General features: G+C 51.3%; 108 protein-coding genes, 6 tRNA genes and 1 other RNA gene (2 of these 115 running past the window's edge). 56 read left to right on the top strand and 59 right to left on the bottom strand.

Annotated features, from left to right (window positions below):
• Window positions 1–373, bottom strand: partial view of a DNA polymerase III subunit gamma/tau gene (locus ACP7IZ_RS06680; protein WP_426848375.1) — the start only. Its footprint begins 1,622 nt before the window's first position; 373 of the gene's 1,995 nt are visible here — the first part of the coding sequence; it begins with the start codon at window positions 371–373; the stop codon falls past the left edge of the window.
• A gap of 71 nt (window positions 374–444) precedes the next feature.
• An RNA gene (gene ffs / locus ACP7IZ_RS06675) (signal recognition particle sRNA small type) lies at window positions 445–542 on the bottom strand.
• 29 nt (window positions 543–571) lie between these two features.
• Here ffs and ACP7IZ_RS06670 point away from each other — a divergent pair.
• Genes ACP7IZ_RS06670 through nagA form a run of 3 tightly spaced genes read left to right on the top strand, consistent with a single transcriptional unit; the run spans window position 572 to window position 3,538 of the window.
• A complete protein-coding gene (locus ACP7IZ_RS06670) occupies window positions 572–1,114 on the top strand; it encodes a hypothetical protein (protein WP_426848373.1) in 543 nt (180 codons plus the stop codon).
• A gap of 33 nt (window positions 1,115–1,147) precedes the next feature.
• Window positions 1,148–2,422, top strand: coding sequence for a glucose/galactose MFS transporter (gene gluP, locus ACP7IZ_RS06665; protein WP_426848372.1), 1,275 nt, complete (start codon window positions 1,148–1,150; stop codon window positions 2,420–2,422).
• Window positions 2,423–2,434: 12 nt separating this feature from the next.
• Entirely contained in the window at window positions 2,435–3,538 is a 1,104-nt protein-coding gene (nagA, locus tag ACP7IZ_RS06660) for an N-acetylglucosamine-6-phosphate deacetylase (protein WP_426848371.1), read from the top strand.
• Window positions 3,539–3,586: 48 nt separating this feature from the next.
• Here nagA and mdoH read toward each other — a convergent pair whose 3' ends face one another.
• From mdoH to ACP7IZ_RS06645, 3 genes are all read right to left on the bottom strand, one after another.
• Complete coding sequence (gene mdoH / locus ACP7IZ_RS06655; RefSeq protein ID WP_426848370.1) at window positions 3,587–5,719, bottom strand: glucans biosynthesis glucosyltransferase MdoH; 2,133 nt, start codon at window positions 5,717–5,719, stop codon at window positions 3,587–3,589.
• 2 nt (window positions 5,720–5,721) lie between these two features.
• A complete protein-coding gene (locus ACP7IZ_RS06650; RefSeq protein ID WP_426848369.1) occupies window positions 5,722–7,266 on the bottom strand; it encodes a glucan biosynthesis protein in 1,545 nt (514 codons plus the stop codon).
• A 66-nt stretch (window positions 7,267–7,332) separates the two neighbouring features.
• The gene (locus tag ACP7IZ_RS06645) at window positions 7,333–7,698 is read right to left on the bottom strand and encodes a winged helix-turn-helix domain-containing protein (RefSeq protein ID WP_426848368.1); all 366 of its coding nucleotides are present in this window, start codon (window positions 7,696–7,698) and stop codon (window positions 7,333–7,335) included.
• A gap of 69 nt (window positions 7,699–7,767) precedes the next feature.
• Between ACP7IZ_RS06645 and ACP7IZ_RS06640 the strand changes: the two genes are divergently transcribed.
• Window positions 7,768–8,280, top strand: a complete 513-nt coding sequence (locus tag ACP7IZ_RS06640) for a GNAT family N-acetyltransferase (RefSeq protein ID WP_426848367.1) — start codon at window positions 7,768–7,770, stop codon at window positions 8,278–8,280.
• A 6-nt stretch (window positions 8,281–8,286) separates the two neighbouring features.
• Here ACP7IZ_RS06640 and recA read toward each other — a convergent pair whose 3' ends face one another.
• Together recA and ACP7IZ_RS06630 are read right to left on the bottom strand one after the other, a co-directional pair.
• Window positions 8,287–9,312 carry a recombinase RecA gene (gene recA, locus ACP7IZ_RS06635; protein WP_269320058.1) on the bottom strand — a complete coding sequence of 342 codons (1,026 nt, stop codon included), beginning with the start codon at window positions 9,310–9,312 and terminating at the stop codon, window positions 8,287–8,289.
• A gap of 261 nt (window positions 9,313–9,573) precedes the next feature.
• Complete coding sequence (locus ACP7IZ_RS06630; RefSeq protein ID WP_063353259.1) at window positions 9,574–11,028, bottom strand: gamma-glutamyltransferase; 1,455 nt, start codon at window positions 11,026–11,028, stop codon at window positions 9,574–9,576.
• 47 nt (window positions 11,029–11,075) lie between these two features.
• On the opposite strand from ACP7IZ_RS06630, the gene ACP7IZ_RS06625 reads away from it, so the two are divergent.
• On the top strand, window positions 11,076–11,954 hold the full coding sequence (locus ACP7IZ_RS06625) for a DsbA family protein (RefSeq protein WP_426848366.1): 879 nt from the start codon (window positions 11,076–11,078) through the stop codon (window positions 11,952–11,954).
• 51 nt (window positions 11,955–12,005) lie between these two features.
• Here ACP7IZ_RS06625 and hemA read toward each other — a convergent pair whose 3' ends face one another.
• Window positions 12,006–13,313: a 5-aminolevulinate synthase gene (hemA, locus tag ACP7IZ_RS06620; RefSeq protein ID WP_006116631.1), complete on the bottom strand. Its 1,308-nt coding sequence runs from the start codon at window positions 13,311–13,313 to the stop codon at window positions 12,006–12,008.
• Between the two features lie 60 nt (window positions 13,314–13,373).
• Complete coding sequence (locus ACP7IZ_RS06615; protein ID WP_035352952.1) at window positions 13,374–13,850, bottom strand: hypothetical protein; 477 nt, start codon at window positions 13,848–13,850, stop codon at window positions 13,374–13,376.
• A gap of 157 nt (window positions 13,851–14,007) precedes the next feature.
• Here ACP7IZ_RS06615 and ACP7IZ_RS06610 point away from each other — a divergent pair, with 157 nt between their 5' ends.
• The 3 genes from ACP7IZ_RS06610 to ACP7IZ_RS06600 are packed head-to-tail and all read left to right on the top strand — an operon-like array spanning window position 14,008 to window position 18,237.
• Window positions 14,008–15,939 (top strand): transketolase-like TK C-terminal-containing protein, encoded by a 1,932-nt coding sequence (locus ACP7IZ_RS06610; RefSeq protein WP_426848365.1) that lies wholly within the window; start codon window positions 14,008–14,010, stop codon window positions 15,937–15,939.
• A gap of 52 nt (window positions 15,940–15,991) precedes the next feature.
• The gene (gap, locus tag ACP7IZ_RS06605) at window positions 15,992–17,014 is read left to right on the top strand and encodes a type I glyceraldehyde-3-phosphate dehydrogenase (RefSeq protein ID WP_426848364.1); all 1,023 of its coding nucleotides are present in this window, start codon (window positions 15,992–15,994) and stop codon (window positions 17,012–17,014) included.
• Window positions 17,014–18,237, top strand: coding sequence for a phosphoglycerate kinase (locus tag ACP7IZ_RS06600; RefSeq protein WP_006116627.1), 1,224 nt, complete (start codon window positions 17,014–17,016; stop codon window positions 18,235–18,237). The genes gap and ACP7IZ_RS06600 overlap by 1 nt, the downstream gene beginning before the upstream one ends.
• A 91-nt stretch (window positions 18,238–18,328) precedes the next feature.
• On the opposite strand, the gene ACP7IZ_RS06595 is transcribed toward ACP7IZ_RS06600, so the two are convergent.
• From ACP7IZ_RS06595 to ACP7IZ_RS06565, 7 genes are all read right to left on the bottom strand, one after another.
• A complete protein-coding gene (locus tag ACP7IZ_RS06595; protein WP_426848363.1) occupies window positions 18,329–19,210 on the bottom strand; it encodes a DMT family transporter in 882 nt (293 codons plus the stop codon).
• A 58-nt stretch (window positions 19,211–19,268) separates the two neighbouring features.
• Window positions 19,269–19,931: a protein tyrosine phosphatase gene (locus ACP7IZ_RS06590; RefSeq protein WP_426848361.1), complete on the bottom strand. Its 663-nt coding sequence runs from the start codon at window positions 19,929–19,931 to the stop codon at window positions 19,269–19,271.
• A gap of 176 nt (window positions 19,932–20,107) precedes the next feature.
• On the bottom strand, window positions 20,108–20,890 hold the full coding sequence (locus tag ACP7IZ_RS06585; RefSeq protein ID WP_006116624.1) for a succinate dehydrogenase iron-sulfur subunit: 783 nt from the start codon (window positions 20,888–20,890) through the stop codon (window positions 20,108–20,110).
• Between the two features lie 36 nt (window positions 20,891–20,926).
• Window positions 20,927–22,738 carry a succinate dehydrogenase flavoprotein subunit gene (sdhA, locus tag ACP7IZ_RS06580; RefSeq protein WP_426848360.1) on the bottom strand — a complete coding sequence of 604 codons (1,812 nt, stop codon included), beginning with the start codon at window positions 22,736–22,738 and terminating at the stop codon, window positions 20,927–20,929.
• Window positions 22,739–22,855: 117 nt separating this feature from the next.
• Entirely contained in the window at window positions 22,856–23,269 is a 414-nt protein-coding gene (gene sdhD / locus ACP7IZ_RS06575) for a succinate dehydrogenase, hydrophobic membrane anchor protein (protein WP_426848359.1), read from the bottom strand.
• 1 nt (window position 23,270) lies between these two features.
• Window positions 23,271–23,744: a succinate dehydrogenase, cytochrome b556 subunit gene (gene sdhC, locus ACP7IZ_RS06570; RefSeq protein WP_006116621.1), complete on the bottom strand. Its 474-nt coding sequence runs from the start codon at window positions 23,742–23,744 to the stop codon at window positions 23,271–23,273.
• A gap of 136 nt (window positions 23,745–23,880) precedes the next feature.
• The gene (locus ACP7IZ_RS06565; protein WP_006116620.1) at window positions 23,881–24,903 is read right to left on the bottom strand and encodes an aspartate-semialdehyde dehydrogenase; all 1,023 of its coding nucleotides are present in this window, start codon (window positions 24,901–24,903) and stop codon (window positions 23,881–23,883) included.
• Window positions 24,904–25,304: 401 nt separating this feature from the next.
• On the opposite strand from ACP7IZ_RS06565, the gene ACP7IZ_RS06560 reads away from it, so the two are divergent.
• From ACP7IZ_RS06560 to ACP7IZ_RS06540, 5 genes are all read left to right on the top strand, one after another.
• Window positions 25,305–26,456, top strand: coding sequence for an NAD(P) transhydrogenase subunit alpha (locus tag ACP7IZ_RS06560; RefSeq protein ID WP_426848358.1), 1,152 nt, complete (start codon window positions 25,305–25,307; stop codon window positions 26,454–26,456).
• Window positions 26,453–26,779 (top strand): NAD(P) transhydrogenase subunit alpha, encoded by a 327-nt coding sequence (locus tag ACP7IZ_RS06555; protein ID WP_426848357.1) that lies wholly within the window; start codon window positions 26,453–26,455, stop codon window positions 26,777–26,779. Before ACP7IZ_RS06560 ends, ACP7IZ_RS06555 begins: the two co-directional genes overlap by 4 nt.
• Window positions 26,780–28,195: an NAD(P)(+) transhydrogenase (Re/Si-specific) subunit beta gene (locus tag ACP7IZ_RS06550; protein ID WP_426848356.1), complete on the top strand. Its 1,416-nt coding sequence runs from the start codon at window positions 26,780–26,782 to the stop codon at window positions 28,193–28,195.
• Window positions 28,196–28,271: 76 nt separating this feature from the next.
• Window positions 28,272–29,300: an alcohol dehydrogenase AdhP gene (adhP, locus tag ACP7IZ_RS06545; RefSeq protein ID WP_426848355.1), complete on the top strand. Its 1,029-nt coding sequence runs from the start codon at window positions 28,272–28,274 to the stop codon at window positions 29,298–29,300.
• Window positions 29,301–29,339: 39 nt separating this feature from the next.
• Window positions 29,340–30,731 carry an NAD-dependent succinate-semialdehyde dehydrogenase gene (locus ACP7IZ_RS06540; protein WP_006116615.1) on the top strand — a complete coding sequence of 464 codons (1,392 nt, stop codon included), beginning with the start codon at window positions 29,340–29,342 and terminating at the stop codon, window positions 30,729–30,731.
• A gap of 82 nt (window positions 30,732–30,813) precedes the next feature.
• On the opposite strand, the gene ACP7IZ_RS06535 is transcribed toward ACP7IZ_RS06540, so the two are convergent.
• From ACP7IZ_RS06535 to xseA, 4 genes are all read right to left on the bottom strand, one after another.
• On the bottom strand, window positions 30,814–31,989 hold the full coding sequence (locus ACP7IZ_RS06535; RefSeq protein WP_426848353.1) for a phosphoserine transaminase: 1,176 nt from the start codon (window positions 31,987–31,989) through the stop codon (window positions 30,814–30,816).
• Window positions 31,990–32,020: 31 nt separating this feature from the next.
• A tRNA-Leu gene (locus tag ACP7IZ_RS06530) sits at window positions 32,021–32,107 on the bottom strand.
• A gap of 54 nt (window positions 32,108–32,161) precedes the next feature.
• Window positions 32,162–32,503 carry a hypothetical protein gene (locus tag ACP7IZ_RS06525; protein WP_006116613.1) on the bottom strand — a complete coding sequence of 114 codons (342 nt, stop codon included), beginning with the start codon at window positions 32,501–32,503 and terminating at the stop codon, window positions 32,162–32,164.
• 97 nt (window positions 32,504–32,600) lie between these two features.
• Entirely contained in the window at window positions 32,601–34,055 is a 1,455-nt protein-coding gene (xseA, locus tag ACP7IZ_RS06520; protein WP_426848352.1) for an exodeoxyribonuclease VII large subunit, read from the bottom strand.
• A gap of 51 nt (window positions 34,056–34,106) precedes the next feature.
• Here xseA and purD point away from each other — a divergent pair, with 51 nt between their 5' ends.
• Complete coding sequence (purD, locus tag ACP7IZ_RS06515) at window positions 34,107–35,390, top strand: phosphoribosylamine--glycine ligase (protein ID WP_426848351.1); 1,284 nt, start codon at window positions 34,107–34,109, stop codon at window positions 35,388–35,390.
• Window positions 35,391–35,440: 50 nt separating this feature from the next.
• On the opposite strand, the gene rimI is transcribed toward purD, so the two are convergent.
• The 8 genes from rimI to uvrA form a co-directional block, all read right to left on the bottom strand.
• On the bottom strand, window positions 35,441–35,893 hold the full coding sequence (gene rimI, locus ACP7IZ_RS06510) for a ribosomal protein S18-alanine N-acetyltransferase (protein ID WP_426848396.1): 453 nt from the start codon (window positions 35,891–35,893) through the stop codon (window positions 35,441–35,443).
• Between the two features lie 2 nt (window positions 35,894–35,895).
• Window positions 35,896–36,588 (bottom strand): tRNA (adenosine(37)-N6)-threonylcarbamoyltransferase complex dimerization subunit type 1 TsaB, encoded by a 693-nt coding sequence (gene tsaB, locus ACP7IZ_RS06505; protein WP_426848350.1) that lies wholly within the window; start codon window positions 36,586–36,588, stop codon window positions 35,896–35,898.
• Window positions 36,585–37,214 (bottom strand): malonic semialdehyde reductase, encoded by a 630-nt coding sequence (locus ACP7IZ_RS06500; RefSeq protein ID WP_426848349.1) that lies wholly within the window; start codon window positions 37,212–37,214, stop codon window positions 36,585–36,587. The genes tsaB and ACP7IZ_RS06500 overlap by 4 nt, the downstream gene beginning before the upstream one ends.
• Window positions 37,215–37,279: 65 nt before the next feature.
• The gene (locus ACP7IZ_RS06495; protein WP_006116607.1) at window positions 37,280–37,840 is read right to left on the bottom strand and encodes a NifU family protein; all 561 of its coding nucleotides are present in this window, start codon (window positions 37,838–37,840) and stop codon (window positions 37,280–37,282) included.
• 233 nt (window positions 37,841–38,073) lie between these two features.
• Window positions 38,074–39,306 carry a DUF2075 domain-containing protein gene (locus ACP7IZ_RS06490; protein ID WP_426848348.1) on the bottom strand — a complete coding sequence of 411 codons (1,233 nt, stop codon included), beginning with the start codon at window positions 39,304–39,306 and terminating at the stop codon, window positions 38,074–38,076.
• A gap of 82 nt (window positions 39,307–39,388) precedes the next feature.
• On the bottom strand, window positions 39,389–40,687 hold the full coding sequence (locus ACP7IZ_RS06485; protein WP_426848347.1) for a YncE family protein: 1,299 nt from the start codon (window positions 40,685–40,687) through the stop codon (window positions 39,389–39,391).
• 107 nt (window positions 40,688–40,794) lie between these two features.
• On the bottom strand, window positions 40,795–41,634 hold the full coding sequence (locus tag ACP7IZ_RS06480; protein ID WP_426848346.1) for a creatininase family protein: 840 nt from the start codon (window positions 41,632–41,634) through the stop codon (window positions 40,795–40,797).
• The gene (gene uvrA / locus ACP7IZ_RS06475; protein WP_426848344.1) at window positions 41,634–44,498 is read right to left on the bottom strand and encodes an excinuclease ABC subunit UvrA; all 2,865 of its coding nucleotides are present in this window, start codon (window positions 44,496–44,498) and stop codon (window positions 41,634–41,636) included. The genes ACP7IZ_RS06480 and uvrA overlap by 1 nt, the downstream gene beginning before the upstream one ends.
• Before the next feature lie 238 nt (window positions 44,499–44,736).
• Here uvrA and ACP7IZ_RS06470 point away from each other — a divergent pair, with 238 nt between their 5' ends.
• The 4 genes from ACP7IZ_RS06470 to ACP7IZ_RS06455 are packed head-to-tail and all read left to right on the top strand — an operon-like array spanning window position 44,737 to window position 47,044.
• Window positions 44,737–45,696 carry a tetratricopeptide repeat protein gene (locus ACP7IZ_RS06470; RefSeq protein ID WP_426848343.1) on the top strand — a complete coding sequence of 320 codons (960 nt, stop codon included), beginning with the start codon at window positions 44,737–44,739 and terminating at the stop codon, window positions 45,694–45,696.
• A 14-nt stretch (window positions 45,697–45,710) separates the two neighbouring features.
• Window positions 45,711–46,415, top strand: a complete 705-nt coding sequence (locus ACP7IZ_RS06465) for an LON peptidase substrate-binding domain-containing protein (protein ID WP_006116601.1) — start codon at window positions 45,711–45,713, stop codon at window positions 46,413–46,415.
• A 26-nt stretch (window positions 46,416–46,441) separates the two neighbouring features.
• Window positions 46,442–46,627 carry a Trm112 family protein gene (locus ACP7IZ_RS06460; protein ID WP_003623252.1) on the top strand — a complete coding sequence of 62 codons (186 nt, stop codon included), beginning with the start codon at window positions 46,442–46,444 and terminating at the stop codon, window positions 46,625–46,627.
• 30 nt (window positions 46,628–46,657) lie between these two features.
• A complete protein-coding gene (locus ACP7IZ_RS06455; RefSeq protein ID WP_426848342.1) occupies window positions 46,658–47,044 on the top strand; it encodes a hypothetical protein in 387 nt (128 codons plus the stop codon).
• 27 nt (window positions 47,045–47,071) lie between these two features.
• Here the strand turns inward: ACP7IZ_RS06455 and ACP7IZ_RS06450 are convergent, their stop codons facing one another.
• Both ACP7IZ_RS06450 and ACP7IZ_RS06445 read right to left on the bottom strand, forming a co-directional pair.
• The gene (locus ACP7IZ_RS06450) at window positions 47,072–48,313 is read right to left on the bottom strand and encodes a multidrug effflux MFS transporter (protein ID WP_426848341.1); all 1,242 of its coding nucleotides are present in this window, start codon (window positions 48,311–48,313) and stop codon (window positions 47,072–47,074) included.
• A gap of 135 nt (window positions 48,314–48,448) precedes the next feature.
• On the bottom strand, window positions 48,449–48,973 hold the full coding sequence (locus ACP7IZ_RS06445) for a Spy/CpxP family protein refolding chaperone (protein WP_426848340.1): 525 nt from the start codon (window positions 48,971–48,973) through the stop codon (window positions 48,449–48,451).
• A 240-nt stretch (window positions 48,974–49,213) separates the two neighbouring features.
• Here ACP7IZ_RS06445 and ACP7IZ_RS06440 point away from each other — a divergent pair, with 240 nt between their 5' ends.
• Window positions 49,214–49,693: a YaiI/YqxD family protein gene (locus ACP7IZ_RS06440; protein ID WP_426848338.1), complete on the top strand. Its 480-nt coding sequence runs from the start codon at window positions 49,214–49,216 to the stop codon at window positions 49,691–49,693.
• 112 nt (window positions 49,694–49,805) lie between these two features.
• Here the strand turns inward: ACP7IZ_RS06440 and pgm are convergent, their stop codons facing one another.
• The 3 genes from pgm to ACP7IZ_RS06425 form a co-directional block, all read right to left on the bottom strand.
• Complete coding sequence (pgm, locus tag ACP7IZ_RS06435) at window positions 49,806–51,473, bottom strand: phosphoglucomutase (alpha-D-glucose-1,6-bisphosphate-dependent) (RefSeq protein ID WP_426848337.1); 1,668 nt, start codon at window positions 51,471–51,473, stop codon at window positions 49,806–49,808.
• A 362-nt stretch (window positions 51,474–51,835) separates the two neighbouring features.
• Window positions 51,836–51,911 (bottom strand) — tRNA-Ala (locus tag ACP7IZ_RS06430).
• A 90-nt stretch (window positions 51,912–52,001) separates the two neighbouring features.
• Window positions 52,002–52,634, bottom strand: a complete 633-nt coding sequence (locus ACP7IZ_RS06425) for a Maf family protein (protein ID WP_426848336.1) — start codon at window positions 52,632–52,634, stop codon at window positions 52,002–52,004.
• 369 nt (window positions 52,635–53,003) lie between these two features.
• Here ACP7IZ_RS06425 and hemE point away from each other — a divergent pair, with 369 nt between their 5' ends.
• The 3 genes from hemE to hemJ are packed head-to-tail and all read left to right on the top strand — an operon-like array spanning window position 53,004 to window position 55,236.
• Window positions 53,004–54,083 (top strand): uroporphyrinogen decarboxylase, encoded by a 1,080-nt coding sequence (gene hemE, locus ACP7IZ_RS06420; RefSeq protein WP_426848335.1) that lies wholly within the window; start codon window positions 53,004–53,006, stop codon window positions 54,081–54,083.
• Window positions 54,080–54,781, top strand: coding sequence for an HAD family hydrolase (locus tag ACP7IZ_RS06415; protein WP_426848395.1), 702 nt, complete (start codon window positions 54,080–54,082; stop codon window positions 54,779–54,781). The genes hemE and ACP7IZ_RS06415 overlap by 4 nt, the downstream gene beginning before the upstream one ends.
• Window positions 54,782–54,783: 2 nt before the next feature.
• On the top strand, window positions 54,784–55,236 hold the full coding sequence (gene hemJ / locus ACP7IZ_RS06410; RefSeq protein ID WP_426848394.1) for a protoporphyrinogen oxidase HemJ: 453 nt from the start codon (window positions 54,784–54,786) through the stop codon (window positions 55,234–55,236).
• Between the two features lie 33 nt (window positions 55,237–55,269).
• On the opposite strand, the gene ACP7IZ_RS06405 is transcribed toward hemJ, so the two are convergent.
• Complete coding sequence (locus ACP7IZ_RS06405) at window positions 55,270–55,845, bottom strand: NUDIX domain-containing protein (protein ID WP_426848334.1); 576 nt, start codon at window positions 55,843–55,845, stop codon at window positions 55,270–55,272.
• Window positions 55,846–55,941: 96 nt separating this feature from the next.
• On the opposite strand from ACP7IZ_RS06405, the gene ACP7IZ_RS06400 reads away from it, so the two are divergent.
• From ACP7IZ_RS06400 to ACP7IZ_RS06390, 3 genes are all read left to right on the top strand, one after another.
• Window positions 55,942–57,174: an MFS transporter gene (locus ACP7IZ_RS06400; RefSeq protein ID WP_426848333.1), complete on the top strand. Its 1,233-nt coding sequence runs from the start codon at window positions 55,942–55,944 to the stop codon at window positions 57,172–57,174.
• A 48-nt stretch (window positions 57,175–57,222) separates the two neighbouring features.
• Complete coding sequence (locus ACP7IZ_RS06395) at window positions 57,223–57,807, top strand: TIGR00730 family Rossman fold protein (protein WP_426848332.1); 585 nt, start codon at window positions 57,223–57,225, stop codon at window positions 57,805–57,807.
• Window positions 57,808–57,885: 78 nt separating this feature from the next.
• Window positions 57,886–57,962 (top strand) — tRNA-Pro (locus ACP7IZ_RS06390).
• A 110-nt stretch (window positions 57,963–58,072) separates the two neighbouring features.
• Here the strand turns inward: ACP7IZ_RS06390 and ACP7IZ_RS06385 are convergent.
• Window positions 58,073–58,516, bottom strand: coding sequence for a hypothetical protein (locus ACP7IZ_RS06385; RefSeq protein ID WP_426848331.1), 444 nt, complete (start codon window positions 58,514–58,516; stop codon window positions 58,073–58,075).
• Between the two features lie 253 nt (window positions 58,517–58,769).
• Between ACP7IZ_RS06385 and ACP7IZ_RS06380 the strand changes: the two genes are divergently transcribed.
• Entirely contained in the window at window positions 58,770–59,483 is a 714-nt protein-coding gene (locus ACP7IZ_RS06380) for a hypothetical protein (protein ID WP_426848330.1), read from the top strand.
• A gap of 46 nt (window positions 59,484–59,529) precedes the next feature.
• Here the strand turns inward: ACP7IZ_RS06380 and ACP7IZ_RS06375 are convergent, their stop codons facing one another.
• Window positions 59,530–59,994: a methylated-DNA--[protein]-cysteine S-methyltransferase gene (locus ACP7IZ_RS06375; protein ID WP_426848329.1), complete on the bottom strand. Its 465-nt coding sequence runs from the start codon at window positions 59,992–59,994 to the stop codon at window positions 59,530–59,532.
• Between the two features lie 161 nt (window positions 59,995–60,155).
• Here ACP7IZ_RS06375 and mnmE point away from each other — a divergent pair, with 161 nt between their 5' ends.
• The 9 genes from mnmE to ACP7IZ_RS06330 all read left to right on the top strand — a co-directional run bounded on the left by mnmE (window position 60,156) and on the right by ACP7IZ_RS06330 (window position 68,120).
• The gene (gene mnmE, locus ACP7IZ_RS06370; RefSeq protein WP_426848327.1) at window positions 60,156–61,487 is read left to right on the top strand and encodes a tRNA uridine-5-carboxymethylaminomethyl(34) synthesis GTPase MnmE; all 1,332 of its coding nucleotides are present in this window, start codon (window positions 60,156–60,158) and stop codon (window positions 61,485–61,487) included.
• Between the two features lie 21 nt (window positions 61,488–61,508).
• Window positions 61,509–63,389, top strand: coding sequence for a tRNA uridine-5-carboxymethylaminomethyl(34) synthesis enzyme MnmG (gene mnmG / locus ACP7IZ_RS06365; RefSeq protein ID WP_426848326.1), 1,881 nt, complete (start codon window positions 61,509–61,511; stop codon window positions 63,387–63,389).
• A complete protein-coding gene (gene rsmG, locus ACP7IZ_RS06360) occupies window positions 63,373–63,969 on the top strand; it encodes a 16S rRNA (guanine(527)-N(7))-methyltransferase RsmG (protein WP_426848325.1) in 597 nt (198 codons plus the stop codon). The genes mnmG and rsmG overlap by 17 nt, the downstream gene beginning before the upstream one ends.
• Window positions 63,962–64,759, top strand: coding sequence for a ParA family protein (locus ACP7IZ_RS06355; protein WP_006115701.1), 798 nt, complete (start codon window positions 63,962–63,964; stop codon window positions 64,757–64,759). The genes rsmG and ACP7IZ_RS06355 overlap by 8 nt, the downstream gene beginning before the upstream one ends.
• Window positions 64,756–65,679, top strand: coding sequence for a ParB/RepB/Spo0J family partition protein (locus tag ACP7IZ_RS06350; protein WP_426848324.1), 924 nt, complete (start codon window positions 64,756–64,758; stop codon window positions 65,677–65,679). Before ACP7IZ_RS06355 ends, ACP7IZ_RS06350 begins: the two co-directional genes overlap by 4 nt.
• Before the next feature lie 69 nt (window positions 65,680–65,748).
• Window positions 65,749–65,824, top strand: a tRNA-Lys gene (locus tag ACP7IZ_RS06345).
• Window positions 65,825–66,198: 374 nt separating this feature from the next.
• Complete coding sequence (locus tag ACP7IZ_RS06340) at window positions 66,199–66,894, top strand: glutathione S-transferase (RefSeq protein WP_426848323.1); 696 nt, start codon at window positions 66,199–66,201, stop codon at window positions 66,892–66,894.
• Window positions 66,895–67,101: 207 nt separating this feature from the next.
• Complete coding sequence (locus ACP7IZ_RS06335) at window positions 67,102–67,656, top strand: phosphate-starvation-inducible PsiE family protein (protein WP_426848322.1); 555 nt, start codon at window positions 67,102–67,104, stop codon at window positions 67,654–67,656.
• Between the two features lie 47 nt (window positions 67,657–67,703).
• Window positions 67,704–68,120: a DUF4186 domain-containing protein gene (locus ACP7IZ_RS06330; RefSeq protein WP_426848321.1), complete on the top strand. Its 417-nt coding sequence runs from the start codon at window positions 67,704–67,706 to the stop codon at window positions 68,118–68,120.
• A 19-nt stretch (window positions 68,121–68,139) separates the two neighbouring features.
• Here ACP7IZ_RS06330 and ubiM read toward each other — a convergent pair whose 3' ends face one another.
• From ubiM to ACP7IZ_RS06285, 9 genes are all read right to left on the bottom strand, one after another.
• Window positions 68,140–69,324 carry a 5-demethoxyubiquinol-8 5-hydroxylase UbiM gene (ubiM, locus tag ACP7IZ_RS06325; protein ID WP_426848320.1) on the bottom strand — a complete coding sequence of 395 codons (1,185 nt, stop codon included), beginning with the start codon at window positions 69,322–69,324 and terminating at the stop codon, window positions 68,140–68,142.
• Window positions 69,321–69,917, bottom strand: a complete 597-nt coding sequence (locus ACP7IZ_RS06320) for a nitroreductase family protein (protein ID WP_426848318.1) — start codon at window positions 69,915–69,917, stop codon at window positions 69,321–69,323. The genes ubiM and ACP7IZ_RS06320 overlap by 4 nt, the downstream gene beginning before the upstream one ends.
• A 33-nt stretch (window positions 69,918–69,950) precedes the next feature.
• On the bottom strand, window positions 69,951–70,325 hold the full coding sequence (locus ACP7IZ_RS06315) for a histidine triad nucleotide-binding protein (RefSeq protein ID WP_426848317.1): 375 nt from the start codon (window positions 70,323–70,325) through the stop codon (window positions 69,951–69,953).
• A 6-nt stretch (window positions 70,326–70,331) separates the two neighbouring features.
• A complete protein-coding gene (locus tag ACP7IZ_RS06310; RefSeq protein ID WP_426848315.1) occupies window positions 70,332–70,766 on the bottom strand; it encodes a phosphoribosyl-ATP diphosphatase in 435 nt (144 codons plus the stop codon).
• Window positions 70,767–70,774: 8 nt separating this feature from the next.
• Window positions 70,775–71,551, bottom strand: coding sequence for an imidazole glycerol phosphate synthase subunit HisF (gene hisF, locus ACP7IZ_RS06305; RefSeq protein ID WP_006115680.1), 777 nt, complete (start codon window positions 71,549–71,551; stop codon window positions 70,775–70,777).
• The gene (hisA, locus tag ACP7IZ_RS06300) at window positions 71,551–72,876 is read right to left on the bottom strand and encodes a 1-(5-phosphoribosyl)-5-[(5-phosphoribosylamino)methylideneamino]imidazole-4-carboxamide isomerase (protein WP_426848313.1); all 1,326 of its coding nucleotides are present in this window, start codon (window positions 72,874–72,876) and stop codon (window positions 71,551–71,553) included. The genes hisF and hisA overlap by 1 nt, the downstream gene beginning before the upstream one ends.
• Window positions 72,876–73,532, bottom strand: a complete 657-nt coding sequence (gene hisH / locus ACP7IZ_RS06295) for an imidazole glycerol phosphate synthase subunit HisH (RefSeq protein ID WP_426848312.1) — start codon at window positions 73,530–73,532, stop codon at window positions 72,876–72,878. The genes hisA and hisH overlap by 1 nt, the downstream gene beginning before the upstream one ends.
• 154 nt (window positions 73,533–73,686) lie before the next feature.
• Window positions 73,687–74,283: an imidazoleglycerol-phosphate dehydratase HisB gene (hisB, locus tag ACP7IZ_RS06290; RefSeq protein ID WP_426848311.1), complete on the bottom strand. Its 597-nt coding sequence runs from the start codon at window positions 74,281–74,283 to the stop codon at window positions 73,687–73,689.
• 75 nt (window positions 74,284–74,358) lie between these two features.
• Window positions 74,359–76,392 (bottom strand): NAD(+) synthase, encoded by a 2,034-nt coding sequence (locus ACP7IZ_RS06285; RefSeq protein ID WP_426848393.1) that lies wholly within the window; start codon window positions 76,390–76,392, stop codon window positions 74,359–74,361.
• Window positions 76,393–76,588: 196 nt separating this feature from the next.
• Here ACP7IZ_RS06285 and ACP7IZ_RS06280 point away from each other — a divergent pair.
• A tRNA-Gly gene (locus tag ACP7IZ_RS06280) sits at window positions 76,589–76,663 on the top strand.
• 142 nt (window positions 76,664–76,805) lie between these two features.
• On the opposite strand, the gene ACP7IZ_RS06275 is transcribed toward ACP7IZ_RS06280, so the two are convergent.
• A complete protein-coding gene (locus ACP7IZ_RS06275; protein ID WP_426848310.1) occupies window positions 76,806–80,003 on the bottom strand; it encodes a glycosyltransferase in 3,198 nt (1,065 codons plus the stop codon).
• A gap of 318 nt (window positions 80,004–80,321) precedes the next feature.
• On the opposite strand from ACP7IZ_RS06275, the gene ACP7IZ_RS06270 reads away from it, so the two are divergent.
• Both ACP7IZ_RS06270 and ACP7IZ_RS06265 read left to right on the top strand, forming a co-directional pair.
• Window positions 80,322–81,743 carry a beta strand repeat-containing protein gene (locus ACP7IZ_RS06270; RefSeq protein WP_426848309.1) on the top strand — a complete coding sequence of 474 codons (1,422 nt, stop codon included), beginning with the start codon at window positions 80,322–80,324 and terminating at the stop codon, window positions 81,741–81,743.
• 130 nt (window positions 81,744–81,873) lie between these two features.
• The gene (locus ACP7IZ_RS06265; protein WP_426848308.1) at window positions 81,874–84,693 is read left to right on the top strand and encodes a glycosyltransferase; all 2,820 of its coding nucleotides are present in this window, start codon (window positions 81,874–81,876) and stop codon (window positions 84,691–84,693) included.
• Here the strand turns inward: ACP7IZ_RS06265 and ACP7IZ_RS06260 are convergent.
• Window positions 84,690–85,649, bottom strand: a complete 960-nt coding sequence (locus ACP7IZ_RS06260) for a rhamnan synthesis F family protein (RefSeq protein WP_426848307.1) — start codon at window positions 85,647–85,649, stop codon at window positions 84,690–84,692. The two genes, ACP7IZ_RS06265 and ACP7IZ_RS06260, sit on opposite strands and share 4 nt — an antisense overlap.
• A gap of 111 nt (window positions 85,650–85,760) precedes the next feature.
• Here ACP7IZ_RS06260 and ACP7IZ_RS06255 point away from each other — a divergent pair, with 111 nt between their 5' ends.
• A complete protein-coding gene (locus ACP7IZ_RS06255) occupies window positions 85,761–86,030 on the top strand; it encodes an HU family DNA-binding protein (RefSeq protein ID WP_003623313.1) in 270 nt (89 codons plus the stop codon).
• A gap of 72 nt (window positions 86,031–86,102) precedes the next feature.
• Here the strand turns inward: ACP7IZ_RS06255 and ACP7IZ_RS06250 are convergent, their stop codons facing one another.
• The 6 genes from ACP7IZ_RS06250 to ACP7IZ_RS06225 form a co-directional block, all read right to left on the bottom strand.
• Window positions 86,103–87,383, bottom strand: a complete 1,281-nt coding sequence (locus ACP7IZ_RS06250) for an MFS transporter (protein ID WP_426848306.1) — start codon at window positions 87,381–87,383, stop codon at window positions 86,103–86,105.
• Between the two features lie 265 nt (window positions 87,384–87,648).
• Window positions 87,649–87,723, bottom strand: a tRNA-Gln gene (locus ACP7IZ_RS06245).
• Between the two features lie 87 nt (window positions 87,724–87,810).
• On the bottom strand, window positions 87,811–88,452 hold the full coding sequence (locus tag ACP7IZ_RS06240) for a TetR family transcriptional regulator (RefSeq protein ID WP_426848305.1): 642 nt from the start codon (window positions 88,450–88,452) through the stop codon (window positions 87,811–87,813).
• Between the two features lie 57 nt (window positions 88,453–88,509).
• On the bottom strand, window positions 88,510–89,331 hold the full coding sequence (gene proC, locus ACP7IZ_RS06235) for a pyrroline-5-carboxylate reductase (RefSeq protein ID WP_426848304.1): 822 nt from the start codon (window positions 89,329–89,331) through the stop codon (window positions 88,510–88,512).
• On the bottom strand, window positions 89,331–89,831 hold the full coding sequence (locus ACP7IZ_RS06230) for a YbjN domain-containing protein (RefSeq protein WP_426848303.1): 501 nt from the start codon (window positions 89,829–89,831) through the stop codon (window positions 89,331–89,333). Before ACP7IZ_RS06230 ends, proC begins: the two co-directional genes overlap by 1 nt.
• A 57-nt stretch (window positions 89,832–89,888) precedes the next feature.
• Window positions 89,889–90,191, bottom strand: coding sequence for an accessory factor UbiK family protein (locus ACP7IZ_RS06225; RefSeq protein ID WP_035353127.1), 303 nt, complete (start codon window positions 90,189–90,191; stop codon window positions 89,889–89,891).
• Between the two features lie 280 nt (window positions 90,192–90,471).
• Between ACP7IZ_RS06225 and ACP7IZ_RS06220 the strand changes: the two genes are divergently transcribed.
• Both ACP7IZ_RS06220 and ACP7IZ_RS06215 read left to right on the top strand, forming a co-directional pair.
• The gene (locus ACP7IZ_RS06220) at window positions 90,472–90,642 is read left to right on the top strand and encodes a hypothetical protein (RefSeq protein WP_003623324.1); all 171 of its coding nucleotides are present in this window, start codon (window positions 90,472–90,474) and stop codon (window positions 90,640–90,642) included.
• Complete coding sequence (locus ACP7IZ_RS06215) at window positions 90,639–91,556, top strand: DnaJ C-terminal domain-containing protein (RefSeq protein WP_426848301.1); 918 nt, start codon at window positions 90,639–90,641, stop codon at window positions 91,554–91,556. The genes ACP7IZ_RS06220 and ACP7IZ_RS06215 overlap by 4 nt, the downstream gene beginning before the upstream one ends.
• 67 nt (window positions 91,557–91,623) lie before the next feature.
• Here ACP7IZ_RS06215 and ACP7IZ_RS06210 read toward each other — a convergent pair whose 3' ends face one another.
• Window positions 91,624–92,037: a hypothetical protein gene (locus tag ACP7IZ_RS06210; RefSeq protein ID WP_426848300.1), complete on the bottom strand. Its 414-nt coding sequence runs from the start codon at window positions 92,035–92,037 to the stop codon at window positions 91,624–91,626.
• Between the two features lie 167 nt (window positions 92,038–92,204).
• On the opposite strand from ACP7IZ_RS06210, the gene ACP7IZ_RS06205 reads away from it, so the two are divergent.
• Window positions 92,205–92,369 (top strand): hypothetical protein, encoded by a 165-nt coding sequence (locus tag ACP7IZ_RS06205; RefSeq protein WP_426848299.1) that lies wholly within the window; start codon window positions 92,205–92,207, stop codon window positions 92,367–92,369.
• 30 nt (window positions 92,370–92,399) lie between these two features.
• On the opposite strand, the gene ACP7IZ_RS06200 is transcribed toward ACP7IZ_RS06205, so the two are convergent.
• The 5 genes from ACP7IZ_RS06200 to ACP7IZ_RS06180 form a co-directional block, all read right to left on the bottom strand.
• Window positions 92,400–93,152 (bottom strand): 2OG-Fe dioxygenase family protein, encoded by a 753-nt coding sequence (locus tag ACP7IZ_RS06200; RefSeq protein WP_426848298.1) that lies wholly within the window; start codon window positions 93,150–93,152, stop codon window positions 92,400–92,402.
• Window positions 93,145–95,667 carry a mechanosensitive ion channel family protein gene (locus ACP7IZ_RS06195; protein ID WP_426848297.1) on the bottom strand — a complete coding sequence of 841 codons (2,523 nt, stop codon included), beginning with the start codon at window positions 95,665–95,667 and terminating at the stop codon, window positions 93,145–93,147. The genes ACP7IZ_RS06200 and ACP7IZ_RS06195 overlap by 8 nt, the downstream gene beginning before the upstream one ends.
• Window positions 95,668–95,817: 150 nt before the next feature.
• Window positions 95,818–96,447, bottom strand: a complete 630-nt coding sequence (locus tag ACP7IZ_RS06190; RefSeq protein ID WP_063354781.1) for an RDD family protein — start codon at window positions 96,445–96,447, stop codon at window positions 95,818–95,820.
• 57 nt (window positions 96,448–96,504) lie between these two features.
• The gene (argJ, locus tag ACP7IZ_RS06185; protein WP_426848296.1) at window positions 96,505–97,752 is read right to left on the bottom strand and encodes a bifunctional glutamate N-acetyltransferase/amino-acid acetyltransferase ArgJ; all 1,248 of its coding nucleotides are present in this window, start codon (window positions 97,750–97,752) and stop codon (window positions 96,505–96,507) included.
• Window positions 97,753–97,828: 76 nt separating this feature from the next.
• On the bottom strand, window positions 97,829–98,749 hold the full coding sequence (locus tag ACP7IZ_RS06180) for a peptidylprolyl isomerase (protein WP_426848295.1): 921 nt from the start codon (window positions 98,747–98,749) through the stop codon (window positions 97,829–97,831).
• Window positions 98,750–98,975: 226 nt separating this feature from the next.
• Here ACP7IZ_RS06180 and secA point away from each other — a divergent pair, with 226 nt between their 5' ends.
• The 14 genes from secA to ftsH all read left to right on the top strand — a co-directional run.
• Entirely contained in the window at window positions 98,976–101,702 is a 2,727-nt protein-coding gene (secA, locus tag ACP7IZ_RS06175) for a preprotein translocase subunit SecA (RefSeq protein WP_035353030.1), read from the top strand.
• Window positions 101,703–101,741: 39 nt separating this feature from the next.
• Window positions 101,742–102,491, top strand: a complete 750-nt coding sequence (locus tag ACP7IZ_RS06170) for a YebC/PmpR family DNA-binding transcriptional regulator (protein ID WP_426848294.1) — start codon at window positions 101,742–101,744, stop codon at window positions 102,489–102,491.
• A gap of 6 nt (window positions 102,492–102,497) precedes the next feature.
• Window positions 102,498–103,004: a crossover junction endodeoxyribonuclease RuvC gene (ruvC, locus tag ACP7IZ_RS06165; RefSeq protein ID WP_006115648.1), complete on the top strand. Its 507-nt coding sequence runs from the start codon at window positions 102,498–102,500 to the stop codon at window positions 103,002–103,004.
• Window positions 103,001–103,612 (top strand): Holliday junction branch migration protein RuvA, encoded by a 612-nt coding sequence (gene ruvA / locus ACP7IZ_RS06160; RefSeq protein WP_426848293.1) that lies wholly within the window; start codon window positions 103,001–103,003, stop codon window positions 103,610–103,612. Before ruvC ends, ruvA begins: the two co-directional genes overlap by 4 nt.
• Complete coding sequence (gene ruvB / locus ACP7IZ_RS06155; protein WP_426848292.1) at window positions 103,609–104,685, top strand: Holliday junction branch migration DNA helicase RuvB; 1,077 nt, start codon at window positions 103,609–103,611, stop codon at window positions 104,683–104,685. The genes ruvA and ruvB overlap by 4 nt, the downstream gene beginning before the upstream one ends.
• A complete protein-coding gene (ybgC, locus tag ACP7IZ_RS06150; protein ID WP_003623343.1) occupies window positions 104,682–105,095 on the top strand; it encodes a tol-pal system-associated acyl-CoA thioesterase in 414 nt (137 codons plus the stop codon). The genes ruvB and ybgC overlap by 4 nt, the downstream gene beginning before the upstream one ends.
• Before the next feature lie 98 nt (window positions 105,096–105,193).
• The gene (gene tolQ, locus ACP7IZ_RS06145; protein WP_006115644.1) at window positions 105,194–105,934 is read left to right on the top strand and encodes a protein TolQ; all 741 of its coding nucleotides are present in this window, start codon (window positions 105,194–105,196) and stop codon (window positions 105,932–105,934) included.
• Window positions 105,935–105,937: 3 nt separating this feature from the next.
• Window positions 105,938–106,369, top strand: coding sequence for a protein TolR (gene tolR / locus ACP7IZ_RS06140; RefSeq protein ID WP_006115643.1), 432 nt, complete (start codon window positions 105,938–105,940; stop codon window positions 106,367–106,369).
• 30 nt (window positions 106,370–106,399) lie between these two features.
• Window positions 106,400–107,407 carry an energy transducer TonB gene (locus tag ACP7IZ_RS06135; RefSeq protein ID WP_082823220.1) on the top strand — a complete coding sequence of 336 codons (1,008 nt, stop codon included), beginning with the start codon at window positions 106,400–106,402 and terminating at the stop codon, window positions 107,405–107,407.
• 23 nt (window positions 107,408–107,430) lie between these two features.
• Entirely contained in the window at window positions 107,431–108,795 is a 1,365-nt protein-coding gene (tolB, locus tag ACP7IZ_RS06130; RefSeq protein WP_426848290.1) for a Tol-Pal system beta propeller repeat protein TolB, read from the top strand.
• Window positions 108,796–109,118: 323 nt separating this feature from the next.
• A complete protein-coding gene (gene pal / locus ACP7IZ_RS06125) occupies window positions 109,119–109,601 on the top strand; it encodes a peptidoglycan-associated lipoprotein Pal (protein ID WP_006115640.1) in 483 nt (160 codons plus the stop codon).
• A gap of 118 nt (window positions 109,602–109,719) precedes the next feature.
• A complete protein-coding gene (locus tag ACP7IZ_RS06120; RefSeq protein ID WP_426848392.1) occupies window positions 109,720–110,484 on the top strand; it encodes a tetratricopeptide repeat protein in 765 nt (254 codons plus the stop codon).
• Window positions 110,485–110,492: 8 nt separating this feature from the next.
• On the top strand, window positions 110,493–111,800 hold the full coding sequence (gene tilS / locus ACP7IZ_RS06115; RefSeq protein WP_426848288.1) for a tRNA lysidine(34) synthetase TilS: 1,308 nt from the start codon (window positions 110,493–110,495) through the stop codon (window positions 111,798–111,800).
• Window positions 111,801–111,937: 137 nt separating this feature from the next.
• Window positions 111,938–113,487: the 5' portion of an ATP-dependent zinc metalloprotease FtsH gene (gene ftsH, locus ACP7IZ_RS06110; RefSeq protein ID WP_426848286.1), read on the top strand. Its footprint extends 388 nt past the window's final position; the window shows 1,550 of its 1,938 coding nt (coding positions 1–1,550); its start codon is at window positions 111,938–111,940; the stop codon falls past the right edge of the window.

The following is a 113,487-nucleotide window of genomic DNA, read 5'->3' as shown; positions in this document are numbered from 1 at the left end:
CGCATGGATCTGCCGTTGGGCCACCTTTGCCATCTGGCCCGATGCAATTAAGAGCGCGCGCAATAATACGGGCCGTGGTGGTTTTACCCACCCCGCGCACACCGGTAAGCATAAACGCGTGGGCCACGCGCCCCAGTGCAAACGCATTACGCAGCGTGCGCACCATGGCTTCCTGGCCAATCAGATCATCAAATGTAGTGGGGCGATATTTACGGGCCAGCACCCGGTACGGCGATGCTGCCTGATCCTGCATTGCGGGAAGTTGCTCTACCGCCTGTTGGGCGGGCTCATCACCAAACAGACCAGGGCCTTCCATTTCAGGATTGGGGAGTCCCTCATCCTGAGGAAGCTGCGCGTCTGTTTTGTCGCTCATGTCTTGCCCGAAGAAAAAGTTCACGCCTTGTTTTATATGCGAAACACGTGCCGCATTGGCGGAAAATAACGGGTGGAAAGCCGAACAATGACCCGGACGAAACTTACCATGGCTGCTTCCTTCCGGATCTGACCGGGTTGGCAAGGTGTCCGTCCACTGCCGACTTTCCGCTTTTTACATAACACTAAATGGAGGCAGATGCCAACCCTGTGTAATGGCTGCCAAAGCCCGTTGCTTTACCTTCTGGCCATGAACAGGCTAAAAACAGAACACCCCAGAAGCACAGACCTGTGTATTAAGAGAGTTTTGCGCGTGTTTTTATTCCGCCCTTCCACTCCGCTTTTTCGGCCTCTTACTTTGGCATCCCTCTTTTTTATGGGCTCTCTTGCTGCCTCAGCAGTTGCGCGCGCAGATGATGATCCGCCGCCCCGTACAAATGTGCCAAATGTACAGTTGCAAAAAGAGCTGGCCGTACTGCACTTTAAACCAGAAGCAGCTAGCCCGGCCTGTATTGATGCACTGAAAGAACTGCACAAAACGCAGGATATGCTTAAAGCTGAAGAAGCGCGGTCTCATGATCAGGATCTGGCTATTGCGGAAGATGTGCTGGAATCTGATTTTGAAAATTCTATAGAAATGTGTGCACCAGATGTGCAGCGCCTGTGCGAAGCACCCAATCCTTCTGCCGAGCTGGCGCATACCTGTGAGAAAATTGACAGTCTGCCTGATTCTACAAACTGATTTTTCTTTAAACCCAGAAAGGCCTGCCCCTGCATGTACAATCGCACCTTCTGGCGCGCTGTTTCCTGCCCGGCCGGGCCTTATGGCTGGCTACCACTTATTCTGGTTGCAATATTATTTTTTATAATCGGCTTTGTAACCTGGCTGAATGGTCCCCTTATATCTTTTGTAAAAATTGCATTTTCTCTTGATGATATAAGCGCATTTTTGATCCCTTTTGTTTTTTACATTTCATATTTTTTATTCGCCATTCCGGCCGGTAAAATTGTAACAAAACAAGGCCTAAGACAAAGCCTGATATATGCCTTAAGCATTATGACAGCAGGCATGATTGTTACAGGCCAATTTATGAAAGCATCATCCTACCTTGGTGCATTATGCGGATTTTTAATTCTGGGTAGCGGGTTGGCGCTTCTGCAGGTTGCTGTAAACCCTTACATAAGCTTTTTAGGCCCAACTGATCGTGCGGCACAACGTATTGCAATTATGGGTATCTGCAACAAAGTTGGCGGCATTTTAGCTCCTGTTGCTTTGGCAGCGTTTGCCATGCCGCATATTGGGGATTTGCCACTTACTTATAATGCGCAAAACAATTTGATTTTACGGCAACAATTCATTTCCACAATTTACTGGCCTTATATAGGAATGGCTACGCTTTTAGCTCTGACAACTTTGTATATAAAATTTTCAACCCTACCTGATATAAAAATATCTCATCCAAAAAACATAGAAACAAGCGTTACTACAAATTCAAACCCAACATTATGCTTCGGTGTTTTTGCCATGTTTCTTTACGTTGGCGTAGAGGTGCTGGCTGGAGATGCTATTGGAACCTATGCATCTGGATTTCATATTCCATTCAGAATATCCAGCCTTTTTACATCAGCTACCCTTGCTTGTATGCTTTGTGGGTATCTGCTTGGGTTAATATGTGTACCACGCTATATCTCTCAAGAACGCGCGCTTCTGCTTTCCTGCCTCACAGGTTTTACCTTAAGCCTTCTGGCATATATGACTGATGGATACATGTCTGTTGCATGTATCGCGCTTCTTGGTCTCTCAAATTCCATGATATTTCCATCTCTTTTTCCAACTGTTTTAAATTCCACCCACAACAAAACCTCTTTTGTCTCTGCGTTACTGGTTATGGCATATTGTGGAGGTGGCATTTTACCGCAATGCTTTGTATGGCTGAAATCCATTATAGGGTTTCAGGCAGCATTTTCAGCATTATCCTGCATATGCTATTTTGTGATTTCCTTATTTATTTTACGTTTTTCAAAAACATCCCACAACACAAACCCCTAATGGCTGGCTGATATGACCGAACTTTCCGGAAATCTTGTGCTTCCAAATACAATTGTAAGCGGAAGCATACATTTTGAAACCAGAATTCAGAATATTACACCTACCCAACATGAAACGGACCGCTATATTCTCCCTGGTTTTATCGACGGACACATCCACGGGGGCGACGGCGCAGATACAATGGATGGTGTAAAAGCCATTCATACCCTTAGCCGGTTTCATGCTCGGCATGGCACAACAACATTATTGCCAACAACCATCACCAGCCCTTGGCCGGATGTTATCAACACATTGCATGCTATTGCTGAAGTTACTGGGCAACAAATTCCAGATGGCCCGATGATACATGGCGCACATCTGGAAGGACCTTTTGTCAGCCCCCATAAACTCGGGGCTCAGCCGCCTTTTAATATCGCACCAACATCAGACAAGGTTTCAGAAGTTCTCGCCACAAACTGTGTGCGTGTTGTGACACTGGCACCAGAGCTTCCTCATGCACAAACTGCCATGAAAAGTTTTGCCAAAGCCGGCGTGCGCGTAAGCCTTGGCCATACCGTTGCCAATTATGAGCAAGCGCATCAGGCTATTTGTCATATTTGCAAATCTGGTGGTGTGGCTGGCGGCACGCATCTCTTTAACGCGATGCCCCCCATTGAAAGCAGACGCCCCGGCCCAGTTACCGCCTTAATGTGCAGCGATGCCTATGCCGAAATGATTTTTGATACACACCATATCCATCCAGCAACATTTCAACTGGCTCAACGCGTTATGCCAGATCGGCTTGTTTTTGTAACCGATGCCATGCGTGCTGCTGGTTTGCCAGATGGGCCAAGCCAACTTGGCGGGCAGGACGTAATTGTAGAGAATGGAACAGCACGCTTGCCAAATGGTAGCCTTGCAGGAAGCGTGCTGACATTAGATGTTGCCCTACGCAATGCCGTAAATACCGGAACATCATTGCACGAAGCTGTAGCACTTTTAACGCGCAACCCAGCAAACTATCTAGGGCTGCACGACCGCGGCATATTGGAAGCCGGAAAACGTGCTGATTTTGTTATAATGGATTCCAACCTGCATGTGCAGGAAGTATGGGTAAGTGGCCAGCGTATTTATTAAAAAAGACGGGAAGATTTTTTGTGTTTCTTCCCGTCTTATACGCAAGGTTTACTCTGAAAGTTGCAGAACGCTTTCCACGCCTTTGCGTGTGCCCAGCACTGCAGCTTTTTCTTTTGCCGTAAGCTTGTGCTCAACCTCAGAAACTGTTTGAGATTCTGAAAGTTTTACCAAACCCACGAGCTGATCCGCATTGATGGGATCTCCCGCTTTACGCTCTGGCGGCAGCATAGCCATATGCGCCTGTGCCAGCCCCACATCTGCCCGCAAAGCCCGCAAAGCATCTTCTGGAAGATCTGGGGTTTCATCACTTTCGCGGTCTTGCTCTACCTTTTTAAGAACATCCGGCATATTGGTTTCTTCTGGCACCAAAAGAAGGCCAGCTTTGCGAAAATCCAAGCCAACATTACGGCTGCTGGTAAACGCCACCAGAGGAATAGAAAAAACCAGCCCCAGCAAAACAGGTGTCATCCAGAAGAAAAGAGAGGGAGACACAACCCATGCTCCGGCCCCTAACAACACACCAAAAATGGTAAAACGCCCATACTGACGGACAATATCCATAAATGGCACACCGCCATCATCTCGTCGCTGTGCGTTCCAACCGGAATCATGGCCAGTGAGAATGGAGAATACACCGAGTGTTTGAATCAGCATAGCTATTGGTGCAATCAAACCACCAATCAGCGTTTCCACTAATATGGAACCTGCCGCACGTATGGCTCCGCCACACCCTTTGCAGTTTTCCCTATCCAGCAACAACGCGATATACGCGAGAAGTTTTGGTGCTAGCAGCACAATCATGGTGCCGATAAACACGTACTTCGCCTGCACAGGATCAACATGCGGCCAGTGTGGATAAAGAAGTTTTGTTTCCCCAAAATATTCTGGCCGCTCAAAATGTGCCTGAAGGGAAATTAAAATACCAGTCAGCAAAAACACGAGCCACAAAGGCGATGTTACATAAGCCCCGATGCCAACAACCATGTGCATCCGGCTGACCCAATGCAGCCCCTTTGTTGGCAGAACCTTGACGTGCTGCAAATTGCCTTGGCACCAACGCCTATCGCGAATGGCAACATCGGTAAGGGAAGGAGGACTTTCCTCGTAAGAGCCATCAAGAGCTGGCACCATATGAATGGCCCAACCCCCGCGGCGCATTAAGGCAGCTTCTACAAAGTCATGGCTCAGAATATGCCCACCAAAAGGTGGCTTACCCGGCACATGCGGCATACCTGCCTGTTCGGCAAAAGCGCGAGTGCGAATAATGGCATTATGGCCCCAGTAATTTCCCTCCGAGCCATGCCACCATGCAATACCGTACGCAATAACAGGCCCGTACACACGGCCCGCAAACTGTTGCAAACGCGCAAAAAGCGTTGTGCCACCAGTAATAACCGGAAGTGTCTGTATAAGACCCACACCAGGGTTACGCTCCATTGCTGCGGCCATACGCACCAACGTGGCGCCAGACATAACGGAGTCTGCATCCAACGTAACCATGTGGTCATATGCTCCGCCAAAGCGGCGCACCCATTCCCCCAGATTACCAGCCTTACGCTCTACATTGTTATGGCGGCGGCGGTAAAAGATATGATCATATCCGCCAGTTTCTTCACGCAGCGCCAGGAAGGCTGCTTCTTCCTCTACCCACACATCCGGGTTTGTGGTGTCTGAGAGAATAAAGAAATCGAAGGCAGCCAGTTCTCCCGTTTCCTGCAAACTATCGTAAATAGCTTTCAACCCCGCCATAACACGGCGAGGAGGCTCATTATACGTAGGCAGCAGAACAGCATTCCGCCGTGTAAGCTGCGGCAGCGGGCCAGACTTGCTGATACCTAGCCCAAGGCCACCATGCGCAACCAGAGAACAAAACCCGGCAACAGAAGATGTAAATGCCAGTGCAATCCACATAAATAGAGCAATAAACAGCAGCAGCATGATCACACCCAAGGTGGAAACACCTGCTTCATCCATTACTTTATGCGTGCGCCATGCCCCGTAGGCCGTCAGCAACAATGCTGATCCAATAACAGCCAACCGACGCAGCACGATATTCCGCGGAGAGGTAATAGGCGTGCGGCCACGCCCTGCCATATTGGGTGCAGCATGAAAATCCTGCACCGGCATATCCAACGGAGATTCTGAAGGGAGAGCACGAAACATTTGTGTAGAATCCGGCATGCTTACGGCGTCCATCGGTACAGCCACTGTTCAGACACTGGGCCCGTATCGGTTTCTAGGGCACAGCTTAAATCCGCCACCTTGGCATCACCTGGCACAAACTCAAATGTTGTGCGCCAGCCGTTGATTTCCGGATTTGGCTCTACAACAACATTACGAATTGTGCCCGCAGATGCTTGCGGAGAAACGTGGAAGTGCGTGTCTTTTGGCAGATGCTCAAAAGGTGCGCCCACAAAATCTATGGCAAAGAAACGAGCGGTCTTATCATCCACCACAGCACCTACACGTGTGGCACCAATACGCGCCAACGGAGTGGGGAAAGGTGCATCCCACCCCCAGTACATACGGTAGGTGAAGCTGTATTCCTTACCTGCCTGCAAAGGCTCCTTGGGCCGCCAGAAGGCAACAATATTATCGTTTACTTCATTGGGTGTGGGAATTTCCACCAGATCTACCCAGCCAGAACCCCAGTCTCCAATAGGCTCAATCCACAAGGAGGGGCGCTTTTCATAATGCAAGGCCAGATCTTCATAATCACGAAAAGAACGTCTGCGCTGCATCAGGCCGAAACCGCGCGGAGAGGTATCAGAAAATGTTGAAAACTGAAGATCAAGCGGGTTGCGCAATGGGCGATAAAGCTGTTGGTCCGCTCCTGTCCACATTTGCAAAGCTTCGCTATCATGTGCAGCGGGGCGCCAGTCATCAATGTGGTTGCGATCGTTGCCATCAAAATAAAACATGCCCGTAAGGGGCGCGATGCCAGATTGTTCTATCTTGGTGCGTGGGAATAATGTGGACTGCACATCAAACACTGTGCTGTCACCCGGGCGGATGGTAAAACGAAACGCCCCTGTAAGAGATGGGCTATCTAACAGCGCATGTATAACAACAGACTGCACGCCCGGCTGAGGTTTTTCCAACCAGAAGGCGCGAAAAAGAGCAAATTCCTCGCCTTTAGGATCACCCGTGCCATCAGCAAAGCCACGTGCAGAAAGCCCATAAATCTGGTCTTTCCCTACTGCACGAAAATACGATGCCCCAAGGAAAACACAGAACTCTTCCATTACACCCGGGGTGTTAATGGGGGCACGTAGCCGCAAACCTGCAAAACCCAGATTATCTTCTACCCGCAAAGAAGGATCTGCATATGTAAACAAATCTGGAGAATAGGGAACGGCTGCTGCCTGCCCATTCTGCACTTCGTAAATTTCGATCCGCGGCTTGTATAAAAAACCACGCGGATAAAATTCCACATCAAAACCCAAATTATCGCCAGCCCACAAAGCACGATCTGGACGGTAGGCAATGCTCCGGAATTGATCAAAATTCAGGTTTGAGAGTGCCTTTGGTAACGTTTGATCTGGCCCCTTGTAAGGTCCATTTGCCAGCCTGCGAGCAATCTGCGCAACTGTGTTATCATCAAATGCACCAGTAGCATTTGTTAGCCCTTCGGCATGTGCCCGCCCAATGGCACCTCCTACCAGCGAAGCCAGGGTAGCACCTGCCCCTGCCTTGATTACATCACGTCGCTGCACATTTGCTGACACGTCTGTCTCCCGCTCTTTTGCTAAATTTTATGGGATGGTTGTTTCATTGTTCTGAATAGACCCATCTCATTCTGGTGAGGTTTTTTGTGGGCACGCAGACAATAAATTTTCCAATTCCGCTATATCAGAACGAGCAGCCTGTGCGGCTTTATCTGCAATCTGCCGATACAGCGTGACAACAGTTTTACCTGTGGGCGTAAGAAAAGCCCCACCGCCACCGCCGGGCCGCGTGATAACCAGAGGTTCCTTAAAAAGCTGGTTCAGATTATCTACCAACAGCCATGTACGACGGTAAGACATGCCCATGGCGCGCCCCGCCGCTGAAATGGAGCCTGTTTCTTCCAACTTTTCCAGAAGATGTATCTTGCCATGCCCCAATGCAGGCTTACCATCTGCATCTAGCCGCAATGTCAGTCTTACTCGTGCCGTCATGCCTACCCACTTTTCCAGTTATCAGCCTTTGAGTTGAATAACTGTATAAGGAAAAAACGGAAATTCTATATGACTCCCAGCGCAGATACCACTTGGCGTTCCATGACACCAGATGATCTTGCCGGTGTTATGACATTAACTGCCCGCGTTCATCCCGATTACATGGAAGATCTGGTCGTTTTTGAAGAACGCCTAAAACTTGCGCCTGATGGCTGCTTTTCTCTTGTGCGGGGGAAAGAAGTGCTTGGCTATCTAATAAGCCACCCATGGCAAGGCCTTGTTTCCCCGCCATTAAACACCTTGCTGCATACCCTGCCTCATAAGGCAGATAGTTGGTATATTCATGATCTTGCCTTATCCCCAACAGTAAGGGGACAAGGGTTTGCGCAACAGGCTTTGCTATTGGCCGAACAGGCTGCGCGCAGGCAAAACCTGCATACTCTTTTACTTACATCTACCTGCCACGCCATTGGCTTTTGGCAAAAAGCGGGCTTTACGGATGCGCCTACCAATAAAGCAGAACAGGCGGTGCTGGCATCTTATGATGCGCAAGCCCGCCTGCTCTATCGCGCTATAAGCTAGAAAACTTTAGTCACCTTCGTGGTGTTCTGGTGCCACCATCATAGCCTCGGCAACAACACCTGCGTGTTCACGCACGCGGCGTTCGATATCCGCGGCCATTTCTGGGTGATCACGCAAGAACTGCTTGGCATTTTCACGCCCCTGCCCAATGCGCTGGCTATCGTATGAAAACCATGAGCCAGATTTTTCAACAACTCCGGCTTTTACGCCAAGATCAATCAGCTCACCAACCTTGCTGATGCCTTCGCCGTACATGATATCAAATTCTACCTGACGGAAAGGTGGCGCCATCTTGTTTTTAACAACCTTTACGCGCGTCTGGTTACCTGTCACCTCATCCTTGTCCTTGATAGACCCGATGCGGCGAATATCCATACGCACAGAAGAATAGAACTTCAGGGCATTACCACCCGTGGTTGTTTCCGGATTACCAAACATCACACCAATTTTTAGGCGGATCTGGTTCAGGAAAATCATCAGGGTATTGGAGCGCGCCACCGTACCCGTAAGCTTACGCAAAGCCTGGCTCATCAAACGCGCATGAAGGCCAACATGGCTATCGCCCATATCTCCTTCCAGTTCTGCGCGCGGCACCAGGGCTGCAACACTATCTACCACCAAAACGTCAATAGCGCCGGATCGCACGAGTGTATCTGCAATTTCCAACGCCTGTTCACCTGCATCTGGCTGGCTGATCAGCAGGTTATCTACATCCACGCCCAGCTTTTTGGCATAACCGGGGTCCAACGCATGCTCGGCATCAATAAAAGCACAAGTGCCACCACGCTTTTGTGCTTCTGCAATGGCATGCAGCGCAAGCGTGGTTTTACCAGAGCTTTCTGGCCCGTAAATTTCCACCACACGGCCACGGGGCAACCCACCAATACCCAGCGCAATATCCAGCCCAAGGGAACCAGTAGGAATAACATCTGCCTCTACCTTGGGACGCTGCCCCAAGCGCATGACAGAACCTTTGCCAAAAGCACGTTCAATCTGTCCCAGCGCGCCTTCCAGAGCCTTTGCCTTATCCATTTTTACCATTCCCTTCCTGTGGGCCGGACTGCCAGATGTACGTAAGGCCCTTGAATGTGCATAACGCACCATGCACGAAAGATTATGCGTTCAATTCCTGCCATAAAGCCCCTACGGCAGCAACGAATGTACCGGGTAACCGCTTTATGGAAACTTTTTGCTCATGTTGCGATCTCTACCTGTTCTATTAAGAACAAATTGGCAACTTTTCAAGATGGCAGCATAAAATTCATCTGCCATCTTTTAAGATTCTGAAAATTATCAGCTCTTTTTTCCATGATCGGAAGAGAGAGCCAGCCCGAACCCTCTGGGGTCAGTCCAACCAAAGCATTTGCTGCCATCCCCCGGCAAACCGGCTGGGCAGGACACAAAATTGGCGCGCCCCACACCGTTGGTCACCTGTGGTCTGCTTCCCGCTATTGCTGCCTGCAAGGCAACGGCTGCCGTATCTGCCGCCACATTCTGCCCAGATGCCGTGGCCGCAGCCTGAAACTGGTTACCCCGGTGCGCAATAGCAACAGGCAGAAGCGGCAAAGGTTTCCGCACGGGGGAAGCCCCCAACATAATGCCTGTAGACCCAGCAATACGCCCGGTACCAAACAGATTGTTCATGGTGAATGCACAGCTTACAGATTCACCCTGTCTATCCGTCACCACAAAAGATGTAGAAGCAGGCAAGGCAGGCAGAACCGAGCCAGCAGGAATGTGGCCAGAATTCAGAAGAGCCTGTGCATCTGCAATACTGGTAGCAGCTCCTTTTGCACCCTGCCGCGCACGCCAACCTGATACAGCCGTTTCTGCCCTTACGCGGCCGCCATTCTGCCCCACATTGGAAAGATACGCCGCAGCCATACCAAACCCACCATCTGCGGGTGGCGGCAGAAAGCTGATATCAATGCCATCAACACGCGCTGTAAGCGGCTGAGCCGCCACAGGAATAGCTGCGCGCAAATCCAGCGTTGTCAGCCCTGCACCAGCAACACGCGCAGCCTCTGCAAATGTCTGGCCCAGTGCGCCGGCGTAAAGATCGCCCACACCAGCAATACGCATCCGCTCCAGTGCACCCGCCAGACGTGTCTGCACCATCACGTCATCTGCTACCAATACGTTGCCGTTGGCATTGCCAAAAATGGCACGGGTTTTTTCATCTGCCAGCAAAGGTGCCTGTACAGCAGCAAGGTCAGACGCCAACAACCCGCCCACCGGCACACCACGAGAGGCCAGATTACGCGCGGGCAACAACAGATCAGCAAAATCCACACTGCCGTAACGCAGCTGCATTAAATACAGGCCGCGCGCCAGCATGGGAGCAGAAGCGGGACGATCCGCCCCGGCGTCATTCAACCCAGCTCTGGGCAGAAATACAAAGGCCTGCCCGGCGCTTTCACCCGGCTTCCATGCCAGACATGCACCACCGCCCCCCAAAGAGGCTCGGGAAGGCAGCGTAACAGAAAGGGCCAACCCAAGAGCAGCCGCAGCATCTGCTGCGTTGCCCCCTTTAGCCAGAACATCGCGCCCAACCAGAACGGCCTGCGGTTCATCCGCCACAACCTCTCCCACAAATCCTGTTTCCACAGGTTGTGCAATATGACTGCCAGAACTACAGGCTGGCAGAACAGAGGTAAGAGCAAGAGCCAAAGCCCCCGCACGCTTGCGAGAACCAGAAAGCACGGTTTTAAACCGCGTAAAACGGGGGATAATAGAACGGGCGGCCACGCCTTGCTTTCTCCACTACTGGGCCCGTCCGGCGGGCAGTCGTCTGGATGGTATCCCTCTGGATTAACCTGCTTTACGGCGGGCAGCAACAGCCCAACCTTGCCGTAATGACCGCACGTGCCATACCATTCCAGTTTATGGACAAGGACACCATGCAGAATCTGAAATCTTTCTTCCGCCTTACAGTAAGCGCTGGCGCATTGGCCACCGCTCTGTTTTGTGCGGACTCCGCGCCTGTACGTGCAGCAGATAGCAGCTTTACACCAGCCCAGCGGGCCGAAATTGTAAACATCATGCGCAACGCCCTGAAAACCGACCCCACTATTCTGTCGGATGCGATTGCCTCCCTGCAAAACCAAGCCGCAGCGCAGAAAAATGCCTCTGCGCTAGACTTGGTACGCCATAACAAACCGCTTTTTGGCGGAAGTTCTACTGATGTGGTGCTGGGGAACCCACAAGGCTCCCTGAATGTGGTGGAGTTTTATGATCCACGCTGCCCTTACTGCCGCAAGGTTCTGGATGATCTGGATGCGCTTGTTGCCGCAGAACCAGACCTAAGGCTGGTGGAAAAGGTTATTCCTGTACTGGGGACTAATAGCACACTGGATGCGCAGGCCATTATGGCCGCCGGCCTACAGGGCAAGTACATTCCATTCCAAAAAATCCTGATGGCGGATTCTTCTGCCCCCGGCATGGATCGAATCCGGAATGCAGCGCATCAGGCTGGGCTGGATACAGACAAGCTGGTGAAGGATATGAAAAGCTCAGCCGTTACCACCGCGCTGGCAAAAAATGTTGCTCTGGCCCGCTCCATCAATCTGGAAGGAACGCCCACCTTCATTATTGGGGATCAGGCAATCATTCCCGGTGCAGTTTCTCTGTCTGAACTTAAAGCTGCTGTGGATAAGCTGAAAAGCAGCCACTAAACCTGTTATGGCGGGTGCAGGGTTCAACCTCACCCGCCATAATGGTTTTTCTTACGCGGCGGAACAGGCGGCCTGGCGTGCGGGCATAATGCCTTCTTCACGCAGGAGCACACTCAGCGCGTTAATCAGATCATCCATCATCTCATCCGTATGGAACGGCCCCGGGGTTAGGCGCAGGCGTTCCGTGCCCTGCGGCACAGTTGGATAATTGATGGGTGTTGCGTAATGCCCATATTCCGTCAGCAAGCGGCGGCAGATGCGTTTGCAACGCTCTGCATCCCCAATAGGAATGGGCACAATGTGGCTGGGTGTCATGGTGAATGGCACACCCGCAGCCCGCAGCCGATGGCGGAATGTGTTCACACGTTCAAAAATAGACTCGCGCCGCCAGTTTTCCGCGCGCACCTTGCGCACGCTGGCAAGCGCCCCCGCTACAACCGGTGGCGGCAAAGCAGTGGTGAAAATAAAACCAGAAGCTGTAGAGCGCAGGAAATCTACAATTTCAGCAGAAGCCGTAATGTAACCGCCATGCACACCAAAGCCCTTGGCCAGTGTGCCTTCGATAATATCAACCTGATCGGCCACACCATCGCGCTGGGAAACGCCACCACCTTCCTGACCGTACAGGCCGACAGCATGCACTTCGTCCAGATAAGTCAGTGCATTATATTTACGAGCAAGCGCGCAGGTTCCGGCAATATCGGAAATATCACCGTCCATGGAATAAACGCTCTCAAACGCAATCAGCTTGGGGGCATCTTTTGGCGCGGCGGCCAGTTTTTCTTCCAGATCTTTCAGGTCATTATGTTCATAAATGACTGTCTGAGATCCGCGCGCACCTTTAATACCCGCAATCATGGACGCATGGTTCAGCCGGTCTGAAAAACAGATCCAACCTGGCATGGATGTCAGAATGGTTTGCAGGCTGGCCTGATTGGAAACATAGCCAGAAATAAACAGCAGCCCGGCTTCTTTACCATGCAGGGAAGCAAGTTCTGCTTCTAGCTGTGTATGCAGCGGGCTTGTGCCGGCAATATTACGCGTACCGCCTGCGCCAGCTCCGTGCTCCCGAATAGCGGCGATAGCAGCGTCCTGCACCTCCGGCACAACGCCCATGCCCAGATAGTCATTAGTTGACCATACAATAACTTCACGCCCTTGCGGCAGATCGCGCACAGCCTCTTCATACAAAGGAAAACGCTCTGCCTGACGCGCCAATGGCGTAAAGGTTCTGTAACGCCCCTGATGTTTGATCTGATCTAGCGCCTCATGGCAGTGATCATAAAAAGGATGGCGGGCGTTTTTTATCGCTCCCACGCTAACTTTCTCCTCGCTTCTCGTCAGAAACGGTCGGGGCATGGCGCGTACCCATCGGCCGTCTGGCCTGTGTGTTCACACGTTTGTGTATATAGTGCTGCTTTACCGCACATACACCCGCACAACCGGTTTCGTCACGGAAGAATCCGGCATAGCGGACATTTCCACCTGCGCCTCTGATGCTCCAGCATTAATCATTTCCTGCAACACAGCACGGCCATCACCCTGCACCAAGTTCATCAGGGAAGATTGTTCCGCATCTGCATTGGCCTGTGGCGGCACAAGACATCTGACAACAAACAGAACATCAGGTTTGCGGCTAAGGGCAAGGCGCGTAATCTGATCAACCGGAGCTTCCCATTGCGATGCAGGGGTGCCGGCAGCCAGTTCAATCAACGGTGGCACAGGTGGCGGCCCCGGTGGCGGTGGCGGAATGTACGGCTTGGGTGCCACGCCTGCGTTTGGGTTGAAGGTTTTTTGATCAACCAGCTTGCAGCCTGTCATGCCAACCAGCACGCACCCCGCAACAACGACACGGAGAAAAGACCCTTTTTCTGTAACTCGGGAAACGGGCAGCATAACAGGACAGTTCTCCACCAGAACGTATAATGGCAATTCAATATGGCTTTACGGGGCCATTTTTATTTCTTTCGCGCTCTCCTGCACCGGGTGCAAGCCCTTTGGGTGTTTTCATACCCTTTTCAGCAGCAAAAATTCGTTCCACACTCTCTTTCCAATGGCACAGGCCACACTCATAGAGCATCCATTTGCTTCCCCTGCAGCAGCCCTACCTGCGCAGGATACCGTTGTGCTGCGCCTATGTGCAGCAGCCCGTTTACTGCTTGGTAAAACCAGAAATTCTGCGCATCTGGCGTTGCTGCAAACACTTTGCCTTCCTGTTACGGCACTGTGGTGCCGCATACTGCGTTTTGATCCAGCACACCCTGATTGGCCCGACCGAGACAGATTTGTTGTGCCTTCCGCTACCTTGCATCCGTTATTGCAGGCCATGTTGCACCTTAGCGGCACTTATGCGTTTTCCGAGTCCCCTTTGGAATATGGCATCCACCCGGGCGTAGAAACCGCCCCCGGCCCTGCTGGGCAAGGCATTGCAGCCGCAGCTGGTATGGCTCTTGCAGAACACCTGCTGGCAAAACGCTATGGCCGCTCATTGGTCAACCACCGCACATGGGTGCTTGCGCGTGATGGAGATCTGGCAACAGGCGTTGCCATGGAGGCCGCGCAGCTTGCCGGGCGTTTTGGGCTGACCCAACTTGCCGTTCTGGTTAGCCCCACACCCGGGGCAGATAGAACAGAGTTTTCAAACTCTTTGGCACGTTTCAGCGCATCCGGGTGGAGTATCCGCAAAGTGGACGCATCACAATTAAGCGCCATCAACGGCGCTTTAGCTGCCACCATGCGAGCTAAAAAACCAACGCTTATTGCTTGCATGCCCCCTGAAAGCCCACAAACCTTTCACCCCCAACCCAGCCTATCCCCAGAAGAAGAGCTTACTGGCCCCTGGAGCCCAACTGCCAGACGCGGCGCCACAACATACCGTTCTTGGCTAAAACGGCTGGCCAGACACCGCCAACGCACCGCCTTTGAGCGTGAAACGGCCAACACATTCCCCAGCCTGTTGATGGAAGACTGGAGCCGGCTTTGCCGCCGTGCCATGCAACTCACACATCAGGCCTCCACCCAGCAAGCGGCCATTACCAGCCTGCATACGCTTTCCGCTCTTTTACCGGAACTGACAGTCTTAACGGCTACATCTGCGTTGCCGCGCACATCTGCCGCAGCACACATCCAACCAGACTGGCCATGTAATATTCAGGAACATGGCATGGCCGGAATGTTAAATGGCATGTCCTTGCATGGTGGTATTTTGCCCTGTGGCATTGCCAGCATGATTACGGTGGACCGTATGCGTGCGGCACTCCGCATGGCCGCACTCATGCGCCAAAAAATTATCTACCTTTTAACAGATGATGGGCTGGCTCTCAGCCATGATGGGGCAAGCTGGCAACCAGTTGAACAACTTGCCAGCCTACGCGCCATGCCTCATCTGGCCGTTTTTCGGCCAGCAAACGCACAGGAAGCCTTTGCTTGCTGGAAGGCGGCCATCCGTTGGCAGTCTGGCCCTGCTGTTATCATGCTATGCCCCACCCCGCCCGAACATTCCTACGCTGTGCCCATGCAGGGTTCTGCTGCTCGTGGGGGATATATTTTGCATGGCAGCAGCTCGCGGCACGTTACCCTTATGGCCTCTGGCCCAGAGGTAAGTATTGCGTTGGAAACAGAACAGCTTTTGCGCCAACACGGCGTACAGGCTGCGGTGGTTTCCATTCCCTGTTGGGAAGTCTTTTCCAATCAACCCGAAGCTTACAAAACAGCCATTCTGGGCACGGATGTGCTGCGCGTGGGGATTGAGGCTGCATCAGGTTTCGGATGGGAACGCTGGCTGGGTAGCCAAGGATTTTTCGTTGGTATGGATGATTTTGGCGTATCCGCACCTGCCAACGCGGTGTATGAACGTTTTGGCATTACTGCCGGAGCGATTTGTGCGCGGGTTTTAAAACACTTGCGCGCATCCGGCGCCATAGAAGAAAGGTTCCTTCAGGCGCCATCACCTACCTCCCGCCGGCAAGAGCGGGAGCCGTTGTAACAATAAGAAGATCGCACAAGATCACAGAACGACAGAACGGAGAAAGAAAACCATGGCAGTCAAAATCGCTATCAATGGCTTCGGACGCATCGGCCGCCTTGTGCTGCGCGGCATTATTGAGAGCGGACGCACCGATGTTGTGCCGGTAGCTATCAATGATCTGGGCAGCGTAGAAGCCAATGCCCATCTGCTAAGCTATGACAGCGTGCATGGTCGCCTGCCTGCTGATATTCGGGTGGATGGCAACAAGATTATTGTCACCACCAACGGCCGCACATGGGACCCCATTACCGTTTCTGCGGAACGTGATCCCTCCAAAGTGCCTTTCCAGGGCGTTGATGTGGCCATGGAATGCACAGGCCTGTTTACCTCCAAGGAAAAAGCCCAGCCTCTGCTTGCGGCTGGCGCCCGCAAGGTCATTATTTCCGCACCCGCAACAGATGTAGATGCCACCATTGTTTACGGCGTGAACCAGGATGTGCTGACGCCGGACATGACCGTGATCTCCAACGCATCCTGCACCACCAACTGTCTGGCCCCAATGGCCAAGGTGCTGGAAGACGCATTTGGGATTGAACGTGGCTATATGGTCACCATCCATTCCTACACAGGTGACCAGCGCACGGTGGACACCCTGCACAAGGATCTGCGCCGCGCCCGCGCTGCTGGCCTGAACATGATCCCGACTTCCACTGGTGCAGCCCGCGCTGTTGGGTTGGTTCTGCCGCAGCTTAAAGGCAAGCTGGATGGCACCGCCATTCGTGTTCCCACCGCCAATGTTTCCATCGTTTCTCTGGACTTTGTGCCCAAAAACGCGCCAACTTCGGTTGAAGATGTCAACAATGCCATCAAGGCCGTTGTAGACTCCGGCAAGATGAAAAACGCTCTGGCTTATTCTGATGCCCCGCTCGTCAGCTCTGATTTCAACCATGCGCTGGCATCTTCAACATTCGATGCAACTCAGACAGCGTTGGTAGATGGCGGCAAGCTTGTTCGTGTCTGCTCTTGGTACGATAACGAATGGGGCTTCTCCAACCGCATGTCTGATACAGCCGCCCTGTTCGGGAGCCTGTAATGGCGGAACTTCCCTTCAGCACGCTGGATACGCTTGACCCCAAGGGCAAACGTATTCTGCTGCGTGTAGACCTGAACGTCCCCATGAAAGACGGGAAGGTAACGGACGAAACGCGTATTGAACGTGTTGTGCCCACCATTCGTGAACTGGCTGAAAAAGGCGGGCGGGTTATCCTGCTCAGCCATTTTGACCGGCCAAAAGGCAAGGTGGTGCCGGACATGTCGCTCCAGCCCATAGCTACGGCTCTGGCCACAGCTTTGGGGCGGCCCGTCAGCTTTGCGCATGATTGCATCGGCCCGGATGCAGAGGCTGCTGCGCGCTCCATGCAGGATGGAGACATCCTGCTGCTGGAAAACACACGTTTCCAGCCGGGAGAAGAAAAGAACGATGCAGGCTTGTCCGCTGCCCTCGCCAGCCTTGGCGATGTGTATGTGAATGATGCCTTTTCTGCCGCCCATCGGGCACACGCTTCTACTGCCGGTGTTGCAGCCCATCTGCCATCTTATGGTGGCCGGTTGATGCAGGCGGAACTGGAAGCCCTGTATGCTGCGCTGGAAAACCCGGAGCGGCCCGTAGGGGCTATTGTGGGCGGCGCAAAAATTTCCACCAAACTTCAGCTACTTGAAAACATGCTGGCGAAGGTGGACATGCTGGCTATTGGCGGTGCCATGGCCAACACGTTTCTGGCCGCCAAGGGCCTACAGGTTGGCAAATCCCTGATCGAGAAAGACATGCTGGATACAGCACGTACGATTATGGAACAGGCCCAAGCCAAAAAATGCGATCTCATTCTTCCCGTAGATGTCGTGATTTCGGAAGATTTTATTGCAGGGGCCCCCACTCAGGTTGTGCCCGCAACGGCTATTCCTGATGGCTGGATGGCGCTGGACGTTGGCCCAGAAACAGTAAAGTTGCTGCAAAGCAAGCTTGCAGGCCTAAAAACGCTGGTCTGGAATGGGCCTTTGGGCGTGTTTGAGCTGCCACCGTTTGATGAAGGCACCAATGCTGTTGCTCAGGCTGCTGCCCAGCTCACGCAGGAAGGCAAACTGAAAACCGTAGCCGGTGGTGGGGATACTGTTTCCGCCCTCCGCCATGCAGGTGTGCTGCATAAGATGTCTTATGTTTCCACCGCAGGTGGGGCTTTTCTGGAATGGCTGGAAGGCAAGATCCTACCCGGCCTAACGGCTATCAGCACCACACTGGAAAAAACCCTGCCAATCTAAGGTAAGGTTTTATAAAGTTTTAGAACATGGCTTTGTTTTAAAGCTTATTCTTGCAAAACCACTTCAGATTTTAATGTCTGAAGTGGTTTTTTTATGCCTTCACTTGCGGGCGCGGGTGGCCATACATCTGCATCAGCCCAACGCCTGCCATTACAATGCCCCCACCAATAAGAGTACGCACATTTGGCACTTCTCTCACCAATACAAATGCCAACAGAAGCGTTGTGGGAGAGAGTAAATACAGCAGCCCAGAAGAACGGGCGACCCCCACCTGCCCCACCACATGCGCCCAAGCGCCATACCCCAAAATAGATGGAAATATGCCCAGCACGCCAACCAATGCCCAAGCCTGCCAACCATTATGCGTATTTATGGCGCTAGGGAGCCACGGCAAAAGCAGGCCAGCACCAATTAGCAAAATATAGGCTGTGGTCACTAATGCTCCATAGCGCGTTACCAAAGGCCGTTGGAGCAGATAGTAGGTTGCAGAGCATAAAGCTGCTGCCAGCATAACCGTAGTGCCAGAACCAAAACCAAGGCCGCCGGGCTGCCCACTGCCAATAATCACCACACCAGTAAAACTGATAAGAGAACCTAACCAGCCCCATAGTGTCAGACGTTCATTTAAGAACAGAACGGCGGCAATAGCAGCTAAAAAAGGAGCTGTATTCAATAATAGACTGGCCGCACCGGCAGAAACTGTCTGCTCACCTGTATTAAAAAGGATATTGTAAAGCGCAATGCCAATGCCGCCACATGCCAAAAAGCGTGGGATATCCTTTAGCCGTGGCAACTGTGGGCGCTTTACGCACAACCAGCATACAACAAGGCACGCAGCCACCATATAACGTGCGGCAGCTAACGAAACAGGTGCAAAAAAAGGCAGTGCTAGCCGCACAACAGGATACGCACAGGCCCATGAAAGCAATGCGGCAACAACGGCCAGAACAGGCACAGGTTTATGAGGAACCATGTGATATCATGGCCTTATCATCAAAAAGGATTGTGGAAGCCGTAATTTTTTGCAGCGCTTATTCGCGCCGCAAAACCTGATCTGTCAGAAAAGAAGATAGCTTATTTGCTACAAACTCTTCTTTTAAAGCGTGCTCATCATATTCATTCCGCACCCACTCAAGAAAAGGCATGCGGCCTTCTCCTTCTGCCTGATAGTGCAGAAAAAAAGCATCCAAAATACCTGTGCGAGAGCTACGGAAGTGTCCGTATTTCCAAGACAGTTCCTTAAGCGCCTGCTGGGCAGACCCGCCCTCAAACAGCACAACCAAGCCAGATGCCAAGCCGGCGCGGTCTGCGCCCGATTTACAATGCATCAGTATTGGAAAATCTAGCTTTTGGTACATATCTGCAAACCGCAGAATTCTGTCCTTATGGGGGGCGCCACGGCTTTCAAACGCCATATCTACATGGTGCAAACCAAGGCCGCGTGCAGCATCGCGGGAAAGAGCATCAGACCCGCATTTTCTATGCCCACGCAAGTTCACCAGCGTACGCAAGCCCAACCGCCCCATGGCTCTTTTCAAACGCGCAGGAGTGGGGTGGTTACACCGATATACTTTGCCAGGAATAACTGCGTGAAAGTTGGTCCACATCAAGCGGAAAATAGCGTGATCTACAAACAGGCTGTCAGTCCAGGCCCGCGCGCGGCCAGATGATGAAGAAAGATGGCCGTCAAACACGAAAAACCTCACTACCAAACAGATCGTCTTCTAGCAGGTTTCATGTTCCACCTTCCTTTGCTGCCGTCAATGCAGAAGGCGCGGAAGAAGGTATATCTCTGCTTACGTTACAAAAAACCCGGCAAGGCAAAGCCATACCGGGTTTTTTTACGTCTACTTTCTGGAAAAACGAAAAATCAGACTTTCCGTTCCAGTTGCAGTTCCTTAATGCGCCCAATGGCCTTGGCTGGGTTCAGACCCTTCGGGCATGTCTGGGTGCAGTTCATGATGGTGCGGCACGCATACAGTTTGAAGGTATCTTCCAACCCATCCAAACGGTCACCCGTATGTTCATCGCGGCTATCGGCAATCCAGCGATAAGCAGCCAGAAGAACGGCTGGGCCTAAATACTTGTCACCATTCCACCAATAGGATGGGCAAGAGGTTGTGCAGCAGAAGCACAGAATGCATTCCCACATCCCATCCAACTTGGCGCGTTCCTCAATGCTCTGCTTCCGTTCGGAATCCGGCGGAGGGGCGCTGTCTGCCTGCATCCAAGGCTGGATGGAACGCAACTGCGCATAAGCACCATCCAGATTGGAAACCAGATCTTTTACAATTGGCATATGCGGCAGCGGATAGATGCGCACATCGCCCTTGATATCCTTGATGGGCTTAAGGCACGCAAGCGTGTTTTCCCCATCAATATTCATGGCGCAGGACCCACAAATCCCTTCACGGCAGGAACGCCGGAATGTCAGCGTAGGATCTACTTCGTTCTTGATATGGATAATGGCATCCAGCACCATTGGCCCGATGGTATCCAGATCAAGTTCGTAGCTATCAATAACCGGGTTTTTATCATCATCCGGAGTCCAACGGTAAATCCGGAATGTTCTGACATTTTTTGCACCGGCTGGTGCGGGAAAGGTTTTACCTTTCCCGATCGTGCTGTTGCGCGGCAGTCTGAGTTCAACCATGTTCGCCTCCCTTTATCGCCCGTTCGTTCCGATAACTCAGTAAACGCGCTTTTTGGGTGGGAAGACCTGCACATCATCGGTCAGGGTCTTCATATGCACCGGACGGTAGGTTAGCTTCACGCCACCTTTATCATCCAGCCACGATACGGAATGCTTGAGCCATTCCTTGTCATCACGGTTAGGATAATCATCCCGCGCGTGCGCCCCACGGCTTTCATGCCGCGCAAGGCCACTTTCCAGCGTGACAGTAGCGTTCGCCAGCAGGTTTTCAAACTCCAGCGCTTCCATCAGATCGCTGTTCCAGATCAGAGAGGAATCTGACACAGAGATATCGCTCACGCCGTTCCAGATATCGCGAATCTTGTCCACGCCTTCCTGTAGGCTTTCTTGCGTGCGGAACACAGCCGCATGTGTTTGCATATCACGCTGTAAACGCTCACGCAGGGCGGAAACCTTGGTGCCACCCTTGGCATAACGCAGCCGATCCAGACGATCCAGCGCAGCTTCACCCGCACCGGCAGGCAGCGGACGGGTAAAGTCTGTTGGTTTTACCACTTCCGCAGCACGGCGAGAGGCAGCACGGCCAAATACGATAAGATCCAGCAGAGAGTTTGTGCCCAGACGGTTTGCACCATGCACGGAAACACAAGCGGCTTCACCCACGGCCATCAGCCCCGGCACAACGGCATCCGGGTTATCTGGGGTTGGGCGCACCACTTCACCATGAATATTGGTGGGGATACCACCCATATTATAATGCACGGTTGGCAGAACCGGCACAGGTTCTTTGGTAACATCCACACCCGCAAAAATACGTGCCGTTTCAATAATACCCGGCAGACGCTGGTGCAGAAGATCAGAGCCAAGATGCTCAAGGTGCATCATGATGTGATCTTTTTTCGGGCCACAGCCACGGCCTTCCTTGATCTCAATCGTCATGGCGCGGGAAACCACATCACGCGATGCCAGATCTTTGGCCGTTGGCGCATAACGCTCCATAAAGCGTTCGCCTTCGGAATTGGTCAGATAACCACCTTCACCACGGCAACCTTCCGTCAGCAGGCAGCCTGCCGGGTAGATACCAGTGGGGTGGAACTGCACAAATTCCATATCCTGCGTTGGAATACCCGCACGCATGGCCATACCGTTACCATCACCCGTACAGGTATGGGCAGAGGTGCAGGACTGGTACGCACGACCATAACCGCCAGTGGCCAGCACAACCATCTTGGCGTTAAAGCGATGGATTGTGCCATCATCCTGGCACCAAGCCATTACGCCGCGGCATTCACCTTCCTCATCCATGATAAGGTCGATGGCAAAATATTCGACAAAAAATTCAACATTGTGCTTCAGGCACTGCTGATACAGCGTATGCAAAATGGCGTGGCCGGTACGGTCGGCAGCAGCACAAGCACGTGGCACAGGGGCCTTGCCGTAATCGCTCATATGCCCGCCGAAGGGGCGCTGATAAATCTTGCCATCTTCCGTGCGGGAGAACGGCACACCAAAGTGCTCCAGCTCGCGCACAGCAGGTACGGCCTCACGGCACATAAACTCAATTGCGTCCTGATCGCCCAGCCAGTCAGACCCCTTTACGGTGTCATACATATGCCAGCGCCAGTTATCTTCGGCCATATTACCCAGAGAAGCCCCGATGCCCCCCTGAGCAGCCACAGTATGGCTACGTGTTGGAAAAACCTTGGTAACACAGGCAGTGCTTAGCCCTGCTGCGCCCATTCCCAACGTTGCACGCAGGCCCGAACCACCTGCTCCCACAACCACAACATCATAAGCGTGATCAACAATTCGGTAAGCTCCCCGTGACGGAGAGGTATTGGCGTTCATCGTGACGGCGCTCCCATTGCGTTCGGCCTGTCAGTCTTTTCAGGTTCGTGCCACAGCGCTTCAGGCTTTGGGGCGCTGGCGGCACAGGCTCTTGATTCTATAAGGCGGTGGCCCGGCTTATTTGGCGCTACTGCCGCGCACAAACAGCTTGATAACGGCAATTACGCCCAGCAGCCCCAACAGGGAGGTGCCAATCTTAACAAGCAGGCGGGTCGGCAGATGTGCCTTGCCATGCACGTAATCATCCACAATCACCTGAAGCCCAAGCTGGGCATGGTAAAAGGTGGTGATGATCAGGGCGATCAGCATGGTGGCATTTACGGGCTTACCGCCCCATTTCACCACTTCTGCATGATCTGCGCCGCCCAGGCGGAACATTTGCACCACAAACCACGTTGAAAGCGGAAGCAGGGAAGCCGCCGTTACACGCTCGGCCCACCAGTGGCCCACACCGGAATGCCCGGCCCCAAGCCCGCGTGCCCGCCCAAGCTGGGAGCGCATGACTTCAATATGAGGAGCAGAAGCATTCATGTCAGGATACCTTTCCTGCTTTGGCGCGGCTGCGTTTGCGACAAATGGAAACAGCCAAAAGGCCAGCCGCCAAAACAGTGCTGACACCAGCGGTAACACCCACGGCTACCGGGCCATCCTTGTTAACTTCCTTTTTGTCGTACCGGTAACCGCTATCCCAGATCAGATGGCGGATACCACCAACCGTGTGGTAAATAACAGATGCCAGCCAGCCAACTAGCACAAGCTGCCCAAGCGGGTTGCCCGTAACCTTGCGCGCTGTGGCAAAGGCTTTTGGCCCTTTGGCCGCGGCCCCAAGCCAGAACACACCCAGTGTTGCACCTGCTGTTGCGATAACGCCCGTAATACGGTTCATAATGGAAAGAACCATGGAAAGGCGATAACGGTAGACCTGTAAATGCGGCGACATGGGCCGCTGAATAAGTCTGCCGTCACTTCGGCTCCCTACATAGAGGGCCTTACGGATATCCTGCATTGTCTGCCTCGTACCCCGTCTCTATCCCGTAGCGCCGGCTGGATCCGGCGTTTGCATCGTTTTTGTCCTACGCCCCACCCCTCTGGCCGGTCAATTGAACAGACCAACACGAGGCCGAGAGGGGCGGGATTCTCACTCAACCGTGTCTGGGCAGGAGATCGAGAGCAATCATGGTTTCGGCAATCTGCACCGCGTTCAAAGCCGCACCTTTCCGCAGATTATCGGACACGCACCAGAACGCGAGGCCATTGGGAACTGTCGGATCGACACGAAGGCGTGAAACGTAGGTTGCGTCTTCCCCCACCGAGTCAATCGGAGTCACGTAGCCACCATCTTCGCGCTTATCCAGCACCACAACGCCTTCTGCTTCACGCAGGGCTTCATAGGCGCGCTTGATATCAACGGGCTCTTCAAACTCAGCCACAACAGCTTCAGAATGGCCAATAAACACAGGCACACGCACACAGGTGGCAATAACTTCTACATCCGGGTCGAGAATTTTCTTGGTCTCGACTCGCATCTTCCATTCTTCCTTGGTCGCACCGTCATCCATGAAACGGTCGATCTGCGGAATGCAGTTGAAGGCGATCTGCTTCTGAAACTGTTCAATCTTGGGCGGATCATTCACAAAGGTGCCACGCGTCTGAGCAAACAGCTCATCCATGCCATCCTTACCTGCGCCAGAAACCGCCTGATAGGTGGACACCACAACCCGCTTGAGGGTGAACAGATCATGCAGGGGCTTAAGTGCCACCACCATCTGAATGGTAGAGCAGTTGGGGTTGGCAATAATGTTGCGCTTGATCTGCTTAAGGGCGTTTGGGTTTACTTCTGGCACCACCAACGGCACATCCGGATCCATACGGAAGTGAGAGGTGTTGTCGATCACCACACATCCGGCTTTGGCGGCAATGGGTGCATATTTTGCAGACACAGACCCACCGGGAGAAAACAGGCCAACATCCCAACCGGTGAAATCAAATGTTTCAAGGTTCTGCACTTTCAGAACCCGATCTCCAAACGAAACTTCCCGCCCGGTAGAACGGGGTGAGGCCAGAGCCACAATTTCATCTACCGGAAATTCCCGCTCGGCCAGTGTTTTGAGGATTTCACGCCCCACGGCTCCAGTCGCGCCTACAACAGCAACCCGATATCCCATAATCCACCTGCTTTTGATCTTGTATATATGTCGGCCATATATATGGCCTGATGGCGGCAGACCCTAGACCATTACGCAACCAAATGGAATTGCCCGCCATGGGCATCTGCCCCGGTGATTGCACGCCCCGCAGCTTTTTTCTGCCCCAAAAACCTTGATACCCACCCGAAACAGAAACCCGCTGCCGTGGTTAACCGTTTAAACGCACGACATACGGAACACGGGATGTGCCAGCGTTAAACAAAAATACAACAAATTACTTGAACACCATGACCACGTTTTTGATACACATCATTGCAGCACCCCTACGCGCCGTAGTGTCATGATTTTCGTGCCTCAGGCAGGATGCAAAACCTGTTCTGACCTTTGCCCAACTTTTACAACAGAGTTTGGAACAGACCGTGACACTTAAAATTGCAATTCTGAAGGAAACGGCAGCCGATGAAAGACGGGTTGCCATGATTCCCTCAGTCGCCCAGCGCATTGCCAAACTTGGAGCCTCACTGGTTCTGGAACAAGGCGGAGGGGCCGCAGCAACCTATACGGATGCAGCATACACACAGGCTGGCGTTGCCACAGAAGCAGATCAGCAAAAACTTCTGGGAGATGCAGATATTGTGCTGGCTGTGCAGCCGCCCTGCGTGGAGGCAGTAAAAAAAATGAAACCCGGCAGTTTGCTGGTGTCTTTCATTTACGCCAAAACCCAGCCTGATCTGGTAAAGGCTTTGCGCGATAGCAAGATTACCACATTTGCCATGGAGCTTATTCCACGCATCAGCCGGGCACAGGCTATGGATGCTCTTTCCAGCCAAGCCGCGTTAGCCGGATATTATGCTCCGTTACTGGGCTGCGTGCATATGCAAAAAATCCTACCCATGATGACAACAGCCGTTGGCTCGCTCCGGGCGGCACGCGTGTTGGTTATGGGGTTGGGTGTGGCCGGGTTACAGGCATTGGCAACAGCACACCGACTTGGCGCAGTTTGCGAAGGCTATGACGTGCGCCCCGAAACAAAAGAAGAAGCAGAATCTGTGGGCGCACGCTTTGTCGATACCGGCGTGGATGCCCGCGGCGCTGGTGGGTATGCACGTGAACTAACACCCGAAGAAAAAACAAAAGTGCGTGCTGCACTCAGCCAACATATCGCACAGGCAGATTTAATTATCACCACAGCGGCTGTTCCCGGAAAACACGCTCCACGCCTGATTGAGGCAGACCAGTTGGCCGCCATGAAGGAGGGATCTGTTGTGGTGGATATGGGTGCCCCCAATGGCGGCAATTGTGAAGGCACAAAAGCAGGAGAAATTATAAAAATTGGGCCCGTTACATTGGTGGGGCCAACAAACCTGCCATCCTGCCTGGCAGCACAGGCAAGTGAGCTTTATGCCAAGAATATCTACAACCTTTTAGAACAGGTTGTGCATGATGGTGTGCTGAAACCTGATTTTACGGATGATGTCATTAAAGGCACCACTCTTACGCATGATGGTGCAATAACTAATGATGCCATCAAACAGTTTATCGAAAGTGTGCCCGTGGAGAAAGCATCATGATTACCGCAACATCCATGACCTTTATTATCGCTTTATACATTTTCATGCTGGCCGCCTTTACCGGCTATGTGGTGATCAGCCGTGTACCATCCATCCTGCATACGCCCCTAATGTCCGGTTCTAACTTCATCCACGGCATTGTGGTTGTGGGTGCGTTGGATGCACTGTTTAACGCAACCAGCATTTCCGGACAGATTATTGGTTTTATTGGGGTTTTTCTAGGCGCAGGCAACGTGATGGGCGGCTATGTGGTAACAGACCGTATGCTTGCCATGTTCCGGCCCAGCCAAAAAACAGCTCCACCCAAAAAGGAACAGCAATAAATGTTTATTGAATACATTGTGGGCCTAAGTGGCCTTATTGCTGCCGGCCTGTTTATTTACGGGCTGAAAGCCATGTCATCCCCCGTTACGGCTGTATCTGGCATTGTTACAGCCGGTTACGGTATGATCTTTGTTATTGCTGCAACTTTTTTAAACCTCTTCAACGTAACAGAAGCCGCAAAACCGCATCTTCTGGTAAATGTGGTATTGGCTGTTCTGGCTCTGGTTTTGGGTTGCGCATGGGCTGGCTGGCGTGGCCGTACCGTGCAAATGACAGCTATGCCGCAGATGGTTGCCATTTTTAATGGTATGGGCGGCGGTTCTGCTGCCTGTTTGGCAGGCGTAGAACTTTTAAGCGATGACCCAACGTCTCCCTTGCACCTCAGCATTACCGTTTTGGGTGCGCTTATCGGGTGCATTTCGCTTACCGGCTCCATTATAGCATGGGCCAAGCTGGACGGGCGAATGAAAAAGCCTGTGCGCTTTACTGGACAGCGTATTTTCAATGCTGGGGTGTTTCTTATTGCCTTGGTATTAGGTGCGCTCACAGTCATGCAGTATAGCACCCCAATGGGGGAACTGCCGCGGGATCTGTTCTTCCTGATGGCTCTGCTGTTTGGCGTGTGCATGACACTGCCAATTGGTGGTGCCGATATGCCGGTTGTTATTTCGCTCTACAACGCCTTCACAGGGCTGGCCGTTGGGCTTGAAGGGTATGTGATGAACAACCCTGCCCTAATGATTGCAGGCATGGTTGTTGGGTCTGCTGGCACGTTGCTGACCGTGTTGATGGCAAAAGCCATGAACCGTTCGCTCACCAACGTATTGTTCAGCAACTTTGGTGATAGCTCAAGTAGCGCCAAAGGACCGCAGGGTGAAATGCAATCTGTTGATCCTGCAGATGCTGCCACCACCATGCGTTATGCCTCCAGTGTCATCATTATTCCCGGTTACGGGCTGGCTGTTGCACAGGCACAACAGAAACTTTACGAATTTGTCAAAATTCTTGTTGTCGATGGTGTGGATGTTAAGTTTGCCATCCACCCTGTGGCTGGCCGTATGCCTGGGCATATGAACGTTCTTTTGGCCGAAGCCGGGGTGCCGTATGACATGATTTATGACATGGATGACATAAATGATAGTTTCGCCACAACGGATGTTGCGCTGGTTATTGGTGCCAACGATGTGGTGAACCCGGAAGCCCTAACAGATAAATCCTCCCCCATTTATGGCATGCCTATTTTGAACGCTTACAAAGCACATCAGGTATTTGTCATTAAACGTGGCACGGGCGTTGGATATTCCGGCGTGCAGAACCCGCTTTTCTTCCAGAAGAACTGCACAATGGTATTTGGAGATGCACAGGCTGTGCTTTCCAAAATGGTTGAAGCTGTCAAAAGTCTTGGCGGCTCCTAAACATGACAAGGGCGAGGCTTACCCCTCGCCCTTTTTTATTTCTCATGTCTGTTTGTAAAATATAAGGAAGCATATCATGTCCGGAAAAATGAAAGCCGCTGTGGTTCATGAATTTGGCAAACCACTAACCATTGAAGAGCTGGACATCCCCACCATTAAACCCACACAGATTTTGGTTAAGATGATAGCCTGCGGCGTGTGCCATACAGATTTGCATGCCGCCAGCGGAGACTGGCCCAAAAAACCACATCTGCCGTTTATTCCCGGTCATGAAGGCGTGGGAACTGTGGTGCAAGTTGGCAGCGAAGTAGACTGGGTGAAGGAAGGCGATGTTGTAGGCGTGCCTTGGCTCTATTCTGCCTGCGGCCATTGCGAGCACTGTTTGGCAGGATGGGAAACCCTTTGCCCGAAGCAGGAAGAAACGGGCTATTCCGTAAACGGTTGCTTTGCCGAATACGTGGTGGCTGATCCTAACTATATTGCCCATCTGCCCAAAGGCGTGGACCCCGTAAAAATTGCCCCCGTACTGTGCGCTGGCCTGACCGTTTATAAAGGCCTGAAGATGACAGATACGCGAGCAGGGAACTGGGTGGCCATTTCTGGCGTTGGGGGATTAGGCCAAATGGCCGTGCAGTACGCCGTAGCAATGGGGCTAAATGTTGTGGCGGTAGACATTGATGATGAAAAACTGGCAACCGCCAAAAAGCTTGGCGCCATGTACACTGTTAACGCCAGAAAGACAGACCCAGCAACATTTATGCAGGAAAAGGTTGGTGGCGTGCACGGGGGATTGATTACCGCTGTTTCCACCAAAGCGTTTTCTCAGGCTATGGGATATGTGCGGGCAGGGGGCACATTGGTGCTAAATGGCCTGCCACCGGGTGATTTCCCAATTTCTATCTTTGACATGGTCATGAATGCCATTACCATTCGCGGTTCCATAGTAGGCACACGGCTGGACATGATTGAAGCTCTTTCCTTCTTTGCAGAAGGGAAGGTAACATCTGTCACCACAACGGATCGGATTGACAACATCAACGCAATTTTTGATGCGCTCAAGAACGGTCGGGTGGAAGGCCGCGTGGTTCTGGACTTCCGCAACTGAGCAACTCCTAACCTCAGAAACAAAAGAAGGGTTATTCTGATGGCTTATGCAACAATCAATCCCTTCACCGAAGAGCAGGTGAAGACGTTCCCCACCACCACGGATGCGGAAATTGAAACAGCAATTGCCAAGGGTGATGCAGCTTTCCAGAAATGGAAAAACTTCTCCCATGCTGATCGTGCACGCATTCTGCAAAAAGCAGCCGATCTGCTGCGCGAAAATCTGGATGAGTATTCCAAACTGCTGACCCTTGAAATGGGCAAGCGCTTTGCCGAAGCTCAGGCAGAAACGGAATTGTCCGCCGCTATTTTCGAATACTATGCCAAGAATGCTGAAAAGCTGCTGGAACCACAGGATCTGCCCGTAGCAGACCCGCAGGAAGGCCGCGCCAAACTTGTGTACGAACCGCAGGGGATTATCGTTGCGATTGAACCGTGGAACTTCCCGTTCTATCAGGTTGCCCGCATTATCTCCCCTCAGCTTTCTGCTGGTAACACGGTTATCCTAAAGCACGCTTCCAATGTGCCGCAGTGTGCTGCCGCCATGGAAAAACTGATGCTGGATGCCGGGCTGCCAGAAGGTGGCTTTATCAACCTGTATCCGTCCCATTCCCAGCTTGCCACGGTTATTCAGGACCCGCGCGTGCGTGGTGTTGCCCTAACTGGCTCTGAAGGCGCAGGCGCCAAAATTGCTGCTACAGCCGGTGGCGCACTTAAAAAGTGCATCATGGAACTGGGTGGCTCCGATGCGCTGATCGTGCTGAACGATGCAGACATTGAAAAAGCTGCCAAATGGGCTGTTTTTGGCCGCCACTGGAATGGTGGGCAGGTGTGCGTTAACGCCAAGCGCATGATTGTGGAAGACGGCGTTTACGACAAGTTTGTAGAGCTGTACCGCAAAGGCGTAAGCGCCCTGCGTATGGGTGATCCGATGGACCCCAACACCACCATGCCGCCGCTTTCTTCCCGCGGTGCTGTAGAAGATCTGAAAAAGCAGGTTTCTGAAGCCGTAGCACACGGTGCAAAGGCAGAAGAAGTTCCGCTGGAAATGCCCAACAAAGGCTGTTTCTTCCGCCCTGTTATTCTAACAGATCTGGATGAAAGCAACCCGGCACGCCGTTGGGAATTCTTTGGCCCGGTTACCATGCTGTTCCGCGCGAAAGACGCAGATCATGCTGTGGAAATCGCCAACGATTCTCCATACGGTCTGGGTGGTTCCATCTTCTCTCAGAACGAAGAAAAAGCTGCTGAACTCGCACGCAAAATGGACACCGGTATGGTGTACATCAATCACCCAACCATGGTGAAAGCTGATCTGCCGTTTGGTGGCGTGAAACGTTCTGGCTTTGGTCGTGAACTGATTGACCTTGGCCTGAAAGAATTCGTCAACACCAAGCTGATCGACATCGTGGACATTGACGCACCCTTCTAATAGGCGCGGCTTCATCCAACAAAAAAGGCGGAGGGAAAATTCCCTCCGCCTTTTTTAATGCTGTGTAATGCTAAAAATTTAATTACTGCGGCGCAACCTGAGCAAAAGCCCAATCCAGCCAAGGCAATAATGCGCGCACATCTGCGGCTTCTACCGTAGCACCACCCCAGATGCGCAAGCCCACAGGGGCATCACGGTAACTGGCCAAATCAAACCCAATGCCTTCTTCTGCCAGAACGGCCAGCATTTTCTTGACTGTTTTAGTCTGTTCATCGCGCTCAAGGGCCAAAAACCACGGAGCCATAATACGCAAGCAGATTGCTGTGGAGGAACGTTCTTCAGGCTTCTGGGCCAGAAACTCTACCCAATCTGTTTTTTCCACCCACATGGTCACTTCAGCCAGATTGGCTTGGCTGCGTGCTTTCAGCCCTTCCAGGCCACCAGCACCTTCTGCCCATTTCAGGCTATCCAGCGCATCTTCCACGCACAGCATGGAAGGCGTGTTGATGGTATCCCCCCGAAAGATGCCTTCAATCAGACCATTTTTATTGGTCATGCGGAAAACTTTGGGCAGTGGACGCGGAGCCTGAAAACTTTCCAACCGCTGCACAGCTTTGGGGGAAAGGGCGATCATGCCATGTGCGGCTTCACCCCCCAAAGCTTTCTGCCAAGACCATGTAACCACATCCAAGCGGTCCCACGGCAGATCCATTGCAAACGCAGCAGATGTAGCATCACAGATCACCAACCCATCATGCTGTGCCGGAATGGCATCTGCTGAGGGAATGCGCACACCAGAGGTGGTGCCATTCCATGCCAGCACTACATCGTGGTTCCAATCAACCTGCGTCATATCTGGCAGGCTGCCGTATTCGGCTTTTAAAACCCGTGTGTTTTCAAGCTTAAGCTGGGTGACAATATCCTGCGCCCATAGTGCAGAAAAACTTTCAAACGCCAGCACATCTACTGGGCGTTCCCCCAGCATGGACCACAAGGCCATTTCCACAGCGCCAGTATCAGAAGCAGGCACGATGCCTACGCGCCACCCTTCAGGCACCCCCAAAATGGCGCTGGAGCGATCAATAACTTCTTTCAGCCGTGCACGCCCTTCCGCAGAGCGATGCGAACGCCCAACCAACGCATTTGCCAGCGCCGATACATTCCAACCCGGCCGCTTTGCGCAAGGGCCAGAAGAAAAGCATGGATTAAGGGGACGGCTGGCCGGACGAGGAAGAACGGATAAGGAAGCGGCTGTCATAACCTTGGCCAGAATAGGGGGAGAAGAAATCTGGTGCGAGAGAGGGGACTCGAACCCCTAAGCCCTTTCGGGCGGTCGATTTTGAGTCGACTACGTCTACCAATTCCGTCACTCTCGCAGCGTGGCCCTTTTCCTACCAGCAAATTGCCGCTGGGAAAAGAGCATGCGTGCGTTATCGGCACACTCTTTTTGTACCATCAGAGGCAATATAGGTGCCTGTCTGGGTATCAAAGCATGCATTTTGCACGCAAGAATTGCCAGAAGAAAGGGGCTGCGGATAATTTTGCACACCCATTGCCATATTTTCTCGCGCAGCTGTTCCACACAATGGTGTGTTCAGCGGTGCGGAGGGATCATTCGTCAAATGGCTATCATTGGTAGCTGATGGCTCTGTTGTCAGACCCGGAGCAAAGCTTTGTGGTGGAATACGATGCCCCTGCTGAGGCGCACACCCTGCCAGCAGCCCTCCCGCCAGACACAGGCTGGCAACACCAACAGAAAAACGGATGGACATGCGCTTTATTCTTTCCTGACAGCGCGGGCCCCTCCGCCCGCGTGGTTTATATTGGCAGATCATAAACCTGATTGGCAGTACATCTCAACTCGGTGTGTTACAGCTCCAGCACACCTTGCTTGGGGCGGTGTGTGCCATCACCAATAACAGCCGGACGGGCGCCATCACCAAATGTTAGTTCTACACGCTCACCATCACGTAGTTGTTCAGCACTGGTCACTGGCCGCCCTTCTGCGGTAACAAGCGCGTACCCACGGGCCAATACTGCACGGGGGGAAATAGCTTCTAACTGCCCGGCAATACCAGCAAGAGCTGTGCGTCTTTCCCGCACCAATGCTTGCAATGGGGCAGGGGATATCCGTAAGCGACCCAACCGGGCATCCTGCCTTTGGAATGTATGCGCCATGCTGGCCTGCAACATGTTTGCCAATACGGCCAAGCGTGTGCGCCGCCCTGCCAATAAGGTTTCAACCGCAGGCATATGGCGTTCAACCGCAACCAGATTCGCCTTACGCCGCTGCACCAAAGCGGGCAAGGCAACATCCAGCCGCCGCCCTCTGTCATCCAACTGCATACGCGCTGTCTGCAACAGGCTTGGCAGATCCGGCATGGCGGAAGATGCACGATCCAGCCTTAAGCGGGCCGTTTGCAGCAAACGGGAAAGCGCGCCCACTGCCCTTGCATTTCTGTGCTCAATATCCGCCAAAAGTTCCGTACGCACTGGCACAGCCATTTCTGCGGCGGCTGTGGGTGTTGGCGCACGCCTGTCTGATGCAAAATCAATCAGGGTTGTATCTGTTTCGTGCCCTACGGCAGAAATCAGCGGAATAGTGCATGCAGCAGCCGCACGTACCACAGCTTCATCATTAAAAGCCATCAGATCTTCTAATGATCCGCCACCGCGCGCCACAATCAACACATCTGGCCGTGGCACTGCGCCCAGCCCGTCAAGCTGCGAAAATCCATCAATAGCCGCAGCAATGCGGGCGGCTGCCCCTTCTCCCTGTACGGGCACGGGCCAGACAATCACAGGCCGGGGGAAGCGCCTTTGCAGGGTTGTGCAGATATCATGCAGCACAGCACCTTGAGGCGATGTTACCACCCCGATCACACGCGGCAAAAGCGGAATGGCTTTTTTGCGGGCTGTATCAAACAGCCCTTCTTCCGCCAGCCTTAAGCGCAAGCGTTCAATACGGGCCAGCAAAGCGCCTTCGCCCGCATATTCCATCCGCTCTACAACAAGCTGGTAACTGGAACGCTCACCATAAGCAGAAATCTTGCCGGTGGCGATAATCTCCACCCCGTTTTCTGGCGCCAGACCAAGGCGGGAAACCGAACCACGCCACACCACACCGGAAATCTTGCCCCGTTCATCCTTGAGCGAGAAATACACATGCCCAGAAGGGTAGCGTTTAAGTTCCGTAATCTCACCACGCACACGTACGCGGCTAAACGTGCCCTCCAGCGTGCGCCGGATAGCCCCCGAAATTTCTGAAACGGTAAATTCCGGCACATTGTTGCTGGCCGATGGAATGTCAAACTGTTCGGTCATGCGGCTAACCTATGCTACAGACGCTCGCCCTGAAAAGAGCAGAACATCAAGATGCAGGAGAAAACAATGCGGGTACTTCTGGTTGGATCTGGCGGCAGGGAGCATGCGCTGGCCGCAACACTTGCCCGTTCTCCGGAACTTTCAGCCCTGTTTATCGCACCCGGCAACCCCGGCACAGCAGAACTTGGTATAAATGTGCCCATTGGTGCGCAAGATGTTCCTGCACTTGTGCAGTTTGCTCTGGAACAAAAAGTCGATCTGGTTATTCCTGGCCCGGAAGCTCCGTTGGTGGCAGGTCTGGCAGATGCCTGTGCCCGCGCCAAGCTGGCATGCGCTGGCCCCACGCAGGCCGCCGCCCGGCTTGAGGGCAGCAAAAGCTTTACCAAGGAAATCTGCTACGCCGCCAATATTCCCACAGCACAGGCGGAGCGGTTTACGGACGTAAACGCTGCTTTGACATACGTGCGTGAAAAAGGCGCCCCCATTGTTATCAAGGCCGATGGTCTGGCCGCCGGAAAAGGCGTTGTGGTGGCCACCACATTGGCCGAAGCCGAAAGCGCTGTGCAGGACATGATGGCCGGTGGCTCACTTGGGGATGCAGGCCGCTGCGTGGTGATTGAAGATTGCCTGGTTGGTGAGGAAGTCTCGCTTTTTGCGTTCTGTGCGGGAGAAACGGCCACGCTGATTGGCGCTGCCCAAGACCACAAACGCATTGGAGATGGAGATACGGGCCCCAATACCGGTGGAATGGGAGCGGTTTCTCCTCCAAAAGGCTTTGGTCGGGCAGAACAGGAAGCTGCGCTCGATGTGATGGTACGCCCTATGCTGAAGGAAATGGTGCGCCGTGGCACACCTTTCCGGGGTGTTATTTTTGCTGGGCTGATGCTGACAGAAAGTGGCCCTCAATTAATCGAATACAACGTTAGATTTGGTGATCCGGAAGCCGAAGCTCTGCTACCTCGGCTGACTTCTGATCTTCTTCCTGCCCTAAAGGCTCTTGCTGAAGATAAGCTGGATGCAGCCCCTGTCACGTTTTCCGATCAGGCATCTGTTTGTGTTGTGATGGCAGCCCGTGGCTACCCCGGCACGCCAGAAAAGGGTGCCGTGATTTCCGGTATCGAAGATGCCGACAAACTGCCTGATGTGCAGGTGTTCCAAGCTGGCACCAAGCTGAATGCGGCGGGAGAACTTGTTGTAGCCGGAGGGCGCGTGCTGGTTGTTTGCGCGTTGGGCAATACCGTGAAACAGGCGCAAGAACGTGCTTACGAAGGCGTTAAAGCCATTTCGTGGGATGGAGCGATATGGCGCACAGATATCGGTAACCGCGCCCTTTAAGCCGCTTCTAAAATAACAGCCCTTGGTTATGCAGAGTTACTTCTGTTTGGCTAAGGGCCTGCAGCTTGGCAGGATCGGCCCAAAACCAAGGCATCCGATCCATCTTCATAATATTTTTTACGTAACCCCAGCTTTTCAAAACCCTGTTTTTCGTACAGGGCTCTGGCGGATTGATTGTTTACAGATACTTCCAGAAACAGGTTTTGCGCCCCATTCTGCTGCCCAACCTGTATGCACCATGCCAGCAAACGTTGCGCCAAACCGCGCTTTCTATATTCCGGCAGAGTGCAGATGGTTAAAATCTCTGCTTCATACACCACGCTTCGCAACATTATAAAGCCCGCTGGTTGATCTTTCACCAGAACAAGACCTGCCTGCACACCCGGAGATGACAGCAAAGCCGTTATGGCTGCCTCATCCCACTGTGCGCCTGCACCAAAGCACTGGGTATGTATGTTGGCCAGCAAAGGTGCGTAAACAACGCCGGCTTCCTGCGCATGCACGGTCAAACTGGCTTGGCTCTTAATCCATCCGCCGGGAGTTTGGCTTCTGGCGGATCTACGTACAGTGGAACAGGATCTAGCAAAGGCAGCTTGCCCATTTGGCGCTTTAACGCTGCACGTGCAATTTGCTCTGGTGTTGGTGTGTGTAATGAAGAGTAAACGGCATGTGAAAAAGAAAGAGCCTCACAGGCATCACCCGCCACCAACCAGCTTCCTTCTGGCGGATGCCAATTGGCTATCATGACGGCACGAACTTGCTGAGCATCTTCTACAAACACTCGGCCACGACGCGCTGGCGTTATCACCAGCCACCCTTTTAATTCTGGATACCGCTGCAATTCTGCGTCCAGTGCAGGTGTCAGCGCTTCTGCTCTTGTTACGCCCACCAATGGGCAGCCTGCACCCAATGCAAACCCAGCGGCTACAGCACAAGATGCCCGCAGCCCTGTAAAAGATCCCGGCCCCACAACCACGGCCACAAGATCTGGCTGTATGCCGGTTTCAGCGCCCCATCCTGCCTGTTGTAAAACCTTATCGGCAAGAAGATTAATGCCTTCTGCCGCCTGCTTGCCAGCAACAACCTCGGCATGCAGCACCAAAAGCTTATCCCCTTCAACCTGAACACATGCAGCCATTCCGCAAGCCGACTCTCCTGCCGGGCTACCATCCAGAACCAGAATACGCTGCATCATCATGAAACCACGCAGCAGGCTTCTTCAAATGCCAAACGAGGCGCACGTGGTAGCTGGTTTTCAAAATCTCCATATCCCAGACACAGCAGAAAGTTTGCGCGCCAGCCTTGTTCGGCCAGAAAAGCATCTTCCACCAACGCTTGGTCAAACCCAGAAATAGGCAAAGCATCCACCCCAAGGGCACGGGCTGCCATAATCATATAAGCCCCTTGGAGCGTGCCGTTACGAAAAGCAGTTTCTTCTGCCAACCCAACGTCTGATGCAAACCATGAACGCAGGTTTTCCTGCGGGCACAAACGCGGCAACTGTTCAAAAAACAATGGGTCATGCGCGACAATGGCAATAACAGGCGCCCCCATAACCCGATTAACGTTGCCCGCAGACAAAGCCGGGCGCAGTTTCTCACGCCCATCTGAACCGGTAATAAAAACAAACCGGGCAGGGCTACAATTGCCGGATGTTGGGCCAAATTTTGTGAGATCATAAAGCTGGCGCAGCACATCTTCTTCAACTGTGCGGGTTGTCCAGCGGAGGGGCGTACGCGCCTTTCTGAAAAGGAGATCCAGCCCGTTTTCATCCAGCATATGTATCTTGCCCTGTCTTGTATCTATCATTGAAAGGGCAGGCATAAAAAACACCTGCCTGCTTTCTATGCCACGCTTTGAAGCGCGACAAAAGCAGACAGGTGCAGTGCTTAATCTACTTGTTCAACAGAAACCACTTCTGGCACGTAATGGCGTAGCATGTTTTCTACACCATGCTTGAGCGTTGCGCGGGAAGATGGGCACCCCGAACAAGCCCCCTGCATAGTCAGCCGCACAATGCCATTACGATAACCACGGAAAACAATATCTCCGCCATCACCTGCCACGGCTGGGCGTACGCGTGTGTCTAGCAGTTCCTTAATTTGGGTTACAATTTCTTCGTCTTCCGGCGCGGTGGCATCTTCTGTAACCGCCACGCCTTCTGCCACCACAGGATGCCCTGCCACAAAATGATCCATCAGAGTGGACAGAATTTGCGGGCGCAGTTCTTCCCAATCTTCGGAATCTGCTTTTGTTACAGACACAAAGTCGTTCCCCAAAAACACACGGGAAACACCCGGAAGGGCAAACAAAGCTTCAGCCAAAGGAGAACGACCGGCTACGGCATCAGCATCAATAAAATCAATAGTGCCAGCATCGCCCATAACAGCCTGCCCCGGCAGAAATTTGAGCGTAGCAGGATTGGGTGTGCCTTCGGTTTCTATGAACATGACCAGTTGAGCCTGAGTAATGAGGAAAGAGAACTTGTTACCTTTCAGTTGGCATTAGAATGCGTACGAAACAAGTCCTGTATTCAAAGAAAAACGGCTCTTTTGAGGTTATTTTTCTTTGAATAATCAACTTTCCTTAATTTTACATGACAGAATGTTTCCTTTGCCGTTTGGCAAATCTGCCATGCAGTTATGAAGTGGGAAGCCCCGGCATTCCAGCATTAAGGAAGAACTTAGCTACGCAATGATTGCTCTTGCAGCAATTTTCCCCTCAAAGCTGGATCATGCGCGTAAATATAGAGCCCCTTTACCGCTCTTGTCATAAGCACATTGATAGCGTTGAGCATGATTTGCTCTTTAACCTGTTCTGGTTGAGCCAAGCCATCTTTACCCGCAAAAGCTGCACCATCTTCATAACGGGCCGGGTCTAGGCGCAAGCAATCTGCTTGTGCATCATACGTAACGGAAGGGCCCAGAATAAGGCCCACATAGTTCAGATCAAACCCCTGCACTGTATAAACAGATCCAACCTCATTGATGGTGTCTGGCCGTTCTGCCCAAGGCAATTTTTCATCTGGTTTTGAGAGATCCCACCGTAAATGAAAACGCCCTTCATCAATAAAGTGCTCTTTTCCATCCAACCTGTAGGGATAATCATAAGTTGCAACAATGCGTGACAATCCGCACTGGTTGTTTTTCTGTTTGATCAACTCGTACATTTCTTGAGCATCTTCAAAACATCTGAAATCAAAATTCTGCTTTTTTGGGAAAGATGTCACTTTTTTTAAACAGAAATTTTTTATCCACTCCAGAACATCCGCGTTTGCATGCATTCGAAATTGATCTGTCAGATAGAATGCCCTTACAGGAAAACCTTCTAGTATTTTTGAAAGCGTATTTTTATTCCAATAACTTTTAAACTTTAAAACCTGTTTTTCATCAAAAACAAGGATAACAATACGAGCAAGTTTTATAATCTCTTCCAGATGATTGTTTTGGTTAAATCTATTGTATTTATCAGAACGTGTTAAAAGAAGATGAGCTTCATCAATCAGAACAACATCTGCCCTTTTTCCCAATTTATTCATTTTATTTATAAATGTTGTTGGGCGTTCAAAATCCTTTTTCCTGATATATGGAAAATCTTCTGAAATATTCGTATATAGTTTCATCATTTCAGGATGATTCACAATAAGATAATTTTCTTTCCCTGCAAAACAATCGCCCAGATGATCGTTCCTGGACATGCGCTGCAAATCATTAAAAATAGAATTTATAACAAGACTTTTTCCAGTTCCTGCATCACCTTCGATAACAAAAATAGCGTGTTCATCTTTTTGATGATTTTTGCAAAACTCAAGAATATCTTTCTTCAGCAACTCCTGCGCCGGAGATAATTTTTGAAATGAAGAAAGTTTCTTTTTTGCATTATTATTTTCAATATTTTCATTCTGAAAATCAGACATACCGCTTTCCTATATCCCAATAAAAAAAGCCTTTCTTTTTTCAAGAAAGGCTTTTTTCAAAAACATTTTTTAGGTTCTACTTTTACCGCAAGATACCTGTATGACCGATGCAATACCGGCCAGGCTGCGGCCATACGGTAAGACCGTGAGGTTCCGCACCAACCGGGATTTTGATCATAGAACCATCATCGGTGTTGATTCTGTAAACAACATCATCAAACCGACCGGAAAGCCATAGGCTTTTGCCATCTGCGCTTACATTCCCCATATCGGGGCTACCACCACCAGGAATGGGCCAATCAGCCACAATCTTGTTGGTTGCAAAATCAATTACAGAAACACCACCAGCCTTGCTATGCGGCTTACCATGAATTTTATGAGAACCACGGTTGGCAACATACATTTTTGTGCCATCGCGGCTAGGATACAAACCGTGCGTACCCACGCCCGTATGGATAAAGCCTGTTTCCTTAAACGTATCCCCATCAACAAGAAAAACGCCGTCTGCCATCATATCAGCAACGTAAAAGGTTTTTCCGTTTGGGGAGATCAGAATATCTTGCGGCATGCCACCACTTGAAAGCGCCAGATAACCCAGAACTTTCTTATTTACGGTGTCAACTTTTACAAGATGGCCCCCAAATTCACATGTGAAAATGGCATAACGTCCATCAATCGAGAAATCAGCATGGTTCACGCCCTTACATTGCGGAACTTCAACAGATTCCTGCAAAGCCATTGTATGCGGGTCTCTAAAATCTAGCCGCTTACGCGCCTCTGCTACAACAATGGCTGATTTGCCATCTGGCGTAAAATACATGTTGTAAGGATCATCCACCTGCACAGCTGGCCCAGGCTTGGCTGTGCGCGGATCTATTGGCGTCAGGCTACCATTTGTTGTGCCTTCTGCATTATTGGTTACCCATAATGTGCGCAGATCCCACGAAGGCACAACGTGTTGTGGGCTTTTACCAACAGGAAAACGATCTACTACTTTTGAAGTTGCAGGATCAATAACAGAAACATCATTTGAACGCAGATTTGGCACATAAATACGAGCCGGATCTTGTGCCACTTCCGGTGCAATATTATCGGCTCGCGTTTCACTATAAAGGTTATTCGGATCAATAACGGGGGGCATACCCGGAATTGTTTCAATCTTTGTAGCTAAAGTTGCTGCATTTTCCGGAACAGGGGTAGAAACGGGTGCGGTTACAGGCGCAGGAGCTTCTGCTACCGGTGGCTGAGCCGGTGGAGCCACCTGCGTCGTATCCTGCGCAAATGCTGCTGTTCCAGCGCTCATTACCGCAGCTAAGGTCGTTGCCGCTATCAAATAGGCTTTGGAAGCCATTACACTATACCTCATTATCTCTGGCACCATGATTTATCTATTATATCAGGTTGGATTTATCATGGCGCCTTAATAAGGTCTATTCTAATCTTTTTTAAGTAGAGAACCTACGTTCTACTCTATAAAACAACTTCCACTTATTTATTCCGCGCATCGTTAATAGCAGAAACTGCCGCAGTTATCTGCATATTGATACCTATCTGCCCCAAACTGGCCGATGCTTTGCGCGGATCCCCCCCATAAATACCCTGTACGCTGGATGGCGTGCCAGATTTTTGTAATGCATCCAACCTTACCATTGTTGGATCAATCGCCAGCATAAGTGATGTATCACTTATATCTGCGTGCATACCAACATCTTTTGCATATCCATGCTGGCTAAGCCACTGAGCATACTGATGCGGTATAACGCTATAATATTGCTTTACGTAAAGAGCCTCAGCTTGGGTGCCCGACCACTCCTTATTAAGTTGCGTAGCCACTTTATCCAAAGATTTCTGATAACCGCCATGATCGCCAATAAAAACAATCAGACGGAATCCTTGTACCTGAAAACTTTTTGCCGCAGACGCTATCAATTTCTCAAAAACATCTGCAGGTATTGTGATGGTTCCCGGAAACTTCATGTGAGAAGTGCGGGGAGAAATCCCACCTTCTGGAACATATGAAACAACTGGCGCTACAAGGGTTTTTCCGGATTTTTCAGCTATCTTTTGCGCTATTTCCATAACACGTGTGTTATGCTTGCCAACAGCTATGTAGGGCCCGCTCTGTTCTGTTCCACCAACGGGAATAATAATAGTTGTAACCCCGCACGCAATATCAGACTGAATTTCCGTCCATGTCTGTTTTTCAAACAGCACAGAAGAGGGCAGGGCAGAGCACGCTGTTTCTGCCACGGCATTGCGCGTTTCTGCTCCATTTGCAAATAGAGCAGAAAACCCGATAATAGCTAAAGAAAAAAAAGATTTTTTCATTATTTCTTCACTAACAGTGGGGCAAGAAACCGGCCTGTGTAACTTTCCGGGCATGCTGCAATATCTTCTGGTGTACCTTCGGCAACAATTTGTCCACCACCATCACCACCTTCTGGGCCAACATCTATAATCCAGTCTGCCGTTTTTATAACTTCTAGGTTATGCTCGATCACAACAACTGTGTTTCCCTGATCAACAAGAGCATGCAAAACCTCTAGAAGTTTTCTTACATCTTCCGTATGTAACCCTGTTGTTGGTTCATCCAGAATATACAGAGTGCGCCCCGTTGCCCTACGTGCCAGTTCCTTGGAAAGCTTAACACGCTGCGCTTCACCCCCAGAAAGGGTCGTGGCCTGCTGCCCTAATGCGACATATCCTAACCCAACCTTTTGCAAAATGGCCAGCCTATCCCGAATACGAGACTGAGCCGAAAAATAAGGGAGGGCTTCATCCACACTCATGGCCAGCACATCAGCAATGGATTTGCCACGGAACTTGATATCAAGTGTTTCACGGTTATAGCGCTGCCCTTTGCAGGCATCACACGTTACAAACACATCTGGCAGAAAGTGCATTTCAATTTTAATAACACCATCACCTTGGCATGCTTCACAACGCCCGCCTTTTACATTGAAGGAAAAGCGGCCGGGTTTGTAACCCCTTGCTTTACTTTCAGGAAGTTCCGCAAACCAATCTCTTATGGGTGTAAAAAGATCTGTATAGGTTGCCGGGTTGGAACGTGGTGTGCGCCCAATAGGGGATTGGTCAATATCAATAATCTTGTCTAGCAGCTCCATCCCCTTAATGCGCTTATAAGGTTCTGGAGATGTGCCTGCCCCCATCAACTGGCGAGAAAGTGCTTTATAGAGTGTATCAATAACCAGTGTAGATTTCCCGCTACCCGATACGCCAGTTACACAGGTGAACGTGCCAAGCGGAAAACGAGCTGTTACATTTTTCAGATTATGGCCAGTAGCGCCTTCAACTGTTAGAATTTTCTTTTTATTTATTTTCCGACGTTCAGCAGGAACATCAATTTTCTTGCGACCAGAAAGATAGGCACCTGTCAAACTATCGGGAGATTTGGCAACCTGTGCTGGTGTACCTTGGGCAACAATCGTGCCGCCATTCACGCCCGCGCCCGGCCCCATATCTACAAGCCAGTCTGCGCTTCTAATGGCATCTTCATCATGTTCAACAACAATCAGAGTATTTCCAAGGTTTTTCAAACGCTGCAATGTGCCAAGCAGACGTTCATTGTCACGCTGATGGAGGCCAATAGAGGGTTCATCCAGAACGTACAAAACGCCTGTCAGCCCGGAACCAATCTGACTGGCAAGGCGAATACGCTGGCTTTCTCCCCCAGAAAGTGTTGCTGAACTTCTTGAAAGGGTAAGATATTCCAATCCCACATCATCAAGGAACTTCAAACGTTCTAAAATCTCACGCAAGATACGGCGGGCAATTTCGGCCCTTTGTGGCGTAAGGGTTGGCAGAACTGTATCAAACCAATCCAGAGCTTGCCCTATAGGTAACTCACAGGCCTGTGCAATATTCTTATTAGCTACACGCACAGAAAGAGCCTCTGGCCGCAATCGCGCACCTTCACACACATGACATGCTTTTTCAGATTGATATCTGGAAAGCTCTTCTCTTACCCACATGCTTTCTGTAGTGCGCAGGCGTTTTTCTAGGCTTTTAATAACACCTTCAAATGGTTTGGAAACAACATAGCTTTTCCTGCCATCTTTATAGGTGAAATCTACATTTTCAGGAGTGCCATAAAGAATACCGTCTCGCACATTTTCTGGAAGATCCTTCCATGGTGTATCCATATTTACAGAAAAATGCTGTGCCAAACTTTCAAGCGTCTGTTCCAATAATGGAGATTTCGCATCTTTCCATGGTGCTATAGCACCTTTTGCAAGACTAAGGCTTTCATCCGGTACAATAAGATGCGGGTTGAAGTAGGTTTCCACACCAATGCCATCACAAGCCGGACACGCCCCTTGTGGCGCATTGAAAGAAAATAGCCGGGGCTCAATTTCTTCCAGTGTAAACCCACTTACTGGGCAGGAAAAATGTGATGAGAAAACAAGCTTTTCTGTTTCCTTGCTTTCATCTTTTGAAACTTCTTCAGCATATACAATGCCATCAGAAAGGCCCAAGGCTGTTTCCAGGCTGTCTGCAAGGCGCGTTTCAAGCCCTTCCTTTACCACAACACGGTCAACCACAACTTCTACAGTATGGCGTAACTTTCTGTTCAGGCTAGGAACATCATCAACTTCATAAAGCGTTCCATCTACTTTTACGCGTGTAAAACCTTTGCGCTGAAGTTCTGCCAGTTCCTTCCGGTATTCCCCTTTTCTGTCACGAATAACGGGGGAAAGAAGCATCAGGCGTGTTCCCTCCGGCAACGCCATAATACGATCAACCATCTGGGTGACTGTTTGCGCTTCAATTGGCAACCCGGTAGCTGGAGAATATGGAACACCCGCCCGCGCCCAAAGCAAGCGCATGTAATCGTAAATTTCGGTAACCGTACCAACGGTAGAACGCGGGTTTTTAGATGTTGTTTTCTGCTCAATAGAAATGGCCGGGGAAAGACCCTCTATGGAGTCTACATCCGGCTTGCCCATCAACTCCAGAAACTGGCGCGCATAGGCTGAAAGGCTTTCCACATAGCGGCGCTGCCCTTCAGCGTAGATTGTATCAAACGCCAAAGAAGATTTGCCAGACCCAGAAAGCCCAGTCATGACTGTCAACTTATCACGCGGGATATCAATATCCACGTTTTTTAGATTATGAACTCGCGCACCACGCACCCGGATGCTCTGCTGACCGGAAAATTCTGATTTTTTCATGTAAGAAATCTGCCGCCGTTCCTGTTTTGTCCTAGTATGCCGCCTAAGGCCACCTTCATGCAATGCGTGATAAGGCGGCGGCAGCCATTGTCTTTAATCTGATATGGGCAAGCCATGCCCTAATTGCCATTGCGCATCATGCTCTGATTGACCATCTAGAACATATAAACAGATCAAAGTCGGCCAGAAGGATATTTTCCATACTGACCGCAGCATTGGATTAAGGATACAGGAACATATGGAACACCTTATCGGTCAGCCGCAGTCTGATACACAAAACGGCACCATAGCACCTCAGAGCACGGCACCTGTGATTACGGATGGGTCTCAGGCCACATTCATGCAGGATGTGATTGAAGCAAGCCGTTCTGTTCCTGTGTTGGTTGATTTCTGGGCAGATTGGTGTGGCCCGTGCAAGCAGCTTGCTCCTGTGCTGGAAAAAGTGGTGACAGCAGCACGCGGCAAAGTGCGCTTGGTTAAAATTGATATTGAAGCAAACCGTGCTCTAGCTGGGCAGCTTGCGCAGGTTGGTTTGCCGCTACAGTCTATTCCATTGGTTGCTGCCTTCTGGAAAGGGCAGATTCTGGATCTGTTCCAAGGTGCTTTGCCGGAAAGCGAAATCAAGAAGTTTGTCGAAAACATTCTAAAAAGCAGCGGTGGCGGCATTCTGCCTGCAACAGAACAACTGCGTGAAGCTGATGTGGCGCTGGAAACTGAAATGCCAGCTCGTGCGGCAGAACTGTATTCCTCCGTTATTGGGGAAGAGCCAGAAAACCCACGCGCATGGGGTGGGCTTATCCGCGCCATGCTGGCACTGGATGATGAAGATGCCGCCGTTGCCGCTCTGGCAGATGTACCTGCTAAAATAACCGATAGCCCGGAAGTGGCTGGCGCACGTGCCGCACTGGACCTGAAAAAGGAAGGGCGCAAAGCAGCAGAGGAAATGGAAAGCATTCACGCACGCCTTGCCGCCAACCCGGAAGATTTTGAAGCACGCTGCGAACTGGCAACAGCCCTGAATGCTGCCGGAAAGCGCGAAGAAGCCGCGAATGAACTGCTACATATCATCAAGGCAGACCGTAACTGGAAGGAAGGGGCTGCCAAACAGCAGCTTCTGCGTTTTTTTGAAGCATGGGGTAATGAAGAACCCGCAACTGCGGTTTCGCGCCGTCGTCTGTCCTCCATGCTGTTTTCATGAGGATGTAAAACTTTTTGGCTGCAGTATTTTTTCAAGATGAAGATGACATCCCCCGGCGGGTTCCCAAACTAGGGGATGTCACTTTAGCCGATATCCCTCCGGAAATTGGTCTGTTCCCGTTAAGCGGCGTTGTTCTTCTGCCTCGTGGAAGACTGCCGCTTAACGTGTTTGAACCACGCTATATTGCATTGGTGGAAGATGCACTGGCAACGCAGCGCCTGATAGGCATGATCCAGCCGCGTTGGCGGGAAGAAGAAGATGAAGCTAACAGCGCCCCACCACTGTACCCGATAGGGTGCCTTGGCCGGATTGTTTCCTTTACCGAGCGAGCAGATGGTACTTATGCCGTTACGCTTGCAGGCCTTACGCGCTTTAGGCTCCTGCGTGAAACAGGAGAAACACGCGGGTATCGGCAAGCAAGGATAGATGTTTCCACTTTTGCTGGGGATCTGAACGAAATTCCGTCTGCTCCGTTTGACCGTGAAAAGCTTCTAGGCTCCATGCGGCGTTACTTCCAGAAAAAAGGGCTACAGGCACGCTGGTCTCTGCTGGAACAGATGGATGATGATATCTTGCTGGTGACATTGCCCATGATCTGTCCTTTCCCTCCGGCAGAAAAACAGGCATTGCTTGATGCCGAAGATCTAACTGACCGTGTGCGGGTGCTGCAAACACTGCTAGACCTGTCTGGTCCGGAACAGGAAGGCCCGCCTTCCTGAACCTTTTACTGAGGAACAGAGAACTGATGTCTGACACACCTCCGCTTGATTCCCGGCTTCTTTCGGTGCTTGTGTGCCCTGTTACCAAAGGGCCTCTGACTTACAATGCTGAAACAAATGAACTGATCAGCAAAAAGGCTGGTCTTGCCTTTCCTATCCGTGATGGCATCCCCATCATGCTGCCAGACGAAGCACGCCGCCTAGAAAGCTGATCTCACAGCTTTCTCTCTTTCTCCTTTACAATGAACCCGTCCATGCTTCTGGCGAAAAAAACAGGCACCCTGATCGGAAACCTTCTATTGGTCTCTCCACTGCTGGTGGCATGTCACGGGCCTATTGAGGGGGAAAATATTGACGTTCCCCCTGAGCGGCCAGGGCGCTTTTTGCCCGAAGCTGCTCCGGCAGAAGCCAAGGCGGCAGAACAGGAAGAAAACCTGCGAGAAGCCCAAGCTGCCCGTGAGGGCAAGCCAGCAGAGGCTCAGCCCCCCAAACCTGAAGAACGTTACGAAACACTGCCCGATGCAGGTTCTGGCGCTGCTGGATCCATGGAAACAGAAGACGGGCATACTGTTACCCCACAAACCCAAGCTATTTACGGCAAACCGTCTGATAGGTCTTCTGGCCATTAACGCCAAAGGTTTTCCTGCACGCTTTATTTAATGTTCATGCTCTGCTTTGTCTGTATGCCTGCGGCGCAGGATATTGGCACAGACCATACCGATAACACCTGTCATCATGCCAATAGCTGTTGGAATAGCGCCACCTCCGGGCAAAACACCCACCAGAACACTGCTTAATGAGCCAAGGCTAAACTGCATTGTGCCAAGCAAGGCAGAAGCACTGCCCGCCTGATGTGCATGGCGTGAAAATGCCATTACGGTACCGTTTGGCCCAATAAACCCCAATGCGCCGGTAATGCATGTAATCAGCCCGCATGTCAGCCACGGATGCGCAAGGCCTGCCAAACCGGAACAAGCCACTACCACAAAAATGCCGCCCATCACCAAAGCCCAGACAATGGCGGCCTCTAGCAAAGCAGGCATGGCAAACCTATGCACAAGCCTGCCGTTAATCTGGGTTCCCAAAATAAAAGCAGCAGCATTTGCACCAAAAAACACGCCAAAAGCTGTGGGAGAAAAATGAAGAACCTGTTCAAACAGAACGGGCGCGCTTCCCAAATAGGCGAACATCACAAAAGTAGAAAATGTTGTTATAAGCGCATTGGAAAGAAAAACAGGTTCACGCAGGATCGTGCGGTAACGGGTAAAAATTTCAAAGGGCGCCAAGCGCATCCGATGCGCGGGAGACAGCGTATCTGGCAGCATGTATATAATGCCAATCATACCCAGAACGGCGTATAGAGTGCCACTCCAGAATATCCACCGCCAGTTCCCAAATTCCAGCACCAAGCTACCCATGCTGGGGGCCAACACAGGCATCACACCAAACACCAGTGTAAGCTGCGCCATAATATGCGCACCTTTTTTGCCGGTTGCCACATCTCTTACAATGGCACGCGGAATAACTGCGCTGGCAGAACCACCAAATGCACCAATAAAACGCATGATACAGAACAGATGGTAATCCCGCACCACAGCACACATGGCAGATGCAACCGCAAAGACGGCAAGCCCTATAACCAAAGGAGCCTTGCGCCCAAACCTATCTGACAGCGGACCTTGAGAGAATTGACCAAACGCCAGCCCTAGAAACCATGCCCCCAGTGTAAACTGAGCAGAACCAGCGCCACCGCCCAAATCCCGCTCAACATCAGGAAAAGCCGGAAGATACATGTCTGTAGCAAGCGGGCCAATTGCCGTAACAAGCCCCAAAAGCAGGATAAGCTGCAACGGCAGCCCATTTTTAAAAAGGGCAGGATGGGTAGAAGATGTTGTCATGATATCAGGCACCGAGAAAAAACGTTCTGTTCTTTCTCTTGATCTGCACCATTTGTCTATGAATGCAGACACAACGCATCAATGCTAAGGCATAAAAAAAGCTGCCAGAATATCTGGCAGCTTTTTTGCAGAAGCTTATTTGCTTTCGGTTGCTGCCGGCGGAGCCGGAGGTGCACCGTTTCCGCACATTGGCGGCATCTGGGGTTCAGGGCGTTCGGCAATCTGCTTCAGCTGTTTCTTGGTCAGAATATCATGAACCTGCGTTTCAACCTGCAGGCGCTGTGTTGCGCGCTCGGTCTGCATGGTGCTGATCTGCTGTTCAATCTGCTGCAACTTAGCCTGATCAACCGGACCCGGTGTTGTCAGCACTTCACGTTCCTGCTGGTGCAGGCTGTGAATCTGCTCCATGTCCGCTTTCGGGTCTGAAGGCTTGTTTGCGTCAAAAATAGCTTTCAGCTTTTTCTTCTGGGCAGAGGTCAGCTTAACGCCATCCAGCTTCAGAATAGGGCCACCCATGCCATGATGATGCATCGGACCACAGCCCGGGCCACCCGGCGGAGGTGCGCCAACAGCCGGAGCGGCTTCCTGTGCGTGTGCAAAAGAGACTGCTGAGGTCATCATTCCCAGCGTCAGCGCTGTAGCCATCAAAACTTTTTTCATCAGATTCGCCTTATAAAATCTTTACCGTAACAAAGTGCATAAACACCTTGTCTGCTTTCTGACTAATGACAAAGGCTTGTGTCTGAAAAAAGGCATAAATTTAAAAGAAAAATGTTCTGCTTTTGCTTCTGGATAGAAAGATTGCGTGCAAAGTATCGCCAGCTTTGCATAAAGGAAGGGATTGCCCCCATGCTAAAGCCGTAGTTTGCGATTGCAGCCTTCCTGCTGCACATTAGCGATATGACTCGTATTTTTGTTGATTCTGACGCGTGCCCCGTAAAAAACGAGGTCTATCGTGTGGCCAGTCGTTACAATCTGCATGTTTTCATTGTCTCAAACAGAATGATTATGATCCCGGATTCACCTCTGATTGAGCGCATAGTGGTAGATGCAGGGCCAGACGTGGCAGACGATTGGATTGCCGAGCGCGCATCAGACAGAGACATCGTGATTACAGCAGATATTCCGCTGGCGGCGCGATGCGTTGAAAAAGGCGCATATGTTCTTGAGCCTAAAGGGCGCATTCTGGATGAAGATGCCATTGGTATGGCGTTGGCAGTGCGTAACCTGATGACAGATTTGCGTTCAGCCGGTGTCATGACACCAGGTGGAAGCGTATTTGGAAAAACAGAGCGGTCCCGCTTTCTTTCCGCTTTGGATACGCTGGTAACTAAAGCACAAAAGCCCCGCTTACGCCCACTGACATTTCCGAGTGAATAAGCAGCTTAAATAGTAGAAGAATAAAACGCCTTCCGGTGCACTTGAGGCTTGCTGAAGAGCCCCCAGTACCAACCCATGCCCCAATGAAGGGGCATGGGAAGTGATGCTAAAATCAGCCCGCTTTCTTTTCGGCTACCTGCGCGAACAATGCAGAAATTGCGTTTTGCGCTTCAGTCTGAATAGCCTTGAGGTGTGCCTCGCTCTTGAAGCTTTCAGCATAGATTTTATAGACGTTTTCCGTACCCGATGGACGAGCAGCAAACCAGCCGTCTTGAGCAGAAACCTTCAGTCCACCAATGGCTGCCCCGTTACCCGGCGCATTGGTCAGGGTCGTGATGATCGGCTCTCCCGCCAGTTCGGTCATGCCGATCTGCTCAGGAGACAGATTTTTCAGGATGGCCTTCTCTTCCGGAGTGGCCGGGGCGTCAATCCGCGCGTAATACGGCGTGCCGAGACGTTTTGTCATGTCCTCATATGCAGCCCCGGGGTTACGCTTGGTACGGGCGGTAATCTCGGCTGCCAGTAGGCCAAGGATAATGCCGTCCTTATCTGTACTCCATACCGTACCAGCACGGCGCAGGAAGGACGCGCCCGCGCTTTCTTCCCCACCAAAGCCCAACGTGCCGTGGTACAGACCATCAACGAACCACTTGAACCCGACCGGCACCTCCACCAGCTTGCGGCCGATTTCATTGGCCACGCGATCAATCATGCTGCTGCTAACCACCGTTTTGCCCACGCCTGCATGGGCGCTCCAGTTTTCACGGTTTTTGAACAGGTATTCAATCGCGACGGCAAGATAGTGATTGGGATTCATAAGCCCGTATTTACCCGACACAATGCCATGACGGTCAGCATCAGTATCATTGGCAAAGGCGATGTCGAATTTGTCCTTCATCCCGACCAGGCGCGCCATGGCATAGGGAGAAGAACAGTCCATGCGGATCTTCCCGTCCCAATCAGCAGTCATGAAACGAAAGGTCGGATCTACTTCCTTGCTAACAATCGTAGCATTGATGCCGTATTTATCGATGATCGGCTGCCAGTAATCCACTGCAGCCCCTCCCAGCGGGTCGATGCCTATGGACACGCCGGATTCACGAATAACATCCATGTCCACCACGGCAGCCAAGTCATCCACATACGGGGTGATGTAGTCATGGCGCTTTGTGGTGGGAGCTTTCAGCGCCTCTTCAAGTCCGACACGCTTTACGCCTTCCATGTTCTTGGCCATGTAGTCGTTGGCCGCGTTTTCCACCACCTTGGTAATATCGGTATCCGCCGGACCGCCATGAGGGGGGTTGTACTTATAGCCACCATCTTCCGGCGGGTTATGCGATGGCGTAATGACCACGCCATCAGCCAAATCGCTACTGCGGTCGCGGTTATAAGTCAGGATCGCGTGCGAGATGACGGGCGTGGGAGTATAGCCATCCTGCGCATCAATACGGACTTCCACACCATTCGCCGCAAATACTTCCAGCGCGGATTTTAGCGCTGGCCGCGAGAGCGCATGAGTATCAATGCCGATAAATAGCGGCCCAGTAATGCCTGCGCCCTTGCGGTAGTCAGCTATCGCCTGACTGATCGCCAGAATGTGGTTTTCATTAAAACTGGTGGTCAACGCAGACCCACGGTGCCCCGACGTACCAAACGCAACACGCTGTGTTGCAATAGCGGGATCAGGCTTGCGGGTGTAATAGGCGTCAAGCAAGGCGTCGATATTAACAAGGCGGTCTGGATCGACCGGCTTGCCGGCAAATGGGCTTATGCTGGGCATTAGCTGCTCCCGAAATACAATACGAAAAAGCGTATATTTTCTTACAGGCCGACATCAGCAGCGTCCACCTGCATCCCCAAGCAGGGCGAGCTGACGACACATAGAAATTGCATCATGCCTTCAAAATAGAAACACCAGGTAGGACTTTTAGTGCCTTATATTTCTATGCGGCACAGTTACACAGAATATAGTGTTCCCTACCTTATTCTATAGGTATTCATATTTACTTAATAATTATGTGTATATCTTGCCAAAAGATAAGATATATATTTAGTAAGTTCTATAGCATTTACCTTAACAGAGGTAAAAACCTATAAGTGATTGCTATCTTTGAGATTTTTATTGGATATTTTTACGGGAACTGGTGGAGCCAATCGGGATCGAACCGACGACCTCCTGAATGCCATTCAGGCGCTCTCCCAACTGAGCTATGGCCCCACATCGTTCTTGCACACAGCAGCATCTGCTAAGATGCGGTGTGTGCCCAGCCTCTTACATGGTCTGCCCTTAACAGGCAAGCCCCTATTTTCAGTAAAAAATCACCTTCATCTCTCTTAACACTTCCAGAAGCGGCAGAAGAGGCAACCCCTGAATGGAAAAGGAATCTCCTTCTATATATGCAAAAAGCTGCAACCCTGGCCCTTCCAACCGATATGCGCCCACAGAAGCCAGACATGCAGGGCCTTCCGTTTGCAGATAGGCATCCAGAAAAGCTTCAGAAAACAAACGCATGGTCAAACGAGGCTGGTCAACATGCTGCCATACCACCTGACCATTCCGACAGAGTACAACCGCCGTATGTAAAATATGGGTATGGCCTCTTAACGCCAGAAGTTGCTCACGAGCCTGCGCCAGATCCTTAGGCTTATCATACCATACGGAATCGCAGGACAGCATCTGGTCTGCGCCGATAATAAAAGCATCTGGCTGCTGGACAGAAAGCGCCTTGGCCTCAGCCAACCCAAGAGCCACAGCTTCAGGCTTCCATCCCTCACGTTTGCCTGCAGCTTTAAGGATGTCTTCATTTACATTTCCAACCTGGACATCAAAATCCAGTCCAACATCCTCAAGCATCTTGCGCCTAGAAAAAGAACCACTCGCCAAAAGCAGTTTCGAATCTCTGTTCTGTAATGGAGTCGGCATTAGTACTAAATCCTGCATCAATTCGAGTCCCGTTCAGGTACTCGTAAAAAAATGGCCTGTGAGTACTCACCTGAGTACCGGGGTACATGTGGATTGTACGGAACTCATAACTGCGACGTACCGAGTACCGGGCACAACCCTTTAAAACGATAAACCGGTGAGTTGTACACAGCCCCGTACGGGTACTTTCTGGATAACTTCAAAAAGTCCTTGTTTTCCAATACCCTAAAATCTGTACACAGTGTGGGAAAGCTGGGGTACATTTTTGGAATACCGGGTACCCCACCATTCACAGTACTTTTAAACAACTACAAACCTATTTCTTTCTTTTTTTATAGGAAGAGGGGCGTGGACAGCGTGAACAAAGACGTGGCAGGACATCGAAGCATGATGACAGACGAACATATCCCCTCCGCCAAACGGCTTTTAAGAACACTCAATGGTGAAGCCCTGTGGCCGCCTCCGATGTGGCTGATGCGGCAAGCAGGTCGCTTTCTGCCAGAATTTCGGGCTATGCGTGCCAAAGCAGATTTTCTGACACGCTGCATGACACCAGATATTGCAACAGAACTGACATTGCAGCCGATCAAACGTTTTGGAATGGACGGCGCTATTCTGTTTTCCGATATTCTGATTTTACCATGGGCGATGGGACAATCCCTTGAATTTGTAGAAGGCAAGGGCCCTATACTGGGTGCCATTCGCTCTGAACAGGATCTGGCCAAGTTGGATCCTGCGCGTATTGCCGAGATTACAGCGCCTGTTTTGGAAACTCTGACACGCTTGCGTAAAGAACTGAACGGCCCGGACAAAATTGGTGTTGCACAACCAGGTGCAACCACTTTGCTTGGTTTTACGGGCGCTCCCTTTACGGTTGCCTGTTACATGGTTGAAGGGCATGGATCTCGGGAGTTTGCTGTTACCCGGCAGATGGCTTACGCGGAACCTGTTCTGTTTGATCGGTTAATGGATTTACTTACCCAAACAACAGCCGAATATCTTTGCAAGCAGATTGAAGCAGGTGCTGAAGCTGTCATGCTATTTGATTCATGGGCTGGCCTGTTATCTCCATCAGAATTTCGCAAACACGTTATTGCGCCATCTCGCCAGATTGTTCAGGCTATTAAAGCCCGACATCCTTCTACCCGTATTATCGGGTTCCCGCGTTTAAGTGGTGTATTGGTTGCCGAATATGCACGAGAAACCGGCGTAGATGTTGTGGCGCTGGATACAGGGGCAGATATGGAAATTGTGCGTTCCATGCTGCCAGAGCGCGTTGGAATTCAAGGTAATCTGGACCCGGTTTCTGTATTGGCAGGTGGGGATGCCATGAAGCGTGAGGCACTGGCTATTCGTGAAGCTGGCCGAGGGCGTGCGCATGTTTTCAATTTAGGCCATGGTGTTTTGCCACAAACACCTGTTGAACATGTTGCAGAATTGGTCAACACGATAAGGGAAACAGCCTGATGGCAGAACAACCACTCGTTCTTTCTCCTCAAGGGCATCTCAAGCTTATTATTTTTGATTGCGATGGTGTTCTGGTTGATAGCGAAGAAACATGTTGTCGCATCAGTGCAGAAGAAGCTCGGCGCGTTGGTATGAACGTGCCGGATAATCAAGCAGTAAAAGTATTTTCCGGCATGGCATTGCCGGGAATACAGCACATGATTGAGCAGGAAACTGGCGCAAAGCTGGGGACTGGATGGGCAAGCATGATGCAAAAACGCTTTGTGGTTGCCATGAAAGAAGGTGTTGAACCTGTTGAGGGCGTTTATGATATGCTCAACAGTATTCAAAAAATGGGTATTCCTGTAAGGGTTGCTTCCAATTCATCTCAAGAAGAGATGGATGCAAAGTTTTCCATTACCAATCTTGAGCACTTTTTTGAAAACCGTATTCATTCTGCAAGGGATATGGGAATTCCAAAACCTAAACCTGATGTGTATCTGAAAGCCGCAGAAGAAGAAGGTGTTTCTCCTGCAGAATGTCTTGTGCTGGAAGACAGTGATACAGGTGCACGGGCAGCTGTTGATGCCGGAATGGCCTGTGTGATGCTAAGGCCAGAAGGAAATCCTATTCCAAAATGGAATAATATTTTAAGAATTAACCATCTTTCACAATTTGTACCTTTGGTTCAGAAAGCTTTGCAACAGCAAGGGCGTTGATGATGGTTATAGATGCCCTTTTGCCGTGGTTACGTTGGCTGATAGCTTTCCATATCATGTCTGTTATGGCGTGGATGGCTGGGTTATTTTATCTGCCACGATTATTTGTTTATCATTGTCAGGTTGCTGTCGGATCACAGGAAAGTCTGCGGTTCAAAATTATGGAACGCAGACTTTTGAAAGCAATTATGACACCGGCTATGTGTGCTAGCCTGTTTTTTGGTGTGCTACTTGTGCTGACACCAGGTGGCGTAAATTGGCATGCAGGATGGTGGCATACAAAACTTACGGCTGTATTCTGTATGTTTGCTTTTCATGGGTGTTGTGCGCGTTGGTGTAAAGATTTTTCTTCTGACCACAATAGGCATTCAGAAAAGTTTTATCGTATTGCCAATGAAGTGCCGACTATCTTGATGATGATTATTGTTATTATGGTTGTTGTTCAACCATTTTAGAAAAATCCCCTGTAAATCAGGGGATTTTTATTTTTAGATCATATTTTTAATACGTAAAAGACCAAATGCAGCTAAGCTGACCATGCAGGTAATCTCATTTTGACGTATCATATTTTCTACTTCTGAAAGGAGAAAAGTATGACATGTCATACCTTGTTCGGTATCCTCTAATTGACGCGTACCTTGGGTTAATCCTGTAGCCAAATAGACGTGACCTTTCTGGGTAGAATATCCCGCTCCCTGATAAACAATACCTGCATGTTGTAATGTTTGGGCCCGTAAGCCTGTTTCTTCCCGCAATTCACCTGCGGCAACATCTTCTATTTTGGCATCTGGTTGAGTCTCCCACATGCCCATTGGTAACTCCCACAGCCGTTTTTTAATGGGATAACGGTATTGATTGACCAGAGTTACAGTCGGATGGCCATCTGTAGATGTGCCCAAAGGAAGGATAACAACAAATTCGCCTCTTTCTACAATGCCATAAAGGCCATCTTTACCATTAGGTAAGCGAATGATGTCTTCCCGCACACGGGTCCATGGGTTTTCATAAGCAATGCGGGTGGAAACGGTAATGTAACCTTCATCATCAGGTGAAGACATATTCATGCTGGATTCCTAAGTTTTGCTTTGCATTCGCCTATCATATGCGAGCAAATTGGTACGGATTCTGATTATGCCATACCATTACCATGAAGGAATGTAATGAACGGAAATAATAATATTGAGGGAGCACCAGATACAGCAGGAAAAACACTATGGTCTATTTTTGCCATCGTGGTTTTTACTTTGCTTTGTTACGTAGAAATCGGTTTGCAAATGGCAGTTGTGCCATTGTTTGTAAAAGAACAGTTGGGATTTAGCTCTGCGCTCGCGGGGTTTGCTGTTTCCGTTCAGTATCTGGCCACATTTATATCCCGTATTGGAGCTGGCCGTCGGATAGATACACGTGGCCCTAAAAGGGTTGTCATTGCAGGGCTTTTTCTGGGTGCGCTTTCTGGTTTGTTCATCATGCTTGCGCCTTCCATGATGGCCTGGCCTGTAGGGGCTTTGGCAATTGTTCTGCTGGGCCGTATTTTTTTGGGCATATCTGAAAGCTGGGTGGCGACTGGTGTTATTGTCTGGAACATTCAGAGGGTAGGAGCACCCGGAACCGCCCGCGTTATCTCCTGGAATGGTGTGTGTTCTTATGGCGGCATTGCATTAGGAGCACCTATTGCCATGATGATTTATCAGTCTCATGCTGCATTAGGTGGTTTTTGGGGCATAGGCCTGTGCTGTATGCTGATGCTGCTTTTGGGGGTGCCGTGGGCATGGCATCAGGTAGCAGTTAAACCGCTTTCCCCATCTACGGGTAAGCGCCATTCCTTTATGACAGTTTTTGGTCAGGTTGCTCCATATGGCATGGCTCTGGCTGCGGGTTCTATTGGGTTTGGCGCTATTTCATCTTTGCTGACGTTGTATTTTGCTGATCAGAACTGGAGTGGGGCTGCAACTGCATTATCTATTTTTGGATGTGTTTTTGTTTTGACACGGTTTGGTTTTACAACTCAGATAACAAAACGTGGTGGCACAATTGTTGCATTGGTTTCCTTACTCATAGAAAGTTTGGGCTTATGTGTATTGGCTATGGGGCATTCACCTGTTTGGGCAAATATAGGGGCTGCGTTAACAGGTGCCGGTTTTTCACTTTTGTTTCCTGCTTTGGGGGTAGGGGCTGTAGCCCGCACAAAGCCAGAAAATAAAGGGATTGCTGTAGGCGCATTTTCTGTTTTTCTTGATATCGCTCTTGGCCTATCAGGACCCGTTTTAGGGTTTATTATTCCGTTTTGGGGATATCAGGGATTGTTTTTAACAACAGCACTGATGAGCCTGATGGGTGTGGGAATATGTGCTTTTGTTTATCGTAAGGAAAATGGACAATCCATTTTACCGTAAGAAACAGCTCTCTAAAACTTTAGAAACTCATTTGGAGGAACATAAAGAATGACAATTGATGTGCGTGCAGTCGCCGTGTTCTGTGGTTCCCGCATGGGGGCAAAGCCTGTGTATCAGCAGGCAGCGCAGGAAACGGGCAAAGAATTGGCCAAGGCCGGAATCCGGTTGGTATATGGGGGCGGTGCAAATGGGCTGATGGGTGTTGTGGCCCATGCCGTTATTCAAGCAGGTGGCAGTGTTACGGGTGTTATCCCTGAATTTTTAAAAACCCGTGAAAAAATGAATGAAGAAGTTTCTGAACTGATTGTTACAGATTCCATGCACACCCGTAAGCAGATCATGTTTTCACGTGCCGATGCTTTTTGGGTTTTGCCCGGTGGTTTTGGAACATTTGAAGAGCTTCTGGAAATTCTGACATGGAGGCAGCTTAAACGCCACGATAAGCCCATCGTGCTTATTAACGTAGATGGGTGGGGCGATAAGGTTGTAGCCATGCTTGATGAGGCGGTGAAACAAGGATTTGCCTCAGTAGATGCGAGATCTCTGTTAAGCGTTGTGCCGAATGCTGCCGCTGCTCTGGAATGTTCCCGCGTTACAGAGCATACAGAAGCGTTGGGTATGGATGTGATGTAAAATAAGATGGGCAAGGGTAGGAAGGTTCATTTCTACTCTTGCTTCTCAGGCCAGAGCACTGTATAGGCAGCGTGTAATCGGAGTGTAGCTCAGCCTGGTAGAGCACTGTGTTCGGGACGCAGGGGCCGGAAGTTCGAATCTTCTCACTCCGACCAAGTTTTCCCTTAAAATTGTTATGATGCACTATGTAATGCATATTGCATAAAAAAGCTTCTGCCCGGAATAGATTCCAAGCAGAAGCATTTTCATACATTATATTCGGTTATCAGGCACTTTTAACGGCGTAAGACTGCACATCTGATGCATTTGGATGCTGAAAATTCTGCAATGTGTCTTCCAAGGAAGAGCCAATAAGCAAAGAATCCCAACGATGCATTTCTGTCTTTTTAGCCGCAAGTGCTGCGTGGTTGATTTCTTCCAGCTTAATGGCAGCATAAGAACCTAAGCCAATGCTCGCCAAGAAAGCTGCCAGACCAATCAAACCTGGGCCAGAAAACACGTAATCATTCCAACGTGTTGTTTCAGGCAGCATCTGCCACAAATATACAGAAAAGGGCGTGTTATCTACAAAATCAGACTGGTTTACAGTGAGGCCAGAATGAAAAATAGAAAACTTAAGCCCGCATGCAATAAAAATAAAAGTGGAGCAGATGGCCAGGCTAAGGGCAGCTAGCCATAGGGAAACAAAAGTTGCTTTTTTCCATGCCATGAGTCCGGCCTCCTAATTTGGGGTGTTAGGGGGCAAAGCAGAAGATAATTCTTCTCCGCTTCCTCCAATGAGTAAAATGTATATCAGGGATGCAAAAAACACAACATGAATCTGAGCTTTTATCCTAGCAGATCAGGAGAAAAAGCAGTGGCAAATTGTCTTTTAATGCCCATGTAATAGTTAGAAGAAAGACACATTACGGCATTATGTCGTGCAGCAGTATCCGAAGTTAAGTGCAAAGGGCACCGGTGTTATGTGGACTGCAATATCCAAAAAAATAGGGCTGGCAGCCCTTTTGGTATGCGGGCTTAGCGTTCCTGTATTTTCAGCACATGCTCATCCCGGGCCAGGCGGGGGTGGCTTTGGTGGAGGGGGCGGATTTGGCCATGGTGGATTTGGCGGTCCCGGTGGTGGTGGATTTGGCCACGGTGGCTTCGGCGGTCCTGGTGGTGGCGGATTTGGTCATGGTGGCTTTGGTGGCCCAGGAGGAGGTTTTCCTCGTGGTGGCTTCAGTGGCCCACGTGGAGGTCCAGGTGGGCCCGGTGGTTGGGGTGGCGGCCCGTGGCGTGGCGGTGGCTGGGGAGGACGCCCATGGGGCGGCGGTTGGTACGGCGGCTGGGGTGGTGGCCCGTGGGGCTGGGGTTATCCGTATTATGGTTGGGGCTATGGCGGCCCGTGGGGATACCCTTATTGGGGTGGTGGCTGGGGCTGGGGAGCTCCGTTTATGTTCGGTTCCGTGCTTGGTTTAGCGATAGGAAGTGCGGCTGCATCCGAGTATAATTCGGCCCCACAGCAGAGCATTTATGCCCCACCATCCTACTATTATAATGGTGCTCAGCAGGGGGAGAGTGCACCTTCTTATCCACCCCCCACAAGTTATGGAAATGATACGGATTCATCTTCCGTTGTCAGATGTAGTGCCGGAAAATTTTTCAATACCCGCACAGAAAGCTGTGACAGAAAATAGGAAACAGAAGCTTATTCTGTAATGCTAGAATCCGTATCAGAACAGTTTAGGTGTGGTGTGGAAATTTGGCTCCCTCTAAGCGGAGAAGCCATGCTTTATCATCCACACCACCATCTCCTGAATATCCCCCTAAGCTAGAAGCCCCCACAACGCGGTGGCAGGGAATAAGAATAGGAATGGGGTTTCTTCCGACAGCTTGACCAACTGACTGAGGGCTACCGCCGATTTTTTTGGCGAGTTCTCCATATGTGATTGTCTCGCCTACAGGAATTTCCTGCAATGCTGCCCAAATTTTTTTCTGATAAGCTGTTCCATAAGGATCTAGCGGAAACGGAAAAGCACCTATAGCCTGAGGATCATCAAACCAATTATCCAACCATTCACGCGCTTGGCAGAGCAGAGGGGTTTCGGTTTGATCTCGCCCCCATCCCCAATCCAAAGATATAATTTTTCCCTCTTCCTCAGATAAAGTGATCGGACCTAAAGGGGAGTGCAGCGAGAGTTGGGGCATAAAAAGATAACCTTACTTTTGTTTAAAATCTTTTGGTGTTGTGTCACCGGAGTGTGTTCATCACGAGGGCAAGGGGGAGGCTATCATTTTTTAACCCTACGTTTGCATGAAAAACTGCATTAGAAGCAGCAAGAAGAAGCAGGCATACGATAACGGGAAGGATGGCCGCGTTGGGGTATCAGACTGAAGATACAATCTTTGCGCTTTCAACAGGAATAGAGCGTGCGGCAATTGCAGTTTTGCGTGTGAGTGGCGCAGGAAGCCGTAATATTCTTTTACAGCTTTGTGGCAAGGTGCCAGAAGCGCGTAAGGCTGTTCTTCGCAAAATCTGGAAAAACGCATCTGTTCAGGATGACTTGCTAGATGAGGCACTGGTTCTCTGGTTTCCCGGGCCGCAGAGTTATACAGGGGAAGATGGGTTTGAACTGCATCTGCATGCAGGACCAGCCATTATTCGTGCTGTTTCCGAAGCCTTGGTTCAGTTGGGCGCGCGCCCAGCGGAGCCCGGTGAATTTACAAGACGTGCATTTGTAAATGGTCGTATGGATCTGGTTGAAGCCGAAGGTATTGCTGATCTGGTTGCAGCTGAAACCGATGGGCAGAGAAAATTGGCTTTGGCGCAGGCAGATGGTGCATTAAGCCATTTATATTCAGGCTGGTCCGAGCGGTTAAAAAAGATTCTCGCTTTTCAGGAAGCCCTTATAGATTTTCCAGATGAAGATTTACCGCCTGAAGTGGAAGAAGGCATCAATCAGGAAATTCAGAAACTTCAGTTTGAAATGCAACAGCATATAGCTGATGGAGAACATGGAGAGAGGATACGGCAAGGGGTGGTATTTGCCATTACAGGCCCACCAAATGCAGGCAAAAGCAGTTTGTTAAATTGGCTTACGGGAAGGGATACCGCCATCGTATCTTCCAAGGCTGGGACAACGCGCGATGCCTTGGAGGTGGCCTGTATTCTTGCCGGGATAAAGGTGACATTTGTTGATACCGCAGGCTTGCGAGAAACAGATGATGAAATTGAGGCTGAAGGGGTGCGCCGCGCATTGTTTCACGTGAAACAGGCTGACTGTGTGTTACAAATGTTCCCAGCGAATGAGCTGCCGGATGATGTTTTCTCCGATGCAGTTTTGATAGGAAACAAAGCTGATATCGGAGAAATTCCAGAAGCCATTCAAGGTAAGAATGTTCGTGCTATCAGTTTGAAAACAGGAGAAGGGCTGCCGGAACTCTACACTTTTCTGCAAAGAAAAGTTGAGGAACTAACGGCGGCATCTATATCAGGTGCACCGCTTCTTACGCGTGCACGGCACAAAGCTGGTGTGCAGGAGGCTGTACAGTGCCTCCATGCTGCGTTGCAGCAGGACTGGCCAGAATTGCGCGGCGAAGAGCTACGGTTAGCTATGCGGGCATTGGGACGGTTAACTGGCCATGTTGGTGTAGAAGATCTGCTGGATACGATATTCGGCCAGTTTTGTATTGGAAAGTAAGGTGTGCAGGAAGGGCAAGCAATGAACAAGGCTTACGATGTTATTGTGGTAGGAGGCGGCCATGCTGGATGCGAGGCCGCTGCCGCTGCTGCGCGTTGTGGTGCCAAAACGCTTTTGTTGACGCACCATAAAAATACAGTTGGCGCCATGTCCTGTAACCCTGCTATTGGCGGTATAGGGAAGGGCCATCTGGTGCGTGAAATTGATGCGCTGGATGGTGTTATGGCACGGGCGGCAGATAGGGCCGGTATTCACTTTAAGCTTCTTAATCGTTCCAAGGGGCCTGCTGTGCAGGGGCCACGGGCTCAGGCAGATCGTCTTTTATACCGTCAAGCTGTGCAGGATATTTTGGCGGACACAGCAGGGCTTGATATTGAAGAAGCTGCTGTAACGGATCTGATTTGTGATGGTCAAAATCGCGTTGCTGGTGTTGCCTGTGAAGATGGCCGCCAATGGGCTGCTGGTGCTGTTGTTTTAACAACAGGCACGTTCCTAGATGGAGTTATTCATATTGGGCATAAAAGCCAGCCGGCGGGGCGGATTGGAGAACAACCTTCGGTTGCATTGGCATCGCGGTTAAAAAAACTGGGCCTGCGAATTGCGCGTTTGAAAACCGGAACGCCAGCACGCCTCAAGCGCGATACAATAGATTGGGCATCTCTTGCTGTTGATAGGGGGGATATATCCCCCGAACCATTTAGCCGATTGACGGCATCTATCACAAATCCGCAAATGGTGTGTGGCATAACGACAACAGTTCCAAAAACCCACGATATTATCAGAGAGCATTTGCATCTGTCTGCCGTGTATGGCGGAGCTATTTCAGGCCGTGGGCCGCGATATTGCCCTTCTATTGAAGATAAGGTTGTGCGGTTTTCAGAAAAAACAGGGCATCAGATTTTTCTGGAGCCTGAAGCACTTCCTGATAACGATGGGGGAGATCTGGTTTACCCCAATGGTATTTCAACCAGCCTGCCAGCAGATGTGCAGGATGCCATGATCCACTCCATTCCAGGGTTGGAGAAGGCGGTTATTGCGCAATATGGTTACGCTGTAGAATACGATTACGTTGACCCGCGTGAACTAACGGTTTCTTTGGAACTTAAAAAGTGCCCTAATTTATTCTTGGCGGGCCAGATTAACGGCACCACAGGGTATGAAGAAGCCGGTGCTCAGGGTCTTCTCGCTGGGGTAAATGCGGCAAGAAGGGCAGGGGGGCAGCAGGCTGTCAGCCTTGATCGTGGCAAAGCCTATTTGGGTGTCATGATTGATGATTTAACCACGCAAGGGGTGAGCGAACCTTACCGTATGTTTACATCGCGTGCTGAATATCGTCTGACATTGCGGGCTGATAATGCAGATGTACGTTTAACTCCAATAGGGTTGGATTGGGGGTGTATCGGCGCAGAGAGGCGTGAAGTCTTTGCGAGAGATATGCGCGAGATAGAACAATTGACTCAAAAAGCAGAATCAGAAAGTTGGCCACCACAAGCGCTTGCTCAGGTTGGTATTAAAGTAGCGCAGGATGGCCGCCGCCGAAATCTTCTGGAAGTCATAGGGCAGGCAGTTCCTGAAAATACTATAGAAGCCTTGGCACCTTGGGTGCAGGAGTATTCTGAACGTGCGCGCAGTTATGTAAAGACAGAGGCACGCTATAGCGGCTACCTGGTAAGGCAGAAGCGCGAGATTAAACAGCTTGAGGCAGAAACAGAAATTCGTTTCCCTCAAGATATGGATTTTAGAAAAATAGGCGGTCTGAGTGCAGAAATGCAGGAAAGGTTAGAGCAGGCACGCCCTGAAAGTTTTGGTGCTGCACAACGTATACCGGGCATAACACCTTCTGCCCTTATGGCTGTTCTGGCTTATCTCAAAAAAGGGCAGCACCATGCACAAGTGGCCTGAAGGTGCTCATGTTTCACGTGAAACAGAAGAAAGACTTTCCGCCTTTGTGAGCCTTCTGGAAAAGTGGAACCCTCGTATCAACCTTGTTTCTTCTAGGGATATTGAGAATGTCTGGAGTCGGCATGTTCTGGATAGTCTTCAACTTGTTCCTTTGATACAAGGCCAAAGCCGATTTATTGATATGGGCTCTGGGGGTGGGTTTCCGGCTGTTGTGGTAGGGATTGCCACAGGAATACCTGGGGTTTTGATTGAATCGGACCAAAGGAAGGCTGCTTTTTTGCGTGAAGCCGCGCGGCTTACCCAAACGGATTTGGAAGTTTTGCCATGCAGGCTTGAAAGTGTAAAAGTTCAGCCTGCGCCTGTAGTAACAGCGCGGGCCTTGGCCCCGTTGGTTAAACTTTTGGAGTGGGCGCACCCGCTGTTACAACCAAAAGGAAAAGCTGTTTTTCTTAAGGGGCAACAGGCTGTGCAGGAAATCCAAGAAGCGGAACAGGTTTGGCAAATGGATGTGCAAACATATCCAAGCCAGACAAGTTCTGATGGTATGATTCTGGAAGTGAGAAATTTTAATCGTGTCTAAGGTTAAGAAAAGCGGGAAAGCCTGCCACGTTTTTGCTGTTGCAAACCAGAAAGGGGGCGTAGGCAAAACTACTACCGCCATTAATCTGGCAGCATCTCTGGCGGCCGATGGCGCTAAAGTTGTGCTTCTGGATATGGACCCTCAGGGGAATGCTTCAACGGGTTTGGGCGTTGATTATGATTCCCGCAAAGGTGGCTCTTACGCGCTTCTAATGCATGAAAAAGTCGCGGATGATCTTTTGCAGCCTACCGAGATTGAAAATCTTTCAGTTATCGCAGCCAATACAGAACTGGTTGGTGCTGAGATTGAATTGGTGGATGCTGAGCACCGAGAAACCAGATTACGCACAGCATTGGAACCTCTGCGCGAGACCGTGGATTTTGTGATTATAGATTGCCCTCCAAGCCTTGGGCTGCTGACACTGAATTCTTTTGTGGCGGCAGATGGTGTGCTGGCTCCGCTTCAGTGTGAGTTCTTTGCGTTGGAAGGCTTGGGGCATCTGGTAAAGACCATTGGGCGGGTGCAGAAAAACCTGAACCCAGAACTGAAAATGGCAGGCATTGTGCTGACCATGTATGACAGACGAAATAATCTGTCTGAGCTTGTGGCTGCGGATGCGCGAAGCTTCTTTGGTAAAGATGTGCTGGAAACGGTTATCCCACGTAATATTCGTATTTCAGAAGCCCAGAGCCATGGTCAGCCTGTTATGCTGTATGATTCCAGAGCCAGTGGAACAACCGCTTATCAGGCATTGGCAGCAGAAGTCATGAAGAGGGCATCGGTATCATGAGTGGTCAATCATCACGTAAATCTTCCGCACGTCCTAAACTTGGGCGTGGATTGGCTGCGTTGCTGGGTGATGCTGCTTCTGTAGATGAGCCGGCATCTTCTGCTCATAAATCCGCCAGTAAGGCTGCGCCTACAGCAAGCTCATTACCGATTGAGGTTTTGGCGCCAGGGCCTTTTCAGCCACGTCAGGATATGGAGCCAGAAGCTTTACAGGAGCTGGCTGAATCTATCCGGGAGCGGGGTATTCTCCAGCCTATTCTGGTACGGCCGGACCCTCATAAAACGGGGCATTATCAGATTATTGCGGGGGAACGTCGTTGGCGTGCTGCACAGTTGGCGCAGTGCCATGATGTGCCAGTGCATGTCAGGAATCTCTCAGAAGCAGATGCTATGGCAGCTGCTCTGGTTGAAAATCTCCAGCGAGCAGATCTGAACCCGGTTGAAGAAGCTGAAGGTTTTAGTCGGCTGATGGAAGAATATAGCCTAACCCAGGATGAACTGGCAAAAGCTATAGGCAAATCTCGCCCCCATGTTGCCAATACGCTGCGTTTGTTGCGTTTGCCTGATGTGCTGCGGCAGGAGCTTAAAAAGGGCACCCTTTCTGCTGGGCATGCGCGTGCGTTGCTAGCGCATCCAGACCCCATACAGGCCGCCGCAGAGGTTATTTCTAAAGGGTTATCTGTTCGGCAAACAGAGGCTTTGGTTCAGAAAGCCCTTGAGCAGGCAAAAAATACAAAAGTTGAAACCAAAGAACCTAAAGTGATGAAAGATCCCGAAATTTCTGCCTTAGAGCGGGATTTGGGTACGCGCTTAGGGCTGAAGGTGCACGTTCATTTTGATGGACGCAAAGGGGGCTCTTTGCAAATTCATTACAAAAGCCTGGATCAGCTGGATGCCGTGCTGGCTATGTTAAAAACCTAAATTTTCAGACTTGTCTTAATGATTTAGAGGTGGTAAAAACTGCCTCACTTCAGCAGTTATATGCTGTAAGGGCGCATAGCTCAGTTGGTAGAGCAGCTGACTCTTAATCAGCGGGTCCAAGGTTCGAGCCCTTGTGCGCCCACCAAACTTTCCTAAAATTTTTGGTGGTTTTCAAGTGTAAGGCTGGCAGTGATCCAGCCTTCCGGATTTAATCTGCAGTCATTTGAAACAGATAGTGCCATTGCTGGTTGGGCAGTAAGCTTTTGCCTGTAGCAGCTTGCGCGGTCTTGTTTCTCTATTATCAGAGCTTCCACGTGTTTTTATAGCAAAGGGGAAAGCAAGCAATGGATGTTGCCATTATTCTTGCTGTGCTCGGCTGACACACGGGAACTAAAGTCCATGAACTTTTCTTTTAGCTGATAATCAGTTCTGCCCGAGGCTCATACGCCATAACCAGTCTATCAAGACGGATAAGGCCGGGCGGGAGATTTATCTCAGTTAAAAGAAGGGCCGCATATAATGATAACTGTGCATCATCTGGATAATTCCCGTTCACAACGGGTGCTGTGGCTGCTGGAAGAGCTGGAACTTCCCTACGATATCCAGTTTTACAAACGCGATCCTAAAACCATGATGGCCCCAAAATCCCTGCAAGCCGTTCATCCATTGGGCAAGGCTCCGGTCATAACAGATACGGATGGGAACGTAACGCTGGCAGAAAGCGGAGCGATTATCGAATATGTTATCAATAAATACGGTCGTGGCCGACTGGCTCCAGCGCGTGACACACCCGAATATATCCGCTTCATATACTGGCTGCATTATGCGGAAGGGTCTGCCATGCCACCGCTCTTACTCAAATTGATATTCGGTATGCTGCCCAAACAGGCGCCTTTACCTTTCCGCCCGTTTGCTTTTCTGATTTCAAAAGGAGCGCAGGCACAGTTTATAAATCCGCAGCTCAAATTGCATATGGATTATTGGGAAAACAGCCTGTCCAAAAATGAATGGTTTGCTGGTAATGACTTTACCGCAGCGGATATTCAGATGAGTTTTCCTCTTGAAGCGGCCGCCGCACGTGCTGGAGCAACAGACAATCGGCCTCATGTAGGAGGCTTCTTGCATCGTATTCATAACCGTCCTGCTTATCAGCGCGCCCTACATCGTGGCGGCATATACGCTTATGCTAATAATATCAGCGAGTCTGCGCCCTGATATCGATCATTTATTTAAACGCAACAAAAAGTGTATCTGTCTTATTTATAGGATGAATGTGTTTTACCGCAGGAGGATTTCACGCTCCGCGCCTTATGGAAGCCTCTGGGATTAAGTTGAAAAAGGGAATAATCATCATAACTGAAACTTCTTCAGAATATTCTGATAGGAAGTGCAAATCCTTTTTTACCAAACGTATAGAGAAACATGAGCAGTCCAGATCATAATCAGATGTCCCAAGATCCTTTTTCTCGTGAAGCATCGCGGTTGCGGAAAAGCTTTTTCGAGATGAATCTTTATGAAGGATTTGAACTTCTGATCATGCTGGTTCTTACTGGCCTGATCATGGTTATTACAACCATTGCAACATGGCACCTTACCAAGGAAGTTTGGTATCTGGTGATGTCATCACAAATAGATGCTTCAAACATGCCGGCTTTTCAGGAAGTGTTTGGCAATATTTTTACGGTGATTATTGCTCTGGAGTTTAAAAGTTCGCTGCGTATCAGTTTGTCGCATAGTCGGGATGTTGTGCGTGTACGTACAATTGTGCTCATTGCGCTTCTGGCTGTTTCTCGCAAGTTTATTATTCTGGATCTGCACGAAGTAAGGCCTGCTGAAATGCTGGCGTTTTCTGCTGCTGTTTTGGCCTTGGGCGTTGTTTACTGGTTGATCCGTGAACAGGATATTCGTGTTGCAACTGGTAAGGGAGAGCTCATTGCGCAGGCGCCTGTTCCCCCTGTAAAAACAGATGAGCAATAGCCACATTGTTATAATGTTGTATTTTGCTTTTCAGGAACATTATAACAGTGCAGCAGGGTGAGCTTTTTCCGCAGGAGCAAAGACTTCCTGCGGTGTCAGATGCCTTGTGGGGCCGGCTTGCAAGGTCATCTTTTCGGAGTAGGTTTCACTTAAACTGTCAGGATATGACGTATCTGACAGACAAAGGTTTGCCTGTGGTGGCTGAGCATGGGCGAGACTTTATTGCTCGGCGCCTTGCTCCGGCAAATCCGAAAAAAGATGGCAAGCAGACTCCCTGGAAGGGCCATCCTGTTTTTGTAGCGCAACATGCTACGGGCACGTGTTGTAGATCATGCTTGGAAAAATGGCATGGTTTCGTAAAATACCAGCCTCTTTCTCCAATACAGCAGACCTATGTGCTCGCTGTTATTATGGGGTGGTTGGAACGTGAATTAGAACGTGAAAATAAAAAAGGCAGCCTTTAATCAGGCTGCCTTTTTACAATCAAGCCGTTGTTTTTTTATCCATCAGAAGCGTAGTGACTGCCTGTTTAAAGGGCGTGAACCTGTCTGCCAGACGGATGCACGCTTGCCTAATGGGTTTAAATGGCAACGCATCATGCGTGTAAAGTGAGGCAATGCCGTTCGTGCCAGCAAATAACAAAGCAGTTGCACGCCTATGTTGCCGTTCATACTGCCGCAAGGCACGTGCATTCCCGGCATCAGCCTGAGCGTTAAAGGCTGCGCCAATGCATTGTGCCAGCGTTTCTTGCCCCTTCAACCCCAGGTTGAAACCGTGCGCTGTGATGGGATGCATCCCCACGGCGGCATCTCCAACCAAAGCTAAACGCCGACCTACGAAGCGATGCGCATATACACCCTTAAGTGGATAAGCATGGCGCGTGCTGACAAGGCGCATTTGTCCCAATCTGGCCCCAACACGTTGGGTAATTTCCGCATTGAATTCATCGCGCGGTGTTGCGAGCAGGCGCTGTATTTCGTGTGCAGGAAGCGTAAGAACTAAAGAGGACGCCATACCATTCACTGGCAGCAAGGCTATCGTCTGTCCTTCATCAAACCATTGCAGGGCGATGTTGTGATGAGGCGATTCATGCGCCATGCGGCAAACCAGCATGGATTTGTGGAAATCATGCACAATAGCGCCAATACCTGCGCGCCTGCGCGTAGGAGAAAAGCGACCATCAGCCCCAACGACAAGACGTGCCTTGATCTGTCCGCCTGAATGATGGACGGCGGCATAATCTTGGCCTTGCCTTACTGTTTCTACGCTGGTGTGTGGCTGGAGGTGAATGCGTTCTTTCTCGCTTGCTGCGGCAAAGAGGGCACGCCGAATGTGGTTGTTAGAAACTAGCCAGCCAAGTGCTTCTTCTCCGCGCCCATTTGTATCAAATGTAAGCGGATGGCGAAAACTTCCTGTTTCCACATGCGCTTCCCGTAAGGGGCAGATAACGCTTTGCGGGATATGGTCCCATGCTTCGCATTCTTTAAGAATACGCATAGAATAATGTGTAAGGGCTATTTCCCGCCCATCAAAGGAAGGTTCTTCCCATACAGGGAGCGGAGAACGTTCTAGCACGGTTACAGAAAGGCCGGCTTTTTCCAATGAAAGGGCCGTTGCCAACCCAACCGGACCACCACCAATAACAACGGCGTCTGTTATATGTGTCATGGTGTTTTTCCATCAGCTGCAAAACTTACCGGCTGGCCTTGCCATGTAGCGGTAAATTCAGCCGGGTCTGGGCGCTTGGGTGTGGGGAGCGGTGCATCTGGTGTGCCGATAAACAAAAAACCTGCCAATTTATGGGGGGCAGGAAAGCCGAGTTCTTCCGCAAGAACCGGGTCATTCACAACATCACCAGAAACCCAAACAGCACCAAAGCCTAATGCATGCAGTGCATTCAGGATGTTCATGGCACCTGCGGCTACAGTCATTTCCTGTTCCCATAAAGGAATTTTATGTTCTGGGCGTAGATGCATGCCCAAAACGAGTGTCATGGGAATTGTGGAAAATCTTTTAAGGCGCTTTTCTTTTTTAAATTCGGGTACGTCCGGATCAAGTCGAACCATACTGGTAACAATACGCTCAGCCAGCAGCGGGCGTGCATCATCTTTTACAATAACATAGCGCCATGGACGTAGCTTTCCGTGATCTGGCGCCCGCATAGCGGCAGCTAAAACCTCGGCCATTTGCGCTTCAGATGGTGCCGGAGCCTGAAGATGATCCGTTGATGCACGGGATAAAAGCATGTCCATGGGTGTCATAGGGATATGTCCGTCTGGATAAGAAACAAAAGATCAGGCCGGGAAGGCTGGCAATGCTTTTCCACCAAGAAGATGCATGTGGAAGTGAGGCACTTCCTGCCCACTATGGAGGCCCGCATTCGTAATTAACCTATAGCCGTTTTCTTCCAGTCCAAGATCAAGCGCAATCTGGCCTGCAGCACGCATAACACCTGCAATTTCTTCTGCGGGTGCTGTTTGGCTGAAATCCATAAAGGAAACGTAAGGGTTTTTGGGAATAATCAGAACATGAACAGGTGCCTTGGGCGCGATATCATAAAATGCCAGAACCCATTCGTTCTCAAAAATAGCCTTGCAGGGGATTTCACCGCGAAGGATTTTTGCAAAAACATTTTGCGGGTCATATGGCCCTCTACCTGTTACAGCCATTTCTGATTATTCCTTTACAGATTTTGTTGTTTTGGAACGTGCGGCTTTTTCTGCAATGCCGCTTGTGCCTTCGCGGCGCTGAAGTTCTGCCCAAACCTGATCTGGGGTAATGCCGGCATCTACCCACAAAACAATAAGATGGTAGAGCACATCAGCGCTTTCACCAATCAGCAGATCCTTACGCCCGGCTACGGCTTCAATCAGGCATTCTACAGCCTCTTCCCCAAACTTTTGGGCAATTTTGTAAGTTCCGCGGGAAAGCAGGCGGGCTGAGTGGCTTACGGAAGGATCTGTGCCTTTGCGGCTTTGCACAACATCATAAAGGCGGTTCAGAACGGAAATATCTGCTTCTGAAATTTCTGGAAGAGAAAGAACCTCTTTATTCTTTTTAGATTTTGTGTCTGTTTTTGCTTCTGTTTTAGAAGGTGCTTTTTTTGTCATGATACGGGTTAACCTGCAAAAGGGGCGGGGGAAGGACGAACCGGCAAGCCAGCTTCTGACAATGCCGCTTTAACCTGAGGAATGGTGAACTGGCCAAAATGGAAAACACTTGCTGCCAGAAGGCCTGTTGCTCCGGCCTTGGCGCCTTCTACAAAGTGTTCCAGCTTACCCACACCGCCAGATGCAACAATGGGAAGCCTTACGGCCTGCGTTGCAGCTTTAAGAAGTTCCAGATCGAACCCTGTTCCTGTACCATCCCGATCCATGGATGTGAGTAGGATTTCCCCAGCGCCACGTTCTGCAACCTCACGGCACCAATCTATGGCGTCTCGCCCGGTAGAAGTGCGGCCACCGTGGGTAAACACTTCCCATTTTCCCGGTGCTGTCTGGCGGGCATCTATGGCAACAACAACGCATTGGCTACCAAATTTGTTGGCCGCTTCGTTTACCAGTTCAGGACGGTTGACCGCGGCGGAGTTCATGGCGCATTTGTCTGCGCCTGCCAGCAGAAGGCGGCGCATGTCATCCGTTGTGCGCACCCCCCCTCCGACTGTGAGAGGAAGAAAGATTTTTTCGGCTGTTTTGCTAACAACTTCTAGAATCGTATCACGGTTTTCATGGCTGGCGGTGATATCCAGAAAGGTCAGTTCATCAGCCCCGGCGGCATCGTAAACAGCGGCCTGTTCAACCGGGTCTCCCGCATCGCGCAGGGAAACGAAGTTAACGCCTTTAACCACTCTGCCGTTTTTAACATCCAGGCACGGAATAACGCGTAGTTTCAGCATCAGCTTAATACCTTCAGGGCTTCTGCTGGGGTTACGCGGCCATCATACAACGCGCGGCCTACAATCACGCCTTCAATGCCCGGAGCGTCCTGCGTGGCTTCCCGCAGAGCAATCAGATGCTCAATGCTGCCAACGCCACCGCTGGCAATAATGGGAATGGAAACCGTATTGGCCAATGTCACGGTCTGTTCCACATCCAGCCCTTCCAGCATGCCATCACGGCTGATTTCCGTGAAGATGATGGATGCAACGCCAGCTTCCTGCATACGAAGGGCCAGTTCAGTTGCCTGCATGTCAGAAACCTCGGCCCAGCCTTCGGTTGCAACGCGGCCAGATCTGGCATCAATGCCCGCAACAATGCGGCCTGGGAAAGCACGGCAGGCTTCACGCACAAGGGCGGGGTTTTTTACGGCAACAGAGCCCAAAATAACGCGGCTGATACCGGCTTCCAACCATGCTTCAATAGCCTTCATGTCTCGCAGGCCACCACCAAGCTGGACGGGAATATCTGTTGATTCCACAATGGAACGTACGGCATCTGCGTTTTCAGATTGTCCGGCAAAGGCACCGTTCAGATCCACAACATGCAGCCATTTAAAACCTGCGGCCTCCCATGCAAGTGCCTGTGCACCGGGGTTGTCTGAATACACGGTGGCATCATCCATTTCCCCACGGCGTAAGCGCACGCAGGCCCCATCCTTGAGATCAATGGCTGGGTAAAGGGTAAGGGGATGCATGGAGGATGCTGTTGTCATGGTTTCAGGCCGCGTTTGCTGAAAGGAAGAGGAAAGGGGGAGATGGTCTGTATCTAATGATTTGGTGAAGTACAGACCGCGCAGGTAAGTGTCGCCCAAGCGGGTATAGAGGGGGTGTGTGCCCCAATGTAGAAAACCTGCCTTACGGAAGAGGGCAATGGCGCCATCCTGTGTTTCAGGCACTTCGGTATTCATAATCCGAAAGCCCATGCTGCGGGCTGCATTTTCCACTTCGTGCAACAAGGCTGTGCCGAGGCCCTGACGCTGCGCGTATGGCGCAATAAACAAATGCGCCAGAGTAACGCACATGGCTTGCAGCTCATTATTACGGGCGCTGCGTACAAGCTGTGCACATCCTACAATCACGCCGTTATGCCGAATAACAAACAGCATACGTTCTGGCACAAGCAGCAGGCCTTTGAAGTAGCGCTCCAGCACCTGCCGCCCTTGTGGCTGAAGCCAGCCAAAGCCGCCACCATCCAGAATGGAAGCATCTACGGCTTCACATAAGGCCTGAAGGTCATCTTCTTCTAGGTTAAGAATGCGTTGAACGCGTTTGTTCCGGGTCATTATACGGGAGCTTTCGGATCCCACCTCAGAAAATTGGCGAGAATCTTGAGGCCAACTGTCTGGCTTTTTTCAACATGGAACTGTGTACCCGCAACATTCCCCTTACACACTATGGCAGGCACGCTGCCACCATAATCTGTGGTGGCAAGCAGAACATCTGTCGCAGTATTTTGGAGTGCGTAGGAATGCACAAAGTATCCATGCGGCGCCTTACCCAAGCCTTGGGTAAGGGGGTGTTGTGTATGAAGCTCCAGCTCGTTCCAGCCCATTTGGGGAAGGCGCAGGCCTGTGGCTTCCATGAGGGTAATTTCCCCCGGAATCCATCCAAACCCTTCTGTTACACCATGTTCCCGCCCGCGTTCAGCCATAAGCTGCATACCAACGCAAATGCCTAAAAAGGGTGTACCATTGGCTGTGGCGTTCAGAATAGAATCTTTCAGGCCCGGGATGGCTTCCAACCCACGGGCGCAATCTGCAAACGCGCCTTGCCCGGGTAGGATGATACGGTCTGCTTGCAGGACAGCTGCGGGTTCGTTGGTGATAACAACATCGGCTGCAATTCCCGAAAGCTCAGCAGCCCGCAGGGCTGCACGGGCAGCGGACGCCAGATTGCCGCCTTCATAATCAACAACGGCGATGGAAAGAGGCTGGGTCATGGAACCCTCTTGTTGCTGGTGACCCTGTCTGATTTCTGCTGACCAATATAATAAGGTGCATGCAGCCCAGACAGGTTTGCGTTCTTCTCGGTTGTGCCCAGCGCTGCAAAACAGGTGTATCGGGCAGGGCTGGGTTATTAACCCGTATAAAAAATTATAGCACGCCTTTGGTGGAAGGAATGCTGCCTTGCGCCCGTGGGTCTGGTTCCACAGCCATACGCAATGCACGCGCAAGTGCCTTGAACGCGGCCTCGGCAATATGGTGGCAATTTTTACCAGCTTTTTCTGTCAGGTGCAGTGTGAGCATGGCGGACATGGCAAAGGCCCGGAAAAATTCTTCCACCAGTTCGGTGTCCAGATCCCCAATGCGATCACGCGTAAACGTGGCATCAAATGCCAGAAAGGGGCGACCGGAAAGGTCAACCACAGCTTCGCACAAAGCTTCATCCAACGGCACAAGGGCGTGGCCAAAACGGCGCACGCCACGCTTGTCCCCCAAAGCCTGTTTTAGGGCCATGCCAATGGCAATGCCTGTATCTTCAACACTGTGATGACCATCAATATAGAGGTCACCTTTTACGGCTACTTTCAGATCAAACAGGGCATGCTTGGCTAATGCCGTTAGCATATGATCGAAAAAACCGAGTCCGGTCTGAATATCGGCCTGCCCGGATCCATCCAGATCAAGGGTGATGGCGATATCGGTTTCGCTTGTAACGCGATGGATGGTGGCTTGGCGCGATGCTTTCATAATGGAAACCAGTATAGCCCAAGATGGGGCATAACACCATGAGGGCCGCGGTGGGCTAAACCCCTCTTTTGTGGTTCAGGCTTCGGGCACATTGTGTTTCAGATCATCCAGCCAGAGGCGGGCGTTGCCATCGGAGGGTGCGCGCCAGTCTCCTCGGGGGGAAAGGCTACCGCCGGGCATAACTTTGGGGCCATTTGGCATGGCAGAACGTTTGAACTGGCTGGTTGCAAAAAAGCGGCGCACAAATACTTCTAACCAGTGGCGAATGGTAGGAAGATCATAAGCTTTTTGCTCGGATGCGGGAAAGCCCGGAGGCCACTGGCCTGTTGAGGCATCCTGCCAAGCCTGTTCCGCCAGAAAGGCCACGCGGGATGGGCTGAAACCGTAGCGCAGAATATAAAACAGCGCGAAATCATGCAGAGCGTAAGGGCCTATGATGCTTTCCGTGCTTTGAGGGCCATCTTTACCGACAGGAATAAGCTCGGGAGAAATTTCTGTAGCCAGAACGTCTGTCAGCACCTTGCCAACAGCAGGAGCAAAATGGCCCGAAGCAATGCACCAGCGGATAAGGTGCTGGATAAGGGTTTTAGGCAGGCCCGCATTCACATTGTAATGCGCCATTTGGTCGCCCACACCATAGGTGCACCACCCTAGTGCTAGCTCGGAAAGATCTCCTGTGCCGATGACAATGCCATGATGTTGGTTGGCCAGCCTGAACAGGAAATCTGTGCGTAGGCCAGCCTGCACATTCTCAAATGTAATGTCATGCACGGGTTGCCCATCTGCATAAGGGTGCCGAATGGTGCGTAGCAGTAGCTCCGCAGCCGGGCGGATATCCAGCGTTTCGTGCGTGATATTCAGTTGGGCCATCAGTGCGTTGGCACTGGCAAGGGTTTTGTCCGTGGTGCCAAAGCCGGGCATTGTATAACCTCGCACAGCACTGCGTGGCCAACCCAGTTCATCCGCTGCACGCACGGCCACCAGTAGGGCGTGCGTAGAATCCAAGCCACCGGAAATACCGATAACCATTGTTTTAACGCCGCTTGTTTTAAGGCGCTGCTTGAGTGCGGATACCTGAATGGTAAAGGCCTCAAAGCAATCTTGTGCCAAGCGTTCTGGAGCGGCAGGTACAAAAGGAAAGCGGGCAACGGGGCGTTTGAGCCCAAGGTTTGCAGAAGGAGGCGTAAGGGTGAAGCTAATGTGCCGCCATGTATCTGTATCTGCTTGGCGCGCTGCATCAGCAAAGCTTCCCATACGCAGGCGTTCTTGCCGCAAAAGCGTAAGATCCACATCGGCAATTACAGCGGTTGCGCCGGAGGGAAAGCGCTCGCTGTCTGCCAGCAGAATGCCATTTTCAAAGATGGCGGTTTGGCCATCCCACGCCAGATCTGTGGTGGATTCACCTTCTCCGGCTGCCGCATAAAGGTAAGCGACAATATTGCGGGCGGAGAGGGATTGGCAGAGCATGTTCCGGGTTTCTGCCTTGCCAACCGTAATGTCACTTGCTGAAAGGTTGGCGATAATTGTAGCGCCAGCCAGCGCAGCGTATGCCGAGGGTGGGATAGGCACCCACATATCCTCACAAATTTCTACGCTGAGGCAGAACGAGGGCACATCCTGTGCTTCAAACAGCAGATCCACGCCAAATGGTACGGTGTGCCCATTGATCTCGATTGTCTGCCCGCGAATATCTGCGCCGGAGCGGAAATGGCGTGCCTCATAGAACTCTCGGTAATTTGGGATGTAGCTTTTAGGAACCACACCCAGAATTTTGCCGGAATGAATAATGACTGCACAGTTATAAAGTGCGTTCTTCCATAACAACGGCGCGCCTACCACCAGCACAGGGCACAACGTGGCAGATGCCTGAGCCAAGGAGAGAAGGGTTGTTCTGGTTTCTGCCAGAAGCGTTTCCTGTTGCAGTAAGTCTTCCAGTGTATATCCGCACAGCCCGAGTTCGGGGAACACACACAAAACTGCACCATCTGCGGCGCATGCTTTGGCAGATTCTAGAATACGCTGCGCGTTTATGGCTGGATTTGCCAGTGCTACGGGCAAGGTGCAGGCGGCTACGCGGGCGAACCCCTGATGGTAAAGGGATCGGAACATGGAAGCAGACACGGTTTTCCTTCCTTGCTGCGTAAAGGCATTTGGGCATCAGTATCAGCACAGGCTGAAAAGCACCAACAGCCCTTTCCAACACAAGTAGGAAAGGGCGGGAGAAAGAAAATGCAATTTCAGGCGTTTTTTTTCATTTTCCCTCTTGCCTATCTGAATGATCATCCGTAAAAGGAGGCCATCCAATGCGGGCGTAGCTCAGGGGTAGAGCACAACCTTGCCAAGGTTGGGGTCGTGGGTTCGAATCCCATCGCCCGCTCCAGATTTTCCTAGAAAATCAGAGCGGTTTACAGAATTCCAGAAATGGAGTTCTGTTTTTTTTGTGCTCATTTCACGGTGTTGAAATACCAAGCCGCACAAACAGTATGCCTGTTTGCGGGCTCAGCGTTTTTATCGGTCATTTTTTAGCTTGTTGTGACTTCACGCTGTTTAGCGTTTTTTTGCACCAATCTGATCCACGGGTGGCGCTCTTCTACCAGTGAGACCACGCGCTGTTTATGTGCCATTTTTTCCGTCACATTGTTGGTCATGGATGTTTGGTGCACACGATATTCAGCCAGCACTTCCGGTACATGGGTGCCGCGCAAACCATATTCGGCCATGGTGCACCAAAGGTCGTAATCCTCCCACCCCATTGCGTCATGGCTTACATAGTACCCACCGGCGGCGGCCCATGCCCATTTGGCTACCAGAGCCATGGCATCAATATAATTGCCTGCCACCAGTTGCATGGGGCGGAAAGGTTCCTGGCCTAACGTTGGGTGTTGGGCGGGGTCTCCAAATTGTTGGATAATTGGGTAGGCGTAAGCTGTTAATTCATCTGTCGCACTTAAAAGTGTTTCACATGCATGTGGTAAAAGCCGATTATCTGCATCCAATGGCAGGAAGAATGGGGTTTCGGCGTAGGCAACACCACAGTTACGCGCACCGCCCAACCCTGCATTGGAATTGGTTTGAAGCAGAATAAGGCGATTGAAGCGCGCCGTCTGTTTTTCCATCCAGCTTTTGATCTGGTTGAGTGACCCATCTGTAGAGCCATCATCAACAACAACAAGATCAAGGGTTGGAATGGTTTGCAGCCGAACGGATTCTAATGCCTCAAGAATGAAGTTTTCGTAGTTATAAGATGTAATAATAACGGTAACGTTTGCTTCTTGCAGGGCATCATGCTGGAACATTACGCTGCAATCAGGAATATCCGGCAGATTGCGTGCCAGATAATGGCCGCGTGCAATTTGTATTTCAGCGGTTTGGGCGGCCTGTTTTTCTCCTTTCAGGCTTTCCATAATAGTACCCATAAGAATGGCTTGGCGTTGTGGGCCAAAGTGCCACAAGGCAGCATGATACGCATTTCGTGCCATGCGGTGGCGCAAATCCGGATTTTCAATAAGTGTGCGTAACGCGGTTTCCCACTCTTCGGGTGTGGTGGCAAACAACCCGGTGCGGCCGTTTTGCACGCATTGGCGGAAGGGTGCCGTTGGGGAAACAATGGAAGGCACGCCTGCTAAAGCGGCCTCAAAAAATTTCAATTCACTTTTGGCATTACAGAATGGATTCTGTGTTTCCAGTGGTGCAATTGAAATATCAAAACGGGCCAGTTCAGAGGGAAGAGCGGGCAAGGTGCACATGTCTCGCCATTCTATCTGATCACGCACGGGTTCAAATTCAGGAAACTCGTTCATGAGCAGAACTGGGCGATGATTTCCTGTTTCACGGAACAGTACAAGCCGGAGATTGGGTTTTTCGTGCAACAAGCGGGCGAGAACGCTGCTAACCTGAGCAAAGTCTTTTTGGTGTGTGCGGGAGCCTGTTGCATAGCCAATACGAATAATCTGTTCATCCGGGTTAAGCTGGCGCATACGATACGCTTTGCGGCTTAAGGCCAGACATTCTGTATTATATATATTAGGTACAGTATAAGTAACGGGCTGATAAACCCGCATAGCATCCGCTAAAGCATCGGTTGGGGCAAACCCGATATCTGTGCGCAAAAGGGTGCGCTGCATATCAGTAAAGACTGTTTCAATACGTTCTTCTGTGGCGCCAATGCTGCGTATGCCATCAATAATATCCATACGTGCAAGGCCAGGAATGAACGTGAGATCATCTGTATCAAAAATAACCGGCATGTTTTGTTCCCGCGCCAGCCGCAGCATGATGTCTACATGGCCACTGAATTCAACACGCCATAGAATCATAACATCCGCCCAGTTGATGTCATCGGGGCCAACGTCTGCGCAGCGCTTCCACTGAGCGGGAAAACCAGCAAGAGAACAGGCAGCCGCATTGCGGATGCAACGGTAATTTACGCCCGGGGAATCGGGCTCACCCGCAACAAAAAGAACATTGAATCCGGAAGGCCGTGCAGGTTGTTCAACAATGGAAATTGAAGCAGCTTCTGGAACTTCGGGAAAAGTAAGCGGCGCGGCTGAGCTGTGCTCCAGCAAAAGTGGAGGTGGAGCCGGAGGGAGTTGCGGAGGGGATTCTACTTGGGGTGGTTGAGGTAGGTCTGGCACGTAGGGAACAACCACACCTTTTACCAAAGCGCGAGCAATAGAACGGATAACGCCGGAAGGTGTTGAAAGATACGTTTTGAGAGCGTTTTGCGCTTCGGTTCGATCAAGAACTTCCTGCGCGAACCGGCCCCATAAATCATGAATGTGTTGGGAATACGCAGAATACGTTTGTTTCAAGGAGTCTATATATGCGGACAGGGCGAGTATGTGGCTGTTAAGGGTATTTGTTTGTTGCTGATAACAAAGCTCTCTCTGTTTTACTGTGCTGATGAAGCCAGTTAAGCGGTCTGTAATTTCCTGTTTTTCTTGAATAAGAGCGTGTTCGTTTTTCTGGGTTTGTTGAAGGGTTTTTTGTAGCGAGTCGATTTTCTGTGCGCTCTGGTCGCTTTCGTGGTGCGTCAGCATTTGCTGGGAAAAAACATGACTGCGCGTTTGTACCAAATCCTGTTTGAGGGTATCTATCTGGGTATGAGCGGCAGTGAGGAGTGCCTTGTTGAACCAGAATTCTCCGGCAAAAGCGAAGCGTTCACGCAGCAGGCTCTTGGTGGTTTTTTCCGTATCCGAAAGGCGGGAATCCGGCGTGAGTAAGGGAAACAGGCAGGCAATCTCTGTGGCCGCCAGAAGGCCTAACCCTGTTCCTTGAGGGAACGTAAAGGCAGGAAACAGAGCAGAAAGGTGTTCCCACGCTTCTGCATGCGACGAGTCTTTTATCCCTTCCAATAGAAGGAGCGTGCCTTCTGGGGCAGTATTTAGAAGGTTCTGAATGGGTTCTGCCGACTGCCACATTCTGGCAGCTATATAAATAACCTGATTGTTATAAGTGATTGAAGATGGAAGTTCTGCCTGAAATGTAAGTTGGAAAGCTGAGGGATGAATATTAAAGCGAAAACTCAGGGTTTCCTTAATGGAAAGGCTGCTTCCAACCAGTAATAATCCGCTAAAAAATGCCTCCTTAAGAATCCATGATAGGAAAGGTATGTTTTCACATCCAGATGTACTATTTTGTATGAGTATAGTTGGGGTGAAAAGCGGAGAATCTTCCAATGATGAAAGAGATTCTGCGAGGGAGGAAGGCACTACAGGCATGTGTCCGGCACGAGTCCAGTTGCGGTGATGAAAAATAACAAACAACACTAGGGGGCTATTCTATACAACTATCAGGAAAATTATAAATATTTGCCATTATAGATTGGGTATTTTTTATTTCATCAAAGAGAGAAATTTCTTACAGTGCTAACGGCTGGCAACGCTGTGCAATGTTGGCCGTTAGCGAAGTAATAACGCTATAATCTGCTTGCGTTTCGTGCAGTATTTTGCGAAGCAGGAAAGGATAGCGTTAGATTGCCGTAGGCGGGTTGGAATTTCTGGCTGGCGCGGCAAAATGTAAAGAAAAAGGACGGATACATGCCGATTATCACGGTTGTCGGTGCGTCCGGTAATGTTCAGGTTACCGTAGACGGCGCACAGAATTCGGCCCTGTACAACCAGGCCACTGACCTGTCGAACCAGTTGAATTCAGTCATCAGCACTCTTGATGCACAGAATCTTTCTGCTGGGGATACAACCTTTAGCGATAGCAATAAGGCAGGCTACGGGGTTATTACCTCTGCTGGTTCTTACCGCGTTGCTGGTAATGTTGATTATCTGAGCATTGGTTCCGATGCCAGCACCCAGCCGGGTACGGCTCTTGATGGCTGGGTGAACGTTAATGCATACGGTGGCACCGCCTCCAGCATGACCGTTCTGGGCGGCACCAACACAGGTATTGCTTTCCGTGCAGGTGATCAGAGCGGCCAGTTCCTGGCTGGATCTGGTGACAACCTGTTCGAAGGCAACAGCCTGTCCACCGCAGGTAACTGGAACATCATGACCGGTAACGGTGATGACACAGTGAACAGTGGTGCAGGTAACAACACCATCTCTGCAGGTCAGGGCCACAACACCATCGATCTGGGCTCGGGCATGAACTATGTTCATTCCGATGGTCAGGACACCATTACAGCAACCGCTGGTCGTCAGAGCGTTACTCTGTCTGGCAGCAGCTCCACGGTTCAGCTGTCTGACAACTCTCTGGTTGTGGATGCCAATGGTAGCCAGCAGATCACGGTTGGTGGTGCTTCCACCGTTACCGGTGGTTCTCTGGATTACATCAACTTCTCCGGTGCTACAGGCACTGTTGAAGGTGGCCAGAACAGCACGATTTCCGCTGCTCATGGCAACCTGCAGACCGAAAACACCGATTCTGCACTGATCAACGTTTCCGACAATCTTACCTTCATTGGCGGCACGGGCGAAACCACCATTACGGCTGGTCACGCTACGATCTTCGGTTCCAACGGTCTGGATATCCATGTTGGTGCAAGCCAGCAGGGCTCTATCGATGGTGCTGGCGCGAACAACCTGTTCGTTGCAAACGATGGTAACGAAACGCTGGATGGTGCATCTTCTGCATTCGGGTTCCAGGCATTCGGTAACAACGCAGGCACAACAGGCACCCAGACCTTCATCGGTGGCACCGCTTCCGATACGCTGGTTGCCGGTGTAGGCGATGCCACCCTGGAAGGTGGTAGTGGTGCAGCTAACGTGTTCGGTTTCCGTAACAGCGTTGCTGGCGCAGATTACACCATTCAGGACTTTGGTAGCGCTGCTAACAACTCTGTTCTGCTGGTTGACTACGACTACACCAAGGCTTCTTTCCAGACAGACGTTCTGGATAAAGCAACACACAACGGTAACAACACCACAATTACTCTGTCTGACCACAGCCAGATTACATTTGTGAACGTTGATACCCTGAACGAAAACCAGTTTTCTGGTCTGAAGTAAGTCTTTAGAACAGGTTTACGTTCTTGCTTAAAAGGAAAGCCGGGCCTTAGGGTCCGGCTTTTCTTTTTGAAATAGGTTGTATAAAAAGATTGTGTGATATTTCAAAAGTATTGTGAAAGAATTAAAGCTTATGGCGTATTCTAAACTGCCGTGTGACACGCCTGAAAAGCAGCAATCTACCGAAGAAGCCCTTACCGCTAGTTATCGGGCCAGTATGCGTATTCAGGCTATGCGCATGGATGGCATAGCCCATGAAGCCTCTTACCTTCGGCATGAACTTTCACAGTCACAACGTCAGCTTAGCGTCTGGCAGCATACATTATCCTGGCGTCTTACGGCTCCGTTAAGGGTGGTCCGGCATTTAAGTAAGGGGCAGCTGCCAACAGGCCGAAAAATTTCGGACGTTTACCATAGGCTGCAAGAAATTTATCAGGATGAAGGTGTGGCAGGGGTGCGGTTTCGTATCTCTCATCGCTTGGCACGTTCATCCATTGGGCGTGCAACTGAACGTCTATTTGAACGTAAACCCGCCACAGGGAGCACTACTGTTGAGGGTGGGGCCAAGAAAAATACAAGTATTTTAACGCATGAAGAAAAAATAAATCAGGTTTATTCCGCAAATGTTAGCAAGGAACGCTTAAAAGATTTTACGCCTCGGGTTCTGATTATTGCAGAGTTATCTTTGCGCCAATGCGCCAAATATCGCGTTTGGCAGAAAGAAGAGCAACTACGGTCTTTAGGGTGGCTTGTAGAGGTTGTTGATTGGCGAGAAACAGAAGAAGCTCTTTCAGCTCTTCAGGTGTGCACAGAGGTTATTTTTTACCGTGTTCCCGCTTTTCCTGCGGTTGAAACACTTCTTAAGGAAACAAGGCGGTTAGAGCTTTCCCCTTGGTGGGAAGTGGATGACCTTATCTTTTCTGCAGAAGATTATAAGCAGAATGGCAATTTGGCCACTTTGGATAAACAGGAGCAAGAAGAGCTTCTTTTTGGCGTTCGGCTTTTTCGTAAATGTTTGTTGTCTTGCGATAAGGCCATTGCCTCTACACGTGTGTTGGCTCAGGCCATGCAGAAAGCCGGCATTCAGCATACCGTTGTTATAGAAAACGCGCTGGATCAGCAGACATTGGATGTGGTGGCGGACATCCGGCAAAATGGTGTGCCCCAGCATGATACGCAGCGCGAGATACGCATTGTGTATGGTTCTGGCACACGTACGCATGATGCAGATTTTAAGTTGGCGGCAGCAGGTATTCTTGCAGCCATGCAGGCAGACCCACGCCTTACATTGCATATTATCGGAGATCTTACTCTGCCATCAGAGTTTGATGCGTTGGGTGGGCGTGTGCAAACCCAGATAGGGTTAGATTACGCTGCTTATATGCAATTGTTGGCACAGGCAGATATTACGATTGCCCCATTAGAACCTACAATTTTCAATGATGCCAAAAGCAATATCAAATTTCTGGAAGCCGCTGTTCTCAGTTTGCCTGTGGTTTGCTCACCGCGCGATGCGTTTATGCAGATTGTACAGGATGGTAAAAATGGGCTTGTCGCACAGACTGATACAGAATGGCGTGATGCCATTTTAAAGCTGGCCGCTGACAGCACATTACGAAAAACACTTGGCGACCAAGCCCGTAAGGATGTTCTGGACCATTATAGCCCAGAAGCCATTGTGAAAAATCAGGTTTTGCCAGCGTTTGGCAAGCCGGAAGTTCAGAAGTCATCAGAATTACGCATTTTATGTGCGAATATTTATTACGAGCCACGCTCTTTTGGCGGCGCAACATTTGTTGCAGAGGAAATGGCTCGCAGGCTTCAGCAGCAGGAAAACACAAAGGTTGCAGTGTTTACATCACGCCCTCCTTTGGCGCAGCGCGGCAAGGCGAGTATCCGCTATTGTATGGAAGGCACAGATATTCTGGGTGTTATCACGCCCCCAGATCATGATTCCGTAGCTGGGTTGGATAATGCCGATGCCACGCAAGCCTTTAAAAAGTGGGTGGAGGCATTTCGTCCTTCAATTGTGCATTTTCATGCAACACAAGGGTTGGGGCTAGGTTGTGTAAGGGTATGTATGGAAAAAAACATTCCTTACGTCATTACATTGCATGATGCATGGTGGTTATGTGAGCGGCAGTTCATGGTGAAAGCCGATGGACATTATTGCTTTCAGGAAAAAATCAACCTGCATACGTGCCAGCTTTGTGTGCCGCATGCACGGCATCTGGCGGAACGTCAGATATTGATGATAACGGGCATGCAGCACGCCGCGCTATTGCTGACCCCTAGTGCCGAGCATCGTGCGCTTTTTGTTGCAAATGGAATTCCGGCAGATAAAATTCGGGTAAACCGGAATGGTTTTTTGTGGCCCAAATCTTCTCATCCACAACGTCTTCCCGGCCAAAAACTACGCTTTGGCTACGTAGGCGGCACAGAAGAAATAAAAGGATACTCTCTTGTAAAACGCGCATTTGAAGCGCTGGAACGAGATGATTGGGAACTGGTTATCGTTGATAACAAGCTGAATCTGGGTATCAAATCTGTTTACACAGGGGCATGGAAAACACAGGGGCGCGTTTCCACAATTCCAGCCTATACGCGTGAGACAATAGACGACTTTTTTAATAGCATTGATGTGCTGCTGTTTCCTTCGCAATGGAAGGAAAGCTATGGCCTGACCGTGCGTGAAGCGTTATCGCGCGATGTATGGGTAATCTCTACCGCCCCGGGTGGGCAGGCGGAGGATATTGAAGACGGAGTGAACGGCACCCTTATTCCGATAGATGGCAGGCCAGAAACCCTGCATATGGCGGTGGAAAACCTTCTGGATACACCCGGATTTATGCAGGACTATGTAAACCCTAATAAAGCGACTCTTGCCACATTTGAACAGCAAAGCGCAGAGCTGGGGAAGTGGCTGCACGAAGTGGCGCAAGTCTCAGGTTAACGCGTTGAACGTTTCAGATGGCCTATCTTCCAGCGTAGGCTATCTGCTGTGCTGATAACGTTATAAAGTGCTCGGCCTTTTGCTGTTGTGGCGGCAGGGGCTGATCTGGATTCGTTTTTGCAAAAGCTATCCATGATCCATTGGTGATCAAAGTTGGACGCTGGGGGAATAACTTCTGGCCACCGGTGTAAGTTCGAAATAGCGAAGCTGTTGTTCCGTAAGAGTTCCCGCTTGATAAAAGGCACCTGTCCAGAAGCAGCAACAGAATACCAGTGCGTGTGCATAGGGTTGGTGGGTAGAAAGCGAGCTAGAGGTGACTGTAGATCGCTCCAGGCTGCCTGAAGAGGAACACCAGCCTCTTGCAGCGCAACGGATAACCCTAATTCCCCATGCCAGATAATTTCATTCCGACTCATTTGTTCAAATGGGAGGGAGAAAACACGCTGCACTGGTGCTGCTTGCAGTGTGTGCTGCGAAAGCCCAACAAACCATGATTGCAAATGTGGTGTGACAAGGCGGGAGGCAACAAGCCCCCAAGCAGGTAACGTATATGCGTGTGCTTGTTTTAGTACATCGGCAAGAGGTCGAAACGGCCCGAAGACACTGTCATTCGCTAAAAGTATGTACGGGGCTTGATCTGCAACGTTTTTTTGGAACAAGAAACGCCATGCTCCAAAGTCCATCCCTCCATTAGGGCGTTGCCAAACGTGAATATTGTTTTTTTCACAGAAAACAATGGTTTCTTTATCTATTGGGGTTTCACCAGAAAGAACCAGATGCAGAATAAAACCGCAATCCAAAATGTTTTTTAGGTAAAACCGTGTAAAAATCGGTAAAATACCGTCTGGTGCGAATGCAGCAAAAAGACATACAGACCCCGCCGGCAAACCTGTGTCTGAAAAGCCACATGATCCGTTTTTGCTGACAGGATCGGAAGGATTTAAAAGATGCTGCATTTTTTAAGTTGGTTTTTTCATCAAAATGTGACTACAAGCCCTTAAAGCATAGGCATGATAGCCAAATAATTCTTGTGCATACAGTTCTGTCTGAAAGGGAGTTAGTACTTCATGAGCAAGGCCTTTATTGCAGCAGTGATCCAGGACTCGATCAACTGCACCGGCGTTGCCGCCAATCAGGCAGCGAATGACCTTATTGATGCAATTGTAGAAGAACTGAAGCGTGAAGGTGGTTTTACACTTCCTTCTTTCGGAACGTTTACAGTGCGTAAGACCAAAGCTCGTAAGGCCTTGAACCCTCGCACAGGTGAGCAGGTAAAGGTCAAAGCTGGCAAAACGGTACGCTTTAAAGCAAGCCCGAATCTGAAAAAGGCTGTTTAAGCCTGAACAATCGGGTAGCTGCATAAGCTTTGGAAAAAGCCTTACGGACATTGTTCCGTAAGGCTTTTTTTATCAGGAATGCTCGGGGGTAATGTCTTCCAGCCTATCCAGTTTGCGCAGGCCGGGAAACAGCGTCATCCAGATTCCGCTAATGCATAATGTGCCAATACCGCCTAATACAACGGCAGGAATCGGGCCAATAGCAGCGGCCAGCATACCGCTTTCAAATTCCCCCAACTGGTTGGATGAACCAATAAAAAGCATATTCACCGCAGAAACGCGGCCACGCATTTCATCTGGCGTGCCAAGTTGAACCAGTGCTCCGCGCACCATAACGCTGATCACATCCGCTCCGCCCAATATTGCCAACATGACAACTGAAACGGCGATGGAGCGAGAAAAACCAAAGGCAATGGTGGCAAAACCGAAAATGGCAACGGCTGCAAACATCCACAATCCAGCATGTCGCCCTAAAGGATGACGGGCTAAAATAGCAGCCACCAATAATGCACCAATACCAGGAGCAGCCCGCAGCAAGCCTAATCCCCAAGGGCCTGCATGCAAAATATCATTTGCAAAAATGGGAAGCATGGCTGTTGCCCCGCCCAACAGAACGGCAAATAGATCCAGAGAAATAGCGCCTAGCATAGTGGGCTTGCGGCGTAGAAAAGCAATGCCGCCGAAAACTGCGGCTAGGGTTGCAGGCTGTTTGGCGCGGGTTGGAAACTGCAATTTCATGGAAAAAGTACAAAACGCGGCAATAGCAAAGCTAAGCGCGCACAGTGCATAGCATACCCCTGCGCCCAAACCGTATAGTAATCCGCCCAAAGATGGCCCTGCGATACAGGCAACCTGAAACAGGGAGGAAGAAAGAGCCGCTGCACGTGGAAAGAGTGCAGGAGGAACCAGAGAAGGCAGAAACGTTTGCTGCGCGGGTGCTTCAAAGGCGCGGCAGATGCCAAATACCACCACAAGCCCGTAAATCATGAGGGAGGTCAGGTGATGCGAGAATGAGGCATACGCCATGAACGCCGTAGCAAGCGCCTCGATCACCTGGCACGAGATAACAATACGTTGCCTGTTATGCTGGTCTGCTGCGTGCCCGGCAGGGAATATAAACAGCACCATAGGTAGAAATTGTGCCAGCCCCACAAAACCCAATGCGGCTGCACTGTGGGTAAGAGCATAAACCTGCCACCCTACAGCGACTGCCTGTACTTGAGATGCAAAGGCAGAAAGTGTTCTTCCTCCCAGAACAGCAGGAATACCCTGTTGCTTCAAAAGCGAGGGAGGCGGCGCAGAAGGGTGTGTCATGAGAACGGGGGCAGTCTGATAGAGCAAAAGAAAAAGCACTAATGGCGTTTTCTATCAGAGAAAAGAATATTCCGTAACGTCAAGAGTAAGTGTGAGTATAAGAAAACTTGCTCAGAATAGTTTTACACTGCGTGATAGAGTATTATAAAAGTATTTCAGAATTTAAAGACATATAAATAAATATAGAATTTATTTATGGTTGTTTTGGAAAAATACAAATTTCAATAATACATTGAGTATGAATATATTCATTCAGTTTTTATAAAAATCAAAAACACGAGTATTTTTTAAAGAGATTAGGTTCTGGCTGGGGCGGGAGGATTCGAACCTCCGCATGGCGGAATCAAAATCCGCTGCCTTACCGCTTGGCTACGCCCCATCAGCATTAAGCTGCCAGTGCCGCTCTTTTAAGGCAAACTGGCAGCTTTCGTAAAGTCTGTTTTTCAGATCTTTGTCAGAAGAAAGATTAATTGCCTTCTGCAAAGCTAGAATCTGCATCCGGAAGCGCCTCAAGATCTGGCAATCCGTCATCCAGAGAGGCCGCTTCATCACCTGCGGGAAAGAGACCAAAACGGCCAGCTTTGTCTAATGCCAGATCCAGAGCCGCCATGGTGCTGCCCATATCGGGGCTGTCATCTTTTTCCCATGCACGCAAAGTGTGGGTCCATATGCCCACAATCATGTTCACGCGTACAAATCCGCCTAGCCCGTTGGCGCTAATGCCTGCGGCATCTGCCATCCAGCGCATGCTTTCAAGCGTGGCACCACCGAGAATGAGAGCCAGGGGAGGGTCCATCGGCAGGCTGCGCAGCACAGAGCTGAGACCTTCACGGTATTGCTGGAATACATCCAGCCGGCGCATCAACAGGTCAAACAGGCGTTCACGCGTGTTGCCGCTTACTGTGTCATCAGCCAACGCGACATCATCCGCCATGCGCCCAAGACGAAGCAAGATGGAAGCCTTAAGCGGAAAGCGCTGCCGTGCCTCACGCAGGGAAAGGCCTGCATCACGCGCGGCATCCAATACAGAAATGTGAGACCAACCACGTTCTGCAGAAAGTGTTAGAGCTGATGAAACCAGCGCTGCATCAAAATCATCATTGTCCATTTAAAAACCTGCGCGAGAAGAAAGAGAAAATATAATCAATGGGCATAAAGGCAAAAATCAGGATGCAAGTTCCTTGGCGCGCTTAACAGCAGCAGCAATGGCGGTTGAAACAGCCTGTGGCCATGCATCGGAGGCCATCAGAACTTTCAACGCGGCTTCTGTGGTGCCACCGGGGCTTGTAACGTTCCGGCGTAATTCTGCGGCATCGGTGGGAAGCTGATGCAACATCTGCCCCGCACCATAAATGGTGCCGCGCGCCAGTGCACGGGCGGTTGGTGCGTCTAACCCTTGTTCTATGCCCGCCTGTTCTAGCAGTTCAGCCAAAAGGAAAACATAAGCTGGTCCGCTGCCAGAAATAGCGGCTACGGAATCAATCAACCCTTCCTGATCCACCCATACGGTTTCACCCACAGCGCTGAGGAGTTGATCACACTGCTTTTTCTGCTCTGCGGAGGCTTCGGGCGGTGCATAAAGCCCGCTCATGCCTGCACCTAGAGCCGAAGGCGTGTTGGGCATGCTTCTGATAATAATGGGAGAGGCCGCAGCGTTCCCTTCCCGATAAGCTGCCAGCAGGCTGGCAATGGTGCGGCCAGCCATAACGGAAAGCAGTGTGGCGTTAGGGAAGTGTTGGGCCAGTTCTGCCAGAACGCCATTGGCTTTCTGGGGTTTGACGGCAACCAGAATAATATCTGGCGTAAAATCTGCCGGAATGGCTTCTAGAGAGCGCACAACACGGTGGGGAGCCGGAAGCTCCGCTAGGTGCCGGTCCATAACTACAGAAGGGGCTAATCCATGCGCTAGCCAGCCTTCCAACATGGCACCACCCATTTTACCGCAACCGACGAGAAGGATGGAGGGCAGGAGGGGGGTGTTTGTCATTATGCTTCTCCCTGACAATCAATCATGGCTGTTGCGAGTGCCGTTTTGGCATCCAACCCTGCGTGCAGAAAAAAGCGAAAAGCAGGGTAAAAACGTTCGCATTCAGCCAACGCAATGTCGATCATATCTTCAAATACATCGGTAACGGATGGTGTGCCGCGCAACAGCAGAGCATGGCGAAAGAGCAGAACGCCGTCTTCTGTATCCAGGCTGAAATGTCCAACCCATATCTGCTCATTCGCCAGCCCGATCAGTTCGTACAGATCGGAATGCTGTGTGGGTGCTGCCTTAAGATCAAACGCGCAGGTAAACAGAATAGCGCCCAGTTCGGCTGACCATGAAAAAAACAGCCCGTAATCACACCAGCGGGAAGGGGCTTCTGCTGCCATTTCCGTTGGGGTGCAGCGTTCAAATGTCCAGCCATGCCCACCAATTACCTGTTCCATGAGATCAAGCGGGTTGGTGAGCATGGAGGATGCTTCAGAGGTCAATGCTGGCATGGGGGTGCTCCGTGCCTGCGGGAAGGCAGAAAAGAATATTTAAGGGGAAGTGTGGCTTCAGCCGTGGTGCTGGTGCCCGTGGTCGTTGTTGTTATGGGCCAGCTTGTGTTCTAGAGCCGTTACGCGTTCTTCCAACGCAGCCAAGCGGCGTTCGGCCTCTTCCTGCCCAATACGCGCCTGGGCAGCCAGATCACGCATCACTTCAAATTCTTCACGGCGCACAACCTGTAGGCCAGTCAGCACTTCATCTACGCGGCTGCGAACAATAGCGTTAATTTCTTCGCGCACACCTGTAAGGGCGGAAAAAGCTCCACCGGCCACGCCGGCAAGATCATCAAAAAAGCGCGGTTTGTCAGCCATAGCCGGTTTCTCCATCATTCTGGTTTGCGGCATAAACGTTAGCAAAGTGTGTTTATGCCGTTATCTTACGTTCTGGGCTTTATAAAGAGTATGAGCGCCAGATGCCACGCCTTACTTTTAGCGGCTGCGGGATATATGGGTATCAGCCATTCATATGGTGCCGGGCATCCATTGACCGCGCCTTTGAGCGTTCCCATTATTATAAGTAATGTCATGAAAAAAACTGTGGGCGCGCGCATGCTCTTTTATGCGGCCTTCAGGGATATGGAGAAAGTGATTTATGAACAATTTAACGGCGGAGGCATATCTTAAACCCCGTCTGGAAGCTTTTGTGAAAGAGGCAGAACAGGCCGGGTATTCCCGTGATGTTGTGATTGCTCTGCTTATGAGTTTGCTGGATACGGATAATTTTTCCGATTCCAGCCCTGCTAAGCAGGGAGGTGCCGCATGAGCGTGCGTGATCCGTATGACGTGCTGGGTATTTCTAAAAGTGCCAGCCAAGATGATGTGCGCAAGGCCTATCGTAAATTAGCCAAAAAATACCATCCCGACCTGAATCCTGATGATAAAAAGGCCGAAGAACAATTCAAGGCCGTTAATCAGGCCAATGATCTGCTGTCTGATCCAGAAAAGCGCGCGCGTTTTGACCGCGGTGAAATTGATGCTGCCGGGCAGGAACGCCACCCCGGTTTTGGTGGCGGAGGCAGCGGGTTTAATGATTTTGGCGGGGGTGCGGGTGGCTTCCGCTATAGTGGCGGCCCCGGTGGCGCCAGCGGCTTTACAGAAGAAGATCTGAGCGATCTGTTTGGCGGCATGTTTGGTGGCGGTGGCCGGGCGCGGCGTTCTGGCCCACGTAAAGGGGAAGATCGGTCCTATACGCTTAAGGTCAGTTTTCTAGACGCTGTAAACGGCGGTAAATCCCGCATTACCTTGCCAGAAGGCAGCACGCTGAATGTGACAATCCCTCCGGGGATAGAAGACGGCAAAGTGCTGCGCCTGCGTGGTAAAGGTGCCCCCGGTGTGCAAGGTGGCCCAGACGGAGATGCGCTTATTACCGTTACCGTGATGTCTGACCCCACATATACGCGGGAAGGGAATGATCTGCGGGAAAATCTGGATGTAGATCTTAAAACCGCTGTGCTGGGTGGGGCTATTATGGTGCCAACCCCAACAGGAACGGTGAAGATGAATGTGCCTGCAGGTTCAGATACGGGCACCGTATTGCGGCTTCGTGGCAAAGGCGTGCAGGCGCACGGCGCCCGCCCCGCAGGTAATCTGTATGTGACGTTGCAAGTGAAAATTGGCAAGCCAGATGCTGCTTTGCAGGAGTTCCTGAAAAATTGGAATCCTGCAGAAGAAAAGTAATTCAGGCCGATAAAATCTTTCCTCGCCCATTATATTTTGGGCGGGGAAAGTGGCGGAAATTCAGATATCAGCCGTCATCACGATAAAGTGGGATCTCCATTTTATGCCCATCTTTTTGAACCAGAACCAATTGAGCCGTATTTTCTGAAAGACGTGTCAGCGTAGCTGTTACGTCTTCTTGCTGTCCTTCCCATACCTCGTTGGATTTACGCGCCAGGGCAAAGTGGTTTTGCTTTACAACTTTGCTAATGTTGTCCGGCACAACAACCACTAGGCGTGCTGCGGGGCCAACAGCGCGGTTACCCATAATGGTAATGGGTTCCATAACCATTGTGACAGCCCACTTACCCATAAAACTTGCAATGGAATAAGGCTGAGCTGGCGCAGCTTTTTCTGTTGTAGCCGGTTTCTCCGGAGTTTGGGCAAACACGGGGGAGACAAGGAGGCTGGTGGCAAGAAGGGCCGAAGCAATCTGTTTCAAGTCTGAAACTCCAAATGAATTTCTTCTTATGTGAACCCCGGGCAGGGGTGGCGTCCACCCCATTTTAGGAAATGGGGCAACCCTATGGCCCTTGACGAAAGAGACAATCGTAGCCAGATAAGTGCTATGAACAAATCAGCATTGCATAAAACGAAAAGGGCACAGGTATGAGCGAAGCAGAACAGCAAAATAGTGTGGTTTCTTCTGCTTCTGCAGCTTCTGCTTACAACACCATTTCTTTTAAAGAATGCTGCCAGATGGCTGGTGCCATGTTTTTTGTATTTTCTTGTCTGGCTTTGGGCCTGCACGCCATTTATTACGCAGGGTATTAATAAAAAGGCCGGTTTCCCGGCCTTTTTGTTTTACTCGTGGCGAAGCGTCACAACAAGCACATCACGATAAGCCGGTAAGGCAGGGTTTACTGCCTGTACGGGGGTGACCCCATGATACACACGGCTATCATTTACAAAAGCTGTATCCAGCGGGTTGGTGAGCGTAAAGCCCCCCACGCGTTGGCGGTTGAGATCGTGAATGGATGTTTCTCCGCGAACAATATTTTCTCTGCGGATCATCACAACACACACCCAATCCACGCCATCTCGGTGCAAACCTTCCGGCGTGGGCTGCCCGGCAGCATCTTTACTGGCTTCAATTCGGAACTGATGAATTTCTGCATGCCATGCCGGAGGGCGCTGTTTGGCTGGTGTCATATCCACGGCCAGCCGGTGCATAAGTTTTAGAATGGACAGTAAAGCCGGGTTCTTACCAATTTCTGGCAATACCGGCTGAAACCAACGTTCAATCCCTCCATTCAGCGTATTGTAATCACGGCTCTGGTAATGGGGTTGATGTGGTTTACGCAGGATTTCCTGATCGGAAAGTGAGAACGTGGCATAGCGGCGGCGGCGATACCGCCCGCCATCCGCCATATACCGGTCACACCCCAGATCATTCCAGCTTGCGGCAAACTGGTCCCAATCAGCTAACCCAAAATCTTGCAGGATAGGGCGCATGCTTGCCGCTTGCAGGAAGGCAAAGCCCTCCTGCGCCAGCGGTTTTTCAATACAATCAAGAGGGGCTGCCCCCCCTGAAAGGTTCAACCCTGTTTCAGGCATGTGGTGGTTCTTTTGCTGCAGGCGGTGCTTCTGGAGCAGAAGATTTGGCTTCTTCCTGCACCTGAGCTGCCCGTTGGTTAATTTTTTCAAGCAGTTCTGGCGGCATTGTATCCATTGCCAAATGGACCGGGGTGCCAGGCGGCGTGGTGGAGTAGGATGTTGGTGTATAGAATTTTACGCCCTGAGCAGCCATGCGGTTTGCAATGCGGCGGTAAAATTCGCGCTGCACTTTCCACTTCATCATAGGTGCGGTTTTGATGGAGCCAACCAGCACAGCGCCGTTTCCGTCCGAACTATCAACACCCAGATCAACGTAGTCAGACAAGATGATGTTCTTGTAAGCGTCTTCCTTGCGCATTTCCTGAACGGTGTCCTGCATGATCTTGGCAACTCGTTCGCTGCTTTCGGTCAGATCCACCGTCTGATGCACAATAACCTGGTTAAACCCACGGGCAGTATTGGCAATGGAGGTTACGGACGAGAAGGGGATGATATGCAAGTCACCATCCACAGAGCGTACGCGCAATGTACGGATGGAAAGATGCTCAACAATACCAGCAATCCCGCCGGTAGTTACCCAATCGCCGACCTGAATGGCATCTTCTGCCAACATGAAGAAGCCGGTGATAACGTCTTTAACCAGGCTCTGTGAACCAAAGGAAAGACCAACACCCAAAATACCAGCGCCTGTGAGCAAGGGGGTAACGTTAATACCAATCTGAGACAGCGTGGTGACTGTTACAAAAATGATAATAACCGCCAGCAAAACGGTACGGATAATAGGCAGCACAGTGCGCAGGCGTGCCGCACGTGCCGCCTGTGCGCTGGATGTGTAACGGGTAATCTGTTTTTCCAGCAGGCCGTTTACGACCTCCCATGCAACAGCAGCAACTGTCATGCCGATAAGCAGGCAGATGGCAGCACCAACCAGACGTTCACCCAGCGCAGAACTAAAGAAGAAGCGGAAGCTGGGAATGCTCCAGCTTTGCGCCAGACAGACGGCGGTAATAAAAATAATGGCAATGGTAATAATCCGGCGCACGAACGGATAATAGAAATCCGCGCGCTTTTGCATGCCCGGATAACTGGCTTCCAACGTGGGGCTAATACGGAATAGCTTATCCTGCAAACCATAAGCCAACAGGGCAATAACGCGGGAAAGCACCAGGCAGAGGAAGGTCAGCAGTGTTCCGCGCAGGATCCACTGATAGCCTCCTTTAAGATGTGCAGCCCAGACAAACCACAATGCCATGTCTAGGAACATCACAGGCACCCACCACACATGCGCCAGCGTGCCAGCAAAAGCCCAGAGGGCATTTTTACGCATGTTGGATGAGGGTTGCAGGGCCCGTGCCACAATATGGCGGAGCCGCCAGATAAAGGCTGCAATAATTAGATGCTGGATCAGCACCACAGCCCGCTGCATGGCGTCTACACCGCGAGGGCTGAGATCGAACTCACTCCCCAAGGTAGAAAGACAGATCACAATGGAAGGGGCTGCCACCAGCACGTTCCACCAGCGTGTGAGCAGGCGTGCTGTTTCATCCGATGCAGGAATAAGGCGGATAGCGTAAGAGCGGGGCGCCAATGTTGTTTCCACAACCAGATATAGCCCACGCGCAATGGCGTAAGCGTTAATAAGGGTGAGCGAAACAGTATGAGCTTGCGCTGTGGTGGTTAAAAATTCTGCGCCCAAATAACCAACAAGCAGGCACACTCCAACAGGCAGAAGTTTGATAAGGAAGTGCAGTGCATTATACGGCACGCGGACTAAATAGCGTAAAACCTCGGTGCCGCGCCGTTGGTCATTTTCACGCGTTTGGGTGGTATTCGCATCATTTGCTGCTGCGGCATCGCTACTATCAGCTGCAGCAGCAGATTCAGCAGAGGCCTCTAGCCGCTTTTCTCGGTTTTCTGCATGTTGCGTTACAGAGTTCAGCGGTTTGCGCATTGCAATGCTGGTGGCGCGTTCCAGAACCAGAGCAAGGCCAATAATCAGCAGGGCACGGCTAAACGCATCAATCAGGGTCTGCCGAGAGGCCGGGTTGCGGATTTCGTTTTTGAACCACGGGCCAACAACACTCAAATCTTTAAAAAGACTGGTAAAGTTGTTCAGGTAGCCATGGATCGAACTTTGCAGCGTATCCAATTCTGAATGGACATCACTGTCTATAACAGCGTTATCTGCCTGCGGTTTGGCAGCCGCTGGGGCAGGTGCCGCTTTAGGTGTGGCGGCAGGTAAGCCCTTGGCCATAAGGGAAAGGGTTTTGGAAAAATCTTCCCGCTTTTGCGGATCGTTCAGAACGTTCAGTAACTGCTGCGCGTCCTGTTGTGTCAAACCGTTGGTTTGAGGAACGGTTGCTGCCGTATCTGCGCGCGCATGCGTAACAGGGAAAAGAAACCCCAATCCCAACGCAAACAGGCAAAAAAGCCGACAAAGCCATGCAGCCAAAGAAGGCGACTGAGGCGGAGAGGGTGAAAAGGATAGACTCTGATCCGGACTATTGGCCGCCATGGGGGCGCTGCATCCTTTGCTGAACGGGTAAAAATATCCAAGGGCACGCAAGCAACAGCCATGCCCAGTCTGCCTCTAGGGTAGGAGGCAAATTGGGCAGTATCAAGATGATGCGTGTTGATAGCAGTTGTTCAGAAAGGAGCGGGTAAGCTACCGGTGTGGTTGGAAGGGCGCAACTTGCTGTGTTTCTGCCCGGATAACCAATGTGCCAGCTATAAGATCATGCAACCCCTGCTTGCGCCGCGTAAACGCAACCATAATGACGCCGATATACAGCAGTGGGAAAGAAATAAACGCCTTAATGACAAAGCGCAGAATAGCCTGTGCCAAGCTGATCTGCCCGCCTGAAAGTGTGACGACTTCCAACCGGCATACCCGTTTGCCGGGTGTGCCACGGAGGGAAGATGCCTCAAACAACACGTAATAGACTGCCGGAATAAGGGCGAGCAGCAGGCTGGCGAGTGGCCAAGGCCCTGTGTGAATGTGTGGAATAAGAACGGAGATATTTTCAGGCTGCACGAAGGAGGCCACATCCACCACATTCATGCTTTGCCCAGAGCCATCAAGAGGCAGCTCCTGCCAATTGACAGTGACATTGGGTGCAACAAAAAACCCCAGAACGGTTTCTATTGCCCCAAGAATAATGCCATCAATCAGAAAGGCCCATACCCGCCACCAGAAGCCAGCGTAAATCCATACAGGAGCGGGCGTGCCGGGCTGCATTCCATAAAAATCGCCAGAAGGTGCCCCCCAGCCGGGGGGCGGTGCCGAATTGGACATAAGAGCCTGCTCCGCAGGAAAGATAAGTAAATAAACAGTTGGGGCAGATAGTGGCGCTTAGCTGCGGTAAGATCCGTTGATATCAATATAGCCGTGGGTTAGATCGCAGCTCCAAGCCTGAGCGGTGCCTGTGCCAAGGCCAAGATCAACTGCAATATCGATTTCCTGCCCTTTCATATGCGCCACCACGGGGGTTTCGTCATACCCCTCTACAACGGTACCGTTACGGGCAATGCAGACACCACCAATAGAGACAGAAAGCGTATCGCGGTCTGCGGGTTCCCCACATTTGCCAACAGCCATCACAACGCGGCCCCAGTTGGCATCTTCCCCCGCTACGGCGGTTTTCACCAGTGGGGAATTGCCAATGGCCATGGCAACACGCCATGCAGATTGATCGGATACAGCGCCGCTGACCTGAATGCTCATCAGCTTGGTAATGCCCTCACCATCCCGAATAACCAGCAGGGCGAGATCATGCAGAACGGCGTTCAACGCGGTGCGGAAATCAGCCAGTTCTGGGTTTGTTAGAGCATCTGTGGTGGCGGCAATATCGGGATTCTGCGCGGCCCCGGTTGCAAACAGCAGCACCATGTCAGACGTTGAGGTGTCCGAGTCCACCGTAATGCAATTGAAGGTTTTTTGGATACCCGCACTCAGCAGGGTTTGCAGTACAGATGCGGGCAGCTTTGCATCTGTTGCAACAAAGGCAAGCATGGTGGCCATGTCTGGCGCGATCATGCCACTGCCTTTGGCGATACCCTGAATAATAACTTCCGTGCCTTTGAGTGTGGCCTTGCGCACAGCCACTTTGGGGAAGGTATCCGTGGTCATGATCCCGCGTGCGGCATCTTCCCACCCGTTTTCCGAAAGGGCGGTATGCAGTGCCGGAAGCGCAGAGGTAATGCGCTCAGCAGGCAGAATTTCCCCAATAACACCGGTAGAAGCTAAATAAACATTTTCGGCAGAACAGCCTGCCAGTTTGGCTGCGGCTTCTGCTGTGGCTTCGCATGTTTTGCGTCCGGCTTGGCCGGTAAATACGTTGGCGTTCCCGGCATTTACAACCAATGCGCGGGCCTCACCTTTGGGCAGAATAGCACGGCACCAATCTACAGGTGCGCCGGGGCATTTGGATTTGGTAAATACGCCCGCAACTGTGGTGCCGGGGGCCATTTCTGCCAGAACCAGATCTGTGCGGCCTTTATAACGAATACCAGCAGCAATAGCGCCAAGGCGAATCCCACGCACAACACCAAGTTCCGGCATTGGCAGGGCCAGGGGGGAAACGGGGATTGTCTGCGCCATCTGGCGGTATCCTTAAAGGGTATCTGTGCAAAAACCTCGCCCTGCATATAAGGGCGAGGTTTGCGATTTAATGGTTTTATTTCTTGGGCGCAGCAGCTGGTGCTGGTGCATCAGCCAGTTGCTTGCCAGTATTGGGGTCAAAACGCACGATTTTAACCTGATTGGTGGCTTTATCCACGGCTTCACGCACATATTTCTGGATAAGAGCCTGACGGATTTTGTCCCGTACAGAGTCCAGTGTGGGAACCGGGTCTGTGCGTGTGTCCAGCACCTGAATGACATGGTAGCCATACTGGCTTTTTACCGGAGTGCTGCTGATTTCGCCCTTTTTCATGGCGAAGGCAGCATCAGAGAAGGCCGGGATCATGTCTGTTTTCTTGAACCAGCCCAGATCACCACCGTTCTGCTGGGCGCTGCCCTTGTCGGTAGAAACTTCTGCGGCCAATTTACCAAAATCTGCGCCAGCCTTCAGCTTCTTGATAACATCATTAGCTTCAGCTTCGGTTTTTACCAGAATATGGCGGGCATGCACTTCTTTTTCGGCTGGCTTGCCTGCGTAATTCTGATCATAATACTGCTTAACGGCATCATCATTCAGGTGTGGCATAACCTGCTCAGACAACCACGCATTCTGCAATGCAGTGTTGGAAGCATTCACCATCATCTGCTGGGTTTCAGGTTTTTTGTCCAACCCTTCTTTCTGCGCCGTAATCAGAATGGCTTTCTGGTCTGCTAACTGGTTGACCAGCATGGGGAAAATAAGGTTCGGGGGAAGCTGGCGCATCTGCGGTGGCAAAGAGATCATGGCCGTCTGCACATCAGACAGCGTGATTTTTTCACCATTCACGGTGGCTACCACAGCGTTGGGGTCTGCTGGCTTTGCAGGTGCGGCCGAAGCTGCGGGAGCGGGGTCTGCTGCAAAGGAGGGCGTGCAAAGGGTGGTGGTAGCAAAAAGAGCTGCTGCCGCCAGGCCAAACGCGTGGGGAATAAGCCGCATGTGTATTAAAACCTTTAAAGCCATTAAAACCTATTTATCCTGTATGAAGGAGGGCTTTCCACCCGGCAACCCCTGTTTCAATCCTGCTTCCACCGGTACGGTTGGTTGACCGCAACCCGCCCCGGTCCTATTTTGCACGGCAAGCCAGCCATGCCAGTGTCCCTTGCTGCATTACCATTTGGGGTAGTGCAGGGGTAAGGGGCCGCATTGTTCCGGAAAGGTGTTCATGCTTTCACGCTTTGTCCGCGCCCTGTTCGGCACCGCCAACGACCGGACGCTTAAGATATTTCAACGCCGGGTGCCGGAGATCAACGCGCTTGAACCACAGGTACAGGCGCTGGATGATACCGCCCTTTCTGGCAAAACGCAGGAATTCCGAGATCGGATCGCCAAAGGCGAAAGTCTGGATGATCTGCTGCCCGAAGCCTTTGCCGTGTGCCGTGAGGCCTCGCGCAGGGTGTTGGGGATGCGGCATTTTGACGTGCAGCTGATTGGCGGCATGGTGCTTCATTCTGGCCGAATTGCAGAAATGCGCACCGGGGAAGGTAAAACCCTGGTGGCCACGCTGGCTGTGTATCTCAGCGCGCTGGCGGGCAAGGGCGTGCATGTTGTGACTGTGAACGACTATCTTGCCGCGCGTGACGCGGCAGAGATGGGGCGGCTTTACAGTTTTCTGGGCCTGACAACGGGCGTGATCGTGCCCAATATGCCCGATGATGCGCGCCGCCAAGCTTATGCGTCTGATATTACCTACGGCACAAACAACGAATTCGGCTTCGATTATCTACGCGATAATATGAAGTACCAGTTGGGCGAAATGGTGCAGCGCCCCTTCTACCACGCCATTGTGGACGAAGTGGATTCGATTCTGATTGACGAAGCCCGTACCCCCCTGATTATTTCCGGGCCGGCGGAAGACAGTTCAGATCTATATCGCGCAGTGGATGCCGTGGTCGCCCAGCTTGTGCAGGACCCGACCACCTTTGAAAAAGATGAAAAGTTCCGCACTGTTATTCTGACAGATGCAGGTTCTGACCATGTGGAAAATCTGCTGCGTCAGGCTGGCGTGCTGGATGAAGGCGGCCTTTACGATCTGCAGCATGTCGCTGTGGTGCATCATGTTCAGCAGTCTTTGCGCGCGCATACGTTGTTCTCGCGGGATGTAGATTACATCGTGCGTGATGGCAAAGTGGTGATTATTGATGAATTCACCGGCCGTATGATGGAAGGCCGCCGGTATTCCGATGGCCTGCATCAAGCGCTGGAAGCCAAGGAACACGTGGAGGTTCAGCAGGAAAATCAGACGCTGGCTTCCATTACCTTCCAGAACTATTTCCGCCTTTATCCCAAGCTTTCCGGCATGACTGGCACCGCCATGACAGAGGCGGATGAGTTTGCAGAAATCTACAATCTGGATGTGGTGGCTATTCCTACCAACCGTCCGGTTGCGCGTAAGGATGAGGACGACGAGATTTATCTAACAGAGCAGGAAAAGTTTGCTGCTGTTGTTAAACTCATTCGGGATGTGCACGAACGCGGCCAGCCGATTTTGGTCGGCACCACGTCCATTGAAAAAAGTGAAGCGCTCTCAGATCTGCTGAAGAGCGAAGCTATTCCACATCACGTGTTGAACGCCCGTTTCCATGAGATGGAAGCCAAGATTGTGGCGCAGGCGGGTGCGCCGGGTGCCATTACCATTGCCACCAACATGGCTGGCCGCGGCACGGATATTAAGCTCGGCGGCAATGTGGAAATGCTGATCTCCCAAACCTTGGGAGAAATGGAAGATTCCCCAGAGCGAGACGCGGCTGAAAAAGAAATCCGTGATCGCGTTGCGCGAGATCATGATATCGTGCAGCAGGCTGGTGGCCTGTATGTTGTTGGTACGGAACGGCATGAAAGCCGACGCATTGATAACCAGCTGCGCGGTCGTGCTGGCCGTCAGGGTGATCCCGGTAATTCCAAATTCTTTATCTCGCTTCAGGATGACCTGATGCGTATTTTCGGTTCAGACCGCATGAGCGGAATGTTCCAGAAAATGGGCATGAAGGAAGGCGAGGCCATTGTTCATCCATGGTTGAGCAAGGCGCTGGAACGGGCACAAAGAAAAGTTGAAGCCCGCAACTTCGATATGCGCAAGAACACGCTCAAATATGATGACGTGATGAATGACCAGCGCAAGGAAGTGTATGCCCAGCGCCGTGAGTTTATGGCGACTGAGGATGTCTCTTCCATTGTGACGGAAGCGCAGGAAGATGTTATTGATGCGATGGTAGCGCGCCGTATCCCAGAAAAATCCTTTGCGGAACAATGGGATGTGGCTGGGCTGACGGAAGATGTGCAAAAAACCTTCGGTCTGGATCTGCCGATAGCTGCTTGGGCCAAGGAAGATGGCATGGACGCCGAGGCTGTGGCGGACCGGATCAGCCAAGCTGCCACACAGGCGCAAGCTGCCCGAGCCGCCAATATTGGCCCAGACTTAATGCGCTTTATTGAAAAGCAGATCCTGCTGACAACATATGACGCGGTGTGGAAAGAACATCTGCATGCGCTGGACCAGTTGCGGCAGGGTATTGGCCTGCGCGCTTATGGGCAGAAAGATCCGCTGAACGAATATAAGCACGAAGCTTTCCAGCTATTTACATTCATGTTGGAAGAAATGCGCCAGCGTGTGGTTGGGCTGATGGCGCGGGTGGAAGTAACGCCTCCGCCAGCGGCTGTTGATCCGTTTGCCGATACGGCAGAAATCCATGCTGATCCGGAAGTGCAGGGATACGCCTCGGAGCCGGGGCCCGGCCTTTCACCCGGTGCATCGCCGGAAATGGCTACGCCTATCGGTGGTAGCGCCATTATGCCGGATGATCCTTCAAGCTGGGGTGAGACACCTCGTAACGCGCCCTGCCCATGTGGCTCGGGCCAGAAATACAAGCATTGTCACGGGCGGCTTGTCTAAAGCTCGCCCGGCACTGTTGCAGACGACAAGGTAAGGAAGATGGCTGGTCATTCCCAGTTTAAGAACATTATGCACCGTAAAGGTGCGCAGGATGCAAAACGCTCTAAGCAGTTTGGTAAGGTTATTCGCGAACTTACGGTGGCAACGCGTTCAGGCTTGCCTGATCCAGCAGCAAACCCGCGCCTGCGTGCAGCTATTTCGGCTGCGCGTGAAGTAAATATGCCTAAAGACACGATCGAACGCGCCATTAAAAAGGCATCTGGTGCCGCAGGTAGTGATGACTATGTGGAAGTGCGCTACGAAGGGTACGGCCCCGCCGGTGTGGCGATTATTGTTGAAGGCCTGACCGACAATCGCAATCGTACGGCATCTGATGTGCGCGCTGCATTCTCCAAATACGGCGGGTCTATGGGGGAAACCAATTCCGTTTCCTTCATGTTCCGCCGGTTGGGCGTGATTACGTATCCGGCTTCTGTAGCTTCTGAAGATGAAATGCTGGAAGCAGCTATTGAGGCTGGCGCAGAAAACGTTGTTTCCACAGAAACATCGCATGAAGTGACGTGTGAAGTAGAATCCTTCTTTGCGGTGAAGGATGCGCTGGAAGCGCGCTTTGGTGAGCCAGAAAGCGCCAAGCTAGATTGGCGCCCGGAAAACACCGTAACGCTGGATGAAGATAAAGCGCGTAGCCTGTTCAAGCTGCTGGATACGCTTGAAGATCATGATGACGTGCAGAATGTGTACGCCAATTTTGACCTGCCGGATGATCTGGCCGAAAAACTTTCGGCCTAGAGTATAATGGTACGTCTGCTCGGCATTGATCCCGGCCTGCGATTTACTGGGTGGGGCGTGATTGATGTCGAGGGCAATCGGCTCCGGCATGTTGAAAATGGCATTATTGCAACCAATAGTGCCGATAGCGTGCCAGACCGTTTAAAGGTGCTGCATGACAACCTGCTGATGCTGATAAACAGGTTGGAACCGGCAGAAGCAGCTGTTGAAGAAACTTACGTAAACCGTAATGGTTCAGCCACCCTTAAGCTGGGTTATGCGCGTGGCGTGGCGTTGTTGGTGCCCGCATTGGTAGGGGTGAGTGTGGCGGAATACGGCGCGCTTTCTGTTAAAAAATCGGTTGTTGGCACCGGATCAGCAGATAAAAAACAGGTGGAAATGATGGTGCGGCGGCTTTTGCCCGGAGCAGAAATTGTCCGTGCAGATGCTTCGGATGCACTGGCGGTTGCTATCTGCCATGCGCATCATCGTGCCAGTGCACGCCATATTGCAGCCGGGGTAAGAATGGCATGATTGCGTTTTTATGCGGATTGGTCATTCAAGTTGATCTGGGAAGCTGCGTTGTAGATGTAAACGGTGTTGGCTATCTGGTTGCTGCATCTACACGCACTTTGGCCGCCTTACCCAATCCCCCAGAAAAAGCACGGCTTCTGATAGAAACCGTTGTGCGCGAAGATGCCATTCTTCTGTACGGTTTTATGGAAAGCGCAGAACGTGAATGGTTCCGGTTGCTTACAAGTGTGCAAGGGGTAGGGGCAAAGGTTGCTCTGGGCATCTTGTCCACCCTTTCACCCGGAGAGTTGGTGGCCGCGTTGATGACATCCGATAAAGCCAGCCTTACGCGTGCACCCGGTGTAGGCGGCAGGTTGGCAGAGCGGATTCTGACAGAACTGCGTGATAAAGCTGGTAAAATGCCGGGTGGTGGGAGCGGTGGTATTACCATTCCGGCCATGGCAACTCCTGCGGGCAGCATAGAAGCAGATGCCCTTATGGCGCTGGCAGGCTTGGGTTTCCGTCGGGCAGAAGCAGCGCCTGTGGTGCGGAAAGTGATGGATACGCACGGGGCTGCCGCCACACTGGATTTGGTGATTCGTGACAGCCTGAAAGATCTTGCCCGATGAGTGCGGAGTTTACGCCTGATCGGGAAATTGATGCAGCGCGGCGGGAGGAAGATGTTGGCGAATCCACGCTTCGCCCGCAAACTCTGCATGATTTTACAGGCCAGAAGGCCAGCCGGGAAAATCTTTCCATCTTTATCAAAGCCGCCAAACAGCGAGGTGATGCCTTAGATCATGTTCTGCTGCATGGGCCGCCGGGGTTGGGTAAAACAACCTTGGCCCAGATTGTTGCGCGCGAACTAGGGGTGGGTTTTCGGGCCACATCTGGCCCCGTTATCCAGCGCGCGGGTGATCTGGCAGCAATTCTTACCAATCTACAGCCCCGCGATGTGCTGTTTATTGATGAAATCCATCGCCTTCAGCCCGCTATTGAGGAAATTCTCTATCCTGCGATGGAAGATTTCCAGCTTGATCTGATTATTGGTGAGGGCCCGGCTGCGCGGTCTGTCCGTATTGATCTGCCGCCCTTTACGCTTGTGGCAGCTACCACGCGTGCGGGCCTTTTGGCCACGCCATTGCGGGACAGGTTTGGTATTCCCCTTCGGTTGGTTTTTTATACGCCGGAAGAACTGTGTAAAATTGTGGCACGGGGGGCAGAAAAGCTGGATTTTGCCCTTACGCAAGGTGGCGCAATGGAAATTGCCCGTCGTTCACGCGGTACGCCACGTATTGCCGGGCGGTTGCTGCGCCGAGTGCGGGATTTTGCATCCGTAACCGTGCCTGCCGGGGTGCCTGTAGAAACGGAAGTGGCGGATGCGGCGCTCAAGCGGCTAGAGGTTGATGCACTTGGGCTGGACGCCATGGATAGGCGCTATCTGCGCCGGATTGCCGAATATCATCACGGTGGCCCTGTTGGGGTGGAAACGCTGGCGGCAGCTCTGGCCGAATCGCGCGATACATTAGAAGATGTCATTGAACCTTACCTGATTCAGGAAGGTCTGGTTCTGCGTACCACCCGCGGTCGTGTTCTTGGTGAACGCGGCTGGCGGCATCTGGGGCTTACTCCTCCGGCTTCGGCTACGGGGGGCAACCAGCAGATGGATTTTCTTGCAGGCGAGGATGAGGGGGAAGAATGACCACCCACTCCATAGATTTCCGAATCTATTACGAAGATACAGATGCGGGCGGCATTGTTTACCATGCACGGTATCTTGCGTTTGCAGAACGTGCGCGCACCGAAGCGATTCGGAGCTTGGGTATGCCAGCATCCAGTTTGCAAGAAGAATATGGGCTTGTTTTTGTAGTGCGTGATGCCCGTCTTGCCTACAAAATGCCCTTGAAACTGGATGATATTGTAACAGTTACCACCCGTTTGATTGACCTGAGAGCGGCCAGTTGCCGGCTGGATCAGCTTTGCACGCGCGGTGATGATATATGCGCTCAGGTTGAAGTTGGTCTGGCCTGCGTGAAGGTATCAGATGGGCGTCCTGCCCGATTTCCGCCGTTATGGCGTGATTTGTTGCAGAAATTGGCACCAAAGGGATGAAAGCGCCTCTTCTGCTTTTTTGAGGAACCAAGTAAGAAGCAGGAGCGTCGGGCAAAGCATGTGTCTCGACCGAGTCGGAGACAGATCGCCCGTAAGGGGTGCAGAGGCAGGAGGCTTTATTGGATCGTGCGGTTGATGCGGCAAATCTCGGCGTAAATGCGGCGGGAGATTTGTCAGTATGGGCGTTGTTCATGCACGCCTCGCTTGTTGTCAAAATTGTTATGCTTGGGCTGCTGATTTGCAGCGTGATGGTATGGGCAATTATTTTGGACAAGTTTGTCACGTTGCGTCGCATCAATCGTGAAGCCACAGGGTTTGAAGATCGCTTCTGGTCTGGTGGTAGCCTTGATGATCTGTATGAAAGCGATGGCGCCAAGCCCACCAACCCAATGTCTGCCGTATTTGGCGCAGCTATGGGGGAATGGCGGCGTTCAGCCCGTATTCCCGGTGTGGACCTGGTGCGTGGTGGCGTTAAGGAGCGTGTTGACCGTGCTATTGGTATTACCATCACGCGTGAAATGGACCGCCTGCGCCGCTGGGTAATCTTTCTGGCAACGGTTGCACCTGTTGCGCCGTTTGTTGGCCTGTTTGGCACGGTATGGGGGATTATGCATTCCTTCAGCTCCATTGCGGCTGAACACAATACAAACCTCAGCGTTGTGGCCCCCGGTATTTCCGAAGCCCTGTTTGCAACGGCTATTGGCCTGTTAACGGCTATTCCAGCTTATGTGGCGTATAACGTCATCAGCAACAGCATGGATCTTTTCCAGGATCGTCTGGAAGGTTTTGGCACCGAGTTTGCTGCCATTCTTTCTCGCCAGTCCGAAGAGAGGACCTGAGATATGGCAATGCCGTCGGGAGGAAGCGGACGCCGCCGCAGGCGTCCGATGGCCGAAATTAACGTCACTCCCATGGTGGATGTGATGTTGGTGCTGCTGATCATCTTTATGGTGACATCTCCAATGATGACCAGCGGTGTGAATGTTGATCTGCCCAAAACAGATGCGCGCCCGGTTAATTCAGACAGCAAGCCCATTACCGTTTCCATCAAGTCTGATGGCACGCTGTATCTGGGGGACAACCCCGTTACAGCAGATCAGCTTGTGGCCCAGTTGAAGGCTGCCTCCAACAATGATCCATCCCACCGTATTTTTGTACGTGGGGATGCCCATATTGATTACGGGCAGGTCATGCAGGTTATGGGGCAGATTACGGAAGGCGGCTTTACGCATGTGGCTCTGCTGGCGCAGCAACCTGCCAGCAGTGGGCATTAAGCCATCCGATAGGGTGGAGAGGTACGAACAATGCCCATGGCAAGGCCACGCCGGTCTGATCAGATTATACTCCGGCGATCGCTTTATCTGTCAGGGGGCGCGCATGTCGCGCTTCTGCTGGCACTGCTGATCACTCTTCCGCCGCCCAAGCCGCCGGAAGAGCCCCCACAGCCTACGATTGAAATGCAGTTCGAGCAGTCGGACGCACAGGAAGGCGGTCCTGCCGCCAAGGCAGAAACGGCTGCGGCTGAACCCAAACCGCCTGCGCCGGAAGAAAAGGAAGCTCCGCCAACGCCAGAGCCTCCGAAGGATGTGCCGAATGAGGAGGCCCCGCCGCCACCTCCGCCGCCACAGCCTGTTCCGCCGCCGCCTGTGCCGGAATCTGAAAAGCTGCCAGATGTGCCTCTGCCCCCCAAGGCGGAAGAGCCATCTCCTGAGGTTGTGAAAACACCGCCGTCTCCACCTTCTCCGGTGCAGCCGACGAATAGTGTGGCGCCACCTTCGCCCATTACCCAGCCCACAGATACGCTGCCGGATGCGGCTGTTCCATCTCATATCACGCAGCCGAACAAGGCGAAGAAAAGCCAGGCAGAGTCTCATTCCCTGCTGGAAACGCTGGATACGTTCCGGTCGGACCAGAAGCAGACGCATGCACCCAAGGCGCGTGCTAATCCGGTTGCTGGCGGTTCGCCCAAAGGTGGTGGTTCCCCCGTGGGCAGTAACATTACGGGCAGCCTGAGTGCTGGCCAGCAAAAAGCTATCGGGGCTGCGGTAAGGCGCTGCTACACAGAAGATACCGCCGCCAAAGATTATGCCAGCTTTGTGGCGCATTTGGTGGTTACGGTAGATGGAACGGGTGAAGCCCGCATTGTGCAGTTTGCGCCAGAAACACAGGCCCGTATGAATGCGGATTCTTCGTATCGTGCGCTGGCTGAAAGAGCTCGGGCCGCTGTTCTAAGTCCAACATGTGCCAAGCTGCCAATTCCCAAGGAACTGCTGGGGCAGCCACGGCAACTGAAGTTTGTATTCAGGCCTTGAGCAGGCCTTAGGGAGAAAAACACATGGTGATGAGTACCCGCCCCCTTATTTCCGATCAGGAAGCCGATGTGCTGGCTGGCGCGCTGCGCCGGCGCAGCCTGCTGGGGGCCAGTGTGGCTGCTGGCGGTATTATGGCCATGCCTGTTGGCGCATTTGCGGCTGCCAGCGCCCCAGAAGCTGAAATTACGGTTGATCAGGCCCGCACGGCGCCTATTCCCATCATCATCCCTAATTTTGGCGGTGGCTTGGGCGAGAAAATTGCCGAAGTGCTGACGAATGACCTGAACAATACAGGTTTGTTCAAGGTTATGCCGGGCAGCACAACATCTGGCACGCCAGATTTTGCGACTTCCAAAAGCATGGGCGCTCATGCGCAGGTAACGGGTTCCGTTTCTGGTGGTGGTTCCTCTGTGCGGGTGGAAATGCGCTTGTGGGATGTGCTGAGCCATCAGCAGATTCAGGGCACAGCTTATACGACCTCTGCTGCCAACTGGCGGCGAATTGCCCATATTGTTGGCGATGTTATTTACCAGCGGATGCTAGGTGAAAAAGGGTATTTTGATACCCGGATCGCCTTTATTTCCCGTTCTGGCCCACGTGGGCACCAGCGTACGCGTCTGGCCGTTATGGATCAGGATGGTGCAAATGCCCGGATGCTGACAACTGGCAAGTGGCTGACCCTGACACCGCGCTTTAGCCCGGTGAAGGACCAGATTGCCTTCATGTCCTATGCCAACAACCGCCCTCGGGTTTATCTGTTTGATCTGACCAGTGGCCGTCAGCAGATTCTGGGTGAATTTGAAGGTATTTCCTTCGCGCCGCGTTTCTCACCAGATGGGCGTTCTGTTGTGCTGTCAGTCACCCGTAATGGCGGGTCTGATCTGTATGTTGTGGATCTGGCCTCTGGCTCGCGCCGTCAGATCACGTCTTCTGGTGCTATTGATACCAGCCCGTGCTTTAGCCCGGATGGATCACAGATCGTATTCAACTCGGATCGTGGTGGTAGCCCACAGATTTATATCATGCCGGCTTCCGGTGGTGGTGCGCGCCGCATTTCTTACGGTCAGGGCACGTATGGGTCTCCAGTGTGGTCTCCGCGTGGTGATCTGATTGCGTTTACCCGTATTGCTGGGGGTATGTTCTCGCTTGGTGTTATGGCGCCGGATGGCACTGGTGAGCGAATCATGACGCAGGGCTTTACAGTGGAAAGCCCAAGCTTCTGCCCCAATGGGCGCGTGCTGGCATATTGCCGCCAGAGCCGTGCAGGTGCAGGTGGTGCGGGCTTTAGTTCTACCATCGGAATGGTGGATATTACGGGCTTTAATGACCGCGTTCTGCCCACCCCAGAAGCGGCGTCAGATCCGGCATGGTCTCCACTAAACGGCTAAAAAACGGCTGTTTGTGAAGAAAACCCCACATCACAAAAATGTGATGTGGGGTTTTTGCTGTCCATAATTTGGCCGCAATGAAGGCGTATAAGGCCAATAAGTGGAAGTGTGTCTTTTTCGTCTCACTCAGTGTATGGCAGGTATGAGATACAGAGATGCAACTTGACCCACAGAATAAGCTATGGCTTAGGGCAAGTTGGTCTCCAAAATTCGTCGGCTCTTCGAAGGGTTCGGAGAGGAGCAGAAGAAGACGCGGAGATACAAGGTTAAAACTCTTTTCTCCCGAATAGTTCCGCAAGGAACCAATTCTCAGGATCCGACACATGAGACTAAAAGTAGTTGCCGCGCTTGGTATGGTTGCCCTGCTGTCAGCCTGCGCCCACGATAACGCAAACACTGGTGCCTCCAATGGTGCTGCTACCACGCAGCCTACCATCAGTGGCCCCGTTCCCGGCAGTGAAGCTGATCTGGTTGCAAACGTGGGTGACCGCGTTTTCTACGACCTGAACAAAAGCGGCCTGCGCGATGATGCCAAGGACACCCTGCAGAAGCAGGCTGACTGGCTGGCAAAATACCCGCAGGTTAATGTTGAAGTTGCCGGTAACTGCGATGACCGCGGCACCGAAGAATACAACATTGCTCTGGGCCAGCGCCGCGCCAATGCAGCGCGTGATTACCTGGTTGCCAAGGGCGTAGCTTCTTCCCGTATTTCCACCATTTCCTACGGTAAGGATCGTCCGACCGCTCTGGGTGATGATGAAGATGCATGGGCTCAGAACCGTAACGCCATTACCTCTGTTAAATAAGATTTCAGAATTTTCTGAAAGCTGACAGAGCAGAAACAGGCCGGGTGTTAAAGCCCGGCCTGTTTTGTATTGTAAGCACTTGTCTTGCAGAACAAAGTGGTATGATGTTTCTGCCTATATGTTGTGGAAGGGTAAGAACCTGATGAAAATCTGCTTCAAAGCATCGCGGCATGTCCGCACAGGGCTTGTGGCGTTGGCAATGGCAACCGCAATAAGCAGTGTGTGCATGCCAGTTGCATGGGCGCGGGATACTGCAAATGCAGGCACGAATGATCTGATTGCCCAGTTGCTGGACCGGGTGAGCACGTTGGAGCAGCAGCAGCGCGATATGCGTGGTGAAATTGACCAGCTGACCAATGAACTGCAACAGAAAACAGCGGCCCTTTCCAAGCAGATAGCAGATAACCAGTTTGCAGCTCAGGCAAGTGCTGGCGGCGCAGGTGCCTCTACGGCTGCCGCAGCCTCAACAGATGCAACGGCCAAGGAAACTGCAAAGTCCACCACGCCAGATGGATTGCTTGCCAGCGGGAAGGCCGCTTTGCAGAAAAAAGATTATGCAGAAGCGCAGTCTGATGCCGAATCAGCACTCAAGAATGCCAAAGGTGCTTTTAAGGTAGATGCACAATTTCTGCTGGCACAGTCCTTGGCTGGCCAAAAGCAGTATCGTCAGTCTGCCGTGGCGTATTATGATGCTTACCGTCAGGCCCCCAAAAGTGGGCGTGCCCCAGATGCGTTGCTAGGTGTTTCGGCTTCCCTTCTGGCATTGGGGGATAAAAAGGCATCGTGTGAAGCGCTTTCCAAGCTGAAAACAGAATTCCCCACACCTTCCACACGTGTTGCACACGCAGCAGAAGTCTATGCCAAACGAGGCAGCTGCGAATAACGGTTAGCGTGGTATCGGGAAAAGTGTCTGCTCCTGTATTTTTTGGGCGTGATGTTTTTTCCGATCAGCCCGTTTCTCCGGCTTGTTTTGCGCAATGTATGGTCCAGTTAGGGCCCTTTTTTCCTGATCAATCTGATTGTCCTCCTATTGCTATGGCTGTTTCTGGCGGCGGCGATAGCTTATGTCTTGCGTGGTTGGCCTCTTTTTGGCGGAAAAACCTGCTGGCTTTGGTTGTGGATCACGGTTTGCGGCCAGAATCTGGGTTGGAAGCGCATCAGACTCTTGCCCGGCTACAGGCAATGAATATTCCGGCGCAGTTGTTAGTGCTTACAGATCTCAAAAAAGGCTCGGCCATGGCGCACAGAGCCAGAGAGGCCCGTTATGCGCGCCTGATAGCCGCCTGTCAGGAACATGGATGCACAGATCTTTTGCTGGGGCATCAGGCGGATGATCTGGCTGAAACAGTATGGATGCGCCAAAATTCCAGCAGTGGGCCAGAAGGACTGGCCGGTATGGGTTGGATAACTGTGCGGCCGGATATTCGTCTTATTCGTCCCATGCTTGGGTTTTCTCGGCAGGCATTGCGGAATACTTTACGGCAAGCGCATGTTGAATGGGTGGATGATCCCTCCAATCAAGATCAGCGTGCTGAGCGTGTGCGTTTGCGCTATTTGCTGCAAAAAAACGATCAACGTGCGCATTTCTGGCAACTCGGCATGCAATCCGGCCAATTTCGGATGCGCAGGGAGCGTGAACGTGCCGCGCAGCTTGCGCAGCATATTGTGATGCGCCCGGAAGGATGGGCCATTCTGGGGCTGGAGTTGCCAGATGTTGATGTGCTTGCGGCTCTTATCCGCAGTATTGGTGGGGCTGAATATCCGCCATCTCAATCTGCTGTGGTGCGCTTGAAAGATATGGCAGCAGAAGCCACGTTAGCTGGAACGCGGCTGATCCGGTATGAACAGCAATGGGTACTGTTGCGTGAAGAAGCCGCAATGGCTTCTGCCGTGCAGGCAGAAAATGGCACAGTATGGGACAATCGGTTTGTGCTGCGCCTTCCTACATCAGTTCAGAAAGAAGGGCTGATGGTTGCAGCGGCAGGGTATGGGCTGGCGCGCAAAATGCGTAATGGGCAGCAAGCAAGGTTTTGTGCTGTGCTTCCTGCATTGTGGCGTGCAGGCAAACGCGTTGCTGTGCCGCATTTGGGCTGGGTCGTGGAAGATGAGCCCGCTTTGCATGGGGCAGAGTTCATTTTTCGCCCGGCGGTTTCGGTTACCAGCAGCAGCGTGTATGGTGCAGTTGCACAAGATTCTTAAAATATGTGCGGCTCGCAGACTAGGAATACGCAGGTGGCCTCCCATTTAATAAAGGGAGAGGTTGCTTTTTTCTGCGGCAGCCGGTCAGATAAAGACTCTTCCGGCATTCTCGCACTAGGTATGGATATACGGGCAAGATGAACAATTTAGGCCGCAATCTGGCGCTGTGGGTCAGCATTATCCTGCTGCTGCTGTTGCTTGTGAACATGTTCCAGCCGGGGAGCACGCAGCACGCTGCACAGCAACTGGCGTATTCGGACTTCATTGCTGATGTGGATACGGGGCATGTTCGGTCTGTTGTGATGCAAAATCACAATATTTCCGGCACGCTGACTGATGGCACGGCTTTTGAAACCTATGCGCCGCTTGATCCTTCCCTTGTCACCCGCATGGTGGGCAAAGGGGTGGAAGTTGTGGCCAAGCCGCTGGAGCAGGAAGGCAGCCCGCTGCTGCGTTACTTCCTGAATTCCTTGCCCATTATTCTGCTGGTGGCTGCATGGCTGTTTATGATGCGGCAGATGCAGGGCGCTGGTGGCCGGGCCATGGGCTTTGGTAAATCCCGCGCCAAAATGCTGACAGAAAAGCATGGCCGCGTCACGTTTGATGATGTTGCCGGGATTGATGAAGCCAAAGGGGAACTTCAGGAAATCGTGGATTTTCTGAAAGACCCACAGAAGTTTACGCGCTTGGGCGGTAAAATTCCCAAAGGCGTGCTGCTTGTGGGGCCTCCGGGCACTGGTAAAACCCTGTTGGCCCGCGCCATTGCAGGTGAAGCCAATGTCCCGTTCTTTACCATCTCTGGTTCCGACTTTGTGGAAATGTTCGTAGGTGTTGGTGCATCCCGCGTGCGTGACATGTTCGAACAGGGCAAAAAATCAGCTCCTTGCATTATCTTCATTGATGAAATTGATGCCGTTGGTCGCCATCGTGGTGCAGGCATGGGTGGCGGCAATGATGAACGTGAGCAAACACTGAACCAGATGCTGGTTGAGATGGATGGTTTTGAAAGCAATGAAGGTGTGATCCTGATTGCCGCCACCAACCGTCCGGATGTGCTTGACCCGGCATTGCTGCGCCCCGGTCGTTTCGACCGTCAGGTTGTCGTGCCAAACCCTGATGTGTCTGGCCGTGAGAAAATTCTGCGCGTGCATATGCGCAAAGTGCCACTGGCATCCGATGTGGACCCACGCATTATTGCACGTGGCACCCCGGGTTTCTCCGGTGCTGATCTTGCCAATCTGGTGAACGAAGCCGCGCTATCTGCTGCACGTCTGGGGCGTCGCACCGTTTCCATGCGTGAGTTTGAAGATGCTAAAGACAAGGTGCTGATGGGTGTTGAACGTCGCTCCCTTGTTATGAGCGATGATGAAAAGCGGCGTACAGCTTACCATGAGGCAGGGCATGCCATTACGGCTGTTCTGGTTCCGGAAAGTGAGCCCATTCATAAGGCAACCATTATCCCGCGTGGTCGTGCACTGGGCATGGTGATGCGTCTGCCAGAAGATGATCGTCTGTCCATGAGCAAGAAAAACGCATTTGCGCATCTTGTAGTGGCTATGGGTGGCCGTGTTGCGGAAGAAGTTATCTACGGTAAGGATAACGTCTGCAACGGCGCAATGGGTGACATTAAAATGGCAACCCGCGTGGCCCGCAGCATGGTGACCGAATGGGGTATGAGTGACAAGCT

The organism is Acetobacter sp. AAB5 (genome assembly GCF_050106715.1).
Taxonomy (GTDB): domain Bacteria; phylum Pseudomonadota; class Alphaproteobacteria; order Acetobacterales; family Acetobacteraceae; genus Acetobacter; species Acetobacter oryzifermentans.
This window is presented reverse-complemented; position numbering and strand designations above follow the sequence as displayed.

Coding starts and splice junctions, on each gene's coding strand:
- ACP7IZ_RS06615 (WP_035352952.1), bottom strand. CDS start 13,850: ATGCTGCCCGTTTCCCGAGTTACAGAAAAAGGGTCTTTTCTCCGTGTC.
- hemE (WP_426848335.1), top strand. CDS start 53,004: ATGATGACAGACGAACATATCCCCTCCGCCAAACGGCTTTTAAGAACA.
- ACP7IZ_RS06395 (WP_426848332.1), top strand. CDS start 57,223: ATGACAATTGATGTGCGTGCAGTCGCCGTGTTCTGTGGTTCCCGCATG.
- hisB (WP_426848311.1), bottom strand. CDS start 74,283: ATGAAAGCATCGCGCCAAGCCACCATCCATCGCGTTACAAGCGAAACC.
- uvrA (WP_426848344.1), bottom strand. CDS start 44,498: ATGAAAAAATCAGAATTTTCCGGTCAGCAGAGCATCCGGGTGCGTGGT.
- ACP7IZ_RS06120 (WP_426848392.1), top strand. CDS start 109,720: ATGTTGTGGAAGGGTAAGAACCTGATGAAAATCTGCTTCAAAGCATCG.
- ACP7IZ_RS06275 (WP_426848310.1), bottom strand. CDS start 80,003: ATGCCTGTAGTGCCTTCCTCCCTCGCAGAATCTCTTTCATCATTGGAA.
- purD (WP_426848351.1), top strand. CDS start 34,107: ATGCAGGAGAAAACAATGCGGGTACTTCTGGTTGGATCTGGCGGCAGG.
- ACP7IZ_RS06535 (WP_426848353.1), bottom strand. CDS start 31,989: ATGACAGCCGCTTCCTTATCCGTTCTTCCTCGTCCGGCCAGCCGTCCC.
- ACP7IZ_RS06585 (WP_006116624.1), bottom strand. CDS start 20,890: ATGGTTGAACTCAGACTGCCGCGCAACAGCACGATCGGGAAAGGTAAA.
- tolR (WP_006115643.1), top strand. CDS start 105,938: ATGGCAATGCCGTCGGGAGGAAGCGGACGCCGCCGCAGGCGTCCGATG.
- ACP7IZ_RS06220 (WP_003623324.1), top strand. CDS start 90,472: ATGAACAATTTAACGGCGGAGGCATATCTTAAACCCCGTCTGGAAGCT.
- ACP7IZ_RS06625 (WP_426848366.1), top strand. CDS start 11,076: ATGGTATCCCTCTGGATTAACCTGCTTTACGGCGGGCAGCAACAGCCC.
- ACP7IZ_RS06215 (WP_426848301.1), top strand. CDS start 90,639: ATGAGCGTGCGTGATCCGTATGACGTGCTGGGTATTTCTAAAAGTGCC.
- ACP7IZ_RS06455 (WP_426848342.1), top strand. CDS start 46,658: ATGAACCCGTCCATGCTTCTGGCGAAAAAAACAGGCACCCTGATCGGA.
- xseA (WP_426848352.1), bottom strand. CDS start 34,055: ATGACCGAACAGTTTGACATTCCATCGGCCAGCAACAATGTGCCGGAA.
- ACP7IZ_RS06320 (WP_426848318.1), bottom strand. CDS start 69,917: ATGACACCCATGGACATGCTTTTATCCCGTGCATCAACGGATCATCTT.
- ACP7IZ_RS06525 (WP_006116613.1), bottom strand. CDS start 32,503: ATGTCCATCCGTTTTTCTGTTGGTGTTGCCAGCCTGTGTCTGGCGGGA.
- ACP7IZ_RS06195 (WP_426848297.1), bottom strand. CDS start 95,667: ATGGCGGCCAATAGTCCGGATCAGAGTCTATCCTTTTCACCCTCTCCG.
- ACP7IZ_RS06180 (WP_426848295.1), bottom strand. CDS start 98,749: ATGCGGCTTATTCCCCACGCGTTTGGCCTGGCGGCAGCAGCTCTTTTT.
- ACP7IZ_RS06385 (WP_426848331.1), bottom strand. CDS start 58,516: ATGGCATGGAAAAAAGCAACTTTTGTTTCCCTATGGCTAGCTGCCCTT.
- ACP7IZ_RS06595 (WP_426848363.1), bottom strand. CDS start 19,210: ATGGTTCCTCATAAACCTGTGCCTGTTCTGGCCGTTGTTGCCGCATTG.
- ACP7IZ_RS06170 (WP_426848294.1), top strand. CDS start 101,742: ATGGCTGGTCATTCCCAGTTTAAGAACATTATGCACCGTAAAGGTGCG.
- ACP7IZ_RS06670 (WP_426848373.1), top strand. CDS start 572: ATGCCAACCCTGTGTAATGGCTGCCAAAGCCCGTTGCTTTACCTTCTG.
- ACP7IZ_RS06230 (WP_426848303.1), bottom strand. CDS start 89,831: ATGCCAGCATTGACCTCTGAAGCATCCTCCATGCTCACCAACCCGCTT.
- tsaB (WP_426848350.1), bottom strand. CDS start 36,588: ATGATGATGCAGCGTATTCTGGTTCTGGATGGTAGCCCGGCAGGAGAG.
- ACP7IZ_RS06285 (WP_426848393.1), bottom strand. CDS start 76,392: ATGTTCCGATCCCTTTACCATCAGGGGTTCGCCCGCGTAGCCGCCTGC.
- adhP (WP_426848355.1), top strand. CDS start 28,272: ATGTCCGGAAAAATGAAAGCCGCTGTGGTTCATGAATTTGGCAAACCA.
- ACP7IZ_RS06445 (WP_426848340.1), bottom strand. CDS start 48,973: ATGAAAAAAGTTTTGATGGCTACAGCGCTGACGCTGGGAATGATGACC.
- ACP7IZ_RS06400 (WP_426848333.1), top strand. CDS start 55,942: ATGAACGGAAATAATAATATTGAGGGAGCACCAGATACAGCAGGAAAA.
- ACP7IZ_RS06380 (WP_426848330.1), top strand. CDS start 58,770: ATGTGGACTGCAATATCCAAAAAAATAGGGCTGGCAGCCCTTTTGGTA.
- ACP7IZ_RS06495 (WP_006116607.1), bottom strand. CDS start 37,840: ATGTTCATAGAAACCGAAGGCACACCCAATCCTGCTACGCTCAAATTT.
- pal (WP_006115640.1), top strand. CDS start 109,119: ATGAGACTAAAAGTAGTTGCCGCGCTTGGTATGGTTGCCCTGCTGTCA.
- ACP7IZ_RS06205 (WP_426848299.1), top strand. CDS start 92,205: ATGAGCGAAGCAGAACAGCAAAATAGTGTGGTTTCTTCTGCTTCTGCA.
- ACP7IZ_RS06240 (WP_426848305.1), bottom strand. CDS start 88,452: ATGGACAATGATGATTTTGATGCAGCGCTGGTTTCATCAGCTCTAACA.
- ACP7IZ_RS06340 (WP_426848323.1), top strand. CDS start 66,199: ATGATAACTGTGCATCATCTGGATAATTCCCGTTCACAACGGGTGCTG.
- ACP7IZ_RS06550 (WP_426848356.1), top strand. CDS start 26,780: ATGTTTATTGAATACATTGTGGGCCTAAGTGGCCTTATTGCTGCCGGC.
- ACP7IZ_RS06190 (WP_063354781.1), bottom strand. CDS start 96,447: ATGTCCAATTCGGCACCGCCCCCCGGCTGGGGGGCACCTTCTGGCGAT.
- gap (WP_426848364.1), top strand. CDS start 15,992: ATGGCAGTCAAAATCGCTATCAATGGCTTCGGACGCATCGGCCGCCTT.
- ACP7IZ_RS06565 (WP_006116620.1), bottom strand. CDS start 24,903: ATGGGATATCGGGTTGCTGTTGTAGGCGCGACTGGAGCCGTGGGGCGT.
- proC (WP_426848304.1), bottom strand. CDS start 89,331: ATGACAAACACCCCCCTCCTGCCCTCCATCCTTCTCGTCGGTTGCGGT.
- hisF (WP_006115680.1), bottom strand. CDS start 71,551: ATGCTGAAACTACGCGTTATTCCGTGCCTGGATGTTAAAAACGGCAGA.
- ACP7IZ_RS06645 (WP_426848368.1), bottom strand. CDS start 7,698: ATGACGGCACGAGTAAGACTGACATTGCGGCTAGATGCAGATGGTAAG.
- argJ (WP_426848296.1), bottom strand. CDS start 97,752: ATGGCGCAGACAATCCCCGTTTCCCCCCTGGCCCTGCCAATGCCGGAA.
- ACP7IZ_RS06260 (WP_426848307.1), bottom strand. CDS start 85,649: ATGCAGCATCTTTTAAATCCTTCCGATCCTGTCAGCAAAAACGGATCA.
- ybgC (WP_003623343.1), top strand. CDS start 104,682: ATGACCACCCACTCCATAGATTTCCGAATCTATTACGAAGATACAGAT.
- ACP7IZ_RS06440 (WP_426848338.1), top strand. CDS start 49,214: ATGACTCGTATTTTTGTTGATTCTGACGCGTGCCCCGTAAAAAACGAG.
- rsmG (WP_426848325.1), top strand. CDS start 63,373: ATGCACAAGTGGCCTGAAGGTGCTCATGTTTCACGTGAAACAGAAGAA.
- ACP7IZ_RS06610 (WP_426848365.1), top strand. CDS start 14,008: ATGGCACAGGCCACACTCATAGAGCATCCATTTGCTTCCCCTGCAGCA.
- ACP7IZ_RS06315 (WP_426848317.1), bottom strand. CDS start 70,325: ATGGCTGTAACAGGTAGAGGGCCATATGACCCGCAAAATGTTTTTGCA.
- sdhD (WP_426848359.1), bottom strand. CDS start 23,269: ATGAATGCTTCTGCTCCTCATATTGAAGTCATGCGCTCCCAGCTTGGG.
- hisH (WP_426848312.1), bottom strand. CDS start 73,532: ATGACCCAGCCTCTTTCCATCGCCGTTGTTGATTATGAAGGCGGCAAT.
- ACP7IZ_RS06405 (WP_426848334.1), bottom strand. CDS start 55,845: ATGAATATGTCTTCACCTGATGATGAAGGTTACATTACCGTTTCCACC.
- ACP7IZ_RS06600 (WP_006116627.1), top strand. CDS start 17,014: ATGGCGGAACTTCCCTTCAGCACGCTGGATACGCTTGACCCCAAGGGC.
- secA (WP_035353030.1), top strand. CDS start 98,976: ATGCTTTCACGCTTTGTCCGCGCCCTGTTCGGCACCGCCAACGACCGG.
- ACP7IZ_RS06135 (WP_082823220.1), top strand. CDS start 106,400: ATGCCCATGGCAAGGCCACGCCGGTCTGATCAGATTATACTCCGGCGA.
- ACP7IZ_RS06460 (WP_003623252.1), top strand. CDS start 46,442: ATGTCTGACACACCTCCGCTTGATTCCCGGCTTCTTTCGGTGCTTGTG.
- ACP7IZ_RS06555 (WP_426848357.1), top strand. CDS start 26,453: ATGATTACCGCAACATCCATGACCTTTATTATCGCTTTATACATTTTC.
- mnmE (WP_426848327.1), top strand. CDS start 60,156: ATGGCCGCGTTGGGGTATCAGACTGAAGATACAATCTTTGCGCTTTCA.
- ACP7IZ_RS06490 (WP_426848348.1), bottom strand. CDS start 39,306: ATGTCTGATTTTCAGAATGAAAATATTGAAAATAATAATGCAAAAAAG.
- ruvA (WP_426848293.1), top strand. CDS start 103,001: ATGATTGCGTTTTTATGCGGATTGGTCATTCAAGTTGATCTGGGAAGC.
- hisA (WP_426848313.1), bottom strand. CDS start 72,876: ATGACCCGGAACAAACGCGTTCAACGCATTCTTAACCTAGAAGAAGAT.
- hemA (WP_006116631.1), bottom strand. CDS start 13,313: ATGCCCCGACCGTTTCTGACGAGAAGCGAGGAGAAAGTTAGCGTGGGA.
- ACP7IZ_RS06425 (WP_426848336.1), bottom strand. CDS start 52,634: ATGCAGGATTTAGTACTAATGCCGACTCCATTACAGAACAGAGATTCG.
- recA (WP_269320058.1), bottom strand. CDS start 9,312: ATGGATAAGGCAAAGGCTCTGGAAGGCGCGCTGGGACAGATTGAACGT.
- ACP7IZ_RS06640 (WP_426848367.1), top strand. CDS start 7,768: ATGACTCCCAGCGCAGATACCACTTGGCGTTCCATGACACCAGATGAT.
- sdhC (WP_006116621.1), bottom strand. CDS start 23,744: ATGCAGGATATCCGTAAGGCCCTCTATGTAGGGAGCCGAAGTGACGGC.
- mnmG (WP_426848326.1), top strand. CDS start 61,509: ATGAACAAGGCTTACGATGTTATTGTGGTAGGAGGCGGCCATGCTGGA.
- ACP7IZ_RS06485 (WP_426848347.1), bottom strand. CDS start 40,687: ATGGTGCCAGAGATAATGAGGTATAGTGTAATGGCTTCCAAAGCCTAT.
- ACP7IZ_RS06255 (WP_003623313.1), top strand. CDS start 85,761: ATGAGCAAGGCCTTTATTGCAGCAGTGATCCAGGACTCGATCAACTGC.
- ACP7IZ_RS06470 (WP_426848343.1), top strand. CDS start 44,737: ATGGAACACCTTATCGGTCAGCCGCAGTCTGATACACAAAACGGCACC.
- gluP (WP_426848372.1), top strand. CDS start 1,148: ATGTACAATCGCACCTTCTGGCGCGCTGTTTCCTGCCCGGCCGGGCCT.
- pgm (WP_426848337.1), bottom strand. CDS start 51,473: ATGCCCAGCATAAGCCCATTTGCCGGCAAGCCGGTCGATCCAGACCGC.
- ruvC (WP_006115648.1), top strand. CDS start 102,498: ATGGTACGTCTGCTCGGCATTGATCCCGGCCTGCGATTTACTGGGTGG.
- ACP7IZ_RS06225 (WP_035353127.1), bottom strand. CDS start 90,191: ATGGCTGACAAACCGCGCTTTTTTGATGATCTTGCCGGCGTGGCCGGT.
- ruvB (WP_426848292.1), top strand. CDS start 103,609: ATGAGTGCGGAGTTTACGCCTGATCGGGAAATTGATGCAGCGCGGCGG.
- ACP7IZ_RS06335 (WP_426848322.1), top strand. CDS start 67,102: ATGAGCAGTCCAGATCATAATCAGATGTCCCAAGATCCTTTTTCTCGT.
- ACP7IZ_RS06375 (WP_426848329.1), bottom strand. CDS start 59,994: ATGCCCCAACTCTCGCTGCACTCCCCTTTAGGTCCGATCACTTTATCT.
- sdhA (WP_426848360.1), bottom strand. CDS start 22,738: ATGAACGCCAATACCTCTCCGTCACGGGGAGCTTACCGAATTGTTGAT.
- ACP7IZ_RS06450 (WP_426848341.1), bottom strand. CDS start 48,313: ATGACAACATCTTCTACCCATCCTGCCCTTTTTAAAAATGGGCTGCCG.
- ACP7IZ_RS06350 (WP_426848324.1), top strand. CDS start 64,756: ATGAGTGGTCAATCATCACGTAAATCTTCCGCACGTCCTAAACTTGGG.
- ACP7IZ_RS06480 (WP_426848346.1), bottom strand. CDS start 41,634: ATGAAAAAATCTTTTTTTTCTTTAGCTATTATCGGGTTTTCTGCTCTA.
- ACP7IZ_RS06540 (WP_006116615.1), top strand. CDS start 29,340: ATGGCTTATGCAACAATCAATCCCTTCACCGAAGAGCAGGTGAAGACG.
- ACP7IZ_RS06500 (WP_426848349.1), bottom strand. CDS start 37,214: ATGCCTGCCCTTTCAATGATAGATACAAGACAGGGCAAGATACATATG.
- nagA (WP_426848371.1), top strand. CDS start 2,435: ATGACCGAACTTTCCGGAAATCTTGTGCTTCCAAATACAATTGTAAGC.
- mdoH (WP_426848370.1), bottom strand. CDS start 5,719: ATGCCGGATTCTACACAAATGTTTCGTGCTCTCCCTTCAGAATCTCCG.
- ACP7IZ_RS06265 (WP_426848308.1), top strand. CDS start 81,874: ATGGCGTATTCTAAACTGCCGTGTGACACGCCTGAAAAGCAGCAATCT.
- ACP7IZ_RS06270 (WP_426848309.1), top strand. CDS start 80,322: ATGCCGATTATCACGGTTGTCGGTGCGTCCGGTAATGTTCAGGTTACC.
- hemJ (WP_426848394.1), top strand. CDS start 54,784: ATGGTTATAGATGCCCTTTTGCCGTGGTTACGTTGGCTGATAGCTTTC.
- ACP7IZ_RS06310 (WP_426848315.1), bottom strand. CDS start 70,766: ATGACAAAAAAAGCACCTTCTAAAACAGAAGCAAAAACAGACACAAAA.
- tolB (WP_426848290.1), top strand. CDS start 107,431: ATGGTGATGAGTACCCGCCCCCTTATTTCCGATCAGGAAGCCGATGTG.
- ubiM (WP_426848320.1), bottom strand. CDS start 69,324: ATGACACATATAACAGACGCCGTTGTTATTGGTGGTGGTCCGGTTGGG.
- ACP7IZ_RS06200 (WP_426848298.1), bottom strand. CDS start 93,152: ATGCCTGAAACAGGGTTGAACCTTTCAGGGGGGGCAGCCCCTCTTGAT.